Here is a 115,343-nt window from a genome sequence, read left to right as displayed (position 1 = left end):
AAGATTGGTATTAGCGATCGAATGTTTAAAACGGGAAATCGGTATTCCGGCCAGTATCAAAGAGGTAATTCCCGAAACTGAAGCCGAATTTATGGCCAAATTAGACCATTTAGCCGAACAAGCTTTCGATGATCAGTGTACCGGAGCCAATCCCCGTTATCCCCTGATCGAGGACTTAAAAACCCTGTTAATCCAAGCTTATCACGGCAATTTGCCCCTAGAGGTGGCGGTAAATGGTCACGGTGATGTCAGTCTTGCCGATTTGAAGTTAGATCCGCAACCCTTGAGCTTGTAGAGATAGATTTTGCCTTTGATCCCCCCTACCCCCTAGTAGGGTTGATTCATGAATCAACCCTACCCCTTGCCTATTGCCTATTGCCTGTCTTCATCAGTAGCCTATACTCAACGGATTTAGTATGACAGGTCTTTTGCGGCGGGTCTAATATTGATTTTTATCAACGATTAATCTAAGTTGCTCGACGGAAAGCTATATTAAGTAATAATACTTACAGCCTCATCCTGAGGAGGGAACATGGTAGTTAATCCCCTTCCCGATTTCTCGTTACCGTCAGAATTAACAGATATTCTGCAATCATGCCCGAATTTCACCCTGGCTGCAGATGTCGAACAACTAATTGAATTAGCCGTTAAAGATGCCAAAAACGGCTATCATGAAGTCGCCTATGACATCCCCAACCGAGGTAAAGTGGTGGAAGCCTTAGTGTGTCGGGTTCGCAATGGCATTAGTGCTAATTATACGGAACCGTATATGCGGCGGCGCGATCCCGATTGTATGGTCATTGGCGACGATTTGCCAACTAATAAACCGACTTTTAAGTCTCGTTTTGGTTTTGAGTTTGAAGAACTAAGACAACAGACCTTCGCGTGGTTAAAAACTCAAGAATTAGCACTTTTTACCTTTGTAGCCGGAGTCAAGGGAAAAGGCCCGGATGTTGTGGTTGTCGCCCCCGCTAACGCCGGTTTCTTCGCATTAGGGCTTTCTCTACTCCAAGGCATCGACGATCCTAGTGAAATCGGTTCTGACTTTTTACCCGGGGCGGTTCTCTATGTGGCGCCGCCGTTTCGCCATCAGGTGTTTCAAGGCAAGCAGGTGGTTGTCCATAACCGCCGTCCAGGGTTGCACGAGCTATTCAGCTACAATCTTTATCCCGGTCCTTCTGCCAAAAAAGGAATCTATGGCGTGCTGTTAGCCATGGGAGAGCAGGAAAACTGGGTGACAGCCCATGCTTCTACCGTTCAAGTGATCACCCCCTACGATAACAAAGTCACCTTTATGCATGAGGGGGCAAGTGGTGGGGGGAAAAGTGAAATGCTAGAACCGGCTCATCGCCGCCCCGATGGGAGTCTCTTATTGGGAAAAAATCTGGTCACGGGGGATGAACGCCACCTAATCTTACCCAAAACTTGCGATTTGCGTCCTGTTACCGATGACATGGCTCTCTGCCACCCCAGTCTGCGCCAGCCGAAAAATCAAGACAAACTGGCTTTAATGGATGCAGAAAACGCTTGGTTTGTGCGTCTCAATCACATTACCCATTACGGCACCGATCCCTATTTAGAAGAACTGACCATTCATCCACCCCATCCGCTTTTATTTCTCAATATCGAGGCACGGCCGGAAAGTACCGCTCTGATTTGGCAACATATCGAGGATGAGCCAGGAAAGCCCTGCCCCAATCCTCGCGTGGTCATTCCCAGAGATATCATCCCTAACGTAGTTAACGGGGCAGTTAGCGTCGATATTCGCAGTTTTGGGGTGCGCACTCCTCCTTGCACCAAGGAAAGACCGAGTTACGGCATCATCGGGCTGCTGCATCTTCTCCCCCCCGCCTTGGCTTGGTTGTGGCGGTTAGTTGCTCCTCGCGGTCATGCCAATCCCAGTATCGTCGAGAAGGAGGGGATGAGTTCCGAAGGGGTTGGCTCTTACTGGCCCTTTGCCACCGGACGGCGAGTGATTCAAGCTAATCTGATTTTGCAACAAATTCTCACCACCCCCAAAGTTCGTTACACCCTCTGTCCCAATCAGTATATTGGTGCTTGGGAAGTGGGATTCATGGCCCAGTGGATCGCACGGGAATATCTAGCCCGTCGGGGTGGCGAAAAGTTTTCTCGCCAACAGGTTGTTCCCTCCCGTTGTCCCTTGCTCGGTTACACCTTCCGCTCGATGATGGTTGAGGGACAAACTATCGGTAACTGGTTTTTCCGTGTCAACCTGCAACCAGAAGTGGGAAATGAGGCCTTTGACCGGGGGACTACGATTCTTAAAGAATTTTTTGCCGGCCAACTTCGGCAATTTCTCGAACCCGATCTCGATCCTCTGGGTAAAACAATTATTGACTGCTGCCTCTCCGATGCCAGTTTAGAAGATTACGAACGACTGATTCCCTACCCGATCATCAGCGATGAAGACTGAGAGAATTTCTCGAAATATCTCCAGGTTGATTGAGGAGCGGCTCGGAGTCTCAAAAGACAGCATCGACTAATTAGGGCTGGCTGAATAAAGCTAAAAACCTTGTTGGATAAGACTTTTGGACTTTTTTCCCCTCAAAAAGTGCCAGCCATTGCGGGGATCGGGGGAAAATTCAGGTACTTTTTCCCTGAAAATTAGGTAGTTGACCACCTCAAAACTGGTAAAACCCCACACCCCACACCCCACACCCCACACCCTGCCCCCAGGAAAAGCTTTTTCAGCAAACCCTACTTAGCCACTGCTAAAAATTATCTTTTTTCCCCCGCAGCCGTGCAAACACTTGTACTGGTTCGCTGCTATCCATGGTCATGGCCAAAGCGGGACTATCCCAGCGCAAAAAAGGATTAGTCAGCTTTTCCGTCCCCAAAATTGCCGGAATCGTGGGAAGATCTTCAGCGCGATGTTTTTCCACTTCCCGATAACGCTGTTGCAGAGCAGCATTATTAGGGTCAACTGTCAAGGCAAACTTTAAATTATTTAACGTATATTCGTGAGCGCACCAAACCCTGGTCTGGTCGGGAAGCGATCGCAATTTAGTTAAAGAAGCCACCATTTGGCCCGGTGTTCCCTCAAATAAACGACCACAACCCCCAGAAAACAGGGTATCACCACAGAATAACTCGCCGTAATCTCCGGGGTTAACCGGGGGAAAATAATAGGCAATATGAGCGCGAGTGTGGCCGGGGACAAAGAAAACCTCGGCCCAGCGACCGGCAAATTCCACCCGATCCCCCTCCTCTAAAAACAGCTGCTGGCCCGGAATGCGACCGCGATCCTCCTTTCCCCCATAAACACAAAGATGGGGATAACGATTAATTAAAGCCTGATTAGCCCCCACATGGTCGCCGTGGTGATGGGTATTGAAAATAGCGACTAAATCCACCTGTAAAGCCTCTAATCGCCTGAAAACGGGTTCAGGTTCCGCCGGATCCACCACGGCCGCGATTTTTTGCGCCGGATCGTAGAGGAGGAAAATATAATTATCGGAAAGGGCGTTAAGACGTTCGATCTCCATGGTAGAATCTTGGGCTAAGGTTTAACTCGATCATACCTATAGCAGCATCTTTCAGAAATCAGGCTAGAAGCCTCAACCACTGGGACAAAATCTTAAATATGGCCGATGTAGAATAATAACTATAATAAAAGTGTCATAAAAGTGTCATAAAAAAGCAGTGAATTTATAGTAGTTATGACGATCAAATTTCGGTTTCATCCAGAGAAAGCAGTTGAAGCCGCTGCTATACTCTTAAAGCTGCACGGCAAACCGATGAAGTATTTAGGGTTGCTGAAAATGCTCTATATAGCTGACCGTCTTGCTTTAAAAACCATGGATCAACCAATTACTGGGGATAGATATAGTCATTTCAATTAAGATTGAGAATATCAATGCCAGAGTTCATAAGGGTTTAACTGGTCTAGAGTGTATCAGACTTATCTGAAATGACTATATGTATCAATGGATTATGGACCGGTTCTCAGGGGTGTTTATAATTTGATTAAAGGACAACCCGTGGACTCTGCCTTACCCCTGTGGCCGAAATATATTTCTCTCCGGGATTCTAATTATGTTGACCTGCTGCAATATCCGGCAATGAAGAACTCTGTGAAGAAGAAGAAATGATTCTTAAACAGGTTTACAACACTTTTGGCCATCTCGATCCCTTTCATGTAGCCGAATGGACTCACGATTTACCAGAATGGAAGGATCCCCATGGTTCGGCTATTCCAATTTTAGTAGAGGATGTTTTGCGATCTATGGGTAAAACGGAGGAGGAAATCGAAGATATTAGCCAAGAAGCCCAGCGAGAAGCCTATTTAGATGGAGCTTTACCGAAAATTTTGGGTTAAAGCCCCGCCCTTTAGTGTAGGGTCGGGCGACTTTTAATTTATGGGTTGTCAACTTCAGAAGCAATTCTGTCTAAGCAAGTAATCTCTGTGAACCAAGAATCCCCGTCTTTTTAGAGCGGGAAGTGTCAAAAGGATTTTACCAAAATGTCTAACGAAACCGTTACCTATTCCCTAGAAGCTGTTCTCAAGGAAATCAAAGACAGTATTAAGGAAGTTAGCCACAAAATCGACAAAATTGACGAACGGCTAACTAAGTTAGAGGTGGGACAAGCTAAACTGACTGAGAAAGTCGATGGGATGGATAGAAGGCTCGAAAAGGTTGAGGGAACCCAGAAAAATCAGGTCTGGACGTTAATAATTCTTTTAGGAGGGGCGATCGCTACGGCATCGTGGCGCTCTTTCTTTTCTGGGAATCCTTGACCATCTATGAGTTTGCTAGTGTATGGCATTTATTTAAGTACGGGAAGCGCACCAGCAACTGTGGCGCGCTTCTGGGTTTTCTGTTGGGGGCAATCCGTTAATTTCGTTTAAAATAACTGAACTCCTGTATATAGTCATTTCAATTAAGATTGAGAATATCAATGCCAGAGTTCATAAGGGTTTAACTGGTCTAGAGTGTATCAGACTTATCTGAAATGACTATAATTCACAGTGACCTTCCTGAAGCTCTCGACTACCGGCACAAACAATTTCATCGATAATAAATTTGTAGATAGCATTTCCGACAATCACTGTCAGAACGATCGCAAGCAAGCCTTTTGTGTATTTATCTAATGCTGTCATGAGGTTTCCAAAATTTCCTTATGGGTAATTTTAAGTAATCAAAAAGGAGATGGGTATGATTAGAATCACCCAAACCGCCGCTTCAGCCGTTTTCTGGTTAGCAACTTTTTGTCCCCTAACTCCCCGCAGCACAGGAATCGGCGAAAATTACGCAGGGAATCCCCACATGATTAATGGGAACAATATAGGTTTCTGTGGGGGGAAATAAAGCGACAACGTGGGGAACGGGACGGGGAGTATAATGCACTTGCGATTGGCCCTGATAAGCGAGGGAAGTACTTGCTCCTGAATCCAACATCACCGCTTCCCGAAAGCCTGCCTGTACTAATAATTCTCCCAAAGCCATCGAATCGATCGGGTCTCTGGAAACGCCGATTACTGGCTGTCCTGCCTGATTAATCCCCCAAAAAGCCCGGTGACGCAGGGCATCAAAACCGTAAAGTGTACCAAAGGATTCCAGGGATTGTGGTTGTCCATCTTTGACTAACCAAGCGGCCGCGACAAAAGCATCCGTCACCTTGAGATCATCTCCGGCCTCCGCTGCAATTCCTTCTAGGGTATTATGACGGGCAGGATCAAAAGGAAGATAACGCACCCATCGATCGGTAATGATTACTAAAGGACGACCCTCTAACTTGTCAATTTCTCCCTCATATCCCGGAATAAAGCCGCCATTTTCGCTTAAAACCGGCCCGATCATCTGATTTGAGTCCAATTCCTTGAGAGAGAAAAAACCGCCATCTACAGCCGCGATCGCTTCTGTACCGGCGATAATTTCCTCCACTTGATAACGACTATCAGCGTGGATAGTTTTGGGAATACCGCCACTAATCAGAACAAGTGTATTACTTGAGAACTCCACTTCCCGTTTTTGGATGGTGGTGGCAAAGTTAAAACCGCCATCCCTACGGGGTAAGGGATCACCTCCCCAAGCTTGCGGGACAATTTCTCGCGTGCGCGATTGCCCAAAGCGTCCAATAGTGAGTAAATCGGGGGATTGTCCGGCAAAATGTTCATCGAGGTCATTCATCGATAAAGCCGCCCGATAACCCGCTTTTTTGACGAATTCCTTCACTCGATCGTCCGCCTTCCCTTCCGGATAGGTGAAATAATTAATCGGAATACCCAATTCTTTTTCTAAGATTTGTTTCGATTGCTTGACTTCTTGCTCCAAATCTGCATCGGATAATAACCTTAAATCCCGGGGATGACTAACACTATGGGAGACAATTTGTACTAGAGGATCGGCGGCCATTTCCTGGAGTTGTTGCCAAGTGACACTGGTTCTGCCGGTTTTTTGAGTCATTTTATGGATATAAATCGAGAAAACGGCGGGATAGTTATATTTTCTCAATAAAGGATAGACATACTGGTAATGTCCCCCATAACCATCATCAAAAGTCAATAAAACCGGTTTAGCGGGAAGGGGGATACCTGTCCGCAGATGGGAAATTAACCAATCGATACTGATAGGAGTTGCCCCGATTTCCTGCAAAAATTGAAAATGTGCCTCTAATTCGCCTGGAGTAACGTCAAAGAATACCTCTTTTTCCGGTAAAATGTCGTGATACATTAAAATCGGTACTTTTGTCTCTTGAGCGCGGGGATGAATTTCCGGCCAGGGGGCTAATTCGATCGCTGTTGTCGAGTTATTTTGCCAATTATCGAGACTAATATCGTTTTTTTGGAGAGATAGGGAAAGAATCACTCGATCGGAGAGGTTTTTATAGGTTTTACAGTCAAAAACTCTTGATATATCCTTAAAAGAACTATTTTCTCGGACATAATTTGCGCATTCCGGTTGAAACTCCCTAAAAGGTGCGGGGAGAGAATCACCCCCCACCAGAGCATTAGAACGAGGATAGAAAGAAATTGCCCAAATAATCAGACAAGTGACGATAAATGCCAAAAATCCGTATAGGGGAAACAAAGAAAACGAAGATTTTTGCCGAGCTTGCCAACGCATAAGATCAAGTAATAAAGTAAAAAGTAAAAAGTAAAAAGTAAAAAGCAGATAGTCCCTGAGTTACCGAAAAAACTGCCTTTTATCTAGATTTTTGGCTTTTGTTTTCTCGTCAGCAAAGCCCACTGATTACAAGCTGAGTTTCTCCATAATCCGTTCCCTTGTCAAGTTTTCTAGAACACCCTCATCAGTTATCAGTTATCAGTGATCAGTGATCAGATTTGAGTTTTCAGTGGACAGTGGTAATCAGTGAGCAGTTGTCAATAGACTGCCTTTATTGATTCTCCCCACACCCCCATTTCCCCATCACCCTACACCCCACACCCCACACCCTACACCCTACACCCTACACCCCACACCCCGCTATGTTCACGCAGACTAAGTTGGTAAAGCGTGACACAAAACTGCTAGAGTGAGCAAAGACGAGTATATAAACTTTACAGATATTGTATGAGAGTTTTGGTTATTGGCGGAGACGGCTATTGTGGTTGGGCAACGGCACTCCATCTATCAAATAGAGGTTACGAAGTAGGCATACTTGATAGTTTAGTTCGTCGCTATTGGGACTTACAATTAGGCTGCGATACCTTAACACCGATCGCACCCATATCTCATCGGATTCAACGCTGGCAAGATCTGACGGGAAAATCGCTCGATCTTTTTGTCGGGGATATCAATAACTACGACTTTTTGATTCAATCCCTGCGACAGTTTCAACCGGATGCGATTGTTCACTTCGGAGAACAGAGATCTGCACCCTTCTCCATGATTGATCGCGAACACGCAGTTTTAACCCAAGTTAACAACGTTGTTGGCAATTTAAACATCCTCTACGCAATGAAAGAGGAATTTCCCGAAGCGCACCTAGTGAAACTGGGAACCATGGGTGAGTATGGCACACCTAATATAGATATTGAAGAAGGCTACATCACGATCGAACATAACGGTCGTAAGGATACTTTACCCTATCCCAAACAGCCTGGTAGTATGTACCATCTCAGCAAAGTCCACGATAGCCATAATATCCATTTTGCCTGTCGGATGTGGGGTTTAAAAGCCACAGATCTCAATCAAGGGGTGGTTTATGGAGTCCTCACCGAAGAAACGGGAATGGATGAGATGTTAATTAACCGTCTCGATTACGATGGGGTTTTTGGTACTGCTTTAAACCGTTTTTGTATTCAAGCGGCGATCGGTCATCCCCTGACAGTGTACGGTAAAGGTGGTCAAACGCGGGGATTTTTAGATATCCGCGATACCGTGGGTTGTTTGGAATTAGCGATCGCTAATCCCGCTCAATCGGGGGAATTCCGCGTCTTTAACCAATTTACCGAACTGTTTAGCGTCGGTGACTTGGCACTGATGGTTAAAAAAGCTGGTTCTGCCTTAGGGTTAAATGTGGAGATTAACAATCTTGACAACCCACGCATCGAGTTAGAGGAACATTATTTCAAGGCTAAAAACACGAAATTACTCGATCTAGGCCTACAACCTCACTATCTCTCCGATTCTCTCCTCGATTCCCTCTTGAACTTCGCCACCAAATATAAAAATCGAGTAGATCTGAATCATATCCTACCAAAAGTCACTTGGAAACGATAATTTATCAGTAAATGATAAGTTGAGGATGGGGTAGTAACCCATCCTTGGCGTTTTTCTAATGTATCGGAATCAAACTCGATCTTAATCCGAACTGATGGGAATTATTGTCGCCCACAATTGCGGGAATTAGGGCAACGTTCCTGCATTAATTGGGAAAATTCCGTTCTTTGAGCGGGAGTTAACACTTGGCGAATTTCCAAAAAACTCTCAAATTGCAGGTTACTGATTTCTTGGCGATTCCGAGAGATTTGCTGATGTTTAGAACGGATATCTCGATCGGAGGCATTATTCGATAATAAACTATTTAATTCTTGTTGGTTGCTTCTCATGGTTTCTCGCAATTTTTGCATTTGTCCCCGGTATTTCTGACGAATAGCGGCAATTTTCGACTTTTGGTCATCGGTAAGGTTTAATTGTTCGATTAGTCTTTCTCGAGAATTATTCACTCGACGACTCTCAGGACGCTGGGGAGAGCTAGTTTGAGCGATAAATAGACGATCTTGGGGATAGGATAGCACAGTGGCAGTTGGGACTAGGTTAGCCGCCAGAGTTAAAGCCATGGTTGTGCCGAGAATCGAGAGAGTAGAAAGGGACATAATTGACCTCCACAAAGAAATTAAGGATTATAGGTAGAATAGGTGAGTTGAGGCTCGTTTAAGCTCATCCAAGGCGAACTATAAACGCTAGGAGCAGCAATCGGTGGAGCGATGCTATGGTTCCAACTCTCCACTAAAAAAGCTTCTAACTGCTCGTCGGAAATTTGGCCCAGTTGTGGATAAGGATGAAACCAACGATAGGAACCAACAATCAGCACCGATAAGGCAGTAATACCAGTTATCCACCCCAATAAAGGCAGGGATTTTGGGCGAGTTACCGGCCTTTCTCCCCTAATCATTTGCATTAACTGTTCTTCTTCATCTATCGGTCGAGGTGGCAGCGATGGACGATATCGACGCAGAAAATTAACCACTTTGTCATCTTCTGGGGACATTAGAGAACTCCTTGTTTTTGCAAAAATTGACCCATGGTTTTACGCGCATAATGAAGACGTGATTTCACCGTACCGAGGGGAATTTCTAAGATTTGGGCGATTTCCTTTTGGGGTAAGTCCTCTAGATCGTGAAGGACAAGGACAGCGCGATGTTCTAAACTGAGAATTTCTAACCCTTGTCGGACCACATCCTCATAATGCAATTGCATCAAATCGGGACTATCTTGGGGACGGGATTCGCTATCAAGGGAGTTTTCCTCATCAGTGCTTTTGGCCATCCTCATTTGTCTTTTGGCTAATTGTCGCCGACCATCGATCGCCACATTCCAAGTGATCCGATAAACCCAAGTGGAAAAGTATTCAGGTGAACGCAATTTCGGCAACCCGCGCCACAGTCTTAAAAATACCTCTTGGACAAAATCCTCTAGGAATTCCCTTCCACAGAGTTGATAGAGAGTAGAGCGGATTTTTGGTTGATAAAGACGGTAAAGGTGACGAAAAGCGCCCCGATCACCCCTTTGACATTTTAAGATTAACTCTCGATCGCTCACACTTGTTTGCTTCTCGGTTATCACCTCGATCATTCCCCTCACCCCTAGCTACTTGTCCCTTTAGACTAGGGGGTGCCAAGAATGGTTCATAACCAGTGATCAGTGATCAGTTATCAGTGATCAGTTGTCAGTTATCAGTTATCAGCTTTTTTCTCCCCACACCCCACACCCCACACCCCACACCCCACACCCCACTTCCCATCACCGAGGGAGTAATTGTTGATAGAAATCCAATTGTTTTTGAGCGAGGGCTTTATTAGTATAATTGGTCATTACTCTCTGATAACCCCTCTGGCCTAATTCTTGAGCGAAGCTGGGATTATCTAAGAGAGTTTGTATAGATTTAGCCAGTGCCTCCCCATCTTTTTCGGGAAAAATTAAACCCGTATCAGCAATAACAAAGGGGATTTCTCCCGAATCAGAACCAATAACAGGAACCTGACAGGCCATAGCTTCAATTAAGACATGACCGAATTGTTCTTTCCAACCGACGGCAGTTAAGGTTTTGACCTGATAGGTGATTTCTGAAGGCAAAACTAAAGTGTTCATCAGGTTAAGATAATTAACTACTTGATCGTGGGGAACACTTTCCACTATCATCAAGCGATCGCTTATTCCTACGGCTCTAGCTTCGCTGACTATTTTATCTTTCAGGATGCCCCGACCTAACAGTAATAATTTCCACTTACCTGTTAATTTAGATGCAGCTTTAATCAGCGTTAGAATGCCTTTTTCTTCCACAAAACGACCGATAAAACCAATCACGAATTCATCGTTTTCAATGCCTAAAGATCGGGCTAAATCGGGTTGCTTGCCAGGGGAAAAAAGGACTTCATCCACTCCTAATTGCGGTAAAACGGTGTATTTACCCCTGTAACCCCGTTCTTTTAAAACATCTACCCCGTCCTGATTACCGGCGATTAAACCATCGGTATTTTTCAGGTTATAAGCTTCTAACCAAGAGATGGGAAATTTAGGAGTATAGGGAAGATTCCACCAGGTAAAAAATACATTTTTAGCCTGTAGATTTAAGAGACGATTCAGAGTAATAAATTGAGCATAAGCGAGAGATTTAGAACCCTGTTCCACTTGAATAATATCAGGTCTAAATTTTTGCAATAAAGGAATTATATCAGTGCCAAAAGTTAATAAAGATTGATTATTTTGGCTAAAATTAGAGATAGGAATGACGCAGAAATTGTCGGCTATTTTCGGTTGACTTTCAATGATTTTATTTTGGACTCCTCCCGGTTGCCAACGTTGGGGAACAACAATAGTAACTTCAATATTGGGATTTAATCTTGTCAGGGCGCGCAGTTTCTCACAGTTGAGATCAACTATATATGTATGACTAGCGACTAAAATTTTCATAGATGATCTAGTTTTGTATAAATTTGGCCATCATTCCAGAGGGACTTTACTTGAGTTTTCAGAGCATCAAGAAAACCTAAACTATAAAAAATTCCCCTAGAGAGTATTTTAATCGGGGAACCACCTTTATTACAGGGAGGATTGCCAAGAACGTGACAATCAAATAATTTAGCGTAGAGTCGCAATTGTTGAGCGGGAGTGAGATTTTTCAGGGCCATCAGAAAGTGATTATGATAAAAAGTCGTCTGATAACTCAAAGAACGAGTGCTAATATCATGACAGCCGCCGGTTTCTTCCCCTAAATGAACCAGATAAGCGGTGGGATCGTACCAGACATGATAGGGAGTCTGGCGTAACCTTAAGCAAAAATCCGATTCCTCGCGCACGGCACTGCCACGAAAGCGTTCATCGAACCAAATGCCGTATTTCGTAAATATATCCTTCCGGAAAGACATATTACAGCCCCGGGCCGAGATTACCTGCTGGGGTTTAGTGGTGTGGACAAGATCGATGTAATACCAAGCAATGCCTGGATCCATGGCTTGGGGGGGTAAAAAGTCGATTTCGTAGGGTTTGCCGGTATCTGTCACCATTTTTTGGGAGTCACCCAATTTCATGCGATCGAATACCCGACCTGCCACTACACCTATCTCAGGGTTCTTGACAAAATTCTCACTATGTGCTTTGAGATAATTATCCGGTAGCCGCACATCATCATCGATAAAAAGAACGATATCGCCTTGGGTGCGACGGACTCCATAATTTCTCGCACCGGGTAAACTCGCCCAATCCAGCCGATACCAGCTAATTTTGTGCTGATTAGCCAGATTTTCCAGATAGGATTGTATGGCGGGGCTGTGGGTAGCGGTCTGGTCGATAACTAATACCTCAAAATCGGGATAATCTTGTTTGAGTAGGTCATCGAGGGTATCTTTAAGAGGCTCTTCGCGTCGATAGGTGGGTATGATCACAGAAATCGAGGGAAAATTCATAGCAGGGAATGGGGGAGTGGGGGAGTGGGGAAGTGGGGGAGTGGGGGAGTGGGGGAATGGGGGAATTTCCACTAAAACCCTAAAACCCCAACACCCTAAAACCCAACACCCATATTTCAAGCTAAAGAAACACCTTTGCGTTTAAAATTTAAGCCCTTTTTGGAGGATTTTGTGGCGGTTTCCCCCGCCAGAATTTTGGCTTCTTTTTCCTGTTTTTCGATCACGGGTAATCTAAAAATTACGCCCGCAAATATCCAGTAATAAACGCCCACAGGATCTGTATCGAGGGCATACCAATAGGGAAGATAGGCAACAAAGAGCAGCAAAACCCAATAACTACCGGCAAAACCTCGCAGAGTCGGATCTTTGAGGGAACGATAGGTGCGGAAGGCCAGATAAACTAGATGGGTCATGAATATCATGTACAAGGCAAAACCAATGTATCCCAACTCGAATAAAACTTTACTATGATAGGTTTCCACAAAGGAAATATCACCGAAAAACCTAGCAGCAGACGTGGCCACACCAAGTCCACGACCTAAAATACCGCCCTGATTACGGATAGCAAAATCCAACTGTTCTTGAAGAAAAGCGGTGGGGGGACTGCTTTGCCAACGGCTGATGGCACTATCGTAGCGTTGTTGGACAAAATCCGGGTTAAGGAAAGAAAAACCGATAGCTAGAAGTAAAGCCGAGGCAAAAATGATCGGCAAAAATCGTTTTAAGTTAGCGATTTGTCCCGTAATAATCGTCATCAGACCAATAATCATCGGTACAGCAAAGAAAGCTAATCTTTGCCCGGAGACCACTGCATTAATAAAAACTAGGGTTAAACCTACTAGGGCTGCTAGTCGCCATTTTTGGGAAATTTCACTAAAGGCACTGGCATAACAAACTACGGCACTAGAGACCAAAAACCAAGCCCAGTGCCAGGGAGAAACAAAGGTACCCGGTAGGCGGATCATATTTACTTCCGGACTATACACTAACGCCCCACCAATCAAACACCTTGCCTCTAAGTTGGCTTTGAATAGTGCCTCAGATACAAGGCCTCTAGTTCCTACACAACGACCGGTTTTCAGCATCCAGTATTGCATTAGTCCTAGAACACAACAAATAATCGCTAAAGTCACTAAAAGACGACCAAAAAATAATAGGGTCGGTTTGTCTTTGATTAAGTAATAAGTGCAGAAGATCAAGGGGACATAACCCAGCAAAACTTTAAATCCTAATATTCCTTGCAGAAAAGGCTCACTTTCCCGACAGGGAACCCGAAACAAAAAGCCGTTGCTGAAAACTCTCAGTCCTTCTACAGATGCACAAGTAGGCAGAAATTGTCTCTGTAAATTGACGGCTAATAGACAAACTACACAGAAAACAAAGATTAATAATAGGGTTGTACCTAATTGTTTGGGGACAATAATCGGTAATTGCTTTTTTCGACATTCTAAAACTAAGGCGATTAAAGCGGGTAGATAAAAGATATCTTTACTAAGCTGGAGGATTGGACTACCTCCCAACCAATAGATAATAGTGCCAGTGAAGGGGACATAGATAATAAATGCCCAAAGAGCCATGCGAGGATAGCTAAAGGAGAAAACTACTAAAATTAAGGCTAAACTTACTGCAGCTCCTATGTTGGCATCAAATAATAAGCTGAGGGGGAATCCGAGCAAAATTGCTACACAAATGGCAAAAACAATTAACCCCGTTAATTTTTGTTTCTTTTGCCTTTCTTCTTTTTTGAGGGCAAGTTTCTCTTTGATGTTAAGCGGGGGACTATCAGCTTTTGTTTGGCCCTGTTTATGCTTTTTTTTCTGGCGATCGATACTTAGTCCGGTCATTGAAAAAATGGGTCTGAAACCCGCCCTTTAGCGATAACGGAGGGCGGCTTTATATAAGTTAGCGAGAAACAATTAAACCGTTAGAACGACGAATTAACTGAATCTTGCTAACAGCTATCTGTCCCAATCGTTGACCATTGGTATCGCTTACAGATAGCTGTTTTTCGGTATCTCCACTAATATAACCAATTCCTTTGGGAGAAGAAACTAAATCTCCTTTACGGAACCCATGTCTTGTGGTAGAGCCACCATATTTACGTCGTTTACCACCTTTAGAAAAAACCATCAGGTGAAGTTGACGACGACTAATAGGAGGACGTTTGATGACAGCAAAGGGAGCGTTTGTTACTTTAACAGAACCCTTCCAATCATATCCATGTCCATTATAATTGTGGAATGGCCAATAATCTAAAAATTGAAAACAGGCAAGAGCAATGCCATCGTTAGCATGGCTTTCTGGTGATTGTTCTGCTTTATTTTTGGACTTTTCTAGTCCCAAATATTTTCTGAGATTAGAGGTTTGCCAACCAAAGCGAGTATGGACTGTTGCCAATTGAGACAGTTGCTCAATTGCCCATTTCTGTCCGACCATAACCGACGAGAAACCTTTTCCAGACTTAGCTCCTTTTCTACCGGAAGTTAAATCAACATCGGCTTTGACATACTCAAAGTAAATGTCAGTAATTGGATAGATTTTGGTTAGTTCGGAAACGACGCGAAGTTCAAGTTGACGATTAGCTCTGATTGAGGGAGCTAATTTTCCTTGTTTTCTATTTGAGAATCGTTGTTGTCGATGCGCTCTTAGATTAAAAGAAAGTTGGCGGTTAATCCGTCTTTTTCTACGTCCTCTTCGCATTAACCGTCTATTGTCCATGCGCTCTTTTACTCGTTTAAAAGGAAGTTCTAAGTGAGCCTTCCAAAGAGTAAAAAGAGAGGATTGAACGCCAATTCCAGAGAATAATTGACCCGGGTCAATACCAATGGCAATCGGTTGGGTTTTACTATCGGAAGGTTCATCGATTAGCTGGACATAGAAAATACCTAAGTCGTTGAATTTACCGATAGCTTTTCCTTCTTTAATCCACCGTCTGGCCCGACTGGGTTTAGTGGGCATCAACGACTTTCCGTCTTTTGAGATAACAGGAACTCTTGCCATGGAGATAATCCTTAAGAGTAAAGTTAAAGTCCCTTTCCGCAACACAATCAAGATGTCTTGTCTAACAACGCTTTACCAATAAAGCCGAGAGGGAATCCGAACTAGGGAAGTATTCGGAGGTCTGTGCCAGATTGTGTCTCGATGCGGTAGTCTCTACTTGCGTCGCCTAAATTGGTCTAGGCAAGCTCCGTCGCTTTTAGGGCGGGGTTAGTGACAATTATCCCTTGCTACGCTAGGCTAAGGGCATTATAATCCCTGTCCCCCTCGATCGACTACAAAAGATAGCTTCGCACCGCTGCCACTAGCCTTTCTGTCCAAAAATTGGCTAATTCTAGGGTTTCTGCTTCCACCATCACCCGAATTAAGGGTTCTGTCCCGGAAGCGCGCACCAAAATTCTGCCTTTTTCTGCCATAGCTGTCTCAGCTTTGCGGATTTCTCGCCGCAAAGGTTCACATTGCTGCCAATTACGTCGCACTTCTCTATCTTCCACCCGCACATTGCGTAAAATCTGCGGATAGGTGACAAAGCTATGATCGACTAAGTTAGCCAAGGAAACCGCCGATTTCTGCACTAAAGCCGCTAAATGTAGGGCGGTTTGCATTCCATCCCCAGAAACCCCGTAATGATGGCAGAGGATATGACCAGATTGTTCACCCCCTAGCATGGCTCCAGTTTCCCACATTTGCGCCTGAACGTGCTGATCGCCCACGGCAGTCCGCAAGAATTGACCCCCCAGTTTTTGCCAAGCGCGTTCAAAACCTAAATTAGCCATCACCGTTGCTACTAATAACCCATCGGGTAGCTGTCCGGCTTCTAAGAGGGAACGACCCCAAAAATAGAGGATATAATCGCCATCTACTACTCTACCTTGACTATCCACGGCCAGGACTCGATCGGCATCGCCATCGAAGGCAAACCCTAAATCCGCTTGCTGATTAATCACCGCCGCCTGTAAGCTTTCTAAATGGGTAGAACCACAATTAACGTTAATGCGATCGCCGTCGGCTCGATCGTGTAGGCAGATAACTTCCGCCCCCACGGTTTGGAATACTAAAGGTGCTAGGTTAACGGCTGCCCCCCAAGCTAGATCTAAAACTATTTTTAATCCCGATAGGTTAATATCCGTCCCGACGGAAGCAATCACAGCTTGATAGTATTTTTGGATTAATTCGGGACAAAAAGTCGCTTTTCCCCAATTTACTGAGTTATCCGCTAATTCTAAATTGCCTCTTAAACCCGCTTCTATCTGTCCGGCTAAAGTGCCGGATAATTTTAAACCGCTGCTGTCAAAAAATTTAATGCCGTTATCTTCGGGAGGATTATGACTGGCAGAAATCATGATCCCACCCATCGCTTCGCTTTCTCTGGTTAAATAGGCGACGCAGGGAGTGGGACATAATCCCAGTTGCCAGACTTCTATTCCCGCCCAAGTTAAACCCGCAGTGATAGCATTGGCTAACATATCACTGGAATTACGGGAATCTTGACCGATAATTATCGGTTTGGTGACACCAGCCTGATTTTTTAATACCTGTCCCGCCCAAAATCCGATTTGTAGCGCTAGGGGGGCAGTTAATAATTCTCCCACTTGGCCGCGAATTCCGTCCGTGCCAAACAGGGGAGATGGCGGTAATTCGATTAAACCCGCTAAGGATAACAGGGGATGCGATCGAGCTTTTTGCCCATTTTGATAAGATAGAGAAGCTACCATGGCCGATTCCATTCCTCACACGACACAATCAGAGGATAACATGATCACCGATTTTTTAAAATCAATGTTCCCAGTTGACCTTAATCCTCCTTCCGGGGTTCCTTACATAGGGTGTGGGGAGATGGGGAGATGGGGTGTGGGTTATGGGGTGTGGGGTGTGGGGTGTGGGGTGTGGGGTGTGGGGTGTGGGGTGTGGGGAGATGGGGAAATGGGGAAATGGGGAGATAGGGAAATGGGGAGATGGGGTGGTGGGGTGTGGGGTGTAGGGTGTAGGGTGTGGTGTGTGGGGTGTAGGGTGTAGGGTGTGGGGTGTAGGGTGTGGGGTGTAGGGTGTAGGGTGTGGTGCGATTCGTTGGCTAGAAACTAGACAGTAAGACGTTTAGAGGATTAGCCGCTTGGTAAATGTAGTACCTTGATAACTTTATAACCCTACAGGTGCGGGTTAGTAATAACCTTAGTCCTGTCCTCTAGATGCCTAGAGTGACGGCATTTCCTGCTGCTTTAGACTTGGTACATCTGAGGTAGTGAGCGAGGAAAAAAAAGCGGTATCTGATAGCCTAAATCAGAAACCCGTTGAGCCAGAACCTATGGATAGCCCTGGGGCGAAGATACGAATTAACCATCGTCAACACCCACGAGCCAAAAGGCTGACAGGCTCGAAACAAAAGTTAACAGAGTTGGGGCTGATAGCTCATACCACTATCAGTAAGGCATTCCCGTTACTCTGTTGTGGACAGTATCATCCTAAGGGTTCAACCAATGGTTATAGGGAACGAAGTAACCCTGATTGACTCTGCCCGTTCGGGGCAGTAGGAAACCATCCGCAAGTCAATAGAGGGAGAGGATGTCCTTAAAAGCCAAGGCTTTGAGTAATATCAAAGATATGCTGACAAAGGACGGGTAACTAGGAAGTCTAAGCAACAATCAACGGTCATATACGCCCTAAAACCAACAATCTTGTCTGGTGGGGATACAGCCAAGAGGGTTGAATAGACAAGGAAATAATAATTCCCATTATTATTCTACTAATGACAGTAGCCTAGTTACTCAGGAGCCGGATACGGCGAAAGTCGTAAGTCCGGTTTTGAAGCAGGGGGTGGGAAGGCGACTTCCTGCTCTACTGTAACGTGTGTGGGGAGATGGGGAGAATAAATAAAAATAGTCTCCTCAATCCTGTCTCCTCAATCCTGTCTCCTGAATCCTGAACGAAGATTGTTGGTTTTTGCAGGAGGTCTAATCAAGGAACCGAGGTTATTTGGTAAGCTAAAACGGTAATCTTGACCCCCGAATGCCCGTGCTGATCAGTGTTGTCATCCCTACCTACAATCGCCAAGCAATTTTAAAAAAATGTTTACTAGCCCTAGAAAATCAGCGTTTAACCGATAATAAGGTGGAAAACTACGAAATAGTCCTTGTCGATGATGGCTCTACCGATGCGACGATCGCTTGGCTAGAAAGTCAAAAGGCTAATTTACCCCATCTGCAACTGTGGCAACAGGATCACGGCGGACCGGCGCTCGCTAGGAATCTGGGGGTAGAAAAAGCTAGTGGTGATACGATTATTTTTATCGATAGCGATCTGGTAGTGACAGAAAATTTTTTGCAAGCCCACGCCGACGCTTTAACCGCCGGGGCAGCAAGTCTCAGCAGCGATCGCTTATTTACCTACGGCAGTGTCATTAATACCTGTAACTTCGAGCATCCCACCAGTGAACCCTATAAAATCACCGATTTCTCCGCCGCCTATTTTGCCACGGGCAACGTGGCGATCGCTAAAAAATGGTTATTAGCGGCGGGATTATTTGATACCCAGTTTCAACTCTACGGTTGGGAAGATTTGGAATTAGGGGTGAGATTGAAGCAATTAGGACTAAAATTAATCAAATGTCCTGAAGCCGTCGGTTATCATTGGCATCCCCCCTTTAATCTCGCTCAAATTCCCAATCTCATCGATAAGGAAATTCAACGAGGACGAATGGGAGTGCTTTTTTATCAAAAACATCCCACCTGGGAAGTGCGGATGATGATTCAAATGACTTGGATTCATCGACTGTTGTGGGGTTTACTTTCCCTAGGGGGAACCCTGAATGAACGCAGCCTCTCCCCTCTGTTACAATGGTTGATCGATCGAGGTAAACCGCAATTAGCCCTAGAAATTGCCCGCATTTTTCTCAATTGGTACAACGTGCGCGGCGTTTATCAAGCTTATCGGGAAATACAGCTTCAGTGAAATGTCTTGCCGAACACTACCGACGGCGTTTCTCACAAAGACGAGGTATGACTGGATTTGACATCGACAACCGACTCCCTAAAACCAGAGACTTTGTACCTCACCATCGAGATAACTGCCCTAAGGGTGAACATTTGCCGATAAAAAACTGAATATTTGCTTTCTTTTTCTGATAATTGCTGCCACAATCAAAAGCAATCGGCATAGAGAGCGGCGGAAAACACTGACCACATTTGCCCCTTGTGAATTATCCTCTGAGATTGGGCATATTATAAAGTAAATTTTCCTAGAGGAGGAATCCCATAATGAGTATCTTCGATATTTTAATCGGTTTTGTCGGTGGAGGTGCGATCGGGGGTGGGGCTTTATATGCCCTCCAAGAGGGAAAAATCAGGGAAGCACTACAGAAATATGAGAAAATTCAGGCGGCTTGGGGTGACACCCAAGCGGAGTTAGAAGATACCAAAGGAGAGTTAAAACTACTCGCTCTCTCCGAAGAGCGGATTCGCAATATCGAAGCCACCTATAGAGAAGAAGTGGCTAAATTGCAAAAAGAATTAGAAGATAGCCAAGGACGTTTGCAAGAGATAGCCAGCGCAACTCCCGCTCAAGCCGTGGAAGTCGCCGATAAAACCCAAATTCAGCCACTTCAAGAGGAATACGAAGCTAAAATCGAGGAATTGCGCCAAAGCTATCAAAGTCAAATACAAGAGATCATAGACGGGAAGCAAGGGGAAATGGAAGCCCTGCGTCAAAGTCAACAGGAGCAGATTCTAGAATTAGAAAAGGGCTATCAGTCGCAAATTCAACAACTAGAACAGGGTTATCAAAGCCAACTGTTAGAATTACAAAACGCCCGCCAAACGGTAGTGGATGATCGAACCACTGAAATCGTCGAACCCTGGGATGATTTCCCCGATAGCCCCAGTGCCGAAGAAATAAATCCTTTTGATAGTTTTATCACCGAAGAAAACCTGGGATTGCCACCAGAATTTGCCCCTGAAACGCCCCTAGAAACGCCGGTTTCCGAATCAGAATTCAGCAGTGAGATGAATCCTTTTGATGGTTTTATCACCGAAGAAACCCTAGTATTGGAACCAGAATTTGCCCCCGAAATGCCCCTAGAAACCTCCGTTTTCGAGGAGACATTTGACGGTTTAAACAGCCCAGAAGAAACCTTAGTTTCTCCAGAAATGACTGGGAGCGAAGATTTTCCCGTCATGGCAGAACCAGCAATCTCTGACTGGGAGATGTCCGCTGCTGAGATAGAATTTCTCAACAGTTTAACATTAGAGGAAGAAACGAGAACGATCAGTAGCCTAGAAGAATTATCGGCTAATTACGGTCAGATTCAAGAAACCGTTAGCAGTGACACCAGTTTCTCTGATTTATTAGCCACCGATGCCGAAAAATTCGCTGATAACCCAAATTTTCTCGATGACTTATTTGCTGATACCGCTGACAGCAATAACCCCGAATTATTCGATTATTTTGCGGAAGAAACCCCGACAGTTGCATCTAACCGCCAAAATGTTGCTTCTGTTGCGAGTGACCAAGAAGAACTAGATTTCTTCAGTATGTTGGATAGTGAAGAAATGGGCAATCTAGAATCCTTGCCTTCTGACGAAGAACTGTCCCTTGATGATCTATTTAGCGATGATTTATTCTCGGATGGTGACAATAGCAAAACCACGAGGCTAGAATCTCATCAGTAGGCAGATTGCCCGTCATCAAGGCAGAAGACAGAATTTCTTCCCCACCCGATTTCTGGCTTCTGACTTTCTTAACTGCGCCACCAGATGGGCGTTTTCCCCGTGTCCCCCGATTCCCTTACCATAACGTGGAAAAAAAATCTACAGCAAAAGTAGTGGACATTGGCCAAAAAAACAAATATGATATGGGGGGTGCGTTGTACCCTTTCAGCAATTCTCATTTTGAAAACAAAAGAAGATAAAGTTCTCTATGTGAACAAGAGAACTTCTGTCTAATTATCATTTTTTTTCAAGATAATCATCATAATTAGCTTCAAGAGACAGTTTTAAAATATCTGCCCATAAAAAACTTATCTCAACTCATAAATTTAGCTGAAATTCTGACCTAATTTGTGGTTTTTTCAATGAATAAAATAATCTTTCCTTCTCTCGAAAAATTGACATTTTTAACTAGAATTTATTTTTTTGAGCGGGACATATTCGGTAAGAATAAACAAGAAAAACTCTGACCAATTCTTAAACCAAAAATATTTTAATAAAGTACGAATATCATTAAAAAAACTGGTGCGAGTAACTAATAACTCACGAATCTTTTGATAAGTATGATTAACTAAATCTAAAACGGTATGAAATAAAAAAGCTAGTAAATTTAAAGACAACAAGAACTCGCATAAATGACTTTGACCATGACCAAAATTATGTTCTAAATTATAACCGTGATTTTTAAGAACGTTATTTCCTTCATTCTCAACTTTCCATCTGCTGCGTCCAGCTTTGACAATTTTTTCAACATTATTTTCAGTAATTTGATGATTGGTAATCCAATTATTTTGATAGATAATTTTCTGTGTTTTTTCATTAATGACCGTGACTTCACACCAATTAACTTCGAGACTTGACTCGACCTCTCTCAGAGGAACTCTAGAAACATAACGATAACGATAAATGAGATTCTTTCGTCCATCCCATTGTTTCTTTTCTACGGTTTTAACGGTTCTTCGTTACTTGGTATGGTTCGATAGGGGGGCATAAATCGACTAAATCCTTATCTGGTAAGAGACTTAATTGATTAGTTCGCTCTATATCAAAAACAATTGACAAAAATCGCTAAATGCCTTTCTATATAACGGTTCCATCCCTTATAACCCCCGTCCATTGCATAACACAAACCGAAGAGCCGTTTTAACTTCTCCACTTTTTTCTAAAAATTCTCGCCATTCATATAAGGTTTTATGAGAAGTTTCAAGACAAACAAAAATAAAATTATAACCTTGTTTTAGAGCTAACTCACAGATAGGTTGGCGAGAGTATAAGTCATCTCCTAACAGGGTTACAGGATAACCATACTTCTTTTGATGATTCTTATCTAACCATCTTTTAACAGCCGCATTTTCACAATCTTGTTTTTGCTGCCCATCTTGTTTTTTAATAAATTCTGGTTCTAAATTAATCACTTGTTTTTGCTCAGGAGAAACCACAATTGGCGTGACGCAACCATGAAAATAAGTTGTCGTTCCATTACGAGGATTGCGGCAATTACAATGGGGACAACTAATTTTCTTTGAAGAAAAATATTCCGTACCATCTAAAGCTATTAAAATTTCCTCATCTAAGTAGAAAAATTTTTTAATAACTCCCGGTTTTTTTAACCATTGATAGACTTGTTGAAAAGAGCCAAATATTGTGGCAGCTGGGATAGGATCTAACAGGTTTCTGATTTGATTATCACCAGGTATTTTTTTGATACCAAATAAACTTGAAGCATTATCTTTTCCCTTACTACTTTTCATCAAACGTTGATGCTCTAAAAAAGAAGGTGACTGAGTAAAAAAAACCGAAAAAGCCGCCTTAACTGCATCTTCTACCTGATATTTGGTATTGTTTCCTGGTTTTCTGTCATCGGGTAAGTCATGTAATTCTTGAACTAAAAATTGTATTAATTCAGGAATTTCTCAAGTCACAGCCTTTTTCGTCATCGCAGAACAGTTTGATTAATTAATATTTCCAACTTAATAATTTTACCTCAACAGACAACAATCATCAATTTTTATTTGGTTCTCTTTCTGATGTAGAGAACTTTTGTTCTAGATTTCTCCCATCTTTCAAATATTTTGAGTATAAATACTCTATATACTCACTTCTCTGCGATGCAGTCGCACTCGCGGGAGCGCATTTTGTAGCTTGCTTAAAGATTTGTTTCTGTCTGTATCACTTGTTACTTTTTAAAATGAGAATTGCTGGTACACTTTTGACGGTACCTAGCTTTTAATTAAGGAGATTTTCCAGTGAAACTCACTATTAAGACCCTTGTTTTATCCACTGCCACTTTCGGCTTAATGTTGGGTGTGGCACAAAACGCCCAAGCCGCTACTCTAATTCCTGGAGTCACTGCCTCAACGAACATATCAACTCAGTGGGCTCTAATCAATGCCGTCAACGGCCAGGGGCTGCCGGTTAACACTCCGAGTCTTACGGGAAATCATGTGCAGTCGCTGAATGGTAATTCTTGGCGGTCAGCTATTTTAAGTAACACGCAGGGCACCACAATTCCCTCAGGTACTATCACTTTTAATCTCAATGGTAGCTATAATCTATCTGGGTTTACTTTCTGGAACCTTGGCGGTAGTAGTGCCGAGCTTACCCGTCAGGGAATTAAAAATGTGACGATTCAATACTCCAACAACGGTGGAACAACTTGGAGTACCCTGAGTGGCGCTCCCATTGTGTTTGCTCAAGGAACTTTTGGTTCCCCAGCTACCAGTCAGACCCCACAGCAGTTCAGTTTTGCCTCAGTCGCTGCGACTAATGTTAGATTTACTAATCTGAGTAACTTTGGGGGGTTCACTAGCCCCAGCACAAACAATCGCATTGGCTTCTCAGAGATTCAGTTTGCAGGAACCGAAATCCCCGAACCTTCTTCCTTGCTTGCTCTGTTAGCCTTTGGTTTAGCGGGCGTTAGTTTGGGAAAAAGAATTTAAGGCTCTTCGGTAATTGTTATGCAATGGACGGGGGTTATAAGGGATGGAACCCTTATATAGAAAGGCATTTAGCGATTTTTGTCAATTATTTTTGCTCTAGAGCGAACTAATCAATTAAGTCTCTTACCAGATAAGGATTTAGTCGATTTATGACCCCCTATCGAACCATACCAAGTAACGAAGAACCGAATTTAACTTAGTGTCAGCAGAATTCCATCGCTTTTAGCGATGGGATGAATAGACCTCTTGCAAAAGTCTTAAGTCGATCCTTGTACAGCAACATTTTTGAAGATTATCAACTAAGCTAAACGGCTTTTACTTCGGATCACCGATATAGACTCCAAAAGAGTTATAGCTATTGGATCATGCAGGTTAAGCGCCGTTTAGCTTACTAATAAATAATTAACTGAAAGTCCCTCCCATTATTGTTTCTATCGTTTGTTTTCGGATTTATGCAAGAGGTCTAATGCCGAACCTGTGGACAATTCTCAAAAACCGATGCTCCGATAAACAGATCTTGACCACTATTCCTGAAGCGATAACCGAGCTTCGGCGGGTCGTGTTGCCAGGGAAAGTATGGGTCTTAGGAACTAGGACGGATGCCGGGGTCGGGTTATCGAAAATGGTTCTTCGTTACTTGGTATGGTTCGATAGGGGGGCATAAATCGACTAAATCCTTATCTGGTAAGAGACTTAATTGATTAGTTCGCTCTAGAGCAAAAACAATTGACAAAAATCGCTAAATGCCTTTCTATATAAGGTTTACATCCCTTATGGGATAAAGATTAGTAAGCCCCATAGTTGCCCCTTGCTAGGGGGATTTTTGGGCTGGAAAATAACGTTCGCCCCCAGTCCAGCCAAGACCCTCTAAATGGAACCCGTGGTCGAGAAAAATCGGAAAAACAGCCCTAGGGTTTCTGGCGAGTGCTATAAAGGTAAATAGTCATTTTGATCGCCTACTTGTCCTAACTATGCCACGCACTCAACGTAACGATAATTTTATTGATAAATCTTTTACCGTCATGGCGGATATCATTTTAAAGATGCTCCCCGCCAATAAAAAAGCCAAGGAAGCCTTTGTTTATTACCGTGATGGGATGTCTGCCCAAGCTGACGGCGAATACGCCGAAGCCCTCGATAATTACTATGAGGCTTTAACATTAGAAGAGGATCCTAACGATCGCAGTTATATCCTCTACAATATCGGCATTATCCACGCTAGTAACGGCGAGCATGAAAAGGCTCTGGAATACTACGAAGAAGCTATCCAACTTAATCCCAGAATGCCCTCCGCTTTGAATAATATCGCCGTTATTTACCATTTTCAAGGGGAAAAAGCCAGAGAAGACGGTCAACAGGCCGAAGCGGAAGCACTCTACGACAAAGCGGCAGAATACTGGAAACAAGCCATCCGATTAGCCCCCAATAACTACATTGAAGCCCAAAACTGGCTGAAAATCACCGGGCGATCGGAAATTGATGTTTTCTTTTAAATTGAGGAGTCGGTCGTCAGGAGACAGGAGTCGGTCGTCAGGAGATAGGAGACGGGAGACGGGAGATTATTTTTATTTATTCTCCCCACACCCCACACCCCACACCCCACACCCATCTCCCTGCTCCCCACACCCCACACCCCACACCCCACACCCCACACCCCATTTCTCCCATGATCGATCGAGCTACAGTTGAAAAAATCGCCCATTTAGCCCGTTTAGAGATTAATAGCGGCGAAGAAGAACAATTTGCGCTGCAATTAAGCGGAATCCTCGATTATTTCGAGCAGTTAAGCGAATTAGACACGGAAAATGTGCTACCCACCACGCGAGCGATCGAAATTCAAAATATCACTCGCGCCGATAGTAATAGACTTTATCCCGATCACGAGGTCTTAGTGCAAGAATCGCCGGCCCCAGAAGGGGATTATTTCCTGGTTCCCCGTATTCTCAACACCGACGAAGACTAAATCAGTGATCAGTGATCAGATGTGAGTTTTCAGTTCACTGATTACTGATCACTGTTTACTGTTTACTGATCACTGATTTAGATGCCATCTAGGGTTTTTGCTGCTATCTTGGACTAAGATCAGACCTAGCAATGGAGACATAATATAATGATCGCATCTCAAGATGTGGCACCATTTCAGCTTATTTCGAGCGTAGAATCGGCAGCAACAGAATTTAGGCCCTGGGGTTCTTTCACCACCCTAGAAGAAGGTCTTGGTTATAAAATCAAGCGAATTGAAGTGAATCCGGGTCATCGTCTCAGTTTACAGATGCACTACCATCGCAGTGAACACTGGATTGTCGTTTCGGGGACGGCAAAAGTCACCTGTGGAGATAACGAAGAAATTCTCGGAGCCAATCAGTCCACTTATGTGCCGCAGTGTACCGCTCACCGTCTGGAAAACCCCGGGGTGATCAAATTGGTGTTAATTGAAGTGCAAAATGGGGAATATTTAGGAGAGGATGATATAGTCCGTTTTCAGGATGATTATGCTCGCCATCAGAGCTAAGACTGTGTTGAGGGAGACAGAAGGCCAAGAAACTATATTTTCGCCCCAAAAACCTTTTTAGATTAGTCTGCCTGACTGTCTTCCCTACCCTCAAGGCTCGTCAAGTTCTAGAAAAATTTTCTTTTCCGGCCGGGTAGCGGTTTTCTCCATGGGAGGTAAAGGCGCGGGGACGGGGATTTATTTTGACCATGTTGTGAGCAAAGAACGGGTAAAATCAGCAGAAAAATAAACTTCCCCTAGACCCTGTGTGGGAAGCTTGAGGAAAGCTGGGTTAGGGGAAATGATTTATTCCTTTGCTGGATTAATTCCAAGATATAACTCTCATTTGTCAGGACTATAACGGCCGGATGTCAATTCTGTGACAAAGAAAAGCCGTCAGCTTTTTCTCGCCACTTTTCCACTTCCCCCCGCAACGCGCACGAAGTGGTCTCCCCTCTCCCCTCTCCCATCTCCCAACTCCCGTCCACCTATTTTCTGAGAATTCTAGAGGTACTTGTAAATATTTGTTACAACGAGACGAGGCAAAATCTGACGGCAGGGACACAAGAAAGGATTAGCGACGGGGATCAGGGATTTCAGCAGGAAATTGCATTGGGGATCAAGAGAAACTGATTGTAAAGTTTTCGATACCTCTCGCCGATTCTTGTAATAGTTCGATACATATAACATAGATGATCAGCGATGATTGTAAATTTATATTGCGAATAGCTCATCTTCTTCGGTGTTTTCCCTATACTGGTTTTCATCAACTTTGAGCCGACGTGCAGAAAAGTTAGACCACCAAGTTTGTAAGAGGTCAGGAAGATGCAATTAACCGCAAGAAATAACTGGGGCCACGTTTCTTTAGCAATGCTAAAAAGCTTTCTTCTCTGGAGTTTCGTCCTCACTGTCTGTTTATTAGTAGTGGGATTTCCTTTAGTAGTATTAATGATGACAGTGGGAGCATTGTCGGCGATTATCTTACAGTCAGTTTTACCGATTAGTTCCGTGCTTTTAGTTGCGGGAATGATTATTGGTATTAATATTTTGGCTATCCTAATTAGTGCCGCTTTATTAGCAGCAAAAGGTGTTCATCCCCATGAAGTTAGCTGGCTGCACTGGTTACACGGTGAGGTAAAAACCTCTCATCAAGCTGTTTATGCTTCTTGTCCCCTAACTTGCGGGGTAGTTCATTAAATCTGATTTTCTTACAGTGGAATTACTTACCTTTTTTCTATTTAGATTTATTTAAGTTTTCAACTGCTTTATCGGTTGACTATACACACTCCAAGCTAGTGGAACCCGGTTTTCCCGGGTTTTTTCATCGTTATTGAGCTAAAGCAGTTATCTGAATGGTGAGGTACGAAGTTTTCGTTTTGGGGAGTCGGTCTTCGCTCAAATTAGGTTAAACTTCATCTGTTATGAGAAAGGCTGTAACTGAATATTAGAAGATAGGGAAATAAAAGCTTTTTTGCTGTGATCGGTAAACAGTAATCAGTTAACTGAAAACTCACATCTGATCAGTGATAACTGATAACTGATAACTGATAACTGATAACTGATAACTGACCGGTATAATGGGGGAGAAAACCGGAAAAAATCGATGTCTAGCCTTCCAGAAACCGACAATCCCAGTTACAAGGCCATCTTAGCGGCATTAAACCATTTAATCACCGTTGTTGCCCGTTTACGAGACCCAGAAAGCGGCTGTCCTTGGGATTTAGCTCAAACCCCGGAAACCCTGATTCCCTACGTTATCGAAGAAGCTTATGAGGTGGTAGCGGCGATTAAAAGCGGTGATAAAACTGCCATTGCCGAGGAATTAGGCGATTTACTGCTACAGGTGGTTTTACAAGCTCAAATTGCCAGTGATGAGGGTAATTTTAGCCTAGAAGAAGTGGCTAGGGGCATCACTGATAAATTAATTCGTCGTCATCCCCACGTTTTCGGGGAGCTATCCCTAGAAAATCCCGAACAGGTGCGTCAAAATTGGGAGAAAATCAAAGCTGAGGAAAAAAATGACCCGACTATTAGCGGCAAATTAACCCGTTATGCCCAAACTTTACCACCCTTGATGGGGGCAATGAAAATTTCTCGGCAAGCGGCGCGAGTCGGTTTTGAGTGGGAAAATATCGCAGGAGTCTGGGAAAAATTCGGCGAAGAGTTAGCAGAATGGCAAGAGTCCCTAGAATCGGGCGATAAAGAGCATCAACAGGCCGAATTAGGCGATTTACTCTTTACTATTGTCAATCTTGCTCGCTGGTATAATTTAGACCCCAGTATCGCTTTACAAGAGACTAATCTGCGTTTTATTCAACGTTTTTCCCTAGTGGAATCTGTCGCAGAAAAGCCTCTCCATGACTATACACTAGAGGAATTAACGGTTTTCTGGCAGCAAGCGAAAGCTAAGTTACATCAACCATCATCTGGGCAATAATGCAAGAGCAAGAAATTAATAAGGACAAATCCAAGAGTTTTTGGGCTTCTATTCGAGAAAATCTGCAAATTATCACTATAGCTTTAATTTTAGCCCTACTGATTCGCACTTTTGTGGCTGAACCTCGTTTTATCCCCTCTGATTCTATGTTACCCACTTTAGAACAGGGCGATCGCTTAGTAGTGGAAAAACTTTCCTACGATTTCCATCCTCCTCGACGGGGGGATATCGTCGTCTTTGAACCGCCGGCACAATTACAATTACAGGGATACCAAAAGGACCAAGCTTTTATTAAAAGAGTGATTGCCACAGCAGGGGATGTGATTGCTGTCAAGGAGGGCAAAATTTATCTGAATAATCAACCCTTGTCAGAGGATTATATTCTCGAATCCCCTCAATATAATTTAATGCCTTTGCTTGTGCCGGAAAATAATTTATTTGTCATGGGAGACAATCGCAATAATAGCAATGACTCCCATATCTGGGGGTTTTTACCGGAAAATAACGTGATTGGTAGGGCGGTTTTTCGCTTTTTTCCTTTTAATCGTTTGGGGATTTTAGGGGGGAATAGCTAATCAGCAATTTTTAGTCTTGATGATGTTGAACAATTAAGACGGAACAGGGGGCATGATGGAGAACATAATTACTCACACTACCTAAGAATAACTCTCCTAGACCCGATCGCCCACGCCGACCGATGACAATTAAATCAACATTTTCCTCTCGCGCCACTTTACAGACAGTTTTGGCGGCATGACCGTAAATTTGCCGGTATTCTCCCTTTACACCCATTTCTCCCGCCTGATTAGCCCTTTTTTGCAACATGGCCACCCCTTTCTGCTCGAATTCTTCCCATTGTTGCCGCCAAAAATCGAGAGTCAGATCATTGCCCTGGGCGGGGTAAATATCGGCTAAATTGGGCGGAATCGGTAAAGGGCTATAATCTTCTTCAGGGGAAAGGACGTGCAGTAGTAGGAGGTTAGCTTCGTACTTACTGGCTAAGGATACAGCCTCCTTAAAGACACTCTCCCCCATCTCTGATAAATCTATTGCTATCAAGATTTTTTGATACATTTTTCCACCTCTGCAACCATGCCTTATTTAACGGAATCCGACGCTATGATGAATGCGATCGATCACTTTTCTCATTTTCCCATTCTTTGGTTAGATACGGAAGTAGCCGATTACGATAGCAAGACTCCCCGTTTGTCTCTGATTCAAATTCTGGCTGATTCCACGGACTTAACGGGGGAGCGGGTGACAATTTTGGATGTTCTCGATCGACCCGATCTTACTGACTATTTTATCACTAAAATCATGCTGGTTGACCGGATAGAAAAGGTTTTTCACAATGCTAGTTATGATTGTAAATTTTTGGGCGGTAAAAGCCAAGTTAAAAAAATTACCTGTACCCTAGAGTTAGCTAAAAAGGTTCCCTACTATATTGCTCCTTTAGCCAATTATCAACTGAAAACTGTGGTTGAATTAGGTTATACTTGATGTTGACGAGAAAGGCTGTAATAGCTAGAAAAAATTGCTTGCGGGGATAATCTAAATGACTGTAAAGATCGCTTATCTGGGGCCGGTGGGAACCTATTCAGAAACAGCCGCTTTAGCATTTGCTAATAGTTTACCACCCCAGCCTCGTCAATTAATACCCTATCCTAGCATTGCCTTGGCCCTGCGATCGGTTGTCCAAAATCAGGCCGATTTAGCAGTGGTCCCGGTGGAAAATTCCACCGAAGGAAGTGTGGTAATGACTCTTGATGCTTTATGGCAATTACCCGGGTTACAGATTCAACAAGAATTAGTTTTACCGATTTCCCATGCACTTCTATCTCCCAGACAATCGCTAACAGAAATTAAAACCGTTTATTCTCATCCCCAAGCTTTAGCCCAATGTCAAAAGTGGCTAGAAAATAATTTACCTAACGTGCCAATTATTCCCACCAATTCTACCACAGAAGCGATTCAAATTCTCGATCGAGAGACTAATTCGGCCGCGATTGCTTCTCCCCGGGCAGCAAAACTGTATCATGTACCAATATTAATACAACCAATTAATGATTATCCCGATAATTGTACCCGTTTTTGGGTCATGGATTTAACTTCCCATCCTCAAGGGGAGCGAATGTCCCTCGCTTTTCAAGTTTTAGATCAACCTGGAGCTTTAGTCAAACCTTTAGAAGTTTTTGCCAAACGTCAGCTTAATTTATCTCGGATCGAATCGCGACCAACTAAAATATCTTTAGGGGAATACATATTTTTTATTGATCTAGAAATTAATCCAGAGCAACAGCATTTAATCGCAGCAACTTTAGAAGAATTAAGCAATTATACAGATGCGATCAAGGTTTTTGGTGCTTATCAGGTGGTTAATTTGCCTGTAGAAAGTTTAGAGGAATTATAAACTAAATTCCTCATAAATTACAGAAATTAAATAGAGATATTTTAGCTTTTAAGAGAGGGAAGAATCGGCAAAGATGAGTTTTCCTCTGGGGTAGAATCAAGCTTTCTTTCCCCCACTAGAGGAAGAATAATTTCTACAGTTGTTCCTAAACCTTGACCTTGACTAGAGATAGTAATATCTCCCCCCATCATTTTCATAAAATTCTTAGAAATAGCTAATCCTAAACCCGTACCGCTAAATTTTCTAGTTGTGGAACCATCAATCATCACAAAAGGACGGAATAATTTTGATTGTTGCTGGGGGTCTATACCGATTCCTGTATCGATTATAGTAATAATAGCCTGTGTATTTTCTAGGCGAGTTATTAAAGAAATTGTGCCTATATCAGTAAATTTAATTGAGTTAGAAATAACATTCAAAATTACCTGTTTTAATTTAGTGGTATCAGCATAGACTATAGGAATTTCTGGACAGAAAAGTAAATTTAATTTTAAGCACTTAAGTTGCAGCGATGCTGTTTGTAAATTAATAACTTCATTGATAATTTGGTGTAAATCTACTGGTTCAGGATTAACGGAAAGTTTGCCCGCTTCTATTTTAGCAATACTGAGAATATCATCAATAATTTCCAAAAGATGTACGGATGCCTTATCCGCTTGTTGCAGATATTCTTTTTCCTCCTGCTCACTATTACAAAATCCATCCATAACGCAACGAATTGAGCCAATAATACCATTGAGAGGGGTGCGTAATTCGTGGGAAGTATTCGCCAAAAATTGGTTTTTTAATTGATTAGCATTTTCCGCTTCTTGCCAACTCTTAACTATTTCCTCTCCCCAAAGGCGTAAACGTTCGAGCATTTCCTCTAAGGCCGAGGCTAACTGATTAATTTCTCGAATATTAAAGTTCTGTGGTGTAATATTTTGTGAAGGAATTTTCTGAATATTTAAGGCATAATCTCGCAGTTTTTCTAAAGGTCTAGCTAAATCCCTAGTGATCAGTATAATAGCTACTAAATAAGCTAATAATAAACCAGAAATCAGATAAAAAATTGCCTCCCAAATTTGTTGCAGAGGAGCCAGAGCTTGGGAGAGAGGACTAATGGCTAAAACTATCCATTTTTGGGATGATTCTCCCGTAACTGGACTGGGGAGGGAACTATAACCAGCGACTAATTCTTTGCCATCTTTCTCGAAAGAAAATAAATGCAAGAAATTTTGTTTTCCTCGGATAGCATTACTGATAATAATATTTAAGCGTTCAGCATCAGCTTCTTGACTGATATGGCTACCAATGCGATGAAAATAGGGATGAGCGAGAATAATGCCATTTTCAGAAATAACCACGGGATAACCCGATAAAGAACCGGGTAAAACCTTCTCACGGTAAAGTAGAGAAGTTTGCAGAATCAGACTAGATTGTAATTGTCCTTGATTATCGTAGATGGGAACGGCAAAAACTAATTCTAATTGACGATTATTATGGGGAGATTTTGTTAAAAGTTGTCGAGGTAAACTTCTAACTAAAACATTCTCGATATTCCCAGCAGAGCTAGTCCGGTTTTCTGTCCATCTTTCCAGGGGCAAAACTTTGATAATTTCTGGTTCACAGGCTCGATTTAATAAAGGTTTCTTGGTCTTAATATCAATTAATTCCGCACAGTTAATCTGATTAGGAAGCTGCGCCGTGAATTGTTGTAAAAAAGTTTCTTTTTCGGCTAAGGTTCCCTGTTTTAAAACCAGACTTTCGCCCGCAGTGATAAGATTGGCCCGCAAAAATTGAATTGATTGCTCAATATTGTCTGCTTTTCTGATGGCACTTTCGGTGAGATTTTGACGGGCCGTTTCCAAAAAAGCCGATCGCGCCTTACGATAGGTAACATAAACACCCATTAGTAGTACAGGAACACTAACCAAGAGTAAGCGAGAGAGAAGAATGCGACGAAAGGAGGATTGACCGATAGGCATAGGCGGAAATTGGTTTGATTCTGGCTATCAAACTCCAGACTATACTAGCCTATTCACCAATCGGACTGGGTGATATCCCTCATCATTTGCCATGAATCGTCCTCACACCACCGTTATTTTAGCCATGAGTGCCGATGGTAAAATTGCCGACGCCTACCAGTCGGCGGCCAGATTTGCCTCTGCTACCGATAAAATGCGTCTAGAACAACATTTATCGCGCATGGATGCCGCTTTATTCGGTGCTAACACCCTGCGCGCTTATCACACCAGTCTTCCTATCCGTCATGCCGATTTTCTCGCATACCGTCAACAACGGGGATTATCTCCCCAGCCGATACAGATCGTTTGTTCTCATTCAGGCCAGCTTGATCCCCGGATGAAATTTTTTCAGCAGCCTTTCCCGCGCTGGTTAATCACGGCAGCGGAAAAAGTGGCGGCATGGGAAAATCGGGGTTTATTTGAGCTTGTCTTAGTCTGCGGTGATTGGAAGGCTATTTTTAGTCAATTTACCACCCTAGGTATTAAAAAGCTGGCGATTCTGGGAGGAGGTGAATTAATTGCCTCTCTTTTAGCTGAAGATTTAATCGATGAAATCCATCTAACTATTTGTCCGTTGCTGTTAGGAGGCAATAAAGCGGCAACTCCCCTGGGAGGAACCGGATTTATGGCTGATTCTGCCAGAAAATTACGACTTTTGAGCGTGGAAACCGTGGAAGCAGAAATTTTCCTACATTATTCCCTTGAACGAGATTCCCATAAATCTCAAAACTAGATTACCTTAAATAGGGTCTGCTGAAAAAGTTTGTTGGTGGGGGCAGGGTGTGGGGTGTAGGGTGTAGGGTGTAGGGTTTTACTGATTTTGAGGTACTCAGTTACCTAATTTTCAGGGAAAAAGTCCCGGAATTTTACCCCTAATCACTCCCAGTCCGGTACTTTTTGATTGACAAAAAGTCTAAAAGTCTTACCCAACAAGGGTTTTAGATTTATTCAGCAAACCTTAAATAAAAAGGTTGACTTATCTTGTCCCATGGTAGAACAGCTTAAACCCCAATATTCTGTCGTTTGGATTGATAAAATGAGTGAGATTCCCCAACAAAAATGGGATGCTCTCGCTCAACCCCTAACTACTCCCTTTCTAGAGTGGGAATGGTTACATAATATCGAAACTTCCGGCAGCGCCACGGGACGGACGGGGTGGCAACCTGCTCATCTCACAGTTTGGTGCGGTGCTGAGTTAATTGCCGCCGCTCCTTTGTATATTAAAAGTCATAGTTACGGTGAATTTGTCTTTGACCACCAATGGGCAGATCTTTCCCATCGTTTGGGGATTAGATACTATCCAAAACTGTTAGGAATGACCCCTTTTACTCCGGCGGTGGGTTATCGTTTTTTAATTGCTCCGGGGGAAAATGAACTGGAAATTACTGCTTTAATGATAGCGGCTATTGATCATTTTTGTGATCAAAATAATCTGTCGGGTTGTCATTTTCTTTTTGTGGATCCCCAGTGGCGAATTTTAATGGAAAATTTTGGCTTTACTCCCTGGTTACACCATAGTTATATCTGGAATAACAAAGGTTTTCAAAGTTTTGAAGATTATCTGACGGTTTTTAATGCTAATCAACGGCGCAACATTAAACGGGAACGGAAAGCGGTGACTAATGCGGGGTTAATTATTAAAACTCTAGCTGCCGAAGAAATTCCCCATCATTTATTCCCGTTAATTTATCGGTTTTATAGCAGTACCTGTGATAAATTTTACTGGGGAAGTAAATACCTGACACACAAATTTTTTGAACAATTATATCCGAATTATCGTCAGCGAGTGGTTTTGATTACTGCCTACCAAAATGAAAAGGATACTAAACCGGTGGGTTTATCTTTTTGTATTCGCAAAGATACTAATCTTTATGGTCGTTACTGGGGCAGTTTTCAAGAGTACGACTGTTTACATTTTGAAGCTTGTTACTATCAACCGATCGATTGGGCAATTAGTCAAGGTATTACCATGTTTGACCCCGGTGCGGGAGGACAACATAAAAAAAGACGGGGTTTTCCTGCCACTGCTAATCACAGTTTACACCGTTTTTATCATGGCAAAATGACTCAAATTCTCCGCAATTATATCCAAGAAATTAATCAAATGGAACAGGAAGAAATCGAGGCAATCAATCAAGATTTACCCTTTTCTAAGAGAGAAATTGAGTTGAACGAGTAATTTAGATAGGGTTTGTCCCTGGGTGCATCTCATTTTTGTAAATCTACTGAGTTGGGATTTTTAAAGGGAAACTATCTTCTAAAATTGGTTATTACTTCCGATTTGATCACTCAATCCTAGGGTTGATTCATGGTAGGGTTGATTCATGAATCAACCCTACCCGTTGGGGACGCAAGCGCCGTCCCCAAACCCCGAAGCGCATTAGTTTTTCGGTGGGATGCTTACAGGCAGCTGCCGATATATTTGTAATAATTTAAGAGTCACTGATAATTGCTAATTGTCCGTATTTCTGCAAATGTGAGCTGCAGCCATTGTCTCTATTAGTGCAATCAACTATGAATACGAGGTTCCGGGTGCAGAGTAGTGAGAATTTCACTTTCGAGCGCCCCTAGGGTTTCTAAGCGTTGCTCGATCACTGTCCGTTCAAAATAATCCGCTGCTAATAGCCAATAAATACCATAATGACGCGCTTCGGAAGCCATTAAACTGCGATAAAATTTGCCTAAATCGGGATCAGGACAATATTCTCCCAATAAACCCAATCTTTCGTGGGAACGCGCCTCGATTAAAGCTGATATTAACAGCGAATCCAAAAGGCGATCGGGTTCTTGGTGACGAATCTGGGCCTTTAATTTAGCACCATAGGGGGGAGAATTCAAGGGAGCGAGGGGAATTCCCCATTTATCTAACCATTGATTGACCTGTTCAAAATGTTCTAATTCCTCTTGGGCGATCGCTGTTAATTTCCGCACGAGGGAAGCGTAGGAAGGATAACGAAACATGAGATTTAAGGCCACTCCTGCCGCTTTTCGCTCACAATGGGAATGATCGAGCAGAATAATCTCTAAATTATTAATTGCCTGTTCTATCCAATCCTCAGAGGTGGCACTGACTAATAAATTAATCTTTCCCATCGTCGCTGATTCCAATTTGCTGCCTCTTTTACCCTAACCCAAAAAGTCGAACAACACCAGTCAAAAACTAAGGACACGGCTTCTGTGATAGCCTAGATGATTGGTGAAGCATAAACACGGCCAATCAATCAGATGGATTTTTTACTGGAAGTCGGTACAGAAGAACTACCCGCAGATTTTGTCGATAGCGCGATCGCACAATGGCGGGAAAGAGTTAGCAAGAGTTTAGAGACGGAATCTCTGGACGCGACTGCTATTCAAGTTTACGCAACCCCGCGCCGTTTGGCCGTGTTAATCACAGGATTACCGACGGAGCAAGAAGCTCGCAGCGAGGAGATAAAAGGACCGCCAGTTAGTGCCGCCTACAAAAATGGCCAAATTACCCCCGCTGGTGAGGGTTTTGCTCGAAAACAGGGAGTTAGCACCGCTGCTTTCTCCATTCGTGCCACAGACAAAGGAGAATTTGTCTATATTGAAAAAACGATTCCAGGTCGTCCAACAGCCGAGATTTTAACTGAATTAATTCCCCAATGGATTACCCGTTTGGAAGGAAGACGTTTTATGCGTTGGGGAGATGGAGATTTAAGATTTCCCCGGCCAATTCGTTGGTTATTAACTTTAGTGGATGGGGAAGTTTTGCCCCTAGAATTAATTAATGGCTCTACCACTTTAACCAGCGATCGATTAACGTTTGGTCATCGCATTCTACACCCGCAATCCCTAGCTATTAGTCATCCCCAGGCATATTTAACCAGTTTGCGATCGATTTTTGTGGAAGCGGATCCGCAAGTGCGTCAACAGATAATTACCGCTCAGATTACCACCCTGGCCAAAAAACTCAAGGGAGTGGCAGAAATTCCCGCAGATTTATTAGCAGAAGTGACTAACTTAGTCGAATATCCCACGGCAATTGTCGGCAAATTTGACGATGAATTTCTGGAATTACCCCCAGAAGTAATTATTACCGTGATGGTGACACATCAGCGTTATTTCCCGGTGAAAACTCCCCAGGGTTTGTCACCCTATTTCATCACTATTTCCAATGGCGATCCCCAGAAATCTGAGATTATCTCCGCAGGAAATGAAAGGGTTATCCGCGCACGGTTAGCTGATGCCAGATTTTTCTATACTGCCGATTGTGATGAACCCTTAGATAGTTTCCTTCCCCAACTGGAAACCGTCACTTTCCAAGAAGAATTGGGAACCATGCGCGATAAAGTTGATCGGATTATGGAAATTGCCCAGATGATCGTCGAACAGTTAAATCTCGATGAACAAAGTCGCAGTGATATAGAGTCCACTGCCATGCTTTGTAAAGCGGATTTAGTTACCCAAATGGTTTACGAATTCCCCGAATTACAGGGAGTAATGGCCGAAAAATATGCTTTAATTAGTGGTGAATCGGCTGTAGTTGCCCGGGGCATTTTTGAACATTATCTGCCTCGCAATGCCGGGGATATACTCCCGGAAACAATAACTGGTCAAGTGGTGGGAATTGCCGATCGCTTAGATACTTTAGTCGGTATTTTTGGACTGGGAATGCTGCCCACTGGTTCCTCAGATCCCTTCGCTCTCCGTCGGGCTGCCAATGCAATAATTAGTATTATCTGGTCAGCCAATTTTAATATCAATCTTTTGGCATTAATTGAGCAGATAGCTAAGGATTTTGTTACCTGTCATCCCGATAAACCCAACCCGGCCAATCTGATTAAAGATTTCTTTTTACAACGTCTGCAAACTCTCTTAATTGATGATTTGAGGATAGATTATGATCTCGTTAATGCAGTTTTAGGGGAAAACGATCCGGAGTATAAGTCTCGCGCTTTAGAAAATTTATTAGATACCCGTGAACGCGCCCGCTTTTTATGCCAAATTCGTCAGGATGGTCAGTTAGCCAACATCTATGAAACCGTCAATCGCTCGACCCGTTTAGCACAAAAAGGAGATTTAGATACAACTACCCTAGAAGCCAAGGGAATCATCAATACGGAGTTATTTGAACAATCCTCCGAACCAGCATTTTATGACGCTTTAATTGCCCTAATTCCCGAAACTATCAGCGCAAGAGAGCAAAGAGATTATCAGCGTCTCGTCACTGCTTTAACGGCAATTTCTCCCCTGGTGGCTGACTTTTTTGATGGCGAAAATAGTGTGTTAGTCATGGCCGAAAAAGAATCTGTCCGTCGCAATCGTTTAAATCTGTTGGGTTTACTGCGAAATCACGCCCGAGTCCTAGCAGATTTTGGGGCAATTGTCAAGGGATAATTCAGTTATCAGTTATCAGTTATCAGTTATCAGTTATCAGTTATCAGTTATCAGTTATCAGTTATCAGATTTGAGTTTTCAGTTCACTGATTACTGTTCACTGAAAACACTTCCTAATTCATAATTCATAATTCCCCACTGGGCTCTCTTATTCTTTGTGTGATAAGTTTAACTTATATAGTAGTGATCGATCTCTGTGTCCTTTGTGTCTCTGTGATTCCTTCCATTCACTCGCCCGCAAGACTGTATCTTAGAATACATTTTACCCACCAAACCTGGGAGAGCCCCCACACCTCCACTGATTAATGCACAATGTTCACTGAAATGGCCGATTCTGAACTACAGCAACAAGTCCAAAGATTACATCGACTGACGGTATGGGGTCGTTGGTTATTCGTGTTGGGTTGTTGGTTAGGGATTGGTTCGGCGAGTTTATGGGTTTTATGGGATGATATAGCTTTAATGCGGCAATATTTTACTTGGACAGCCCTTAGATACGCTTTAGCTTTCAATTACTGGCCTTCTATCGGTCTAGCCTTTTGTCTTGCCATTACAGGAGCAGTGTTAGTCTGGCAAAGTCGCAACATTATTTTAGGACTTTCCCCCAGAGAAAAACTGCGCTTAGAGCAACGGGTGCAGAAAATTCGGGCCGAAGGGTCGCGTCATCCCCTCTGGCGCTGGATCTTAAAAAGCAGGGAAAAAGACTTACAATAATAAAGATTTGCTGAAAGCTGACGGCTAGAATCCCCACTAGATATAATTCTTTACGCAAAAACTCTTGACTTTTGAATCCACTTATGACCGTGACTCCCCAAGCTCCTCCGAAAACTCGCCGCGTGGTTTTTCCCTTCACCGCTATTGTCGGCCAGGAAGAAATGAAATTATCCCTAATGCTCAACGTCATCGACCCCAAAATTGGCGGGGTGATGATTATGGGGGATCGAGGTACGGGAAAATCGACCACCATTAGGGCTTTAGCCGACCTTTTACCAGAAATTGACGTAGTTGCTAACGATCCCTTTAATTCTGACCCCAATGATCCCGATTTAATGAGCGATGAGGTGCGGCAAAGGGTGGATGAAGCCATTCCCTTGACCATTGCCAAGAAAAAAGTCACTATGGTAGATCTACCCCTCGGTGCGACAGAGGATCGGGTCTGTGGCACAATTGACATCGAAAAGGCCCTGTCAGAAGGGGTAAAAGCTTTTGAACCTGGTTTGCTGGCCAAAGCTAATCGCGGCATTCTCTATGTGGATGAAGTTAATTTACTTGACGATCACCTCGTCGATGTGCTATTGGATTCGGCCGCTAGTGGTTGGAATACGGTGGAACGGGAAGGAATTTCCATCCGTCACCCGGCCCGGTTTGTTTTGGTGGGATCGGGCAACCCAGAAGAGGGAGAATTGCGCCCACAACTGCTCGATCGCTTCGGAATGCACGCCGAGATTCACACCGTCAAAGAACCACCTCTACGGGTCAAAATCGTGGAACAGCGTGCGGAATTTGATGGCAATCCCCTCTCGTTTTTAGAGAAATACAACTTAGAACAGGAAGAACTGCAAAGAAAGCTAGTGGAGGCCCAAAATCTTTTGCCTTCCGTGGAGCTTGATTATGATCTGCGGGTGAAAATTTCCGAGGTTTGTTCCGAGTTGGACGTGGATGGATTGCGCGGCGATATCGTTACCAATCGCGCCGCTAAAGCTCTGGCCGCTTTGGAAGGACGGACAACTGTGACGGTAGATGATATCCGTCGGGTAATTGTTCTCTGTTTACGTCACCGTTTGCGGAAAGATCCGCTAGAATCGATCGATTCTGGTTATAAAGTCTTGAAAGCTTTTAATCGCGTCTTTGGATTAGAGGAAAATTCCTAAACCTAATTTACCCTCTCCCCGAAGAGAGGGTTTTTGACTGGATTTAGAGATGAAGGCCAAAAAGGGCTAGATGTGGCCGAATAAGCTAGAATTTTATCGATCGCTGTTATTCTCTGGGGGAATGTCCATGTGGGTTGAAAGTATAACACTCGAAAACATTAAATGCTTCCAGAATCAAGAGATTAAATTTATTCGTAATCCCAATAATCAACGTCATTGGCGTGCTAAACCTTATCATTGGATCACTTTATTGGGAGAAAATGGAGTAGGAAAAAGCACGATTTTACAGGCTTTAGCTTTGCTGCTCGCAGGACCGGAAGCAGCCAAAGAATTATTACCACGTCCGACCGGTTGGATATGTAATCCCAAGACACCGGGTAAATTAACCGCAGTGCTTCATCAAGAAGATGGGGATGCGGGAAAATTTGGTACGGATAAAACTCGAAAAACTTTTGCTTATTCCTATTTTGTTACAGGCAAGGAAAGGTTAGAGTTAGGAGGCAGTAAGGACAAACAAACCTATACAGAACCAGCATTAATCGAAGAAAATAGCAAAATTTTGGGTTGGTTGCGAGCCAATGCTTTTGCCTCCGATAGTCATGGTTGGTTTGCCGTCGGTTATGGAGCTTTCCGTCGTTTGACACGAGTGAGTCAAGTGATTATTCCTAGTCTTGAACCCCCGCAACGCTCTAGCAACTTTTTCAGCCAATTTAATGAGGATACATCTTTAAGTTCTTTTGAGAGATGGATGGTGTATTTAGATTATCGAATAGCCAAAAATCCCCAAGATATTCAAGCCAAACAAATGAAAAAAATCGGCGAAGAAGCAATTACTAAACTGTTACCCGGTAATGTAGAAATTGCTGAAGTAACTGCCGATGGCTTGATTCAGTTTCTAGTTAACGGTCAAAAAGTTCCAACCATTAGTTTATCCGATGGTTTTCGGAGTATGATTGCTTTAGCCGGAGATTTAATTTGGCGATTATTACAATCCTTCCCCAATCTAGATAACCCCACAGAGGCTTCTGGAGTCGTCTTAATCGATGAGTTAGATATTCATTTACATCCTTCTTGGCAAAGGGAAATTGCTGGATGGTTACAGGAAGTTTTTCCCAATCTTCAATTCTTTGTCGCTACTCATAGTCCTTTAATCGCTGCTGGTGCGGGGCCAAATTCTTTAACCCTACGAATCGATCTGGTAGCGGGTGAATTAGAGATTGTAGAAATTCCTTATTTAGAATTAGCGGCTAATGTTGATCGTACTTTAACAAGTTCTGCTTTTGGTCTGAAATCAACCTATCCCACTGATACAGAAAATAAAATTAAGCGTTACCACCAACTAAATCGTAAAAATAAAAATCTGGCAGCAGAAGAAAAGCAAGAATATGAACAACTGTCATTATTTGTTCGAGAAGTTAAACCCTTTGGCGAAATTAGTCAACCTAATAGTTTAGAATCCCGAATTGATGCCTTACTAGAGGAGCGTTTATCTTGATTCCTGTCACCAGAATATCAGAGCCACCCGTATTAGCTAAAAATGCCGCTCGTTGGCTAGAGGCTTTAGAATCAATAAAATCAAACAACAAGGCAACTAAAGCTCAAATTAACCAAGCACAAAATAAATACCGTCATCCGCAGGTTAAAGACGCATTAGTTAAAATGTTTAATGGGAAATGCGCTTACTGTGAAAGTAAGATTATAGTGGTAACTTACGGAGCGATCGAACATTTTTATCCAAAAAGCCAGTATCCTGATCTGACTTTTACTTGGGAGAATTTACTGCTTTCTTGTGATAAATGTAATGATGCCAATCACAAAGGCACAAATTTTCCTCTCGATGATATCACAGGAAATCCTCTGTTAATAGACCCCACGGATGGAGTAACCGATCCGAATACACATATTGAATTTGTTTGGGATGAAATGGCAAAATTGGCCAGTGTTTATGGTCGGGATCGACGTGGTCAAATTGTTGAAGATTTGTTCGATCTCAATGGTATGCGTGGACGAAAAGAATTAATTAACTATCGTAGTCAATATATTAAAAGATTGTTAGCATTATTACGTTTAGCAAAACAAGGAGACTCGGAGGCTTTATCTTTACTGCAAGAAGCTTGTCAATCAGGAGCGGAATATTATGCTTTTGCTAGTATTTATATCCTGCCTCATTTGCCTCCCTAAAACTAAGGGTAATTATTATCTACAGTCTGAAAAACAAAATTTCTCGCTTATTATTCTCACCTTACTTGCTATTTATGTCTCGTCCTGTTGTTTATTTTGCCGTTACTAATCATGGTTTTGGCCATGCCGTCCGCAGTGCTTCGGTAGTAGCTAATATTATTGAACTTAATCCCGAAATTTTGCCGATATTAGTCACCACGGCCCCGCGCTGGTTATTAGATTCCTATATATCCGGAGAATATATTCAAAGACATCGGGGGTTTGATGTGGGGGTAATCCAATCGGATAGTTTAACGATGGATAAATTAGCTACTAAAGAAAAATTAGAACAAATAATTGCTCAATCAAGGGCAATTATTGCCAGTGAAGTTAATTTTATTAAAACTAATCGTGTGGGTTTAGTTGTGGCCGATTTACCTCCTTTAGCGGCACTAATTGCCAAAAGTGCGGGGCTTCCTTGTTGGATGATTGGTAACTTCGGCTGGGATTTTATCTATCGTGATTGGGGTGAAGAATTTGCCAGTATTAGTGATTGGATTAGTCGTTGTTATAATCAATGCGATCGCTTGTTTAAACTGCCTTTAGCAGAAGCAATGACAGCATTTCCTCACGTTACAGAAGCAAATTTAACCGGGGGTACACCCCGCTACAGTGAAGAACAATTGCGACAGGAATTTAAGCTAAATGCCCCCAAAGAAAAAACTATTTTATTGAGTTTTGGGGGGTTAGGATTAGAAGCAATTCCCTATGATAACCTCGCCAGTTTTCCCGATTGGCAATTTATCACTTTTGAAAAAAACGCGCCCGAACTGCCCAATTTAGTCCGCTTACAGGATAAACCAGATCGGAGCTATCGTCCCGTGGATTTTATGCCCCTGTGCGATCGAATTATTTCCAAACCGGGATATAGTACCTTTGCCGAGGCTTTAAAATTAGAGGTGCCGATTGTTTCCCTCACTCGAGAAGGTTTCGCCGAATCAGCGATTTTATTGGCCGGAATTCAAGATTATAGTGATCATCAAATTATTAGCAGTGAAGAATTTTTTCAAGGTAATTGGGACTTTTTACGCCAAGCCCCCCAACCGCCCAGATTAAAGGTTAAACTGGCTAAAGATGGTGCAGAATCGATAGCGAGAGCTATCGTAGAATACTTTGAGAGGCAATAACCCTCCAGGGTAAAGTTGAAGACGAACCTGAGCATAGAACTAGGGAGACAGAAACAAGATCGGGCAGAAAGCCGATACTTGTTACAATAGTTTACAAATCACCCTGCCCCGTCACCGAACTATGTCCGAACAGATGATCTCCCCGGAGACGCAAACCCCAGAAGCGATTACCGTTGAAGTGCAGCCGGTCCATATTCCCGAAGAGCATCGGGAAGATATCGGCCCCATGGATGACAACGTAGCCGAAAGTTGGCGCTACAATCCCCAAGTTATTAACGACTATTACCGTCGGCGACCTCTAGACTTTTTGGGGAGATTAATCGAAATTGCCCTGCCGGTTTTATCTTTTGTCATCGGTATCTGGTGGGATAAACTACGGGGAAAATCGCCAAAAAATGAAATTAGACGGGCCGTACAATTGCGGGAAATGTTGACCAAATTGGGACCGACCTATATTAAAATCGGTCAAGCTCTCTCTACCCGGCCTGATTTAGTACCGCCTTTATATTTAGAAGAATTAACCACTCTCCAGGATCAAATCCCCTCTTTTCCTAACGAAATTGCCTATCGTTTTATCGAAGAAGAATTAGGTTATTCTCCCGAGGAAATTTACGCAGAATTATCCCCCAATCCCATAGCGGCCGCTTCCCTAGGACAAGTTTACAAAGGTAAATTAAAAACCGGAGAGAGAGTCGCCGTTAAAGTACAGCGTCCCGATTTGATTCGCTGTATAACTTTAGATGTGTATATCATGCGTAGTTTGGCGACTTGGGTGAAAGGTAATATTAAAAGACTTCGCTCCGATTTAGTGGCAATTACCGACGAATTAGCCAGTCGCATTTTTGAAGAAATTAATTATCTTCACGAAGGACAAAACGCCGAAAAATTCGCTCAACTTTACGGTCACATTGCCGAAATTTACATCCCCAAAATCTACTGGAAATATACCGGGCGACGGGTTTTAACCATGGAGTGGGTGGACGGCACAAAATTAACTAATATCAAAGAAATTCAGGCCCAGGGTATTGATGCCACCCACTTAGTTAATGTGGGGGTGCAGTGTTCTTTGCGTCAATTACTTGAACACGGATTTTTCCATGCGGATCCCCATCCGGGTAATTTATTAGCGACTCCCGACGGTAAATTAGCTTATCTTGATTTCGGCATGATGAGCAATATTGAACCCTATCAACGCTACGGTTTAATCGAAGCGGTGGTGCATTTAGTCAACCGGGATTTTGAGTCTTTGGCCAAGGATTACGTTAAGTTAGACTTCCTGTCACCAACTACCAATTTAGAGCCAATTGTTCCCGCTTTTTCGGAAGTTTTCGGTAATGCTTTAGGGGCGAGTGTGGCAGAATTAAACTTTAAAAGTATCACCGATAAAATGTCGGCAATGATGTATGAGTTTCCCTTTCGAGTTCCTGCCTATTATGCCCTGATTATTCGCTCGATGGTGACTTTAGAGGGAATAGCAATTGGCATCGATCCTAATTTTAAGGTACTGAGTAAAGCCTATCCTTATATTGCTAAACGTCTGCTCACCGATCCTTCCACGGAGTTGCGAGATTCCTTGCGAGATTTATTGTTTAAAGACGGTACTTTTCGCTGGAATCGTTTAGAAAATCTCTTGCGTAATGCTAAAGATTCTAATGATTTTAACTTCGAGAAAGTGACCGATCAAGCGTTAGATTTTCTCCTTTCAGACAGGGGTATATTTATCCGCGAAAAATTAGTTAATGAGTTAGTCAATGCGCTCGATAACTTCGGCCGTCGCACTTGGTTTAATCTCACAGTTAATTTCCGGCAACAGGTGGGTTTAGCGGTACAAGAAACTCCCCCAGAATTGTTAGGTGATGCCAAGAGTTTTGAGCATCTTCGCAACATCTTTACTATTTTACAAGAAACGAAAGGATTCGATGCCATGGCTATGGTGCCAGTGATGACTAAACTAATCGCTAAACCGGAAACCCAACAGATGGGACAAAAAATTGCTGAAGGTTTACTACAAAAATCCCTAGCGCGTTTAATTCGTTACTTAGTTCTCGAATTCGATAGACCAAATCATCGGCAAAATGGAGAATTACCGAAAGCTTTACCCGCTGCCGATTAACCTCTGTTCGGGTGAGTTCCACCGACGGCTCAAAATCTGAGCATTTCCGATAATAAAGGCCGTGAAATAAATTTCACGGCTCCGAGAAAAATGCTCAACTTTTTTAAAAGTTTTTTTATCCTAGCCGGTTAACGGGGTTTAAAGGTAACTTGTAAACCGTCCCGGGGGTGAGGAGTGGGGATAGAGGTGAGGGTGAGATCTTGATTGGGGAGTAATTGCCAATCGTACTTTTGTACTAAACGGACGGCTAAAATTTTCATCTCTAAACGAGCGAATTCTTTGCCTATACATTCGCGTAATCCCGCACCAAAAGGGATATATCCGTAGGGTTTTTCCTCGGCTAAAAAGCGATCGGGATCGAAGGTTTCAGGATGGGAATAAATATTATTATCTTTATGGGTATTGCTGATTTGATACTGCACTACCCATCCTTTCGGCAAATGATAACCGTTAAATTGACAGTCTTCTATTACCCGACGGAATCCTCCTCCCACGGGGGGAGTAAAACGTAAAACTTCCTTTAAAACGCGATCTAAATAGGTCATCTGTTTGAGGGTATCAACGCTTAAAGGAGTGGATAGATCAAAATTAGTTATTTCCTCAAGGACAAGCTGAAAAATATCGGGATGCAGTGCCATTTGTAGGCAGAAAGTGGCGATAGCAGAGGTTAAAGTTTCATGACCAGCAAAGAGTAATAATAGCACTTGATCCTTTAATTCCGCTAGGGATAAACTTTGACCGTTTTCGTCTTTAGCTTGTAAAAGGATAGCCAGAGCATCCTGGCCTAAGTCATCATTTTTTTTTCTTTCTAAAATGATAGTTTCTATGGCTTCCAGTAATTCTTCTCGACAGCGTAATGCTTTGCCGAAAGCTGTCCAGGGAAGGGGAATGGGAAGGGTAAATAGTCCCGCACACCAAGTATCAAAAGCTTCTCCTAATTTGGTAGCAGAACCATCGTCAAGACCGACAAATAATTTACAGGCGATATCGAGAGTATAGTTTCTTAATTCAGGATACCATGACAGGGTTGTTGCGGTTTGCCAACGCTCTAAATAGTGAGCGGTAATTGTTTCTACCGTAGGGATATAACTTGCTAGGGACCGGGGTTGAAAAGCTTGATAGATTAAACGACGACGGGAAGCGTGAACATCTCCTGTATGCACCGCTAAAGATGCGCTACCGAGGAGAGTTTTGGTACTTTTGGGCCAAGTTGCCGCAAAGTATTTATTCTCATTGCTGAGGAGAAACCGGTTAGCTTCGGCACCGGATAAAATAATCGTGGGACTGCCAAAAATATGAGTACGGAAAAGTTGACCATATTTATTATGACGTTTACTGGCAAAATCCCCATCGGTCAAAAAAGCGATTGTTTCTCCTAATAGGGGTAATCCGAAACTGCCGGGGGGTAAGGGTAGATCTTTGCTTATAGTCATCGCTGCCTCTAGGGTAAAACTGATCAGTTGCCGTCGATTAACCCTGTTTATTTTAACCTAAAGCACCGGAGAATTCATCCCCTCATCTAGCCCAGCAATCAGCGATCGCACTTGACCAAGGCAAGTATCTAGGCAAAATTAATTACAGATCTCACCAGTCAGTTAACAATAAGAATTGCCGCCAATTGACATTTTTTAAGATCACCGCCATAATTAGCCGTTGCTAATAATAATTCGCGGCAAACGATGCTTAAAACCGCAGAGAATTTCCCAGGATATCGTACCTAAATCCCGCGCCCAATCGTCGGCGGTAATGCACTGTGGGCCATCTTTACCGATAAGTGTGACGATTTCCCCTGTTTTTACCTCTGGAATCTCGCTCACGTCAATCATTAACTGATCCATGGTTATTGCGCCGATTTGGGGTACTAAACGTCCTCTCAGGGATACTTTTAAACGATTGGAGAGATTGCGGGGAATTCCATCAGCGTAACCGATACCGACCACAGCAATACGGGTGTCTTTTGCCGCTATGTACTGATGACCATAACTCACTCCGGAGCCGGCGGCAATGGTTTTGACTTGGGCAATGCGCGCTTTTACTTGCAGGACGGGTTGCAAAGGGACTTTATCGGTGAGATGATCGGCGGGATAAAGACCGTAGAGAGCTAATCCCACTCTAACTCGATCGTAGTGCAGAGATCGATCGCTTAGGGTAGCGGCAGAGTTGGCTAAATGCAGACAGGGGGGATGATAACCTTTTGATCTTAACTCGGCGATCGCTTGTTGGAATCTTTGCCGTTGTAACTGCATGATTTCGGGGTTGGGATCGTCAGCCGTGGCAAAATGCGAGTATATACTGGCAATTTTCAGGTTAGGAGCCTCTAAAACCTGTTCGACGAATTTTGTGCCGTTTTGCCATTGTGTACCTAAGCGAGACATCCCCGTATCTAGTTTGATATGAACCGGCAGCCGCTGCTCTAAGCGTCTCATCACGCTGGCAAAAATTTGCACCTGTTCGATTTGCACCAGGGTGGGTTGCAATTGCCAATGGGCTAAGGCTGCCACTTCTTCCGGGGTGTTCACTGCCCCTAAAATCATAATTGGGGCAACGATTCCCGCTTCCCGTAGTTCGATACCTTCCCCGATAGTCGCGATGGCTAAAGATTGCGCTCCAGCTTCTAAAACGCTGTTAGCCACCTTAACTGCCCCGTGTCCGTAAGCATCGGCTTTAATTACCGCTATTAATTCCGTTTTTGGGGCTAATAAGGCCTTGACTTTTCGCACGTTTTGTTGTAAGGCCGAGCGATCAATCTCTACCCAAGCACGATAGCGAATTGCTTCCGACAATTGATAATCATGACGGTTTTTGGGCGGATTGATAATTTTTGGTTCGATGCTAAACACCACTCGCTCACTCCTTTGCACACATAACCCAATTTATCACAGATGTCGGGGTGAAGACCCTCGTACTGACAGGATGAAACCCCGACCAATATAAAACAGCGAAGCACGATTAAATCCTTGACAATTTAGCCTTGCATAGCTTACCATAGTAAATTTAGTTTGGTAAACAAGATATTAAAAGCGTTTAAGTACAGAATCTATCGTGCGACTCGTTCCTACCAAAAGTCTAACAGACGTGGGTAGGACAAGGTTGAGAACCTTGATAACTCAATAACCGTGAAGGTGAAAGTCCTTCCCTCCAGATGATGGAGTGACAGCATAACCCCTTCCTGTGGAGAACGGTCATCAAAAGGGGAAAAGCGGGGTTAAATGGCAGTAAAGATGAATCTGACATCAAAACCTGTCTAGCATCTAACTATGTGTATGAATAAGAACTTCCGTCAGAAGTATCGTCACTGAAACCTAGCCTACACAGATTATTGGCTGGCAACAAAATGTTAACAAGCTAACGTACTGGGAAAAGATAGAGTTCAACCAGAATCATCTACACAGCTTCGGTATAGAGGAAGACACTAAAGTTAGGAATACGGTGGTTGGGAACGAAGTAATCCTTATGAATCTCTTAGATAGGTCGAAATCTAAGTAGTAACCAGCGTAAGACTCATATAGGAAAGGATTGTGTAAGAAGCCAACGCCTATCTGTAATAGATAAGGATATGCTGACGTACACACTGTTCAATGGAATGAATGGTCTTAAGTAGTAATGAAAAAGTTATGAACACGGCAACAAAACCGATGTATGAATGGAAGGACATCAACTGGCGAAAAGCTGAAAGATGTGTTTTTAAGTTACCAAAAAGAATATTCAAAGCCAGTCAACGGGGTGATGTCAAATTAGTCCACAAATTACAAAGGCTACTCCTAAAAAGCTGGTACGCCAAACTGATAGCCGTCAGACGGGTTAGCCAAGATAATCAAGGCAAGAAAACCGCCGGGGTAGATGGGATAAAATCCTTAACACCCAAACAAAGAATGGCACTTGTCAATAATCTAAAACTTGGCAATAAATCAAAAGCAACTCGTAGAGTATGGATACCAAAACCCAATACGGATGAAAAGCGACCTCTAGGGATTCCCACCATGTACGAACGGGCATTACAAGCCTTAGTAAAACTGGCATTAGAACCCGAATGGGAAGCAAAATTTGAACCTAACAGTTATGGATTTAGACCAGCACGTTCAGCCCATGACGCAATCGGAGCAATCTACATAAGCATCAACAAAAAGCCCAAATATGTGCTAGATGCGGACATAAGTAAATGCTTTGATCAAATAAACCACCAGAAACTACTGACAAAACTTCAAACTTACCCCAAGCTAAGACAACAAATCAAAGCATGGCTAAAGAGTGGAGTCATGGATGGAAAAAACCTATTCCCTACCAATGAAGGCACACCACAGGGAGGTGTAATCTCCCCTTTACTAGCTAACATAGCCTTACACGGCATGGAAGAAAGAGTTAAGCAATATGCAAGAACTCTGAAAGGCAATAAATCCAAAAATGAACAAGCCTTAACCCTAATCAGATATGCAGATGATTTTGTTATCCTGCACGAAGATTTAAAGGTAATAAAGGAATGTCAGGAAATCATTAAACAATGGTTAGCAGAAATGGGGCTAGAACTGAAGCCTAGTAAAACAAGAATATCCCATACTCTTGAAACTTATGATGATTACGTTGGATTTGATTTTCTCGGATTCAACATCAGGCAATACCAAGTCGGAAAACATCACGGGGCAAAAAGTAGTAAAGGAGTCAAACTAGGTTTTAAAAACCTAATCAAGCCTAGTGCTGAAAAAGTCAAGTCCCATCTAAAGAAATTGGGAGAAGTAGTAAATAGTCAGAAGTCATCCCCACAGGATGCCTTAATCAAACGACTCAATCCAATCATTAGAGGATGGAGCAATTACTATTCATCAGTAGTAAGCTCAAAAACATTCACAGATTGTGATTACTACTTCTTTGAAAAACTCAAAAGATGGGCAGACAGACGACACCCAATGAAAAACAAAACTTGGATAATGCGTAAATATTGGCATACTGAGGGAAAAGATAATTGGGTATTCAGCACAAGAGAAGGTAAAAACCCCTTCAAACTGGCAAGACACCTAGATACAAAAATCGTAAGATACGTCAAGGTGAAAGGGGATAAAAGTCCCTATGATGGGGATTTAATATATTGGAGTAGTCGAATGGGTAAACACCCAGAAATGCCACCAGAAAAAGCTGTTCTACTCAAAAGACAGCAAGGACGTTGTGCATATTGTGGACTATATTTCCAAGATGGAGACATACTCGAAACCGACCACATTATCCCTAAATCAAAAGGGGGTAAAAACAATCGAGATAATAAACAGTTACTCCATCGACATTGCCACGATTCTAAAACTGCATTAGATAAAACTGGTACTCATGACAAAGAGCCATTGGAGAGAGGAGCGGTGTGAGGTGAAAGTCTCACGCACCGTTTTGAAGCCGAGCCAGAATGGTGACATATCTGGCTTAGGGCAACCGACCAGTGAGCAATCAGTTTTGCTTGCCAAGTCGTTTGGCTGTGCTAGATGGTTTTACAATTACGCTCTAAACTTAACATCCGAAACTTACAAGCAAACTGGAAAAGGATTAAGCAGAGACGAAATAATTAAGCTGCTGCCTTCCTTAAAAAAAGAGCATGAGTGGTTAAGCGAAGCACCGTCGCAGGTATTACAACAAGCTGCTTTAAATCTTTCTAGTGCTTTCCTTAACTTTTTTGAAGGTAGAGCTAAATATCCTAACTTCAAGAAAAAGCAAAATAGGCAGTCGATTAGATTTCCTCAACACTGTAAGTTAAAAGATGATGTTTTGGTATTACCTAAAATTGGTGAAGTCTATTGCCAAGTTTCACGGCAACCAGAGGGAGACTTAAAGTCTGTTACGGTTTCAGTTAATCCATCAGGAGAATATTTCGCATCTTGTCTCTATGATGATGGCAAGGATTTACCCCAAAAATCATCAGAAGGAAAAGCTGTCGGGATAGATGTTGGACTAACCCATTTTGCTATTACATCAGATGGGACTAAACACGGGAATCCTCAATACTATCGTAAGTACGAACAAAGATTAGCGAGGAGACAAAAGAAACTAAGCCGCCAGCAAAAAGGCTCTAAGAATCGAAATAAAGCTAGAGTTAAAGTTGCTAAAGTTAACTCTAAAATCGTTCGTTGTCGTGAAGATTTTCTGCACAAACTAAGTCGTAAATTAGTTGACGAAAACCAAGTCATAGTGGTGGAAAATCTGGCAGTCAGAAACATGGTCAAAAACCCTAAACTAGCAAAATCAATTAGTGATGCTGGTTGGGGTCAATTCTGTACTATGTTAAAATACAAGGCTGAATGGGAAGGAAAAATCTATATAGGGTCTGCTGAAAAAGTTTTTCGTAGGGACAGGGTGTGGGGTGTGGGGTGTGGGGTGTGGGGTGTAGGTTTTTACCGATTCTCATCTGGTCAATTACCTAATTTTCAGAGAAAAAGTACCTGAATTTTACCCCGATCGCTTCCAGAACTGGTACTTTTTGATTGACAAAAAGTCTGAAAGTATTACCCAAAAAGGTTTTTAGATTTATTCAGCAAGCCCTATATAGAAGTAGATAGATTCTTTCCTAGCTCTAAGACTTGTAGTAACTGTTTAAATCCTGTTGATAGTTTGAGTTTAGATATTCGTAGTTGGCAATGTCCTAAGTGTGGAGAAAACCACGATAGAGACATCAATGCCGCTAAGAATATTCGGGATGAAGGTTTACGAATTTTGGCGGTAGGGCATACCGCTACTGCTTCTGGAGGGAGAGTAAGACCAAGTAAAGGCACTGCTTTTGCAAGGCATCTCCCTGTGAACGAAGAATCCCTCGCATGAGTGCGATGGGAGTGTCAAACCAAAAGAAAACCGAGAGGGCTAGGAAAAAAGCCGGAAACTCCTCTGGATTTCCTCCTTTTTCCAGGCGGAATCTAGGCTTTAAGATGAATGGGATGTTAGGAAGTTCCCGAAAAAATTTGGGGTTAGGGTTATCGGTGTTAGGGGTTAGGGTTTTTTCGCAGAGAATGAACAGTAACCGCTAATCAGTGACAAGAAAGTAGCGAAGTTTTCACCTAACACTATCTCAGTGGTTGGACAGAAGTGAAGTTAACTGTGGGGTAAGGAATGCCAAAAAGCCTAGACTTAAGATAAAATTATATCCAACCAGATGCAGTATAGGAGTTTAGCCAATGTCTAACGAAACTGTTACTTATTCCCTAGAAGCTGTCCTAACCAGGATTGAGGGAAAGATCGATAAGATTGATGAGCGCTTGACAAAAGTAGAAATAGGATTAACCGATCTCAAAGGGGATATTAAAGTGTTAGACGAGAAAATCGAAGGCATCGACAATCGGCTAATATCGGTAGAGGGAACCCAAAAAAATCAGGTCTGGACATTAATTATCCTTTTGGGGAGTGCCATTTTTACGGCCGGATGGAAAGTATTTTTTTCCAGTAATATCTGATCTTTCTAATTCTCAACAAGACTACAGTTAACCGCTCCTGAAAGAAAATTTTCTTAAAGCCTAGACTTAAGATAAAATTATATCCAACCGGATGCAGTATAGGAGTTTAGCCAATGTCTAACGAAACTGTTACTTATTCCCTAGAAGCTGTCCTCACAAGGATTGAGGGAAAGATCGATAAGATTGATGAGCGCTTGACAAAAGTAGAAATAGGATTAACCGATCTCAAAGGGGATATTAAAGTGTTAGACGAGAAAATCGAAGGCATCGACAATCGGCTAATATCGGTAGAGGGAACCCAAAAAAATCAGGTCTGGACATTAATTATCCTTTTGGGGAGTGCCATTTTTACGGCCGGATGGAAAGTATTTTTTTCCAGTAATATCTGATCTTTCTAATTCTCAACAAGACTACAGTTAACCGCTCCTGAAAGAAAATTTTCTTAAAGCCTAGACTTAAGATAAAATTATATCCAACCGGATGCAGTATAGGAGTTTACCAAATGTCTAACGAAACTGTTACTTATTCCCTAGAAGCTGTCCTCACAAGGATTGAGGGAAAGATCGACTCGCTTGAGAAGCGGGTTAACGAAAGATTTGACAAGGTAGAAGATCGGTTAACCAAACTAGAAATAGGAGTAACTGATCTCAAAGGTGATATTAAAGTGTTAGACGAGAAAATCGAAGGCATCGACAATCGGCTAAAATCAGTGGAAGGAACCCAAAAAAATCAGGTCTGGACATTAATTATCCTTTTGGGAAGTGCCATTATTACGGCTGGGTGGAAAGTATTTTTTTCCAGTAATATCTGAGTTCTCTAATTCTCAACAAGACTACAGTTAATCGCTCCTGAAAGAAAATTTTCTTAAAGCCTAGACTAAGATAAAATTATATCCAACCAGATGCAGTATAGGAGTTTAGCCAATGTCTAACGAAACTGTCACTTATTCCCTGGATGTCGTCCTTAAAGAAATTAAAGACAGTATCAAGGAAGTTAGTCAAAAATTCGATAAGATTGATGAGCGCTTGACAAAAGTAGAAATAGGAATAGCCGATCTCAAAGGGGATATTAAAGTGTTAGACGGGAAAATTGAAGGCATCGACAATCGGCTCAGATCAGTAGAGGGAACCCAAAAAAATCAGGTCTGGACATTAATCATCCTTTTGGGAAGTGCCATTATTACGGCTGCTTGGAAAGTATTTTTTTCCAGTAATATCTGAGTTCTCTAATTCTCAACAAGACTACAGTTAACCGAACACAAAAGGATAAAACCTTGTTTCTGTTTGACTGGATTTCCTCATTGCTTATTTACCAATACAAAAACGGCTAAAAATGCGATCAAGTACCGATTCAGTCACTTCTTCGCCGGTAATTTCTCCTAAGGATTGAATGGCAGTACGCAGATCGATCGACCAAAAATCAAAAGGTAAATTTTGGTCAATTGTTTTTTTGACCTGTTGCAAAGCAATTTTCGCCCTAGTTAAAGCGGCCGCTTGTCGTTGATTAATGGCTAAATCTAAATTAGCCGCCTGTAATTCTTGATTTTGGACAGCATTAATAAGACTTTTTTCTAAGTCTTCAATACCCTGATTTTGGGCGGCGGATAGCTTGACAACGCGCTTAATTTCTGCTGGGTAAATTACTGTTTCTGGATTAGCCAAATCAATTTTATTAATCACTAAAATTAATCGGCGATCGCTGACAGAGCGATAAATTTCCTCGTCTTCCTGGGTCCATCCTGACTCTGCGGAGACGGTTAAGAGAACTAAATCAGCAGACCGGGCCGTTTGACGGGAACGTTCCACCCCAATTTGTTCGACTCGATCGCTGGCCGAGCGAATTCCTGCCGTATCGAGGACTTGTACGGGGATTCCCGCCACAACTAGCTGAGATTCGACAATATCGCGGGTAGTGCCGGGTAAATCGGTGACAATCGCTCGATCGCTCCGACTCCAAGCATTTAACAAACTGGATTTACCCACATTCGGCCGCCCCACGATCGCCACTTTCAGACCACTACGCAGCAATTCCCCGCGCTCGGCGGTGGCCAAAATTAAATTTACTTGACAAAAAACCTGTTCTATGCTATGGAGAACCGCCGCGTGATCCAAGGGCGGTAAATCTTCTTCAAAGTCAATACGGGCCTCAATTTCAGCCAAAATATCGAGACAGGTGGCGCGCAAATGGCGGATCGGTTGAGCGAGTTTCCCCTGTAAACCAGCGAGGGCAAATTGTGCCGCTTGGGGAGAACGCGCCCCAACGAGATCGACGACGCTTTCGGCTTGAGTTAGGTCAATTCTGCCGTTGAGAAAGGCACGCAGGCTAAATTCCCCCGCTTGTGCCAAACGCGCCCCATTTTCTAGACATAACTGTAACACCTGTTGTACGGGCATAATGCCGCCATGACAGTGAAATTCCACCACATCCTCGCGGGTGAAAGAGCGGGGCGCTAACATGAGCAACAGCAAAGCTTCATCGATAATTGCTTGACTTTGGGGATGCCGGATATAACCGTAGAGAAGACGATGACTTTGCCATTTTTGACGATTGGGGCTATGGAAAAGCCGACGAGCGATCGCCACTGCTTCACTACCGGATAAACGGACAATACCGATGCTACCCTGTTCCGGAACGATCGCCGTAGCGATGGCGGCGATCGTATCCCCTGTGTTTAACATCTCTTAATCACTCCTTGCTAAAATTGAAGTCGGTATCAATTTTGTCAGCATTTATGCCCGAAAATATGCGCTCACGGTCATTAAAAGCGAGAAATAAAGAAAATAGCCTAATTAATCGTCTGACGCGCTCCTGTCGCTACTGGTGGGTTCGCTTAATGCGATTACAAGGACATCCTAGGGAAATTGCCAGGGTTGACATCTCCCCGCTTTAAAAAGACGGGGATTCTAATCGGTGAATAGAAGCGGGTTGAAACCGCGCTTCTATTCGATTACGATCTATTTTAGAAAGGCTATCCAATTTATATCGTTGTGGCACTGTCAAAGATGCCCTACCCACCTTATCTAGAGAAACCCCTAGCTGTGTGGCTACTTTTTTAATGATATTGGCCGCACCGTTGCAATCAGCATTAATTAATTGACCACTAAAAGCTTTAAACAAACCTCTTTTAATTCTTTTACCTGATGACTGCCACCCTTCGGGTTTCTGGTTCTTCGGTTTGTCTTATGCAACGGACAGGGTTACAAGGAATGAAACTCTTATATAGAAAGACATTCGGGGATTTATGTCAATTGTTTTCGATCTAGAGCGAACTAATCAATTAAGTCTCTTGCCAGATAAGGATTTAGTCGATTTATGCCCCCCTATTGAACCATACCAAGTAACGAAGAACCGGGTTTCTCACCGAATTTAGGTAGCGAATCACCATCTAAAAAAGAAGCCTTTGAGGTGTAGCTTTCCTCAGTCTCAACGAATTTAATCCCGTACTTTTCACACAATTGACAAATGCGATTTTTAAGCTTCGCTGTGGGAATACTAACAAATTCCTGATTAACTTTCTTTCCTAACTCAATCGAGTCTTTTTGTCGCTGATTCCCTCCAAAAACGACAGTATAAATGTCATTGCCGAGACACCAATTGATAATAAAACGAGCAGCTTTATTGGTAGCGTCTCTCATCTGTCGGTTACGCCTTTCGGTTATTTTAGCTAATTCATCATCCCAGTAACCCGGCGGCTTACCAGTCTTAATTTGAGCAACTCGCTTGTTATGCCATTGATTTTGAGACTTAGCCTTTTTTCCGTCAAAGATAAAAGACTTTCCCGTGTTAGAAACGCAGGTTAACCAGTTACCCAATCCGTGATCTATTCCTAGTACAGTGTTATTAGGCTTAACTTTCTCTTGATCGGGTTGCTTATAAACACACTCAAGATAAAAACTAAGATTTCTAGGAACGATCCGAAACTCTTTAATGTCTTCAAACCTCAAATTAGACGGCATTGGCAGATAAAAACTATCAATCCCGAACCAAGCTTTTACCTGATCCCCCAACGAAAACCTTAACCCTTTTTCGGTTAACTTCACATATCTTGCCGTATAGGTTACTACTGCCATCCCCCCTTTCTTTCGATATTTAGGTGGTCTAGGCTTATTAGGTAATTGCCCTTTATTCCAAAGACCTAAAAGCCCTTTATAGGAAGAAAAAGATTCAGCAACATCATGTAGCAATTGTTGAGCGCAACATGACCGCATGGCTCGAAAATGAGGGTTATTTTTCAACTGAGAATCAAGGTCATATTTACCGATATATCGCCCTGCCTTAAAAAGCATTTGCCGACAATAATAAATACCACAATTAGCCAGCTTGTTAGCTTCTTCACAGACAAACTCTAAGACAGCCCTTATCTCGCTGTCTGTATGGATGAGAACTTCTTGAACTCCGTACATCTTGACTTACCTCCTGTATATAGGATATGTTGGAAATACACTATTTGTCAAGGGTAGATGGAAGATTATAGAAGAAATCCTCATTCGGTAACACTACTTAACTATCACTTTGTCTGGTGTCCAAAACGGAGAAAAGCGGTATTAAAAGGGGACATTAAGTTAAGAGCGCAGTCGATTATTTTTGACCTGTGCAAAGAAAATAACTGGAGGTTGGTCGCAACGCGCTCGCTACGCGAGAACGCGCTCGCTACGCGAGAACGCATTAGAAATAATGCCAGATCATATTCATTTATTTTTGGAATCAGACCCTAGTTATTCCCCGACCACAATAATTAAAAGAATCAAAGGGAGACTATACTTTAGACGTTCATAATCTGAGATTTATTAAACTTCTGAAATCGGAGAGTCAGCAAGGAATACAGTTCTTTTTTATGTTTCAGATTGGCATCATTCAGACATTCATAAATGGCTGAAGAAAAGTCAGAAAAGTTTTCATAATATTTACCATATAAACATTTCTTTTTGACAAATTTCCACAGCCTTTCAATTAAATTTAGATTAGGCGAATAAGACGGTAGATAGAGTAGCTCTATTGACAAAGAAAGAGCCAATTTTTTAACAATTTTACATTTCTGATAGCGGGCATTATCTAATACGAGAGTGATGGGAATCATTAGTCCTAAAGCAGCTATTTTTGACCGGAGTTCACAGACTTGAGTTGCTGTAATATAAGTGTCATTCGTAACCAGAATAACTTCATGAGTTATTGCATTTAATGCTCCTAAAACATTGAAGCGTTTACGCCCGCTCGGTGACTTATACCATTTTTCTTTATTCGCGTCACAACGAATACAGGCTTGGCAAGCATTCGAGCGTGGATGTCTGTCATGGATTTAGAAATTTGGTATTAACAAAAAGTCTCTCAAAACACCAAACAAAACCGAGAAATGCTCCCATGACGAAGTGAGCGGCATCAACAAAAAAAAGGCTCTTCGGTTTGTGTTATGCAATGGACGAGGGTTATAAGGGATGGAACCCTTATAGAGAAAGGCATTTAGCGATTTTTGTCAATTGTTTTTGATCTAGAGCGAACTAATCAATTAAATCTTTTGCCAGATAAGGATTTAGTCGATTTATGCCACCCTATCGAACCATACCAAGTAACGAAGAACCAAAAAAAACAGCCCTTTTTCCTTCTTTAGCCTCATTTAGTCTGGGTTCTAGCTTTTTTTCTTTGTATTCCTCTTGTTCATCCCGGTCAGCTTTAGAAGGAAGAGAACCTACTTTTAAACATTTCATTCCCATTGATTTTAAAAATTTTCTCACTTGGGTAGGACTTCGTTTTATTCCCGTCAATTCTTCTATCCTATATACAGCTTCATTTATTGTGGCTGGTGGATTTTTATCGAAGTATTTTTTGAGCGTTTCTTTTTGAGACTCTAATTCACTTTTAGGGCGATAGAAGTTGATTTCTTTTAATTTTTCTATTCCGCCTTCTTCATAATCTCGAAGATAGGTTAATAAGGTATTTGGCGAGATTCCTGCTAACTGACAAATTTTTTTGTGCGGTATCTTTTGGCTCTTTAACCAGAGAACTTCCATCTTCAGTTGAACCCGGGGATGGGGATGATGAAATCTTTCCTAAGACAGTGAGTTCTTTTCTTCTTCCGTGAATTCTAGGTTAATCATGTTTTTAATGAGTGCTTTGCTTCTAATTATGACTCTTAAACTATATTATTGTCCTTGAGTAAAAAATGCAAGTTGTAGCCGTGCAAAGTATATTTACCTTCGGGTATTACCCACGACAGTTAATGCAGTTCATGGGGAATTAGCGCGAATCATCAAAAATTACTCCGAAGTGGAACTAGCAGGAGCATTTATAGTCGTAGAACCGGATGGTCATAGGTTTAGAAAGCCGTTGCTTTATTAAGTCAGGTGCAACGTTGTGTTATACCCGATCGCTTTGGCAATCACTTAATCTTGGCGATCGATATGATGTAGCCTGTGTTAGCGTTAGCGTAACCCACGGATTTTGAACATTAGATAAGGTGCGTTCACTTCGTTAACGCACCCTACAAGATCGGCGTGCTGCTACGCAGTGCCTTCGGCATCGCACTCTGTTATGAGTTGATTGATGTTGGGTTTCCTTGCGTCAATCCAACCTACGGGCGAGGCGATCTGCTACGCAGTGCCTTTGGCATCGCACTCATAATAGTTGACGAAATTCTGCGACTGTCAAACCAGCATCTTGAACAATTCCACCCATTGTAAATGCCTTAATTGGATTGTGCCTTGGAAGAGCAACTTGACGCACCCCATCACTCATGATGATATGTTTGCCTTGGCGAATGATCCGAAAGCCTACCTTCTCCAAGGCTCGTACTGCATCTAGGTGATTTACGCCAGGAATTCTAGGCATAGTTACACCTGCATTTCAATTTCACGAATTTCCCCATCTTGCAAGCGTTCTTCTAAGGCTGCAAGATACTCACGAATTGCATCTTGGATATTGGTTAATGCCTCTTCCTCAGTATCTCCCTCGGACCAACAACCGGGGAGCGCAGGAACGCCAACAGTAATTCCTTCTTCAGAACGATAAAGGACAATTTTGTATTTCATCATAAGTTCCTTCTAGATAGCACTCCATTTTAGCTTGATAGAATTATGGATGTGGGATCAAATTGTAGCAACAGCGGAACCTCACAGCAAACTTGATATGGTTGGGTTTCCTTGCGTCAACCGTTCGGCAAAGGCTCACGGCCGAAGTTCAACCTACAGGCTACTCTAGGCTATTTATTCCCCTAGAAACGAATCGCACCGTTACATTTCATTAACGCACCCTACAAGATCGGCGTGCTGCTACGCAGTGCCTTCGGCATCGCACTCAACCAACCAAGTGACGGCGTTCTGGTGCAGCGACTTGTTATACGGCTGTTTTTGTGCAATGTGATCTAAAATAAGGGCATCTTACGACTAGGTGACAACAATGTATAAAATTTCTGTTAACCCTCAAATTCATTTTGGGAAGCCCTGCATAGAAGGGACGCGCATCACTGTGCAGAGTGTTCTTGAGTTGCTAAATGAGGGACTCTCTTTCAGTATAATTATTCAGGATTATTACCCTGATTTACAAATTGAAGACATTCGTGCTTGTCTGCAATATGCTATCGCTTTAGTAGCGGCTGAAGACATTAAACTTGTGTCGGCTTAATAATGAAATTTCTTCTCGATCAAGACGTTTACGCAATCACTGCGAGATTTCTAATTGATGCTGGACATGATGTGGTTCTTGTTACTCAGCACCGACCAACCTGATACGGTCGGTGTGCAACGGGATTGTTAGACCGTACCTCACAGATCGCTTATGATCAATTTATTCTCGCATATCTAGAAGTTTAAGCCATGTCACTCACTGAGTTAATTCTTCTGGTCAACAATCTGAGCCAGACAGACAAATTATCACTCTTCAAACTCCTAGCTGCACAAATCCCGGATGCTGAACTACAGGTTATCTTTTCCGCATCAGAGTATCCGATTTGGTCGCCCTACGATGCCACGGAAGCCGCCAATATTCTGATGCATATGATTCAGGATGACGGAGAGGCATCTACCCATGCCTAGTACAGTCGAATTTCCCCTTTCCGACGATGAAGCATTACCCACGATTCCCATCACTCTGAGTCATGCAGGCCTTTCTGTTTCTGCGAATGCCCTGCTGGATACCGGATCTACGGTCAATCTATTACCTTACGACATCGGGCCGCAATTGGGTGCAATTTGGGAGGAACAAACTGTCCGCTTGCCATTGGCCGGAAATCTTGCAAGGGTTGAAGCACGAGGGTTATTTGTGTATGTTCAAATTGGGAATTTGGAACCTGTTCGTCTAGCCTTTGCTTGGGCAAAAACTTCTCAGATACCCTTAATTCTTGGGCAAACGAACTTTTTTCGAGAATTTGATGTCTGTTTTCAACGATCGCGATGCACGATCGAAATTATCCGCTTCTAATAAGGGTCGATGTGTTTTGGGTGGGATCGTGCTTTTGGTTAGTGTTGATAGAGAAAAGCAATGCTGGGTTTCCTGCCGTCAACCCAGCCTACGGCGATCAGCGATCGCACTAAAAACGAGGTTGCTGACACTGAATGCTAGGATCTAAAATTCGAGTACTGAGGCACATCCGATATATATACGATTCATTACGCATTCTTTGCATATCCAGTTTAGATTTTTCGATTTTACCATCCGTATAACCCCAATCATAGCAGTTACGACTGCGTTCATTTTCTGATGTATTGTTGTGTGTACCTCCATTAAAACCTGCCGACCAACCACTGGAGTAGGCGGGAGCAAGTCAGTTTTGTCAGAACATAAATACTATTCAATAGCTAAAGACTGTTATTTAGGTAAGCACAGCGGTGTTTAAGCACTTGAGGGATATTTTCTTCATTCCACTGGGCTCCAGAAATTTTCAGTCGTCGGTCAATCTGTTTAACCGTGGATTCAACGGCTCCCGAAGCAATAGAGCAAATCTCTTCTTGTTGATAGTAATTATAATTAACAATTCGATGACGATGAATCTCTAAATAACGACAGAAATTTTCAGCTCGTTCGTTTTTTAAAGGAGAGATTAATGCTATTGTTTCCTCAATTTTGCCCTGCCATAATAAACTTGCTGCTTTTTTCAATCTCTTCACTGAACCGCCGACTTTATGAAGATTTTCTACCAAATGAAACCAGTCAAGTATTTCTCTTTTTTCTCCTGGACAATCCCAGTTTTTCACAATTTTCCCAATACCGGGATGTCCGTCTCCCAAACAGGTAAGGGGGTCAGATAAAGGTTGTTGATTAACCCAATATATTAACGATTCATTCTCTCCAAACCAAGCTTTTCTTAGGAAAGTATCAACACAGATTGCTTGATAATCTTTCCAGATACAAGCCTCTCCCTTAGTTTCGGTTCTTAAGCGCACTTTTCCTCCATCTAGACTAATTTCTTGAACGGGGTTTCCTGATTCTTCTTCGGCAAATTGGTGGCGATGGACTAATCGTTGTTGAGTCCTAGCCGAGACCTTCATCCCTATATAAAATTGAATATCTCTGGCGGCATTTTCATAAGAAACATTGGCACTAGCTCTTAAACAACAGCGTTCTAAGTAAGGACTAATTTGGTTATTACGAGGAATATTTAAACGGATTGCTTGTTTTTCTGTCAGGCATAATTCTCCGATGATGCTTTTTATTTTTCTCGGTCTCCCGGCTTGAGTTCCTGTCGTTTTTGTGACCAAAAAAAATCCTAGTTTCGGAGTTATATATTTTCAGGTCTGTTCTCTTATTGTCGTCTCTATTCCCTCTAAAGTTTGAATTTTTTCAGCCTCAGCTTCCTGATGAAGAATCTTGGCTATCGCTTGAATATGTTGGTTAAGTTCTTGTTGTTGCTCTGGAGTCATTTTTGTCTTTTCCCTACTCTTTTCTCTATCCCATACCCAATTGATGCTTTTGTCAAGTAGTTTATTTGTTCTTCAGCTTTGACTTGCTCCCGGAGTAGGCTGTTTTCATAGAGGAATTATTTTGGCAACTTCCACGTCTATTGGAAGATTGTGCTTGTATTACCAAGTTGCTATTTCCGGCTAATACAGAAGTCATGATAGTTGTAGTTAGGGTCTGCTGAAAAAGTTTTTCGTGGGGGCAGGGTGTGGGGTGTGGGGTGTAGGGTGTAGGGTTTTACCGATTTTGAGGTAGTCAGTTACCTAATTTTCAGGGAAAAAGTCCAGGAATTTTACCCCCGATCACTCCAATGGTAGGCACTTTTTGAGGGAAAAAAAGTCTAAAAGCCTTATCCAACAAAGTTTTTAGATTTATTCAGCAAGCCCTAGTTATCAATAATTTATGAAATCTGTTCATGATTATTTCCTTTGATGTAATCCCGCCTAACGGCTAAGAAGTCATGATAGTTGTAGTTATCAATAATTTATGAAATCTGTTCATGATTATTTCCTTTGATGTAATCCCGCCTAACGGCTAAGTTGAGCGGCGGCTAATTTCTGTTGCATCGTCACCAACCTCTTTTCTCTGTCCGCTCCAACGTGTTGTTAGACCGTGTTTTCGAGACAAGTTTACAACTTCTCTGCCGCCTTCCTCTTGTTGCTTTTGTAAGTCAGCAAAGATGGCTTTCAAGTCATGATTGAATGACCGAGAATACTCTTCACGAATTCTGTGAATCTCTTCGACAATTTCATCTTGAAACATAATCAACCTCCTAGAAGTTCATAAGGTGTACAAAGAATCGGTAACTGATATCCAAGATCAAGGCTAATCTCCGCCAATTTTCCCTGTATTTGAGCATTGGCAATGTGCTTGCAATTCCATGTCAGCAGATAATCCATGCCGTGAACAGTCGCGACCGCGATATGAACAGCATCAACATCAGCTTTTGTTGGAAGGTTGCTACGTTCCAAAAATCGCTCTGCTAAATCGAGTACATTTTGATTCAAGTCGAGTAAAGATAGATTACCGAGAATTTCTAGTCGTTGAGACGCGATCGCGACATCGCCTTGTGAGGTTTCTTTTACAACCGCTTGTGAGGAGTAGAGTTGGAAGTCACCGCGGCGTGTATTCCACCACTCTCTCGTTATTTCAATATTAGCCGCCACAATAATATCTCTGCTCGGTCGAGCGGTAAGGTAGCCTAAGATACTGGTTTCAATATAGACGGTTTCGCTCACAGAAATCTAGAAAATCTCTCCAATCCCTATCCTACCAGATTTACTCTTGTTTCCGAGGGTGTTGGGTTTCCTGAGCGTCAACCCAGCCTACAAGATCGGCGATCTTTAAACTCTATGATGGAGCAACAGCAAAACCTTAATTAGAGAAAACCATTCATGTACAGTATGTGGTCTAAAATTCGTCGACGAAGAGAAAGTCCGACTGCATCACAGCGACGGAAATCATAACAATTGGAAAACTAATAATCTTTTCATTAGCTCTACATTGTCTCAACCAAAATGTGCAATTTTATGGGTAAAGCAACAGATGAATTAGGTAAAAAGTAGCTTTAAAAGCGAGCAAATAATCGCTCTAATAAGCTAAACTTACTCAATTTCTTTTTGATTTGCTCTAATAAACTAAACCAGGTTAGTTTCTGATCGATTTGGCTGCGCTGATATCCCCAGGCTGCTAGCATTCCAAAGACAACTGTAGCCCAGATTAGCCATTGCCAATCTAGCCAAATATGAACTTTTTCACTGGGTATTCCTCCTGCCCAAAGAGCGATTTGAGCATAGTGGTAGGTAGGTATGGGCAGGTAAGGAAGTAAATTTTGTACAGTTTTAGGTAAGATTTTTATTGGTAAAATCAGTCCCGATACAATCCACACTATCATAATCGGCAGAGTGAAATAACCGAAAATATCTTTATCAATCCAGTATCCCAAAGCAAGCATCATTGCATTCAAAGGAATCATGCCGACTATCAAAATACAGAAAACAAATAGCCAGGTCAAAAAGGGTTGGTCAAAGTCTAAAGTTACGGCAAAAAAGGAGAAGAGTAAGGCAAGGCAAAGCCCTGAAATAAATATAGCAACTATAATTTTAGCCACTATATATATTGGTGGAGGAAGAGGCGTGACTTGCAATAATTTCATCCAACCCTTGGTTTTTTCTTCAGCCACTTTTGTTCCAAAAGTTTGTATAGAAATGATTAATAGACCTAAAATCGCATAGGCAATTAACTGCTGGTAAATTAGCTGTTTGTCGACCATATTACTATATATATATACGATAAATAGAGGCAGCAGCAGACTAAAAACCAGCACCATTGGCTTGCGCCACAACTGAAGAAACTCAACTCGAACTTGCTCTTTAAGGATCTCAAATGATTTATTTGGGGGAGATACATTCACTTCTCTTAAACTATCTACTTGATTAGTAATTGATGAAATGACAGTATCACTCACTATTTCGCCATTATTGAATTCTACAATTCTAGGTTCTTCGTTACTTGGTATGGTTCGATCAGGGGGCATAAATCGGCTAAATCCTTATCTGGCAAGAGACTTAATTGATTAGCTCGTTCTAGATTGAAAACAATTGGCAAAAATCGAAGCAATGTCTTTCTATATAATGGTTTCATCCCTTATAACTCCCGTCCATTGCATAACACAAACCGAAGAACCCAATTCTAGTCGCCAGTTCTCTGGCACGTGACAGATCTTCAATTGTTGACGTTGTTTGTTCAGTTTGAGCAGAATTCTCCTCTGGCATACAAATTAGGATAGTTTTACCCTGACTTGATAAATCTCTCATGAGTTGCCAAAATAGTCTTCTTCCTGGTGGGTCTAAATTAGCGGTTGGCTCATCAAAAAGTAATAGATCGGGGTTGCCAGATAAAGCTAGAGCAATCAGAAGCCTCTTGTTCCTGCCTTGACTAAGTTCTTGCTGATTTTTTAGAAGAGTTTTGCGCCAATTTTTAAGCTCGAATAGCTTAATTGCTTCATCTATCCCGAAGGGATTGGAGTAATAGCTCTGAAAAAGACTGATAATTTCTTCTACAGTAAGTTGTTCAGGTAATTCCACCTTTGAGAAAACTATTCCCATGCGTTCTTTAATTTCCCTTGGGATTAGATTATCTGATAGCTGATTGCCAAAAAGCTCTACCTGACCTTCAGAGGGAGTATAGACTCCTGTTATTATGTTGAGGGCAGTAGTTTTCCCCGAACTATTCAGTCCTAGTAAAAGAACGAACTCTCCCTCGTTTATCGTCAAACTTATGTCATTCAAAGCTTGGCGAATCCCATCGGGGCATTCCTCACTTTTTTCGACACGGAAGAATTTAGAAACATTCTATAAGTTGATTACACTCATATCTTTGACAACAAAAGGTTAAATAGTTGAGAATGCCAGTAAACATCTACAAGAGTACGATCCACCACAAGGCTATTGCTATTGCTCCCACGCCTATTGCTATTTCCGTCCAATGATCTTCAGAAGGTTTTTGCTGTGTGGATGGTTGTTCGATATTAACTGTGCCGTTTTTCCCTGCTTTCGCTGATGTATTACCTCCTATATCATTATCGGTATTTGCCTGACAGTTAAAGCTCGCAATACAAAAACTTCGACTTACTGAAGCTTTACCTACAACAAATGTTGTTCCTGATAAAAGCACTATGAGTATCATTGCTAAAGCTATACCAAACGGCTGCTTCAGAAATTGCTTTAACTCTCCGTTTGGAGACTGTTTTACTCGGATGTCGCTAGAATTATCAACATCAGGTTTCTGATTTCTAAGGTCTTGAGACATCATTCTTTCTCCTCTAGGGTATTAAACAGCCAGTAGCTAAACATAACGCGATCGCACCTGCTCCGATTGCTACGGGAATCAACCAGTCCAAAGAGTTCTCATCTTTGTCCGAAGATTCTTCTATATCTAGATTATCTAAATATAGATTTTCTCTAATTCGTTCTGATACAGGATCTACAGGTACTGGTAATAATCCAGGGTTGATTCCACGATAGTTTGTGGAAATTTCAGGAGAATTAGCAAGGGGCAATTTTTGAGCATCCAGATATTGCATTATCCCTGTTTGGAGAAAAAGTATAGGAGTCCAAACTAAAAGAAGCACTATTAGGGATTTTTGGGTCAAAACTTGTTTAATCTGATGAAAATATTTCGCCAATAACTCCGAAATAAGCTGATAAGACATCGGAAATTCTCTCCTTGAATGTCAATGGATAGTTTTAATTTAACCGGGAGCATCTCACTTATGCAATGAGTATTAATGCTTATAGCAGTCAAAAACTAGAAAATCCTGAACTTGATCACAAAGAGAAATGAGATTATAATAGTTATAACTTACAATTCAGAATAGCTCTCGATGGGAGTAATAATTCCATGTTATCAGAAAATGAAAAAAGAATTAAAGAGTTATGTCAAGAGTTAGGGCAATGTCTCTATGAGCAATCCCAAATTAAGAAATTTAATAACTTGGGAGAGATAGAGGAGACAGTCAGAGATTTAATGATTCATTATGTTAACCCAGAAATCGGTATTTTTTTGTCAAAACAAGCACAGAAGAAACTGCCGGTCGGACGAGAAAAGTGAAAAGTATTTTGGGGGAATTACCAATTACAGAAAAACAAGCGAAAAAATTAGAAATAAAGTCTCGGACTCAGATGAGTCCAATGTTAGAGAAGAACTGTTTGCTATTAAGTGGCGATGAATCCTACGAGAAATCGGCGCAGAAAATCAAATCATTGACAGGGATTGCTGTTTCTCACAGTACCCAACAACGCCTCGTACATCGCTATGCTTTTGAAGAATTACCGTCTAACCCAGAAGTGGAAGTGGAAGTGGAAGAAATGAGCCTAGATGGCGGTAAGGTACGACTAAGAACTGCCAAGGGAAAAGCCTTAATTTGGCGTGATTATAAAGCAGTGAGTTTTCATCAACTGGGGGTAGCGGCTTTTTTTCAAGATAACTCAGCTTTATTAGATTTGGTTAATTCTCAAGTTTTGGCTAAACCTTTAATTTGTTTAGGAGATGGACATGATGGTATCTGGAATTTATTTGGTCAGATAGGAGAGAAACAGGAAAGAATTGAAATATTGGATTGGTATCATTTAATCGAAAACCTCTATAAAGTTGGCGGGTCATTCCAGCGGATTGATGAGGTAAAATGTTTTCTATGGAAGGGGGAAGTGGATGCTGCTATCTCCTGTTTTGAGGGATGGTCAGAGCCGCAAGTGGAGAATTTTATTATTTATTTGAACAAGCATAAACATCGAATTGTCAATTATGGTTATTTTCAAGAAGAGGGGATTTCCATTGGTTCTGGCTCTGTGGAATCTCAGGTGAAACAAATTAGTTTTCGTGTTAAAATTGCCGGTGCAAGTTGGAATTCTGGCAATGTACCGCAAGTCCTTCGTCATCGCTGTGCCTATCTGAATGGTTCTCTTTTTTAACTTTTTTATTTACCTCATTAAGCATAAATGCTTAATGCAAAGGTGAGATGCTCCCATGCGTTATGCGTTACGAATTTTATTGGAAAAATGGTCAGCCGAAAAACGTTTACCTAATCGCGGTTTAGTTTATGAAAATCTCAGTATTGAGCAAGAAGAAATTTTGCTATCTGAAATTGCTTATCAGAATTTTGTAGCAGATAAACTTTTTTTAGAAAAACGAGAAGTTGTTAAGCAAATTAAAGATCACCTTAAACAAAACTTAAATGCTCCACAACATTTAGACGGAGAAAAAGTATTAAAAACCATTGAAATTGAACAGGGAATTGGGAGCATCCCAATTTTGCCATAAGTATAAATGCTTAGAGACTAAAAACGTTAGCTAAGGCAAAATAAAGAGAAACAATTAAACGGTAGAATCATGAATACAGACCAAAAAGAACAACTAGATCAACATTTAAAAGCCATTGCTCAAATTCTAGTCGATAATACCCCAGAAGAACAACTACGTAGCTTTGAGGGCATTGAAACCGCCCTGCGAGACCATTGGCTGACTACATTGGGTCCTGCCATAGGCAATTTTTTTTTGAATCAGCAACAGGAACCCAAGCAGGGCGAACCAAAAGCGTAAGCAGTATCATAGGGAAAGTCAAGATAAGCGAGAAACAAGCCGATAAACTAGGATTAAGCAAGAATAATCGATTAAGTCCCATGCTGGAGAAATGTTGCTTAGGAGCAGTGGCTAAAGTCTCTTTTGAAGATGCGGAAAAAGCTATCAAAATGGCGACAGGAATGGCAGTTTCAGGCAGTAGTCAACAGAGGCTTGTACAAAGATATAAATTTGAGGAAGCAGAAGCAAAGAGTCCGGTAGAAGCATTGAGTGTAGAGGTCGGAAAAGTCAGAATCAGAACGCCCAAAGGACAACCGAGTCAAGGTCGAGATTACAAAGCAGTAAGTCTGCATGGTCAAGAATGTGCGGGATTTTTTCAGCAAAATGAAGAATTACTGGAATGGGTGAACCGTCAGCCCTTAACAGAGGTAGTCACCTGTTTAGGAGATGGTCATGATGGGGTGTGGAATCTGATGGAGAAAATCGGTGTTAAAAGGAGAGAAATATTGGATTGGTATCATTTAGTAGAGAATATGAAGAAAATAGGCGGGTCAAACAAGCGTCTGAATAGAATCAAAGAGAATTTATGGAAAGGAGAGGTGAAAAGAGTTTTAGAGGAATTAGAGGGATGCAAAAAGAAACAGGCTATAAATTTCACCAAATATGTCGATAAACATCGAGAAAGAATACCCAATTACGAACTCTATCAATCACAAGGGATTTGCATCGGTTCTGGAAGTGTAGAGTCAAAGATTAAGCAAATAGGTGCAAGAATGAAAATTGTGGGAGCACAATGGAAAGCAGAGAATGTTCCTCAGTATTTGAAGCTACGTTGTGCTTATCTCAACGGCGATATTGCCTGAGTATTTTTACTCATTGCAAAACTGGGATGCTCCCCTAGCATCTGCCTAACTATATATTAGGCGGGTGGGCAGGGAGACAAACCGGGGATTATGGATTTTGCTCTTTTTATCCATTCGGTGCAATACGCGGAGTACCGTTATTGCGCCTTACAGCGTTCACGGTCAGGAGCCGTGCTCATTATAATGATGTCCGCACTTACACCACCACGTATTACCGGGTTGTTCTTGAAAGTGTCCGCAACCACACCACCCATTGTTTCCATAGCATTTTCCTAAGCCACAGTATAGCCGACTAGGATTGTAAGTATCGAAAAGGTCTTCTCTAAAATGATTCTTGACTGAGACAACTTCCAAATCACTATAGCGAGCAGTACCCATATCAGATTCCCCCGATATCAAAGTATTCATAACGTTTACTCCTTCTAATGACGTTTATCATCAAAGCTGGAAACGACCTAACGACCAAGATAAGCGGCGGCAGATAACTTCGATAACTCTATTAACATAACTTGCCCGTCCGCTTCATCGATTTGTTAGACATCTTAGCGATTTGCCCAGCTATTTAACATTGATTCAAGCCTCGAAGCTGATTGGGCTAAGAGCGATTCGTCTATTGAAAATTGATACCATACACCTTGAGAATCATAGTCAATTCGCTTAAGGTAAATGACTCCTTTACTGTTTAAGTCATTTAAGTCACCGAAGAAGCGACTAAGGTTTCTTTGGTCTGTAGTCGATGCATTTATTACCCAAGGTGCCACTGCTGCTGCGAAATCAGAGGGTCTGATAAACTTTCCGTCAACTAAAAAAGTCAAGCTACCAAACATAATTTCATATGTGTTCTGAACTAAACCTAGAACTCCACTTGCCCAGTCAGCTTCTACATTGCGAACATTAACATTCCCATCTAGCTGCTTATTCTTTACCTCAAGGTTGACTCCCACATCGACATTGGCAGCATTATCATATACTGTGAAACGCCCACCAATTAGAGGTCGATCTTCTAATTTCTGATACCTATATCTAAAACCAATTAGAATTTGTCTTCTAGAAACATCAATTCCCTTATATTTAAACCACTTAACTGTATGGCGATTGTAGTCAGTATACTTAAGCCTCTGTTCAGGAATTTTTTCAATCTCATTACGGAGAACAGCCGGGCCTATGCGTACTCCAATTTCTAAAGAATTCGGATTATAACGAAACGTAACATAATCTTCTGTAGGTAGGGGCTGATATTTTGAAGGAATTCTTTTTAGTGCTGAAATGAGTTGCTGATCTGGACAGGTCAGGGTTTGAGTCCAATTAACAACTTGAGAACCTATATCAAATTTCTTCATATTATAAGTTCTTCCCCCGATTGTTTGGCTTGTGTCGTTGCTTGACCACACCTTGCCAGAACCATCAGTTGCCTCTGCATAGTAAAAGAGATATCTGTTTCTGGTATCTACTCCATTGAGGCGTGATTGTTCGCCAGGTGAAAAAGAATACCAAGCTTTTGTCTCCCACTGTCCTGAAAGGTTTTTAAAGTGAATAGCTAGTCGGAAAGGAGATGAACAGGCATTTCTAAAGCTAATGGTGTTGCTTGACTGAGCTAGAAGGATAGACTTGTGCGGCAATGAGAAAGCTTCAGTAGAAAATGAAGAGGTCGCAAATAGAATTGAGTTTGCAGCGATAGTTGTTGTTATTCCTAAATTTAATATGGATTTCATGTCTCATCTACACCTCACGATATTAGAACTCTTGCAAATTAATTATATGTTATAATGATGGGTTAACTAATTTTCCCCAAAAAATTAGTTAATCAGTACATTTGTCCTGAATGAAAACTTGAAGTTTAACTTTTAACTCAAAACTCTTTAGAGCTGCTTTAATTTGGTTATCAAAACCTCTTTATTTAAGCGGCACAAACTATCTCAATTATAAAAATTGAGAATAAATTCTCCTTGACTTGATTAATCTTTAGGCAACTTTTAAGAAGCTGCTATACCTATCCCTAACTCACAGTTATAAATAGCCGCCAACAAGTTAACTCTTAAACTATATCTTCGACGACGATTCCGATATTTACAGGATAAGATTTTAAAGATTTTGAGTTTCCTATTTATAGGTTCAATGATAATCCTTTCTTTGGCTAAAGCCTTGTTATACTCTTTTTCTAACTCTGTTAATTTTCTATTTTTCGATTTCTTTTTCGGTGTATAACTATTACTATGGTATGCAGCTATTCCCTGATAACCACTGTCTTCTATGCTGGTAGTTAAAGGATGAAAACGAACTCGACTTTTTTTAAATAAACTAAAATCATGACCTCTACCTTTCCCACAAAAGACACAGATAATTTCCTTTGTATTTTGATCAGCTACTAATTGGGATTTTAAAGTATGATAACCTCTTTTACCCCCCAAAAAATCTTTCTGTTTCTTTTGGGGGCGTTCAATGGGAGTTTCCGTTACATCCATTACCGTTATGACCGGTATCTCTGCTTGATTGAGTAAAGCTTTTTTTCCTTTTAAACGGAAGTTTCCCGATTGTAAAAGCATTTTTTCCGTCTTATTTACAATCCGACATATAGTTGATTCTGATAGTTCCCAGCTTGTACCAATGTGAAAATATGTTCTATATTCTCGCCAATATTCTAACGTTACTAAAACTTGTTCTTCTATAGATAGTTTAGGTTTCGGTCCCCTTTTAGATGGTGAATTAGAGTCGGCTTCAACACTTTTTACTGATTCTACCATCTTTCTATAGGTTTGTTTATACACACCGAAACGGCGTTTGAATTGTTCATCTGATAAGTTTTGATAATCCATAATTTTGCTAATAAACATAGCAAAATTATAGATGATTTCCTGACCTAAGATCACATTTTATTCTTTTTTCCACTTCAATCTAAGAATTGAGAAAAAAGCAAAACCTTATATTATACCATAAAAAAATTATGCAAGAGGTCTATTGCAGTCTAACTATATATTATGCGGAAATTTTCCGTATATTACGCTAAATACGCACTTTTTAAAGAATCTTTCCGTATATTACGCTCAAATGGAGTGATCGTGAGAAGTTTTCCGTATAATATTACGATAAGCGTGTTATGCCGATTAGTATACTCTGCTATGAACCCTCCCCCACCCCGAAAACTCCTAGACGTAGTGCGTGAAACATTCGCCTCAAACACTACTCCTACCGCACCGAACAAACATATCTGGACTGGATTAAGCGTTATCTGCTCTTCCATCAGAAAAAACATCCCCGTGAAATGGGGGGTGAAGAAATTAGAGCCTTTTTGACCCATCTTGCCGTTGATAAAAACGTTGCCGCCGCCACCCAAAACCAAGCCCTCAACGCCATCCTTTTCCTTTATCGAGAAGTTCTTAAAATTGAACTGGAAAATATCGGTGCATATTTACGGGCAAAAGGTCACAAACGCCTGCCCACCGTCCTCACCAAAGAAGAAGTGCAAAATGTCATGAAGCACCTCAGTGGCGTAGAGCATCTTATCGTTCAACTGCTTTATGGTAGCGGGTTGAGATTGGCTGAAGCCCTCAATTTGCGAGTCAAGGATGTAGATTTTGCCCAAAATCAACTGATTATCCGCGATACCAAAGGCAAGGAAGACCGCGTAACCCCCCTACCCCAACGCCTTCAAACCTCTCTCAAAGAACATCTCCAAACTGTACAACGCCTACATCGACAAGACTTGGAAAGAGGTTACGGTTCTGTTTATTTGCCCTACGCCCTGGCGCAAAAATATCCAACAGCTGACCGTGAATGGATTTGGCAATATATTTTTCCGTCCTACACCCTATCCCAAGACCCGCGTTCCAGTGAAACTCGCCGCCATCATCTCCACGAAAGCACCATCCAAAAAGCTCTCAAACAAGCCGTTCAGCAATCCGGCGTGCCTAAGCGAGTCAGTTGCCATACCTTTCGCCATAGTTTCGCTACCCATTTACTGCAAAATGGCTATGATATTCGCACCGTTCAAGAATTGTTAGGCCATAAAGACGTGAGGACGACGATGATTTATACCCACGTTTTAGCCCTATCCATTAGTCACATCTTTCTTAACATAAAATTTGACAAAAAGAGAAAAGTGTGCCAGATGGCTCAAGGGGGTTCTATAGGGGGACTAATTTGATGAGATAGTTTCCAAGTCTGGCTGATATCATGTAACCTTCGCAGTCCCAACCAAATAGTTTTAACACCAGGTTCACCGTCACCTTTTCTACCTAAAAACCCCCCAAGAGAAGCAATCATTCTGACCGCTTCTCGAAAGGAGGGCGGCTTTTCAGGTGGCGGACTCTTTTTATGAATAGTGGCACACAAAGATTGCCATTCATGTTCTTCCAAAAAACTTTCACAACTCTCCTCTCCGTGTAAGCGTGCTTGATAGGTTAACCAAAGTAATCTCCAAGCTACAATTGAATAGGTAGCTAAGGCCATCTCAATTCTCCTACCCGTTTCTAATTGCAGTTTTTCTAATCCACAACCACTTTTTAAAACAAAATGATAGCGTTCTATTAACCAGCGATAACTATACCAGCGCACACAGGTTATCGCTGATTCAAAGCTACTAATGTCTAGGCTAGTTAAGAGCAGCCAACTGATAGGATTAACTCCGCTATGCGGATTTTCTTCTTCAGCTAAAATTACCTGTAATTTGACCGGTTGACGAGGGGTCGCCTTGGAGTGATGGCTAGGTACTTGTATTTCAAAACTGGCAAATCTAACTGTTAGTTTAGCTAGTCTAGCCTCGTGATTAGGATTGCGTTTTACTTGCACATCTAAGGTCCCACAGGCTTTTATTTCTCTGATGGATTGATGTAAATATTTAGGCTCTGAATGCCCTGACCTTTGCTTGTCTTCGAGATAGTTAACTTTTCGGTTATGAGTTCCTCGAATTAATAAATGAGAGTTAGGACTTCTTGATTGGGCAAATAAATCAAATATGTCTGCCTCACAATCTCCGATTGTTACTACTTGAATATCTTCGGGTATCTGTTGTTGTGTTTCTGACAAAGAATCTAACCATCTTTGACTTTCTTTTTCTTGGGTTTCTCTTTTTTTGCGTTGCTTGGCAATCCCTAAATTCTTTTCTTCTCTTGCCCAGACATATTGATTAATCAGTCCTAAAGGTATTCCGACTGGGGACACTCCTAAGGTGGTATGAACTTTGAGACCAAAGGATTTTTTATAATCTAGATAACCCATGCCTTTTTTGGCTTTTTGCGTCGTAAAGTCTAAACTTGTTGTGTCTTGCACTGCCAAAACTATTGGATGTTCTTTGATTCTTTCTACTGTACTTTTGGCCTGGGCGGCAATTATATCTGAGGGGTGAAAATAGGGGGAATTCCAAAAGTCGTAGGTGGCACTCGCTGCGGCTAGATTTCCTGAAGCTTGTGGCACACTTGTACTAGGTTGACTGGCCAAGTTTTCCACGATACTGATTAACCTTTTCTTTCTTCTGGTGTCCCCTAGGTCTGCATACTGTAATTCTTGGGCTGCCCATTTCTCCATTTTTTTGCTTACCTCCACCTTAATTCCTTCTTTCAAAACTATACCTATCAATCGTTTCCCCTTTTTTTAAGTTTCTTCTCTTTTTGTTAAGAAAGATCCGACTAATGGATAGGTTTTAGCCAGAGGTGGCAGAGGTGTGAGAAGTCCCCTTGATGATTGACTGATTGGTGATGACAGATAGTCTATAATTTACATAATAAACCAGGGAATTATTAAATTATGACTGCTACCGTTATCGATATTAGAACCTTAATTATTAGTAGCTAAAAATGGCTGATGATTTTGATGTTTTACCCGATGATATTATTAACAGTTTTGAAAGAGAGTAATTTTAAAATATTTACTAGATACTCATATTTTGCTTTGGTGGTTAGATAATAATAAAACTCTGAGTAAGTCAGCAAGACAAATAATTTCTAATTCAGAAAATGCTATTTTTGTTAGATAGTAGGTGCAGTGGTCACTGTCATTCAACCGACACGGGGTCGAGCGAGCCTCGGTTAAGATTGCCGGTCTCGAACAAATTTTCACAGTTTTAGCAACCAAATGAATTACCAGCGGTCGCAACGCGCTCGCTACGCGAGACCGCACAACAAGCTGCGATCGCTGCCCAGGTAATTCTCAACCCACCAAAGTTAGGATTGCTCATCGAAGAAATTGAATCTCTTGAGAAGCAGTTACTGAGCTTGCGGGTTGAGAGTCGAAGTTATCCCTTAAATGAGCTAATCGCCTTTAGCTCGGCTTTTATGACGATGAAAGCCATTGCCAGCAACTTAAACCAAATGAGTCAAGACTTACCTGCCTACACCCAATAGGGGCTAAATCCCTTCTTTTCTAGCTAAAAGGACAGGACAATTAACATTAACCCGCACATAGTCCGAGAGGGAAGTACCGAGAAGGCGATCGAGATCTGGTAAACTCTTAGCCACGGAAGGACGGCGATCGGGCGAACCCAACAGTAAGAGATCGACATTATAATCATCGACGAGTTTGCAGAGTTGTTCTCCCGGTTTACCCCCCGTCACCAGGCAGCGATAGGGTATATTCATCCGTTTCACTTTTGCTACTGCTGGCCTTAAAATCGGGTTTTCTTCCATTTCTTTGGGGGAAGTGGGGGCAAATTCCGGTTTTAAGTCGGGGTTGACGCGGGCCAGAATTAACTCTGCTGAAGGATAATCCCGCAGGAGATAAATAGCCAGATCGAGAGCTAAATCAGCCGAGCTAGACTTATCGAGGGCTACCATCACCTTTTTGATTTTTTTGACGTAAATATCGTCTTTTACCAACAACATCGGGTGATTAGTCAGTTGAAAGACGTATTGACTGACGGAATTTTCTAGAATTGCCTCCAGTCGCTTTAGTCCTCGGGAACCCATCAGGATCAAATCGGCACCGATTTCGTCGGCAACTTGACAGACGGTATCTTTGGGATCTCCTTGACGCAGAATAGTGGAAACTTTGCTGGGTTCAATTTTGACTTCTTGCAGGATTTTAGTCAGCATTTGGGTTCCCTCTTCCCATTTACTGGCCAGAGCTTCGGTGGTAATCTGAGGGGGAACAACCCGGAGAATGGTAATCGACGCTTTCCGGATAGCGGGGAGATCCATCAATGCTTGTAGCATTTCTTGGGTTTGACCTGCGCCGGAATCAGCGTATAGTATTTTCTCTAGCATAAGATTAAACTCGGTCTATGATCTTAATGGTTTTCGCCAATTTTCAGCATACTGCTAATGTTGTTCTCGAAATTTAACAACTTATTAAGCGCTTTTTCTTCGGTAAATGCGATGCCGAAGGCACTGCGTAGCAGCTCGCATTTGAGGCTATTTTAAGTATTTATGCTTAATTGACTAGAAATACTTGGCTCAAAATCATCGTGGCAAGCGTTCATTTGTATTATATTTTGTCTGCAATACTGGCGCTCTCTTTTAATCACAGCTAAATTGACCATTTAATTGATGATTATTCATGGTTAATTCTCCAGCAACCAAGAGAATTTTTTATTTTTACAAGAGGTGTAGTTATGTCTTTATCAATTCGAGTAATTCTCCTAGTAGCTACGACAGTTTATCAGACGTTATCTGTTTGGTTAGAAGAACAAAAAGCACCGCCGGGTAATTTGATTAATCTAGGTAAATATCGCCTACATTTTTGTCTAGCGGGATCGGCTAGTCCCACTATTATTATTGACCATAGTTTAGGGGGAATTGAGGGATATTTTTTGATAGAAGAATTGTCACAATTGGCTAGGGTTTGTATTTATGATCGAGCCGGTTATGGTTGGAGTGATCCTAGTCCCCATCCACGAAATAGCTACCAAATTGTTCAGGAATTAGATCAATTACTAACCCAAGCAAAAATAGAACCACCTTATATTTTAGTTGGTGATTCTTTTGGCAGTTATAATGTTCGACTGTATGCTCATCTGTTCCCAGAAAAAGTAGTAGGTTTGGTACTCACCGACGGTTTACACGACAAAGGAATGCTGAAAATGTCGCCAGCATTAAAGGCATTAAAATTATTTTTCATCTCCGGATTTTGGATGTCGATTATTGGCTCAATTTTAGGCATTATCCGAGTTTTGAGAGTTCTGGGAGTTTTTGAATTATTAAAACCAGAATTACGTCGCTTTTCCCCAGATTCTTGTCATCGAGTTAAGCGTTCTTTCTGTCGCGCTAAACACTGGATGACGATGAGTAGAGAAATGTTTAATCTCGACCAAAGCGCTCGTCAGGTGAGTGAGGCTAACAATTTCGGTAATTTACCGATAGTTAGTATTAAAGCTAATTCTTTTTTTAAACCTTCCCTTTGGACTCGCTTTATTCCCCTCAAAAGTGCCAACCGACTCCGGGAGGAGATGCACCTAGAATTAGGCAAGTTATCCAGAGATTTTAGGGAAATACAAGCGGATAAAAGTAGTCATTTTGTCTGGATGGATCAACCAGATGTGATCATCGATGCGGTCAGAATTTTGCTTGACAAAATTAACTCTATGTGCTAGGTAAGTAGTTGGACAAAAGTAAAGTTAACTCTGGGGTAAGGAGTCAGTAGCCGGTCGTCAGGAGCCGGTCGTCAGTAAGAATTGCGGCAATTTACATTTCTTAAGATAGACAACAGAATTTATGTCCGACTACTTAATAGGGTAAAATTAACTTTTTGGTTAGGATAGGCAAGAGGCAAGAGATTCGATCGAGATTAGCTGAAATTCTAGAGAATTATTGCATAATTAGGGTTTGCTGAATAAATCTAAAAACCTTGTTGGATAAAAATTTTAGACTTTTTTGATATCAAAAAGTGTCAGCCATTGGAGTGAACGGGGGGGAATAAAACCCTACACCCCACACCCTACACCCCACACCCTACACCCCACCAACAGACTGTTTCAGCATACCCTAATTATTGAGGGTAATAATCTGGGCGCTAAAACCCTGTTTAGTTAACTCTTGTACCCGTTGTTTAGCTTGGTATTGTTGCTGAAATAACCCCGCTTGAATCACATTTTCTCCCGCGCGGATAAATGCGAGGGGTTCAATTTCTTGAATTTTTGCCAACGCTTCCGCACTATTACTACTAACTTCCACGCGAAAGAGTTGATTAGCGGCAATAACCCGCTGCTGTGGTGCGGGGGGTTTATTGGCGCGATTTTGAGGTCTGGGTGCTGGTGGATTGACAGTCGGACGAGGATGATTATTAATCACCGTAGCATCGGCGGGACGCACGGTAGCGGGAGCTTGAAAAACGTATTCTCTCAGGGGTTGATTACCAGAAACTGGGGCAGCCACCGGGGGGCGAACTGATGGAGAATTAACTGGGGGTAAATTTAAGGGTGAACATTGGGAACAATTAACAGCACTGGGACTGTCTGAACGTTTAGTTGGTTGTCTCACCGCCGGCGGTGGGGGCAAACGACGACCGGGATAAAGATTCTGGGCAAAAGATAAGTTTGCTTTTAGCAGTAGCGTTCCTTGAGCGATTATCCCGACTTTTAACCAAAATAAAGCCGAGAAAAACAGTAGGTTTGTTCTCATTGTGCTGGTTTGTCCTCACACGAAATTTGGGTACACCATGTCCAAATTTTAAAGGAGGAGATGCTAGTCTAGAAAGTATATTGGTTAAAAATCATGACAAGGTTTATGGGAAAAGTTGTTGTCGGTCTATCGGGGGGAGTAGATAGCTCTGTTGCCGCTGCCGCCTTACACGCTCAAGGTTATGATGTTATTGGCTTGACCCTGTGGTTAATGAAGGGTAAAGGTCAATGCTGCTCCGAGGGGATGGTAGATGCGGCCTTTATTTGTGAGCAGTTGGGGGTTCCCCATCATATCGTCGATAGTCGCGAGCTTTTCCAAAAAGAAATTATTGATTATCTAGTTTCCGGTTACGAAGCGGGAATCACACCGCTGCCCTGTTCTCAGTGCAATAAAGCGGTAAAATTTAGCCCGATGCTGCATTATGCTAGGGAAACCTTGCAAACGGATACTATTGCCACCGGTCACTACGCTAGAATTCGTTTTTCTCCTGAAAATAACCGTTATCAACTGCTGCGCGCCGTCGATCAAAATAAAGATCAATCCTATTTTCTCTATGATCTAACTCAAGATGTACTGCGTGGGACTTTATTTCCCTTGGGCGAACAAACCAAGGCAGAAACCCGCAGGATTGCCCAGGAATTCGGCTTAAAAACAGCAGATAAACCCGATAGTCAGGATTTATGCTTGATTGAAGCTCACGGAACTATGCGATCGTTCTTGGATAAGTATATCGCCGTTAGTGAGGGCGATATCGTCGATCTTGATGGCAAAGTTTTGGGTAAACATAGCGGTATCCATCATTATACGATCGGACAACGCAAAGGCATCGGCATCGCCGCCGCCGAACCCCTGTATGTGGTAAAACTGGATCCCGTCATGAATCGGGTTATCGTCGGTAATCGCGAAAGTGCCGTTAGTGCCGCTTGTCTTGTCGGACGGATGAACTGGGTTTCTATTGCCGAACCCACCACCCCTATCCGCGCGCAAGTACAGGTACGTTATCGTTCTCCGGCCGTTCCCGTCAATGTTATCCCCCTAGAAAATAATCAAGTGAAGCTGGTTTTTGATCAACCACAATTTAGCATCACCCCGGGCCAAGCAGCCGTGATTTATGAAGGGGAGATTGTCCTCGGTGGGGGGATTATTTCAGGAGCCACCCCATAGGGAGAGCCACCAATTCACAGAATAACCTGATTATGGTTCGGGGGTCATTCTGCCAATTAGGGACTCTCCCCGGCAGGTTTAGCTAAAAATTAACGACGGGGTACAGAAGCCTCGATGTTAATATTCATAGCGGAGACTCTTGGTACAGGATTGCCTTTGGCGCTACCGAGACCCCGGGCCATAGCCAAGAAGCTGGAAGGATCGCCGGCTTTGGGTTTTTGCTCTTGGGGAACATAGCGACGGACAGCATTCTGCCAAACGATTTGGGGGAAGCCCAAAATACCGCGATAGTAGCCATCGTAGCGAGGCGAGGTGATGTTGAATGGACGTTCACCGATTTCGCGGCTGGCCAGGGTGCGACGACGTTGGTAGGGAACGGTATCATAACCAAAGCTTTGCAGATACTCGTCACTGTTGAGAAGTTGATCAACAAAACCTTGAATGCCTTTGGTGGCAACGACAATCGACCAAGCAATTTTTTCTCTTTCGCTATAGACATCGCGACCGAGGACTCTTTGTACTACCTGTTCGACAAAGCGATAGTTGCTGTTTTTCTCGTAGAAGCTGTTATAGAAGGTTTTCGATAACAGCAAACCACGAATGAAATCCCGCACCGATAATTGTCCATTGCGTAATTGGGATTCGAGGAAGGGTTCCCGATCCCATTTGAAGGCATGGAAGAAAATCTGACGGTAAGCGGCTTCGATTAAATCGTCCAGGTCGGTAGGGGAGAGGACATTTTCCGTCGTGTAAACTTTCGGTTTTTCGTCTCCACCGACATCATAACCAGCTACCCGCACGTTTTGGGACTTGGGGGCGTAATTTAAAAGAGGAATGGCCAAGGGTAAACCTCCGTATCCTTAGAAATGCTTAAAAAACTTTCCTCCTAATGATAAGGGAGTAAGTGCCAACTAGAAAAGAAATATTAAAAATTCTTACAATTGTTAAGAAAACTTGCTTACCATCCAGGGTGTTGCGGAGCGCCGGAGCAGGGAGAGGGGAGAAAAAAGCTGATGACTGATAACTGATAACTGATAACTGATAACTGAATTTACCAGCCACTAATCGAATAGGATGATGGTTCGGGGGAATCACTAGAGACTGACTCCGATGACTGATTGCGGGATTCAGCACAAAAAGTGGCCGTATTAAAACCGCCAAAACGTTGAACTGTGCTAGTGCGGAGACGTAAATCGGTATCGGCAAACCAAAAACGCTCGATCGAGGTCATAGTTTCGTATTCTGTAATTAAGACTAAACCTTCCTGTTCATCAATGTGATAACGGCCCGCCACGGGAATGATTTCCGCATAACCTCGCTCCCGCAGGAGAACACCAGCTTGGGGATTATCTTCATCGGGAATTAGCGCAAAAACGGTGGTTCCTTGATGATTTTCGTTTTCTTTGTCCCACTGCATTGAACCATCCCAACTGACAAAGGCACCCCCCACAGTCTTAGCGGGATCGACTTCGTGCATTTCACAGATAGCGATAATTTTCGGGTTATCGGCGCTTAAAGCTTCCACATAAATCTCGGAATCGCCAGTTTCTGCTCGTCGAAAGGGTAAATGATGGGTGGTGCGCTGAGATTTCCACTGTCCCGCACTTTTCTGAAAAAAGGTCATCCCGTCCATAGTTTTTATCCTCTATTTTTTCCATCTATTTTAACGCCATCGTCGTTTTCTGTAACCCTTGTCCCCCCCTCTCTCTCATTCATCCCCAAAATAATCATGATCGATTCTCTTGATTTCATAGATTTCTTTGGTCGATACACCTAAGTTATAATCGATCATCAATTGACCTAATTCTTCCCCATCAATCAGCACTATTTTTATCTCATTTCTGGGGGCATATTCTAAAGCCTCTTGGGTAAAATAGGAAGTAGTGATAAAAATACCTTTTTTGGCTCCTTGTCCCGCTAATGCCCCGACAAATTTCTGGATTTCTGGACGACCAACGGCATTATTATCAGCCCATCTTTTGGCTTGAATATAGATTATATCTAAACCGAGTCTATCTTCTTTTATTATTCCATCAATCCCTTGATCACCGCTCTTACCCACTGCTTTACCTGCATCTCTAATCGAGCCACCATAACCCATTTTTACCAGTAATTCTACTACTAATTTTTCAAAAGCATCTGGGGATAATTTTCGCAGAATAGAAAGTAAGTCTGTCGCTAATGCTTGACGAATTTCTTGATAGGAGTTTTCTAGTAATTCCTCTGGGTTTTGTTCTTGATCAGAAGCTAATAAATTGCTTTCAAGAGTAATAGTTTCATTTTGCTTATTGACTCTAGTAAATTCTTGAAACTCAGGAAATTGCCTGAGAAATTTTGTATCGATATGGTCTAGATTTTGAGATAAGATTTCTTTTCCTTTCTCAGAAATTACAAAAGTTGCCCTTTGGGGTGAGTCAATTAATCCCGCTTTCTTTAAATAGGTTTTTGCCCAACCGACTCGATTAGCAAAAATTTCTTGTTGTCCACTGGGAAGCATTTCTTTTCTTTCCGCTTCCGTGACTTGAAACTCTCTGACCAAGGCTTCAAAAATTTCTCGATATTTATAAACTTTGCCATCTGCAAGTATTTTTAATAGCGGCAACATAATCGATTGAAAATCTGGAATAGGCATAGTTCAAAAGCGGGGTCAGTCATTCCGATTATACAGCAACAAGCTCCAAGAATTTAGATAGATAATAATACACATAAAATTATGAATAATCGAGAGGCATTCCTAAAGAATTTGAGAGAGAAATTATCGCCATTGATAATCGTCTTGATACTCCAAAATAAGCTGTTGACTATCTAAATTACTTGTTAAGACTGTCTATGAGCGCCAGAGCTGCGGAGCAGGGAGAGCTTTTTTGGTGATAGCTAAAAAAACCCCATCCCTGCTATTCATAGAAAATCTCATCAAAACAAGCTTCTCCCACACTCGCTAAAGTCCTAGCGGCAGCTTGATCGGTTTTCGACTTTTGCACGAGGGTGCGGAATTGCTGTAGATTGTAACGAGCTTGGAATTTTTTAATCGTGCAGTCGCATAGGTCTTTGGCCACATCAGCAGCTAATCCCTCTGCGCGCGCTCTTTGTAAACATTCTTGACGATAACTGTCAAAAGTCGTGGCAGGATTAGAACTTTGGCTAAGGTAAACGGCATTATTAGCCTGTACTGGCAAGGATAAAGCCAATAAACCGATAAAAGTTAGTAAATATCTTTGATTTCTCATCATAATAGCTTTTTTAAGCCTGAAATCCCCCACTATATTAGAGAACTGCTGCATAAATTATAGATCGATCGCTCAACTCTTGGGTTCCACTCTTGGCAAACTGTCATCTGTTATGCTAAGATAAATACTGCCTGATCGGCGCCATCGCCAAGTGGTAAGGCAGAGGTCTGCAAAACCTTTACCCCCAGTTCGAATCTGGGTGGCGCCTTGGTAAATGTCGGCAGTCTTTCTTTTATTACCTTGTCTAAATGAAAATTTAACAAGGTTTTACCTGATAGGCTGCCACTAAATAGCGAAAAATATACTCAACTATCTCTAAATAATTCTCGGTAGTTTCTAGAGACTCACCCCACACCGTCACACCATGGTAAGAAATCAGTAAAGCGGGAATTTCCGGGGGGAAAGTTGAGAATCTACTTTCTATTTCTGCGGCAATTTTCGGCACATCGAGATAGTTAGCAAAAACCGGCATAAATACTTGAGGATTTTCTACCCAAATACCTAAACCTTTCAACATTTCTAAGGGAGGTAACGATAACTTGTCCCCGCGAGCAAAACGGGAAACTAAATTCGCTTCCACTGAGTGGACATGATAACAAGCTTGCGCTTGGGGAAAGAGACAATAAATCACCTGATGAATGCTAGTTTCGGCCGAAGGACGATTATCTCGATGAGCTAATTCTCTGACTTTTCCCGTCAGCTCCACGCGCACAAAATCCTGTTCTGTGAGTTTACCTTTACTTTTGCCACTGGCAGTAATCCAAAAACTATGATCATCAACTTTAGCGGATAAATTACCCGCCGTGCCAAGCATCCAACCCAGTTGATAAAATTTTCGGGCAGCTGCCACTAGAGATAGACGAGGATCGCTCATGGTTTTTAGAGATATGGTGGATAGGGACTGACTATTATAACAAGTTGAAGCGATCGGAGGATCCACTCCCCAGCAGATTTGGTGAGGATGTCAGTCCGGATAATCTCGATCAAAACTAAACCCAAGATAGAATAGAGCGAGGAACCAGTGAGTCAAAAAGAAGATTTAACCGTGGCAATGTGTTGGGAATGTGTTAGGTTAAAGATAATTGCAGCTTTGATGAATCGAGGGTTGAGCCGTGAATAACAACTTTTTCCGCAGCTATTCTGTCAATGATTCTGGTTTGGGTTGTTTCTTATCTTTGATTTTAGTCGGATTGTTGTTAGGCTCGATCGGACTGGGTTGGTTAGTCAATAGTTTTTTAATTCTCGTGGCATTCCTGATATTTTCCCCTGTCATTGCTTGGGGGATTTTTCGCTGGTGGTTGCGACGCAATTTAGTTGAAGATAGCTGTCCCGTCTGTAGCTACGAATTTACGGGTTTTAATCGCACAGAATGCCAATGTCCTAACTGTGGTGAACCGTTAAAAGTGGCAGGGGGTAAGTTTATTATTCTCACCCCTCCCGGTACGATCGATGTACAAGCGATCGAAGTACCTACCAGACAGTTGGAAGATTAGGGTCAAACCATTACCATCTAGGCACGCGCACGCAACTGAAAGCGGGGGATCTGAATTTTAACAATAACAGCAGTCCCAACAGGTGAATTGACCAATGAACGAGAATTAAGCCCCAAATAATTGCAAAAATTAAACTACTAACGGCAAGAGCTTTAAAAATATCATTATCGGTCTTTTGATACCAGAGAAGACTAAGGAAGGAAAGCAGTAGGAGTAGAAGCGGAAAAAGTGGGGAGAACATGGGGATCACCATTGGGTGAGGGGACTGTCTTCACATCCATAGCCTATCATTTGCCCTTTACGGCTACGGGTAGCAGATGTTACATTCCCCCCTATTTGTCATAAATCTTTAGAATCAAATTAAAAAGTTTACAAGCCAATCTTTTAGTATAAAGGTGGCGCGACAATCATCCTCATTGTAACGCAAAATAGCCGCCAATAAAGTCCGATCTCCTGTTTTTAACCACTGGTCATACCACCAAACGCATTGATCCCCGCTTACTCCTCGATCGCGCCATTGAAAGCCAATCCAGTTAGCGAGGGATTTTAAAGAATAACTTTCCACGGGAAAAGTTACCGAATTAACTACATGATAGTGCAGATCAAAACAGCGAGAAACTAACTGATTAATCAAAGAAGAAGGAGTTTTATAAAGATAACCCAATCGCTTAATTGTTTCCACTTCGTACTCAGAAAAGTGAAAAATTGGTGCTTGATAATCCTGCATGACTAAGGTTAAAAATTCCTGCCAAATCCTGCCTTCATCTTCCGGCTTTTCTGCCAAAAAGGGATAAAACTGCTGGGTATTAACTCGATAATCAACCCGTAAAATCCCCAAAAGATAATCTAAATTCTGTTCTGGTTCCGCTTCGATGTCAAAATAAAATTCAATCTCGGCCTTCGGTAGGGGGGACAAATAAGCAGTTTTCCCATTGCTTTTGCGAAAGGCCCGATTTTCAATAATTGCTTGGGCCTGTAACTGTAACTGATTAGCCACCTCTACCCCCATCCCCTCCCCCATACGGGTAGGACAGGTAAGCGCCAGGGATTCCATGGTGGAAACCCCCAAAGACTGTAAAAATTGGTAACGACTAGGAGTCACCCCCGGGACTAAAGAAAGATGTTGACTCGCTTGAGCAATACCATAACAGTGACTGTACCAATGACATAAACTGCAACGCTGACGCGAGATAAAAACTTCTGGTTCTTGGCGATTAATCACCATTGCGCCGAACTTTTTGATTATTTCCTCTAGTTTAGTTAACCAGAGATTCAATTCCACCCGATAGCGATTATGACGACGTAGGACAATTTCCGCGTAACCTGGAAAAACTCCCTGCATACTGGCCAATAAATAGGCGTAAAAAGTAGCCAGCATTTTATATTCAGGCTTAGGACGGCGACCGAGTTGAATATTGAGGGGATAATAAACCCAATCGCCAAATTTCGACTCTCCTGCCTGTTTAATTAATAAATGCGGGGAACCGGTTAAAGAGACGGGATAGCCAGATTGTAAAAGGACTCCGTGATAAATACAGGATACCCCCCGACCCATCAAAGCTTCCGTTTCCCTAGCGGCGGCCAAAATATCAGTGCTGGGGGTAGTCAGGGAACAATAATCGGGATAGGAGTCTTGCAGGACTTTTTTAACGTGACTTTGACTCTCTTGGCGCAATTTAAGCAAAAAATCTCGCTCAGGGTCTTTTTCTTGGCTATTGCCGTAGAGATTTAAAAATGCACGGCGTTGACAACGTTGGTAGTCTAGAAGTAGATCATCGGTCAGTAGCATTCTATACAAGGAGAAAAGTTAAGCTTTCCTGGACCAGTGAAGTAAAGTAAAAAATAATAAACTTAAAAAAAGAAAACATTCCCAAGTATGTTTCCTCTACTCTAATACTATTGTGACAATTGCGACTTAATCCGTCGATAGAATTCAGCCGTCGGTCGTCGGTCGTCAGGAAGTGGGGAAGTGGGGAAGTGGGGAAATGGGGAATTCAACTAAAACCCTAAAACCCTCAACCCCAACACCTTCTAACTGATAACTGATAACTGATAACTGATAACTGATAACTGATAACTGACCCCCCATCTCCTCGCTTATGCAGAATTTAGACGAAAATAGCCTCGATTACGCCGTTAGTAAACCGGATTTAGCCGAACAAAGACAGGAATTTCGGGGACTTAGCAATAAAGTTTACTTTAATTTCGGTGGTCAGGGAACCTTGCCCAAGGCGGGATTAGAGGCGATTATCGATGCCCATAATTTTCTCCAACAAAAGGGGCCTTTTTCAGGACGGGTAAACGATTGGATTACCGGAAAAACGGAACTTCTCAGGCAAGAAATGGCTCAGGAGTTGGGAATTAGCCCCAGCACCCTCTCTATCACCGAGGATGTCACTGTAGGCTGTAATATCGCCCTCTGGGGAGTTGATTGGCAAGCGGGGGAACATATTTTACTAACCGATTGTGAACACCCCGGAATTATCGCCACGGTTCAAGAAATTGCCCGTCGTTATCATCTGGAAATCTCCACTTGTCCTATTCGGGAAACTTTAAACGGTGGCAACCCGATAGAAGTCATTTCCGCTCATCTACGTCCAAAAACTAGGGTTTTGGTGGTTAGTCACGTTTTGTGGAATACCGGACAGGTTTTACCCCTCAAGGAAATCTCACAACTTTGTCATGATAATTCTGTCACCGAAAAACCCGTTTTAGTGGTGGTGGATGCTGCCCAATCCGTGGGTTGTTTGCCCTTGGATTTAAGCGCTACTGCCGCCGATTGTTATGCTTTTACGGGTCATAAATGGTGGTGTGGACCGGCTGGTGTGGGAGGATTGTATATTCGTCCCGAAATTTTCCCTAGTTTGCAGCCCACTTTTATCGGTTGGCGCGGCATTGAAACAGATAACCGAGGACAGCCTATCGGTTGGAAACCGGATGCCAGACGCTTTGAAGTGGCCACTTCTGCCTATCCCCAATTTGAGGGTTTAAGGGCAACTATTGCGGTACATAACGCCTGGGGTGATGGGGGACAAAGATACGAAAAGATTTGTCAATTAGCGGCTTATCTCTGGGAAGAATTAAAGACGATTAAGGGGGTGAAATGTTTAAAAAATTCTCCACCGGAATCTGGTTTAGTTTCCTTTCAAATTGACTCGGCCATCACCCCACAAAATTTAGTGCAACAGCTAGAAAAACAAGGGTTTTTACTGCGAACTCTCCTCGACCCCCTCTGCGTGCGTGCCTGTGTTCATTATTTCACTTTGCCCTCAGAAATCGAGCAGTTAGTAGCAGCTGTCAAAAAGTTAGTTTAAAATCGGATTATAGGCGATCGACTATCGATAATGACGACCCCGCAACTTTTCGAGTGGGATGAAAATAAGCGTCAGGCCAATATAGAAAAACACGGCATAGATTTCGCCGACCTGGAAGCGATTTTTAGCGGGCCGATAATCGAGCGCGTGGATAACCGTCAGAATTACGGCGAAATTCGAGTGATTCTAGTGGGTACAATCGATAATATCGTTTTGGTGGTGGTTTATACATGGCGTGGCTCGGTTCGTCGAATAATTAGGGTTAGCTGAATAAATCTAAAAACCTTGTTGGGTAAGACTTTTAGACTTTTTGTCAATCAAAAAGTACCAGATATGGGAGTGGTCGGGGGGAAAATCCCTGGACTTTTTCCCTGAAAATTAGGTAATTTACCCGATGAAAATGGGTAAAACCCCACACCCCACACCCCACACCCTACACCCTGCCCCTAGGAAAAACTTTTTCAGCAGACCCTAATTAGTGCTAGGAGGGCTAACAACCGTGAACGAAGAACATATTACCAGAGTCACCCGCGAACAGTGGGCGAAGTTGAAAGGCAAAACAGACTGGAAGAAAGTTAAAGGGATGAGCGAGGCGGAAATTGCCAAAAACGCCCTAGAAGACCCCGATAATCCACCGCTGCCGGCTGATTTTTTCGATGAAGTCGTGGAATGCACCCCAGTTTCCTTGAATCCCTAACCCTCCGATTAGTAACTGGATTTGGGGATTTTATCGGGGGCTGTATTAGCCTAGACTAACACAGCCTCAAGTTACTGTTTAAATGTCCAAATCCGTAAGATTTAAACGTGATCCGTGGGTTTCGATAAATTCTCGCCGGGGGGCAACTCGATCGCCCATAAGAATGGTAAATAATTCCTCTGCTTTGGCTGCGTCTTCGATTTCCACCCGTTTTAAAGTGCGAGTTTCGGGATTCATGGTAGTATCCCAAAGTTGTTGGGGCATCATTTCTCCTAACCCTTTAAAACGTTGGATGGTGTAGTTAGCATTGGAGGGAAATTCCGCTATCTTTTGCTGTAATTCTCGATCGCTATAGCAGTAGGAATGATTTTTACCGCGTTCCAATTTATAGAGAGGAGGACAGGCGATATATACATAACCTTGGTCAATTAAATTCTTCTGATAACGATAGAAGAAAGTTAACAACAAAGTTCGGATGTGTGCGCCATCCACATCAGCATCAGTCATTAAAACAATGCGATGATAGCGCAATTGTGAGGGGTCGAAATCTTCTCCTTTAATTCCTAAACCGAGGGCTGTAATCAAGGATTGAATTTCCGTATTTTTGTAGATTTTGGCATCATCGGTTTTTTCGATATTGAGGATTTTTCCCCGCAGAGGTAGAATCGCTTGAAAACGACGATCGCGCCCCTGTTTGGCACTTCCGCCGGCGCTGTCACCTTCGACGATGTAAATTTCTGACCTTTCTGGGTCTCTTTCGCTACAATCAGCCAATTTACCTGGTAAAGGTGAGGATTCCAAGACCGATTTCCGTCGTACTAAGTCCCGGGCCCGACGGGCCGCTTCCGCCGCCTTGTACGCTTGTACTGCTTTTTCGATAATCGTGTCGGCTACTTGGGGATTTTGTTCTAAGTATTCGTTGAGAGTTTCCCCCACCAGGGAATCAACAATACCCCGGACTTCGGTGTTACCCAATTTGGTCTTGGTTTGTCCCTCAAATTCCGGTTCGGGGACTTTTACGGAAATAACGGCGGTTAAACCCTCGCGGACGTTTTCCCCCGCTAGATTAGGCTCGTTTTCTTTAATTTTATTGCGTTTACGAGCGACATTATTTAAAGTACGGGTCAGAACTGCTTTTAATCCTTCTAGGTGAGTTCCCCCGTCAATGGTGCGGATATTATTAGCAAAACCGAGAATATTGTCGCTATAGGCATCTATACACCACTGAAACGCCACTTCGATATTAATTCCGTTCTTTTCCCCCGATACATAGATAATATCTTTGTGCAGGGTTTCTTTTTCCCGACACATATAGGCGACGTATTCTTTAATACCCCCCTCATAACAATAGGTTTCGATGTGGGGTTCTTCGGGACGGTAATCGCTAAAGGTGATTTTAACACCCGCATTTAAGTAGGCTAGTTCTCGTAAACGTCCGGAGAGGGTACTGTAATCAAATTCGATGCCTTGGCTAAAAATTTCGGTGTCCGGCAGGAAATTAACCCTAGTTCCCGTTTTTTCCTCTTGACTGGGACTGCTGACCAATTCTGTGACGGGGATACCTCTTTCGTAGCGTTGGGTATGTACTTTATGATCGCGCCAGACGGTGACATCGACCCATGCAGAAAGGGCATTAACGACGGAAATCCCGACTCCGTGTAACCCTCCCGACACTTTATAACCACCACTGCCAAATTTACCGCCGGCATGAAGTATAGTGAGAACGGTTTCGAGGGCAGATTTACCCGTGGTCGGGTGAACATCGGTGGGAATACCCCGGCCATCGTCGGTGACGCTGACGGAACCATCGGCCTTGATATCCACTTCGATATGAGTACAGTAACCCGCTAGGGCCTCATCGATCGAGTTGTCCACCACTTCATAGACTAAATGATGTAGTCCCCGCGGCCCGGTCGTACCGATATACATCCCCGGCCGCTTCCTGACTGGTTCTAACCCTTCGAGAACTTGTATCTGTTCCGCGCCGTAGTTACTTGTCATAAAATTTCCCTGAAAAGGCTGTGATCCCTGATTGAACCTAAATGAATGGCAAAATCTTCAAAAATTGTAGCACATAAGGGTTAAAGACTGCTTAAATGCCTTTAGGGAGAATTTTTTATTGGGGTTGGGGTGTGGGGTGTGGGGTGTGGGGTGTGGGGTGTGGGGTGTGGGGGGAGAATAAATAAAAGCCATCTCCTAAGTAGGTAGGCATTAAAAATTATCAGACACCACCCTTATCAAGGGAGGACTAAGGGTAGGGTTGATTCATGAATCAACCCTACTATGAATTCACCCTAGGACTAAGGGGGGATCGAACCTAAAATCTATTTTTAATTTAATTATAACCAGCTACTGATCTCCTGAATACTGCCTCCTGAATACTGACTCCCGACTCCTGACTACTAACCCCACCAACAAACTTTTTCAGCAGACCCTAAATAATGTCATCCTCAAATTTATAACCGACACCGACTACAGTTTTGATAAAGATCGGATTAGCAGGATCGGGTTCTACTTTTTTGCGTAAGCGTCGGATATGGGTATCTACTACCCTTTCATCGCCAAAAAAATCATTTCCCCAGAGATTATCGATTAATTGGGTGCGACTCCAGACGCGATTGGGATAACTGACAAAGGTAGCTAATAAATTAAATTCTAAGGTGGTTAAATCGAGGGTTTCCTCCGGCATTCCCTCCAATTTACGAAGAGCAGAATGTTGATCTAAGTCGATCAGAAAATGACGGCTGCGATGGAGTTGCTGGGGTTGACTATCGTGTCTTAAACTACGTCTTAATAATGCCCTTACGCGAGCGGTTAATTCCCGGGGACTAAAGGGTTTGACCATATAATCGTCGGCTCCCGTAGATAGACCGATAATGCGATCGATTTCTTCTCCCCTAGCGGTTAACATTAAGATATAGGGGTCTTTTGTCCCGGGTTTTTGGCGAATTCTAGCACACAATTCCAGTCCGTCTAATTCGGGTAACATTAAATCTAAAATCACTAATTCTGGTTGCTTTTGATAAAATAGTTCTAGTCCTACCCTACCATTATAAGCCAGATGACAAGTAAAGGACTCCCGCTCTAAAGTTTGCTGAATCAAATGGGCGATTTCAATTTCATCTTCGATAATAACGATATCCATACAAAGGAAAAAGTTTACAAATATCTAGGCATATTTTAACATATTAGCCATTCATTTCTTGCTCAGGGTTGAACATTGAAATAATTGTAATTTTTGAGATTTTTTGGGGGGAGAGTTGGCAGCTCTCCCGACTTTTGTGGACTGGGGACTTTTCAAGGCAAAGGGACAAACTGCTCACCGGAGGGAGTCGATCGCACTTGAATTAACACCGGCTGACCAATGCGATCGCCAGTATTGGGATCAAAGCTAATTTTTCCGGTGGCCCCTGTTTGATGAAAATTGCCAGAGCGCAGCAGGGATTGTAGGCCTTGACGATGGGTATTTTCCCTTAAACCGGCAATAATCACCCGTGTAGCGTCAAAACTGGTGGCTGTGCGCCAACTAACTGGACCGCGCCACTGTTCCTGCATAAGATTGGCAAAAGTCTGGTTAACCGAGGGGTGCCAGGGTGCGGCAAGGGTTAAACCTTGGGCGTTTTTGCCGCCATCTTCGAGGGTGCGAATATTGTAGAGGGTGGGACTACTAAACAGAGGCAAACGCTGACGATTGGAGCGAATAACCTCAAAAACGGGATCGAGACGATCAACATGAGCGACGACAAATAGACCGTTAGCACCCCCAGAAATCGCCTGATTAAGAGCTTGATCGGCCTTAAAATTGGGGACACTCAGATCACAGACTATCGGCACAATTTGACCGCCTTTTTTCGCCACATTAGCCATCAACTCATCTTTAAAGGAAATATTATCAGGAGCTTGAGAATCGTAGCAAAAAGCAATTTTCTGGACTTTAGCAGTATTTACTATGTAATTTGCTAAGGTTTCCGTAATTTTGCCGTTAGAAGCCACGAGACGAAAGATATAATTTCCCGCACCGGAGAGATTATTAGCCAGGGAGGTGGGAGAAATCATCACCAAACCGCCTTTTTCGTAGATGGGAGCGGCGGCTAAACTGGCATCGGAGGCATTATGACCGATAACAGCGATAATATCAGGATTTTTGACTAATTCACCAGCTACCTCTTTCGATATCTGCGGCTGATTATCGTCATTAACCACGATAACCATCAGTTTTCTGCCGTTGATCCCTCCCTGTTGATTGATCTGGGTTTGTGCGCTGGCGACTCCTCGCAATATTTCCTGAGCGACGTTGGGATTAGTTGTTGCTGGCACAACAACGGCGATTTTAAAGGGATTTGAGCCAGTTTGCAGGTTGCTGAGATAAATTACGCTTTCGGGATCGTTGGGACGTTGAGCGAGGGATTTTTGCAGGAGTTGCTCTGCTTCTTGGTGATCACCTTGAGCAATGGCAGCGATCGCTGATTCTTTGGTGGTGTTAGAATTAGTTTTGATCAGGAGATGATTGCCGTAACTGATGCGGGGATTATTATCGGCTTTTGGGGCAAATATTGCCGAGATTTGGGGAAAAAGAAACCAACCGATCAACCCCAGTAAAACATAGGAAATTGGCGGTAAACCCGCTTTTTTGCCAGTCTTTGTCATTGCTTTACTCCTTAACTTTGCTGATTGAATTCGGCTAAACGGCGGTTAATTTCGTCATCAAGGCTTAAGAAATCGATTTCTTGAGCTAATTTCTCGCTATAGTTCTCGCTTAATTCACTATAGGCGTTTTCTTTTCGATAACGGTCGTTAATCGCTTCATTGGCATCCTCAAAGCGATCGCGGGAGGTATTGAGGTTGAGACTACTATCAAATTCGTTTATTTTACCTAAAGCCTCATTCATGGAACTAATCGCTTTTAAGTTGCTCATTTCTAACTTATAATGCTCGATTTTTTCCTGCTCTTTACGAAGTTTTTCCTTAGCAGCAATGACCACTTTTTCGGCATTATCAACCCGATCTTTCATGGCGGGTAGAATTTTTTCTAGGGAGATAACCTTAACCATAGCAAGTCTTGCCGCTTCTTGAAGACCTTTTTTTTGAGCGGTGACAGCCTGCTGCAAGTAGTTTGTGTGTTCCTGTTTTTTTGCCTCGTATTGTGCTTGAGCCGATTGCTGGGCCGCTACTACTTTCGCCACCGATTCTGTCAATTCCGCTAGGGATTTTTGCATCAATTCTAGGGATTCTTTGGCCGATTCTACGGCAATTTTTCCGCCGGATTCGATGGGAATACCCCACAACCAATTCCAGATCGCAACGAGAGAATTTCCTGCCTTATCACCGATCAGCCAAAAAATCAAGGCCTTTGGGGTTAATTTTTTTAACAATTTCATGCCGTTTGTCTCCTAGAGGTGTTACCTGTTAATTAGGAGTGATGGCTAACTTTGATGCAGTGGGTAAGGTTAAGTTTTGTAAAAAGTCTTGACAAGGATAGGAAGGTTTAGACTGGACCGGCAGATTTAATGGGAGCGAGGGGGACAAATTGACCCTTTTTGACCTGTAGAATCAAGTAGCGGCGATCATCAGGATTATTGTTCATGTTGCGGACACCATTCTCATCGAATCTAACAGTGCCAGTCATTCCTTCGATAGAAAAATCGTTTCTTAAAACTTGATTTAATAATTCTCGATCGAATTTTTGTCCTTGTTGGTATAACTGTCGCAAAGCGGTGAGGATAACTTTGGTCGCATCGTAGGCCATGGGAGTGCGCCAAACATTGATCTTATTTTGCCAAAAACTGTGGATATAATTATCTTGTTTGAGATCATACCAAGGCACGGTGATAACTAAATTTTCTACTCCTTGTTTACCTTCTGCAAGGGTGAGATAACTTTGAAAGGTGGGGGAACCTAAAATCACTAAGTTTAACTGTTGTGCGGGACGTTGCTTAAAGATACTGACGGCTCTTTTCAGATCGTTAATATAGGGAGCAATCATGAGAATATTTACTTGGTATTGAGCGATTTTTTGATAAATTTTCTCTTGATCTAAATTATTTTTTGGTTCGATATTGCAGTCAAAATCTGCATCTTTAATGACTTTTTGAAACTGCTGACCGAGAAGAATGTTTCTATATTTTTGAGCGAAGTTATAATTATCCCCAGAGCGATTATCGTAACAAATTAAATTAGTGGGGTTTTGGATAATTAGCTTGTCAGTTTGTTTGCGGATGTATTCACTTAAGGTTGTGGCAAAAGTTTCCAGATCGGGAACCATCTTATACACATAGCCATTACCGGAGATTTTCGGGGAAAAGCTGGTGGGAGATAGGGCAACAATTTTCCCTTGTACATAGATATCTTTGGCCGCTTCACTAGCAGCAGAAGCATTATGACCAACCACTGCTAAGATTGACGGATCTTTAACAAATTTTTCGGCTCGATCTTTGGCATCTACGGGGCTATTATTATCATTAGCGACCACTACCTGTAGAAAGTGAAAATCGGGGTTTTTGGCCTGTTCATCGTTTAACTCCTCTTGGAATAAAGCAATACCTCGTAAAATTTCCTGAGCAGTTTCTGGATTATTACCAAGCGGAACACTGGTGGCAATTTTTAAGGGATTTCTGTCTTGATAGGCCGCACGAGCGTTATTATAATAGATGCGAATCTCTGGATTATTGGGCAAGCGATCGAGGGATTTTTTAAAAAGCTGAATTGCTTGTTTATATTCTTTGTTTTTAAAAGCTTGTCTTCCCCGTTCAATAATGTTATCTTGTCGGTTTGTCTTTAATAATATTTCTTCACCTAAGCTAATTTCTGGGTATTTACTAGCATCATCGGAAAATACTCCTCCCCAATATAAAATTGATAAAGTTACCAGAAGACTTAAAATAAATAACAGAGCTTGTTTCCAGCGACTAGATAGACGTAAAGGCCAACTTTGCTCATGATTATTTTGGTGATTTTCCTCCGTATTTTCAGGGGGTAAAGGTAAAATTAACGGTGGTTCTTCAGGATTTTCTATCAAACGAGGCAGCAAAGAAGAACTAGCAGCATCCACCGCAAATGCGTGTAATTTTAAGTCTTGTCGAGCGATTGTTAAGGATTCTTGTAGGGATTTATGTCCAAGAAAATTGGGAAGAAAAACTTCTAGAAATCTCAAAGCAACCCGCACGGCGATCGGTTCTTTCATAACAATAATATGGGGTACTCCGATATTAGCCAACTGACGGCCAATACCTAAACCATCGCAGGAATTACAGATAACAAGTTTTAAGCCTTTTTTAACAGCTTTTTCTAGGGAATTTCTTAAGTTATGTTCTGGAGATAAAGCCGTATCATTATCAATGATAAAAACTCCATCGTGACCGTCACTACTGGTTTGACTATGACCTAAATAAACTACAATATCCCATGGATTTTTGATCAACTCATTGTGAATATTTATCGTTGAAAGAGGAGGGTCTGAACCAGGACTTAATATTTGCATAGAAACCTTATCTTGGTTTCCTAGTACCGTTTGCAAACTGGATAAACACAGGGAAGTATGCTTGTTTTCGATGTCAATATTGCCCAAAATTACTAAAACATTAATCGGATAAGTAAAAGTACGTTCTCTCGGGGGATCTATCTGGATAGTAAGAGCAATTTCCACATCGGGAAACCATTTGTGTAAAAAATTCCAAGACTCCCAGGGAATTTGTTGTAGATCAAAGTGGGTAGTTTGGATAAAAAATCTTACTTCTGACTCAGTACCTATATGGAACAAGATATGATTTTGTATCGAACTCAGAGAACTGGAATTTAGCCATTCATTTAAGCTATCTTTTAAAGTTTTAGTGGCTTTTTTGAGGTTGTCTCTAGGATCACCTACCGCTGCATGGGTGATCATGCTATGAGGAACGGTAATTCCTAAACTGGGTTGACTTTTTACCCAATGATAATAAGCTCGACGATAATTTTGCAAAGCGTCAGCAATGTCAAGGTTAGGGACTAATCTACCCTCCGCAAAAGGTGCTATCAAGAGATGATTGTCACGAATTTCTAGAGTGACGGAAAATCCCGTCTCAAAACTGCCATCACCAATTTTCAGAATCACAACTCTGCTCATGTCTCTACCCTTGACATTTTCTGCTATCTCTATTAAATCCTAAACTGTTCGGTAATGCTACTGTCCCCTAAACTTAGGTTAACATTAAAGCGATCGTCGGCATCAGCTAGAAAATAAAGCTGTAGATAGCTATCTAAGGGTTTCTCCCTTGCTCTTGCTTCTAAACCGGGGATTAATTGGCCTATTTCATCGCTAATTTGCAAAGATAAACCAGGGGGTAGCTTGGCAAAATTGTCCATGGCATAGGCACGAATTAAAACAGCAATTCTCTGGTCACTGGTCGATAAAACTCCCACCATTAAAGCGATTTTATAACCCATTAATTGACTACCCACATCGAGCATTTTACGAATAGCAGCATTGGGATAATGAGGATCAATATTCCAGAGATATTCGGCCGCTTGCCAGCGAATAGTTTCATCTTGGGTTTGATGTTGCAGTTTTGCTAAAGCTTCCTCTGGGGTTAAATGTTCCGAAAATTCCACCTCTTTTTGACTAGCATACAGTTGTCTAATTTCTCGCTGAATATCTGTCGGAGATTCTCGGCTGCTGATTTTTTCAGCAGCCAACAAAAACCCTGGATTAATTGGACGATAATTGTCGATAGTGCTGAGGATTTCCTGCCATTTCTCTGTAATAATTCCCTGTAACCATTGACTAAGTTTAGTGGGGATTATTTCTAGACGCTGCTGATAAAGTTTTTCTCGCCATTGCTGATCATTCAACAAAGCTAACCACTGCTGACAACTAATATCTAATCTCGGAGAATAGGGTGAAACTTGACCTAACTTTTTAATTAATTTTTCTGCTGTTGCTGGCGATAAATTTGCTAAAGATTCCAGTTTTTCTTGTTCACTCTCTCCCTCTAAACAACTCTGCCAAAGAATATCTAAATCATCAATCATTTGCTCACTATCTAAATAATATTGATGGTAAATTGAATCGTATTCTGCGAGATTTTTAACATCTTTTCTGGATATAAAACCCCAGATATTGAGAAATTTTTCTGCTAAATCTACCTGCACCCCTAGATAAAAATCTGCCGCTAAATCGGGAATATCAACCCATTCTTGCTCTATTGTCAATCCCTCAATGTCAATCGCTTGACTGGGAATAGTAGTAACTTTTTTGTCTTTAATCTGCCAAGTAAACCCGTTAATAAACTCCCAAAGATACTGATGGTTTTCAGGTATTATTTGAAGGGAACAATCAAGATTATCTTTCAGCCAATTGCTTAAGCATATTTGCACCAAGTAATTAATCAAAGCCTGATTTTTGGCGGTTTGATTAGAGTATTGACCGAGAATCGATCGAGCTTGTTTAATCTCTGTTTCCGAAAAAGTTAGCCAAAGGGATTTCGGGTTAATTTGTTGCAAAATATCGAGGTTGACTTTCATGGTATCTCCTAACAGATTAGATTTGAGTTAAGTAGGACTGACAAAAATATTTTAGATAAGCATCGATCTCTTGTTTTTGCCGAGATTCTAATTGAATCTCATTTAACAAAATAGGGCAATCTTTGCCTTCCCTTGCACAGAGTAGCTGATAAATTTTTTTACATAATTGGGTTATTTCTCGACTAATAGTAGATGAATGAACTCCCAATCGATTAGCGATCTGTGCTTGCGTCATCTTTTGATGATAGTAATAATATACAATCTGTTTAACTTCATCCTCAAGAGTGATTAATAACTTATTAATATCTTCCTGGATTTCTTGCTGTTGTAGTAAATCTTTACTTGGCTTCTTGCTGGGGATATTTTCCCAAAAGTAATTGCTATTATCGTCATAATTATTAGGCTCAAATTTAGAGTAAGGAGGATCGATATGATTACGCATTATCTCCCCTATTTGATTGAGTTTTGCTTGCACTTCCTCAACGGTGAGAATAACTTGCGGTTGTAACTGCTGTAGGCGATCGATTACCTGTTGCCAATCCTCCTCTTGCCACTTATCCAATGATCTAAGAGAAGCTTTTTTAACCTCTCGAAAACAGTTAAATATTAGCAGATGATTCTCGTTAAAGATACCCGATGTTCGTAAAACTTTTTGAATTTTATTCGCACTAAAAAGACTGACTATACCGAGATTAGTCCTGCCAATCGTTTTATACTCTCCTCGCAGAAAATTATAGAGAGTATTTCTTAATTTTTTATCTGTCCATTTTTCTAAGATTAAGCGAAAAAATCCCGGTTTGGTCTTGTTATCCTGAAAGTTACCGTAAAAATTGCGAGGATTGTTGGTGATTGCCGTGGCAAGCAAATTCAGCAAATAGTAGAAGAGGGTTTCATAATCAGCATCGATCCGATGGCCAACATTTTTATAGACCCTTTGAGTTACCATACAGGAGCGATATTGTAAGAAAACCATCCAATGGGACTTGACTAATTGGTTATTAGGATCATTCTGTAACCATTGCCACAGATAAAAATACACCGCTTCATCATCGGCCACGCTTCCAGCGATCGCATCGATCGATTTTCTTAATTGTGGCACTTCGCACCAGAAAACTCGATCGCCTTCAATGGTCTTAATAGTAGTACAAAAGCACCTAATGCTCATCTCTATCACCGGCTACAGGTATCTGCTATCTGATTAGGTAAAAACCGAGGATTTTCTGCAAGAGTAGCAAATAAATTGAGCGATTCCCTTGCCAAGCGCACCTCTTTCTCTGACAATAGATGAGAGACTGATGAGAAACTATCAGTTATAGTGAGACAGCCTTAGCAAACCAGTACAAGACTCATAAATTCACTCTGAGCTGCCACAAATAGCCGTCATATCAACTTCTAGGACAAAAATTAGGAATGCGAGTAACTTTTACCGAAAATCAGGGTTTTAGAAAGGAATTGAATAAACGGGTTGATGCTTATTTTACCGAAAACGGCATCCCCACCAGAGATAATTTTGCCATGTACCTGAAGACGATCACGATTTTAACTTGGGTAATTGCCGCTTGGCTATTTGTACTTTTTGGTCCGGATATCTGGTGGCTGAAAATTATCGGTTGCATGGTTTTAGGAGGAGGATTAGCAGGAATCGGTTTTAGCATTGGTCATGATGCTAACCATGGCGGCTATTCTAGTAAAAAATGGGTTAATTCTCTCCTTGGCATGAGCTACGATTATATCATCGGTACTTCCAGTTATCTCTGGCGTTTTCGTCATAATTATCTCCATCATACCTACACCAATGTTTTAGGGTACGATGTGGAAATTCACGGCGATGGTATCGTGCGAATGACTCCCCATGCCGAGCATAAATGGTATCATCGTTATCAACATTTATTTATCCCGATTCTCTACGCTATAATTCCTATCTATTGGTCATTCTCCGATGTGCGCTCTATTCTCTTTGGTCATCGTTTTGGCGAGATTAAAATTCCTAATCCTAAACCGATCGATCTATTCGTTTTATTGAGCGGAAAAGTTGTTTATCTCTTCTGGTTTATTGGCATTCCTCTTCTAGTTGGTTATAGTCCCCTAGAAATAGCGATCGGTTTTCTCATTGCTTTTATGACCTATGGAGTGCTTGCCTGTCATGTATTTATGTTAGCTCACGTTTTGGAACCCGCCGAATTTATTCAACCCTCGGCAGCTAACCAAATCGAAGACGAATGGGCAATCTTTCAAGTGCGAACTACCGTAGATTTTGCTCCTAAAAATGCCTTTTTAAATTGGTATTTAGGGGGATTAAATTATCAAGTTGTTCACCATCTTTTCCCGCAAATTTGCCATATTCACTACCCCCAAATTGCCCCAATCTTAGCGGAAGTTTGCCAAGAATTTGGCGTTAATTATGCCGTTTATCCCACCCTGCGAGGTGCTTTAACTTATAATTATCGTTGGCTCAGACAATTAGGCAATAAACAAAGTAATTTCGATCTCAAATTAGCCAGCTAGAATCAGTTATCAGTTATCAGTTATCAGTTATCAGTTTTAAGTTTTAAGTTTTAAGTTTTAAGTTTTAAGTGAATAGTATTAAGCGACAAGCTCGGAGCTGCCTTTTTACTGATTACTGTTGACTGTTTAATGTTTACTGATTACTGATTACGGCTCTCTTATTCTTTGTGTGATAAGTTTAACTTACATTATGATCGATCAGTCTTTGTGTCCTCTGTGTCTTTGTGGTTCCTTCCACTCACTCGCTAGGAGGAATGTATCTTAGAATACATTTTACCCACCAAACCTAAGAGAGCCTGATTACTGATTACTGATTACTGATCACTGAAAAATGAACCTACCCAACTCGATTACCCTATCGCGACTCTTGGGACTGCCATTAATTTTATACTGGTTGCACCAAGGCACAGAAATCGATCGCTGGTTAAGTTTAATTATCTTTCTGATTGCTGCCAGCACCGATTGGCTCGATGGTTATTTAGCGCGAAAATTGAATCAAATCACCGAATTAGGCAAATTTCTCGATCCTTTGGTCGATAAATTACTGGTTCTCGCTCCCCTCTTAGCTCTGATTGAAATGGATTTAATTGCTGCTTGGGGAGTATTTTTGATTCTCGCTCGCGAATTAGCGATCGCTGGTTGGCGTATTAATCCGAATTTAACGGGAAATAGCGACATAAAAGGGGCTAATTGGTGGGGAAAAAGCAAAACAGTCAGCCAAATTATCGCTATCGCTCTCTTAATTGCTCCCTTGCCTTCTGAATATAACTTAATTTCTCAGATTGCCTTTTGGCTATCGGTGACATTAACTTTAATTTCTGGCGTGATTTATACCACACCCAGCCGAAAATTAACCCAAAATTGATAAAAACTTGACCATTAGCAACAATTCAGAAAACAAGCCTCGCAAACATGATTACATTTTTTTTCTTGGTATATAATAATCGGGAGGAAGATTATCAGACTCTTCAAATTCAAACAAATCATTCAAAGAAAAAATCATGCCCACTGTAACCATATCATTCGCTAGCCTCCCCGGTCCCACTGGTGCTAGTTTCAATCCTACTGTGACTACGTCAGTTGCCGCTTTCCTGAACGCCCATCCTACTGTCCCCATTTCTATATCGACAACAGGCCTTACCGCCGATAATCTCACTTCCCTGGGACTTTTAAGTACGGGCGGCGATACAGTTTGGAGAATAGCCAACGCAGGCGTTGCTGATAGCGCAACCCTTTCCAGGGCCGGTGGAGGCTTTTCTAAGACCCTTTCCCTGCCAGCAAATAGCCTTACCTTTGTTAGAGGCGGGTCTGCCGGCACTTATCAACTAACCGGCGGTATTGTTAACACGAAAGCGTCGGGTCCGCAAGTAGTAAGTTCGATCGCACCACTCTTACTCACCGATTCCTATTTCATCACAGGTAGTGCGTTCAACGATACTCTAACGGGCGGTAACAGTACCGATACCCTAATTGGTGGCGATGGTAACGATGTCCTAAGTGGTGGCGAGGGTGCCGATACCCTAATTGGTGGTAATGGTAACGATACCCTAAATGGTGGTAATGGTTTCGATTCCCTAATCGGTGGCGATGGTAACGATATAATATCCGGTATCGGGGGAGCGGATACCCTAATCGGTGGCTTAGGAAGCGACACCCTCACTGGTGGTAATGGTAATGACCGTTTTGTTTACAACAATCCCAACGAAGGCGGTGACTTGATCGCGGATTTTAACATCGCTAGCGGCAATACGGATGCTATCGTAGTTTCTAACGGTGGTTTCGGTGGTGGACTGACTACCGTTGGTGGTACTTTGGCTCCTAGCCTATTCGGGGCAACTGCGGGTGGTGCTGTCAGATTTGTCTACAGTGGTGGTGTTTTACAGTTTGACACAGACGCTGGTCTTGGTGTTAGTCTGGTTACAATCGCAAACATTGGTGGCTCTGGCGCAGCGACCCTCGGTGCAAGCAATATTCAGGTGATTGCCTAATCTATCCCTGTCCATCCACTGCGGTGGGTTGGGCAGTTGTGGATTTTTGGTGTAAAATCAGGCTACCAGAAACAATCTCTGCGGGTGTGTTAGCTAGGGCTAAGACACCCTTATTAGTTTAAAGCAGTTATCTTAATAGTGAGGTAGGAAGTCTCTGGTTTGAGGGAACTCTGGAACAGGCAACGGGAAAAGTAGCTAGTCCTATTGGGATTAGTTTTGTGTAGTGATTAACTGACGGTGATAATCGCCCCATAACCGGGCTGCCTGTTGACTACTGCCCGCAGTGGGAGAATTATTATCATTACCTAACCAAATGCCTGTCACCCAGTCGCGCCGGGGAAGATAGCCGATAAACCAGAGATCCACATAATTATCCGTAGTTCCCGTTTTACCCGCTTCTCCCATGCCAATACTGGCAGCGCCTCCTGTACCATTAGTTATCACCCCCCGCAATAGGCTATTCATCGTTTCGGCGGTTTTAGGGGAGATTACCTGCTTATTTCTCTCGCTATCGTCGCCATAGTCATAAATAACCCGACAGGTACTCAAATCCTCCACATTTTCACAGTCGGAAGCGTCGAGAATGCGTTTAATGGCGTGGGGACGATTCCAGCGCCCACGATGGTCAAAAACCCCATAAGCACCGGTCATTTCTAAGACATTTACCTCGCTTTGCCCTAAAATTAGCCCCGGTACAGCATTTAAAGGTGATTTTACCCCCAAACGTTCCGCCACATTGACCACATTACTTAATTCTGCCTCGCGAGCAATGCGAAGGGCGACGCTATTTTCCGATTGCGCTAAACCTTGAAACATATTGATGGCCCCGCTACTGCGTTCACAGGGAGAATAGGCCTGTCCTTGCCAAGAGAGTCCAGCGCAGGTATAGGTTTTATAGGGCGATATTCCCTGTTCTAGGGCGGCAGCATAAGCAAATACCTTAAAAGTGGAACCGGGTTGACGTTTAGCTTGGATAGCGCGGTTAAATTGGCTTTTTTGATAATCAACTCCCCCGACTAAAGCGAGAATTTCCCCGGTTTGACTGTTTAGGGTAACTAAAGCCCCTTGGGAGTAACGATAGCGGGGGCCTTGGTTTAAGACATTATTTTTTAAGCTTTTTTCTGCGATCGCTTGCATTCGGCGGTCTAAACTGGTTTCAACGATAAAATTGCCCTCTTTAGCCACTTCTTCCCCTAAAAGGTCCTGTAATTCCTCGAAAACGTAACTATAAAAATATGGTGCAATCGTACTAGATAGGGATTTTTTGGCTTGGGGACTGATTTCAATGCGAGATCTGCGGGCGCTGGCCGCCGCTTCCGGGGAAATCATGCCTAATTGGGCCATGCGATCGATGACACGATTGCGTAGTTGTACGGAAGTGTCGTAATCTTGAATGGGATTAAATAAATTCGGGGCGGGTAACATGGCCACAAGAGTAGCAGCCTCGGAGATATCTAAATCTCTAGCGGATTTATCGAAATAAAAGCGGGCCGCATCTTCAAAACCGTAACCGGCCAGACCGAGATAAACTCGATTGAGATAGGTTTTGAGAATTTCATCCTTACTATACACCGCTTCTAATTGTAAAGCGACCACAGCCTCCCGGAGTTTGCGATCGGCAGTATTTTGGCGACCGACTTCGGGGAATAAACTACGCGCTAACTGTTGAGTCAGGGTGCTGGCCCCTTGACGAATGCCCCGACCTTGCCAATTAATCATAATTGCCCGGACAATCCCCAAAGGATCAACCCCAAAATGCCAGTAAAAACGACTATCTTCGGAAGCGACAACCGCCTGGGGCAAATAGGGAGAAAAATCGCCCAGATTATCTAATTCTCGGTGAGTTTCCTGTCGAATGGGATTGAGGGGAGTTTGAGCATCCCTAGGGTAAACCACCACCGGACCGCTCACCCCGGAAGGGAGTGGATAAACATTAACTTTGCGACTTTCCCAGATAACCGCTAAAACTAATAAACCGAAAATACCCCCCGCACCATAGAAACCATAGCGCAAAAGTCGCGCCCACAGGGGAGGGGGACAGTAGTAGGAGATGGTGACACAATTGGCTAAGTCTGGGGGGGCCAGGGTAAAGGTATCACCATGACGCAGGGAAACGCTTTTGAGACGACGTTTACCCATATAAACCCCGTTGGTGGAGTTTTCATCTGTGAGCAGGAAATTATGGGGATTTTTCGGGTCACGCTGCAGGGAACAATGAATCTGACTGACCACGGTATTACGGATAGTAATATCACAGGAACTGGAACTACGACCCAACAAATAGCGATCGCCGATAAGGGGATATTTGCTTTCCCCGCTGCCATTCTCGTTTTTAAGGCGTAATTCGGGAACTCTCGCCCCTTTTTTGAGATTTACCGCCTGAAAATTCACCTTTCCTTGCAATTTCTGCACGGCAACGGTGACAAGTTGACTAATTTGGGTTTTCGGCGACTGCTTAGACATAGTTTTTATCAGTTATCAGCTTCTGAAGGCAATAGGCAATAGGGGAAGTGGGGAGTGGGGAATTTCAACTAAAACCCCAACACCCTAACACCCCCCGCAACGCGCACGCAGTGACCACCCTAACACCCCAACACCCTAAAACCCCAACACCCCATCTCCCCAATTCCCAATTCATACCCAATATCCCTAAATTGACATTTTAGCCTCTAAAGCTTTCAGGTATTCCGTATTGACTCCCGACTCGCGAATCAGAGCAATTTTACCGGTACGGGCCACCTCGCGAACGCCAAATTTATTCAGCATTTGCATAATCGCCACCATTTTACCCGGATCCCCCACCACTTCGATGGTCAGGGTTTCCTCGGAAATATCCACAATCCGCGCCCGGAATACCTGCGCTAATTCGATCACTTCGGCCCGGCGCTCGGCGGTAGCATTAACTTTAATCAGCATTAATTCCCTTTCCACACAAGGGGTTTGGGTGATATCCTGCACCTTGAGGACGTTAATTAATTTGTAAAGTTGTTTGGTTAACTGTTCGATGCTGTCCTCGTCTCCTGGTACTACCATCGTAATCCGAGAAACTCCCATCTGTTCAGCAGGACCCACGGCCAGACTTTCAATATTAAAGCCGCGACGGGCGAATAATCCAGCAATACGGGTTAAGACTCCCGCTTCATCTTCAACTAATACGGATAATGTGTGTTTCATGGCGATCTATCTACACAACCTAGATTTAACCATTGTAAGACAGGAGACAAGGCCGGAACAGTTTGTCTTCTCTGAGGGATTCAGGTAGAAACCTCTACTCTGTCAAATTAAATCCACTCTTCTTCATCCGCTTTGTTTACCCCCCGCTCTTGGTTTTCATCCTGAGCAGGGGGCGTAATAATCCGATAATTGACATCGTAAACTTGATCGGCCTTTTCCCCGCGAGTCTGTTTGGCCGTGCGGTAACTATAGGAATAAACTGAGCCAGTTTGATAACTGTCCTCTGGAGGCTTGACAAAATTCGCTTTTTCCCCATCAGCAACCCTAGGCGGGAATTCTTCCCGATCCTGAATGGTAGTCGGTTTTTCGGGGGGTGCATCAAAATTCCAATCATCACCGCTATCTCTTTCCCAATCGTTACCCGGTGGAGACGCGGCGCGATCTTGAATATAGGTAGGTCGGGGAGATGGGGGTGGGACTTGAGGATTATTGGCTATAGGAGGGGAGGCTTTTGGGGCAGCCAAAGGACGACCAAAACTATAGAGAAATTGCAGGGTTAAACCACTGATAATTCCCGCCAGGGTGAAAAGTAACACCCAGACAGCTAGGGGCAGTTTTACCGTCATAATACCGCCAAAAAAGACCAAAGTGATCGCCCCCAGATTCTGCCAGATCAGTAATCCGCCTACAGCGATCGCAAATAAGACCATAATCCAGCCCATTTTTACCTCCCTTGATTCAGTGATCAGTAAACAGTGATCAGTAAACAGTAATCAGTAAACAGTAATCAGTAAACAGTGATCAGTAAACAGTAAACAGGTATAAAGATAAAGATAACTAACTAACTAATTAACTTAAAACTTACGGTTCTTCGGTTTGTGTTATGCAATGGACGGGAGTTATAAGGGGTGAAACCCTTATATAGAAAGACATGGCTGCGATTTTTGCCAATTGTTTTCAATCTAGAACGAGCTAATCAATTAAGTCCCTTGCCAGATAAGGATTTAGCCGATTTCTGCCCCCTGATCGAACCATACCAAGTAACGAAGAACCAAACTTACATCTGATAACTTACATTTGATAAATTACATCTGATAACTGATAACTGATAACTGATAACTGATAACTGTTAATGTCCTTGCCAGCGATTAATGGCCACACAATCGATATCTAACTGATCGAGGGTACGAGCGATGACAAAATCTACCAAATCCTCGATCGATTGGGGATGGTGATACCATGCCGGTATTGCTGGCACGATTCTAACGCCCGCCTCGGCTAAAGTGGTTAAATTACGCAGATGAATTAAACTAAAGGGGGTTTCTCGCGGCACTAAAACCAATTTTCTGCCCTCCTTAATCTGCACATCGGCCGCCCTTTCTAGCAAATCGGAACTTAATCCCCCCGCTAATTTGGCCACTGTACTCATGCTACAGGGAATAATTACCATACCAAGGGTGCGATAGGAACCACTGGCGATCGTTGCCCCCACATCACCCCAACGATGACAGCGTAATTTTCCCCCTTCCATCACCCCGCATTGGCCGCGCCAAAATTGTTCTTGCAGCTCTGGTTCTGGAGGCATCCGCACATTATCTTCTGCTTGCCAGACAGTGTAAGCTGATTTGGAGGCCACTAGATCGATCGTGTAGTCGGCTAAAAGTAGATATTTGAGAGTACGGACGGCATAAATCAGCCCTGATGCCCCCGTAACGCCCAAAATTAGCGGTTTAGATAATTCCTTCAAGCTCTAATTCCTCGATCAATTGTAATCCTCTCGGGTCGCCCACTTTTAATAAAGCACCCCTGGCATCTTCCTTGACACCTAAATCCTCATCTTCCACCAAGGCCTCGATCAAAGCATCGATCGCCGTGGCATAAATCACATTTAAGGGCAATTCTCGGCATAATTGACCGATCGACCAAGCGCAATTACTCCGCACCGCCGCGATTAAATCTCGGCGCAATCCTTCAATTAAAGGCGGCAAGACGGTGATGATATCTTCATAATTGACCTTGGCAATCTGGGCCAAACTACTGGCAGCCCATAATCGCACCGCCGAAATATCGGTTTTGAGAGCATGAACCAAAGGCTCGATCGCTCTGCGATCACCACAGTTACCTAGGGCCCAAACTACCCCTTTTCTGACGTAACCATTCCAATCTCTGGCCAGTAGCTCGATTAAAGGCTCCACGGCGCTAAGACTGGGATTTCTGCCCAAAGCGTAGGCGACACTGACACGCACTAGGGGACAGACATCGCTTAACATCTCCAGTAAAGGAGCGATCGCTCTTTCGTCACGCAATTCACAAAAGGCGCGGGCCGCGATCATTCTCTCGCTCAGATGATCAGAAGTAAGCAATGAGAGCATTTCCTCTGGATCGGGGGGGATTTCCGCTGCTAGGTCCGGATCGCTCCCATCGAGAGGATTATTTAAGGAGTTGTTAGAGTCTAGGATTTCATTATCGTACATACTTGTTAGATTATCTTAATCCGTGACCGCTTACGTCAAGCCAAAAATCAAAAAGTAGTTGCGGGTTGGGGGGACTTTTCAGTGATCAGTCATCAGTAATCAGTGAACTGAAGGCAAGAGGCAACAGGCAACAGGCAAAAGAAAGAATCTGGCAATTCTCCTACCTAAAAAGAAGGTTATAAACTAAGTACATCAAAGCTTTCAGCTTACCAAATTAGGTTACACTTCATCTTGACGAGAAGGGCTACATTTACAAAACCTAGCAGAATAGGAGGTAAATACAGGGCTAATTTTATTGTTTTTCCGATGCCAAGACGCGGATTTGAACCGCGGACACGAGGATTTTCAGTCCTCTGCTCTACCAACTGAGCTATCTCGGCGTTTTTTTTGTCCTTTCTCAATATAGCACGCCCTCGAAATAATTGCAAGGTTTTTTTCTAAAAAGTTTTCTGCTCGACTAGATTGGCAAGGTGAGGGTAAAAGTGGTGACAGCGTTGGCACTGGTGACATCGATGGTGGCATTCAGGGGTTTAATCAGTTTGCAGACCAAAGCTAAACCTAAACCAGTACCACTGTAGCGCCAGGGATCTTGGCTAGGAATGCGATAAAAAGGGGCAAATATTCTTGATAATTCCTCTGGGGCGATTTCTACTCCTGAATTGCTCACACTAATTAATATTTGCTCATCCGCACGCCTCACATTTACCCTAATTATTCCTCGTTCTGGGGTATATTTAGAAGCATTGGTAAGTAATTCCGCTATTATGCGCTCGATATGACACAGACTGGTGTTAATCTCCGGTATATCCCCATCTATATCTAAAATTAACTGCTGTTGTCGCTCACGGGTGAGATGACGAAAAGGTTCCACTAATAAGGGTAGCCACGAAAGTAAGTCAATTGCTTCGATCGCCGGGGGTTCTGTTTCCGCATCCAGATAGGTTAAAGTCAACAGATCATTAACTAACTTACTCTGACGTTGAGATTCAATGTTAAGAATTTGCAACAGTTGACCGATCGAATCCTGTGGATCGATCTCGATCCCTTGATCTTCTAGGAGACTTTCTAGGGTTTCCACCGCTAGACGAATGCTGGTAATCGGGGTTCGCAGTTCATGGGAAAGGGTTTTCAGGAATTCGCTTTTTAATCTTTCCAGTTTTTCTAGTTCCCTAACTTGTGCTTGGGAAGATTCGTAAAGTCGCGCCTGTCGAATAGCGATCGCACATTCGGTGGCAATATGTTGAATCAAATTAGTTTCTAAGGAGTTAAAAATCTGATTAGCTGGTCGAATTAGCCAAAGATTGCCCAAAAAACCCTGATCGTCAAAGATAGCACAAGCGCAACGGTTAACACGACCAATTTGCGGATTACCAAGGGGAAGACGATCAACAAATTGTAAAATTTGTTTGTGCAGCAGCGGTTGATAGATTTCGGGAAAATCGCTAATTTGACGGGTAATTCCCTGACAGATAAGCTTTTGAGTGGTATATTCGTGGACAATAGTGGCTTGACTGCGACTGGGATCGTAAAGCTCAATTTGGGCGCGTTCTACGGGTAAAACCTGGACTAATTCCCTAGTGGTGGTTTGCAGAATATGGTTTTCATCGAGACTATCGCGAATTTTTTCGGTAATCCGTCCGATTAATGCTTCATACTTCAAACTCATCTGCAATTCGGCGGTTCTTTGCTGAACCTCCGATTCTAGGGCAGTATTCAAGCATTTTACCCGTTGGTGCAGTTCTGCTTGTTGAATGGCAATTCCCACTTGAATGGCTAATTGTTTGAGCAGATCGATTTCTTGGGATTGCCAAGAACGAGTTTTTTGGCAATTTTGGGCAATTAGTAACCCCCAGAGTTGGTTATCACAGATAATCGGCACCACCAAGTTAGCTTGTACTTGCAAAGAGGTTAGTAGGCTGCGATAACAGGGATCAAGTCCCGAATTATGGACATTTTCAATAACTTGAATTCTCCCGCGACGATAATTTTCCAGACGTTCTGGGGATAAATTAAAACAGGGATCCTGTATCCTGTTTCCTAAGACAGAATTAATCCTCGCAGTATGGGATTCCACCACAATCATGCCACTATGATCGGGGAATAAACGATAAATTAACACTCGATCGCAGTTGAGAAATTGTCGCACTTCTTTAACAGTTCTTTGCAAAATGCGATCAAGATCCAACGATTGCCGGATTCTTTCCTGCATTACCCCCAGTAGTTGTTCTCGTTCTGCTTGTAATCTTAAAGCTTCTTCGGCCTGTTTGCGTTCGGTGATATTGGTACTGGTTCCCACTAAACGATAGATGCGCGCATTGTTATCCCGTAGGGGTGTTAAAGTTGTTAGCCACCAGTAGGGTATATTTTGAAAAGGTAAATACTGTTCGTAGGAAATAGTCGTTCCGTAACGTACACAATCACTATAGTGTTGCCGCACACTACGCGCATCATCGGGGGGAAGGATCTGTTCGGGAGTTTTGCCTTTAATATCTGATGAGCGCAGTCCTGTCCAGCGTTCATGAACGGGGTTGGCCCCCACATAGCGAAAATCTCTATTTTCCAGCACGTCCACCACAAAAATCGACGCTTGCACGGAATTAAATATACTACGCAGAAACTGCTCGGAATCCTCCTCTTGTAGCTGTCCATCTAACTCGGTATCGATTGCTGATGGCTGCTTTTCCATAAGAGCCTCCCATTGTGCTAATTGGTGGATTTGGATCGATAATCACAAAATCGTTGGCTACTCCTAGAGCGATTTAATTATTTTTTAAGATTCTCGCACGAATTTTCCTATCCGCTGCCGATTTCGATATATTTCTTTGCAAAAACGAGAAAGCAACCCCAATATACTGAGATCGCTTATCAGTTATCAGTTATCAGTGACCAGTTATCAGTGATCAGGTTTAAGTTTTAAGTTAAGTAGCTGGTTATAATTAAATTAAAAATGGATTTTAGGTTCGATCCCCCCTGCCCCCCTTGATAAGCTATCCATTAGTCGGATCTTTCTTAACAAAAAGAGAAGAAACTTAAAAAAAGGGGAAACGATTGATAGGTATAGTTTTGAAAGAAGGAATTAAGGTGGAGGTAAGCAAAAAAATGGAGAAATGGGCAGCCCAAGAATTACAGTATGCAGACCTAGGGGACACCAGAAGAAAGAAAAGGTTAATCAGTATCGTGGAAAACTTGGCCAGTCAACCTAGTACAAGTGTGCCACAAGCTTCAGGAAATCTAGCCGCAGCGAGTGCCACCTACGACTTTTGGAATTCCCCCTATTTTCACCCCTCAGATATAATTGCCGCCCAGGCCAAAAGTACAGTAGAAAGAATCAAAGAACATCCAATAGTTTTGGCAGTGCAAGACACAACAAGTTTAGACTTTACGACGCAAAAAGCCAAAAAAGGCATGGGTTATCTAGATTATAAAAAATCCTTTGGTCTCAAAGTTCATACCACCTTAGGAGTGTCCCCAGTCGGAATACCTTTAGGACTGATTAATCAATATGTCTGGGCAAGAGAAGAAAAGAATTTAGGGATTGCCAAGCAACGCAAAAAAAGAGAAACCCAAGAAAAAGAAAGTCAAAGATGGTTAGATTCTTTGTCAGAAACACAACAACAGATACCCGAAGATATTCAAGTAGTAACAATCGGAGATTGTGAGGCAGACATATTTGATTTATTTGCCCAATCAAGAAGTCCTAACTCTCATTTATTAATTCGAGGAACTCATAACCGAAAAGTTAACTATCTCGAAGACAAGCAAAGGTCAGGGCATTCAGAGCCTAAATATTTACATCAATCCATCAGAGAAATAAAAGCCTGTGGGACCTTAGATGTGCAAGTAAAACGCAATCCTAATCACGAGGCTAGACTAGCTAAACTAACAGTTAGATTTGCCAGTTTTGAAATACAAGTACCTAGCCATCACTCCAAGGCGACCCCTCGTCAACCGGTCAAATTACAGGTAATTTTAGCTGAAGAAGAAAATCCGCATAGCGGAGTTAATCCTATCAGTTGGCTGCTCTTAACTAGCCTAGACATTAGTAGCTTTGAATCAGCGATAACCTGTGTGCGCTGGTATAGTTATCGCTGGTTAATAGAACGCTATCATTTTGTTTTAAAAAGTGGTTGTGGATTAGAAAAACTGCAATTAGAAACGGGTAGGAGAATTGAGATGGCCTTAGCTACCTATTCAATTGTAGCTTGGAGATTACTTTGGTTAACCTATCAAGCACGCTTACACGGAGAGGAGAGTTGTGAAAGTTTTTTGGAAGAACATGAATGGCAATCTTTGTGTGCCACTATTCATAAAAAGAGTCCGCCACCTGAAAAGCCGCCCTCCTTTCGAGAAGCGGTCAGAATGATTGCTTCTCTTGGGGGGTTTTTAGGTAGAAAAGGTGACGGTGAACCTGGTGTTAAAACTATTTGGTTGGGACTGCGAAGGTTACATGATATCAGCCAGACTTGGAAACTATCTCATCAAATTAGTCCCCCTATAGAACCCCCTTGAGCCATCTGGCACACTTTTCTCTTTTTGTCAAATTTTATGTTAAGAAAGATGTGACTAATGGATAGCTTGATAAGGGGGGCGCCGATAGGCGGGGGGTTCCCCCCTTAATCCCCCCTTGATAAGGGGGCATCTGACAACTTTTAACGCCTACCTACTTAAGTAGGTAGATACAATTAATTAAACATATCTAACTACCTCTTCCATAAGTGCTTGACATCCTCACCAAGAAGTTAATTTTGTGCTATTACTTATCAAATACAGCGTTTCTTATCAAGAGGAAGCATAACCTAATTTGGCATCGACGACCGGCTCTCCAAAAGGAGAACCTCCTACCCCACCATTAGGATAACTGTTTTAATTAGCCAATTATTTTCAGTGATCACTGTTCACTGATTACTGATCACTGATCACTAAATTTAGGCTTCTTGGTTGACAAAAGGCAATAAAGCCATTAAACGGGCCCGTTTCACCGCTTCAGTTAAATCTCGCTGTTGTTTAGAAGTTAAACCGGTGATACGTCTAGGCAGAATTTTGCCGCGTTCGGTGATGAATTTGCGGAGGAGTTCGGTGTCTTTGTAGTCAATCGGTTGACTGGGGGAAATGGGAGAGAGACGTTTACGATAGTAGCTCATAGATTTGTAAAGATTGCTTGACTTTTTAACTAAAGTGTGTTTACTTAATTTCCTTGTGGACGGTGTGCTTATTGCAGTGGGGACAGTATTTCTTGATTTCCAGTCTGCCGGTGGTATTGCGACGGTTTTTGCTGGTGGTGTAGCGAGAAACGCCGGGGGTACGCTTATCGGGATTACTGCGGCATTCCGTGCATTCTACAGTGATGATCAGGCGAACGCCTTTTTTACTAGCCATAACAACAGGGGATCGGGTAAATTTACACGCAATCGATCATTATGACATATCTGGGGCTTTTTAGGCAAGAGCGGCCGGGGCAACGCAGGGAATTGGGGAGCATCTCACTTACGCGATAAGTAATTATACTTAGCCTAAAAGCCACTCTTAATCGTGTCTTGGAACGAAATAGAGGCTTTTAAAGACTGCGTACATGGAGAATTAAAACAAGAATTACCCTCGAAAAGCCTATTTTTCCACTAAGTATTTATGCTCATTGCAAAGGTGAGATGCTCCCGGAAACCATCTCTAACTATGGGGGGATAGAACAAAGATGGTTGCTAGTTGAAAGTCAAGCTAGACAAGAATCAGACTTGAAAAAATTAGAGAAAAAAATCGAGCAGGAAAAGAATT

At 42.5% G+C, this 115,343-nt stretch carries 107 protein-coding genes, 2 tRNA genes and 12 pseudogenes (2 of these 121 only partly in view); 60 read left to right on the top strand and 61 right to left on the bottom strand.

Going from position 1 to position 115,343, the window contains the following annotated elements:
- On the top strand, positions 1 to 295 hold the 3' end of the coding sequence (gene adhE, locus MAE_RS21400; RefSeq protein WP_012267401.1) for a bifunctional acetaldehyde-CoA/alcohol dehydrogenase. It extends 2,372 nt beyond the left edge of the window; 295 of the gene's 2,667 nt are visible here — the last part of the coding sequence; the start codon falls outside the window, past its left edge; it ends in the stop codon at positions 293 to 295.
- Positions 296 to 532: 237 nt separating this feature from the next.
- Positions 533 to 2,434, top strand: a complete 1,902-nt coding sequence (locus MAE_RS21395) for a DUF4914 family protein (RefSeq protein ID WP_012267400.1) — start codon at positions 533 to 535, stop codon at positions 2,432 to 2,434.
- Positions 2,435 to 2,732: 298 nt separating this feature from the next.
- Here MAE_RS21395 and gloB read toward each other — a convergent pair whose 3' ends face one another.
- Positions 2,733 to 3,506: a hydroxyacylglutathione hydrolase gene (gene gloB / locus MAE_RS21390; RefSeq protein ID WP_012267399.1), complete on the bottom strand. Its 774-nt coding sequence runs from the start codon at positions 3,504 to 3,506 to the stop codon at positions 2,733 to 2,735.
- A gap of 174 nt (positions 3,507 to 3,680) precedes the next feature.
- Between gloB and MAE_RS35340 the strand changes: the two genes are divergently transcribed.
- The 3 genes from MAE_RS35340 (at position 3,681) to MAE_RS21380 (ending at position 4,759) form a co-directional block, all read left to right on the top strand.
- Entirely contained in the window at positions 3,681 to 3,863 is a 183-nt protein-coding gene (locus MAE_RS35340) for a type II toxin-antitoxin system antitoxin SocA domain-containing protein (protein WP_012267398.1), read from the top strand.
- A 245-nt stretch (positions 3,864 to 4,108) separates the two neighbouring features.
- Positions 4,109 to 4,339, top strand: coding sequence for a hypothetical protein (locus tag MAE_RS35335; protein WP_012267396.1), 231 nt, complete (start codon positions 4,109 to 4,111; stop codon positions 4,337 to 4,339).
- A 144-nt stretch (positions 4,340 to 4,483) separates the two neighbouring features.
- Positions 4,484 to 4,759 carry a hypothetical protein gene (locus tag MAE_RS21380; protein ID WP_002739175.1) on the top strand — a complete coding sequence of 92 codons (276 nt, stop codon included), beginning with the start codon at positions 4,484 to 4,486 and terminating at the stop codon, positions 4,757 to 4,759.
- A 219-nt stretch (positions 4,760 to 4,978) separates the two neighbouring features.
- On the opposite strand, the gene MAE_RS34205 is transcribed toward MAE_RS21380, so the two are convergent.
- Both MAE_RS34205 and MAE_RS21375 read right to left on the bottom strand, forming a co-directional pair.
- Positions 4,979 to 5,122 (bottom strand): hypothetical protein, encoded by a 144-nt coding sequence (locus MAE_RS34205; RefSeq protein WP_173351087.1) that lies wholly within the window; start codon positions 5,120 to 5,122, stop codon positions 4,979 to 4,981.
- 115 nt (positions 5,123 to 5,237) lie between these two features.
- Positions 5,238 to 7,088 (bottom strand): polysaccharide deacetylase family protein, encoded by a 1,851-nt coding sequence (locus MAE_RS21375; RefSeq protein ID WP_012267395.1) that lies wholly within the window; start codon positions 7,086 to 7,088, stop codon positions 5,238 to 5,240.
- 447 nt (positions 7,089 to 7,535) lie between these two features.
- Between MAE_RS21375 and MAE_RS21370 the strand changes: the two genes are divergently transcribed.
- On the top strand, positions 7,536 to 8,687 hold the full coding sequence (locus MAE_RS21370; RefSeq protein WP_002797201.1) for an NAD-dependent epimerase/dehydratase family protein: 1,152 nt from the start codon (positions 7,536 to 7,538) through the stop codon (positions 8,685 to 8,687).
- A gap of 101 nt (positions 8,688 to 8,788) precedes the next feature.
- Here MAE_RS21370 and MAE_RS21365 read toward each other — a convergent pair whose 3' ends face one another.
- From MAE_RS21365 to glmM, 8 genes are all read right to left on the bottom strand, one after another.
- Entirely contained in the window at positions 8,789 to 9,283 is a 495-nt protein-coding gene (locus MAE_RS21365; RefSeq protein WP_002797202.1) for a Spy/CpxP family protein refolding chaperone, read from the bottom strand.
- Positions 9,284 to 9,303: 20 nt separating this feature from the next.
- Positions 9,304 to 9,678 (bottom strand): hypothetical protein, encoded by a 375-nt coding sequence (locus MAE_RS21360; protein ID WP_012267393.1) that lies wholly within the window; start codon positions 9,676 to 9,678, stop codon positions 9,304 to 9,306.
- Entirely contained in the window at positions 9,678 to 10,262 is a 585-nt protein-coding gene (locus tag MAE_RS21355; protein WP_012267392.1) for a sigma-70 family RNA polymerase sigma factor, read from the bottom strand. Before MAE_RS21355 ends, MAE_RS21360 begins: the two co-directional genes overlap by 1 nt.
- A gap of 168 nt (positions 10,263 to 10,430) precedes the next feature.
- Positions 10,431 to 11,600: a hormogonium polysaccharide biosynthesis glycosyltransferase HpsO gene (gene hpsO / locus MAE_RS21350; protein WP_012267391.1), complete on the bottom strand. Its 1,170-nt coding sequence runs from the start codon at positions 11,598 to 11,600 to the stop codon at positions 10,431 to 10,433.
- Complete coding sequence (gene hpsN / locus MAE_RS21345; protein WP_002797209.1) at positions 11,597 to 12,592, bottom strand: hormogonium polysaccharide biosynthesis glycosyltransferase HpsN; 996 nt, start codon at positions 12,590 to 12,592, stop codon at positions 11,597 to 11,599. The genes hpsO and hpsN overlap by 4 nt, the downstream gene beginning before the upstream one ends.
- Positions 12,593 to 12,708: 116 nt before the next feature.
- A complete protein-coding gene (hpsL, locus tag MAE_RS21340) occupies positions 12,709 to 14,436 on the bottom strand; it encodes a hormogonium polysaccharide biosynthesis protein HpsL (RefSeq protein ID WP_012267390.1) in 1,728 nt (575 codons plus the stop codon).
- Between the two features lie 58 nt (positions 14,437 to 14,494).
- A complete protein-coding gene (locus MAE_RS21335; RefSeq protein ID WP_012267389.1) occupies positions 14,495 to 15,592 on the bottom strand; it encodes an RRXRR domain-containing protein in 1,098 nt (365 codons plus the stop codon).
- 272 nt (positions 15,593 to 15,864) lie between these two features.
- Positions 15,865 to 17,304 carry a phosphoglucosamine mutase gene (gene glmM / locus MAE_RS21330; RefSeq protein ID WP_012267388.1) on the bottom strand — a complete coding sequence of 480 codons (1,440 nt, stop codon included), beginning with the start codon at positions 17,302 to 17,304 and terminating at the stop codon, positions 15,865 to 15,867.
- Between glmM and MAE_RS34555 the strand changes: the two genes are divergently transcribed.
- From MAE_RS34555 to MAE_RS21315, 3 genes are all read left to right on the top strand, one after another.
- Positions 17,303 to 17,605 (top strand): hypothetical protein, encoded by a 303-nt coding sequence (locus MAE_RS34555; protein ID WP_012267387.1) that lies wholly within the window; start codon positions 17,303 to 17,305, stop codon positions 17,603 to 17,605. The genes glmM and MAE_RS34555 overlap by 2 nt on opposite strands.
- 987 nt (positions 17,606 to 18,592) lie before the next feature.
- The gene (locus MAE_RS21320) at positions 18,593 to 19,534 is read left to right on the top strand and encodes a glycosyltransferase family 2 protein (protein ID WP_004163326.1); all 942 of its coding nucleotides are present in this window, start codon (positions 18,593 to 18,595) and stop codon (positions 19,532 to 19,534) included.
- 305 nt (positions 19,535 to 19,839) lie between these two features.
- Positions 19,840 to 21,249: a hypothetical protein gene (locus tag MAE_RS21315; RefSeq protein ID WP_012267384.1), complete on the top strand. Its 1,410-nt coding sequence runs from the start codon at positions 19,840 to 19,842 to the stop codon at positions 21,247 to 21,249.
- Between the two features lie 529 nt (positions 21,250 to 21,778).
- Here MAE_RS21315 and MAE_RS28005 read toward each other — a convergent pair.
- Both MAE_RS28005 and MAE_RS28000 read right to left on the bottom strand, forming a co-directional pair.
- Positions 21,779 to 22,238, bottom strand: a pseudogene (locus tag MAE_RS28005) (ISNCY family transposase); the annotation flags it as partial.
- A 198-nt stretch (positions 22,239 to 22,436) separates the two neighbouring features.
- A pseudogene (locus MAE_RS28000) lies at positions 22,437 to 23,195 on the bottom strand (ISNCY family transposase); the annotation flags it as partial.
- Positions 23,196 to 23,531: 336 nt separating this feature from the next.
- On the opposite strand from MAE_RS28000, the gene MAE_RS21305 reads away from it, so the two are divergent.
- Both MAE_RS21305 and MAE_RS21300 read left to right on the top strand, forming a co-directional pair.
- Complete coding sequence (locus tag MAE_RS21305) at positions 23,532 to 24,224, top strand: PEP-CTERM domain protein (RefSeq protein WP_041804259.1); 693 nt, start codon at positions 23,532 to 23,534, stop codon at positions 24,222 to 24,224.
- Positions 24,225 to 25,195: 971 nt separating this feature from the next.
- A complete protein-coding gene (locus MAE_RS21300) occupies positions 25,196 to 25,717 on the top strand; it encodes a photosystem I assembly protein Ycf3 (RefSeq protein WP_002760118.1) in 522 nt (173 codons plus the stop codon).
- Here MAE_RS21300 and MAE_RS33550 read toward each other — a convergent pair.
- Positions 25,714 to 25,878: a hypothetical protein gene (locus tag MAE_RS33550; protein WP_158303551.1), complete on the bottom strand. Its 165-nt coding sequence runs from the start codon at positions 25,876 to 25,878 to the stop codon at positions 25,714 to 25,716. The two genes, MAE_RS21300 and MAE_RS33550, sit on opposite strands and share 4 nt — an antisense overlap.
- Before the next feature lie 12 nt (positions 25,879 to 25,890).
- On the opposite strand from MAE_RS33550, the gene gatC reads away from it, so the two are divergent.
- From gatC to lepB, 5 genes are all read left to right on the top strand, one after another.
- A complete protein-coding gene (gene gatC / locus MAE_RS21295) occupies positions 25,891 to 26,187 on the top strand; it encodes an Asp-tRNA(Asn)/Glu-tRNA(Gln) amidotransferase subunit GatC (protein WP_012267377.1) in 297 nt (98 codons plus the stop codon).
- Between the two features lie 147 nt (positions 26,188 to 26,334).
- Entirely contained in the window at positions 26,335 to 26,736 is a 402-nt protein-coding gene (locus MAE_RS21290; protein WP_002760121.1) for a phosphomannose isomerase type II C-terminal cupin domain, read from the top strand.
- An 804-nt stretch (positions 26,737 to 27,540) separates the two neighbouring features.
- Complete coding sequence (locus MAE_RS21285) at positions 27,541 to 27,912, top strand: hypothetical protein (protein ID WP_012267375.1); 372 nt, start codon at positions 27,541 to 27,543, stop codon at positions 27,910 to 27,912.
- A gap of 406 nt (positions 27,913 to 28,318) precedes the next feature.
- The gene (gene mazG / locus MAE_RS21280) at positions 28,319 to 29,152 is read left to right on the top strand and encodes a nucleoside triphosphate pyrophosphohydrolase (protein ID WP_012267374.1); all 834 of its coding nucleotides are present in this window, start codon (positions 28,319 to 28,321) and stop codon (positions 29,150 to 29,152) included.
- The gene (lepB, locus tag MAE_RS21275) at positions 29,152 to 29,727 is read left to right on the top strand and encodes a signal peptidase I (RefSeq protein WP_002797216.1); all 576 of its coding nucleotides are present in this window, start codon (positions 29,152 to 29,154) and stop codon (positions 29,725 to 29,727) included. Before mazG ends, lepB begins: the two co-directional genes overlap by 1 nt.
- 10 nt (positions 29,728 to 29,737) lie before the next feature.
- Here lepB and MAE_RS21270 read toward each other — a convergent pair whose 3' ends face one another.
- Positions 29,738 to 30,226, bottom strand: coding sequence for a universal stress protein (locus MAE_RS21270; protein WP_012267373.1), 489 nt, complete (start codon positions 30,224 to 30,226; stop codon positions 29,738 to 29,740).
- An 18-nt stretch (positions 30,227 to 30,244) separates the two neighbouring features.
- On the opposite strand from MAE_RS21270, the gene MAE_RS21265 reads away from it, so the two are divergent.
- Both MAE_RS21265 and pheA read left to right on the top strand, forming a co-directional pair.
- Positions 30,245 to 30,652, top strand: a complete 408-nt coding sequence (locus MAE_RS21265; RefSeq protein WP_002797218.1) for a 3'-5' exonuclease — start codon at positions 30,245 to 30,247, stop codon at positions 30,650 to 30,652.
- A gap of 55 nt (positions 30,653 to 30,707) precedes the next feature.
- A complete protein-coding gene (pheA, locus tag MAE_RS21260; RefSeq protein WP_002797219.1) occupies positions 30,708 to 31,562 on the top strand; it encodes a prephenate dehydratase in 855 nt (284 codons plus the stop codon).
- Between the two features lie 41 nt (positions 31,563 to 31,603).
- On the opposite strand, the gene MAE_RS21255 is transcribed toward pheA, so the two are convergent.
- Positions 31,604 to 33,529, bottom strand: coding sequence for a sensor histidine kinase (locus tag MAE_RS21255; RefSeq protein ID WP_012267372.1), 1,926 nt, complete (start codon positions 33,527 to 33,529; stop codon positions 31,604 to 31,606).
- A 91-nt stretch (positions 33,530 to 33,620) separates the two neighbouring features.
- On the opposite strand from MAE_RS21255, the gene MAE_RS21250 reads away from it, so the two are divergent.
- The 3 genes and pseudogenes from MAE_RS21250 to MAE_RS36540 all read left to right on the top strand — a co-directional run bounded on the left by MAE_RS21250 (position 33,621) and on the right by MAE_RS36540 (position 36,004).
- The gene (locus MAE_RS21250) at positions 33,621 to 34,301 is read left to right on the top strand and encodes a RibD family protein (protein ID WP_012267371.1); all 681 of its coding nucleotides are present in this window, start codon (positions 33,621 to 33,623) and stop codon (positions 34,299 to 34,301) included.
- Positions 34,302 to 34,556: 255 nt separating this feature from the next.
- Positions 34,557 to 35,747 carry a GNAT family N-acetyltransferase gene (locus tag MAE_RS21245; RefSeq protein WP_012267370.1) on the top strand — a complete coding sequence of 397 codons (1,191 nt, stop codon included), beginning with the start codon at positions 34,557 to 34,559 and terminating at the stop codon, positions 35,745 to 35,747.
- Between the two features lie 51 nt (positions 35,748 to 35,798).
- A pseudogene (locus tag MAE_RS36540) lies at positions 35,799 to 36,004 on the top strand (hypothetical protein).
- A 72-nt stretch (positions 36,005 to 36,076) separates the two neighbouring features.
- Here the strand turns inward: MAE_RS36540 and MAE_RS21240 are convergent.
- Positions 36,077 to 36,661, bottom strand: coding sequence for a tRNA-(ms[2]io[6]A)-hydroxylase (locus MAE_RS21240; protein WP_012267369.1), 585 nt, complete (start codon positions 36,659 to 36,661; stop codon positions 36,077 to 36,079).
- 132 nt (positions 36,662 to 36,793) lie between these two features.
- On the opposite strand from MAE_RS21240, the gene glyS reads away from it, so the two are divergent.
- The 7 genes from glyS (at position 36,794) to MAE_RS21205 (ending at position 46,257) form a co-directional block, all read left to right on the top strand.
- Positions 36,794 to 38,926 carry a glycine--tRNA ligase subunit beta gene (glyS, locus tag MAE_RS21235; protein ID WP_012267368.1) on the top strand — a complete coding sequence of 711 codons (2,133 nt, stop codon included), beginning with the start codon at positions 36,794 to 36,796 and terminating at the stop codon, positions 38,924 to 38,926.
- Positions 38,927 to 39,250: 324 nt separating this feature from the next.
- Entirely contained in the window at positions 39,251 to 39,640 is a 390-nt protein-coding gene (locus tag MAE_RS21230; RefSeq protein ID WP_012267367.1) for a hypothetical protein, read from the top strand.
- 83 nt (positions 39,641 to 39,723) lie between these two features.
- A complete protein-coding gene (gene bchI, locus MAE_RS21225) occupies positions 39,724 to 40,797 on the top strand; it encodes a magnesium chelatase ATPase subunit I (RefSeq protein WP_002803387.1) in 1,074 nt (357 codons plus the stop codon).
- Positions 40,798 to 40,924: 127 nt separating this feature from the next.
- A complete protein-coding gene (locus MAE_RS21220; protein ID WP_041804257.1) occupies positions 40,925 to 42,292 on the top strand; it encodes an AAA family ATPase in 1,368 nt (455 codons plus the stop codon).
- Positions 42,289 to 42,978 carry a retron system putative HNH endonuclease gene (locus MAE_RS21215; RefSeq protein WP_041804255.1) on the top strand — a complete coding sequence of 230 codons (690 nt, stop codon included), beginning with the start codon at positions 42,289 to 42,291 and terminating at the stop codon, positions 42,976 to 42,978. Before MAE_RS21220 ends, MAE_RS21215 begins: the two co-directional genes overlap by 4 nt.
- A gap of 74 nt (positions 42,979 to 43,052) precedes the next feature.
- Positions 43,053 to 44,144: a glycosyl transferase gene (locus MAE_RS21210; protein WP_041804254.1), complete on the top strand. Its 1,092-nt coding sequence runs from the start codon at positions 43,053 to 43,055 to the stop codon at positions 44,142 to 44,144.
- Between the two features lie 121 nt (positions 44,145 to 44,265).
- The gene (locus tag MAE_RS21205; RefSeq protein ID WP_012267363.1) at positions 44,266 to 46,257 is read left to right on the top strand and encodes an ABC1 kinase family protein; all 1,992 of its coding nucleotides are present in this window, start codon (positions 44,266 to 44,268) and stop codon (positions 46,255 to 46,257) included.
- 128 nt (positions 46,258 to 46,385) lie between these two features.
- On the opposite strand, the gene MAE_RS21200 is transcribed toward MAE_RS21205, so the two are convergent.
- Together MAE_RS21200 and alr are read right to left on the bottom strand one after the other, a co-directional pair.
- Positions 46,386 to 47,690, bottom strand: a complete 1,305-nt coding sequence (locus MAE_RS21200) for a cytochrome P450 (protein WP_002797232.1) — start codon at positions 47,688 to 47,690, stop codon at positions 46,386 to 46,388.
- Between the two features lie 213 nt (positions 47,691 to 47,903).
- Positions 47,904 to 49,100 (bottom strand): alanine racemase, encoded by a 1,197-nt coding sequence (alr, locus tag MAE_RS21195; RefSeq protein ID WP_041804252.1) that lies wholly within the window; start codon positions 49,098 to 49,100, stop codon positions 47,904 to 47,906.
- 744 nt (positions 49,101 to 49,844) lie between these two features.
- Between alr and ltrA the strand changes: the two genes are divergently transcribed.
- From ltrA to MAE_RS21165, 7 genes and pseudogenes are all read left to right on the top strand, one after another.
- On the top strand, positions 49,845 to 51,605 hold the full coding sequence (gene ltrA / locus MAE_RS21190; protein ID WP_050766313.1) for a group II intron reverse transcriptase/maturase: 1,761 nt from the start codon (positions 49,845 to 49,847) through the stop codon (positions 51,603 to 51,605).
- A gap of 46 nt (positions 51,606 to 51,651) precedes the next feature.
- The gene (locus tag MAE_RS21185) at positions 51,652 to 52,674 is read left to right on the top strand and encodes an RNA-guided endonuclease InsQ/TnpB family protein (protein ID WP_231859807.1); all 1,023 of its coding nucleotides are present in this window, start codon (positions 51,652 to 51,654) and stop codon (positions 52,672 to 52,674) included.
- A 96-nt stretch (positions 52,675 to 52,770) separates the two neighbouring features.
- A pseudogene (locus MAE_RS30620) lies at positions 52,771 to 53,046 on the top strand (zinc ribbon domain-containing protein); the annotation flags it as partial.
- A 350-nt stretch (positions 53,047 to 53,396) separates the two neighbouring features.
- Positions 53,397 to 53,672, top strand: a complete 276-nt coding sequence (locus MAE_RS21180) for a hypothetical protein (RefSeq protein WP_012267355.1) — start codon at positions 53,397 to 53,399, stop codon at positions 53,670 to 53,672.
- 113 nt (positions 53,673 to 53,785) lie between these two features.
- Positions 53,786 to 54,061, top strand: coding sequence for a hypothetical protein (locus MAE_RS21175; protein ID WP_012267355.1), 276 nt, complete (start codon positions 53,786 to 53,788; stop codon positions 54,059 to 54,061).
- A gap of 113 nt (positions 54,062 to 54,174) precedes the next feature.
- Positions 54,175 to 54,483 carry a DUF4164 family protein gene (locus tag MAE_RS21170; RefSeq protein WP_012267354.1) on the top strand — a complete coding sequence of 103 codons (309 nt, stop codon included), beginning with the start codon at positions 54,175 to 54,177 and terminating at the stop codon, positions 54,481 to 54,483.
- Between the two features lie 112 nt (positions 54,484 to 54,595).
- A complete protein-coding gene (locus MAE_RS21165; RefSeq protein WP_002738090.1) occupies positions 54,596 to 54,892 on the top strand; it encodes a hypothetical protein in 297 nt (98 codons plus the stop codon).
- Between the two features lie 84 nt (positions 54,893 to 54,976).
- On the opposite strand, the gene mnmE is transcribed toward MAE_RS21165, so the two are convergent.
- Entirely contained in the window at positions 54,977 to 56,350 is a 1,374-nt protein-coding gene (mnmE, locus tag MAE_RS21160; RefSeq protein ID WP_012267353.1) for a tRNA uridine-5-carboxymethylaminomethyl(34) synthesis GTPase MnmE, read from the bottom strand.
- Between the two features lie 53 nt (positions 56,351 to 56,403).
- Here mnmE and MAE_RS35330 point away from each other — a divergent pair.
- Positions 56,404 to 56,541 (top strand): annotated as a pseudogene (locus MAE_RS35330) (DUF2062 domain-containing protein); the annotation flags it as partial.
- A gap of 17 nt (positions 56,542 to 56,558) precedes the next feature.
- On the opposite strand, the gene MAE_RS21155 reads toward MAE_RS35330, so the two are convergent.
- A complete protein-coding gene (locus tag MAE_RS21155; RefSeq protein ID WP_012267352.1) occupies positions 56,559 to 56,789 on the bottom strand; it encodes a hypothetical protein in 231 nt (76 codons plus the stop codon).
- Between the two features lie 124 nt (positions 56,790 to 56,913).
- Between MAE_RS21155 and MAE_RS35890 the strand changes: the two genes are divergently transcribed.
- Positions 56,914 to 57,042 carry a hypothetical protein gene (locus MAE_RS35890; protein WP_269453941.1) on the top strand — a complete coding sequence of 43 codons (129 nt, stop codon included), beginning with the start codon at positions 56,914 to 56,916 and terminating at the stop codon, positions 57,040 to 57,042.
- On the opposite strand, the gene MAE_RS21150 is transcribed toward MAE_RS35890, so the two are convergent.
- Complete coding sequence (locus tag MAE_RS21150) at positions 56,993 to 58,075, bottom strand: RNA-guided endonuclease InsQ/TnpB family protein (protein WP_012267351.1); 1,083 nt, start codon at positions 58,073 to 58,075, stop codon at positions 56,993 to 56,995. The genes MAE_RS35890 and MAE_RS21150 overlap by 50 nt on opposite strands.
- Positions 58,076 to 58,132: 57 nt before the next feature.
- On the opposite strand from MAE_RS21150, the pseudogene tnpA reads away from it, so the two are divergent.
- A pseudogene (tnpA, locus tag MAE_RS30615) lies at positions 58,133 to 58,427 on the top strand (IS200/IS605 family transposase); the annotation flags it as partial.
- Positions 58,428 to 58,434: 7 nt separating this feature from the next.
- Here tnpA and MAE_RS30605 read toward each other — a convergent pair.
- Positions 58,435 to 59,059 (bottom strand): annotated as a pseudogene (locus MAE_RS30605) (IS630 family transposase); the annotation flags it as partial.
- Between the two features lie 20 nt (positions 59,060 to 59,079).
- Here MAE_RS30605 and MAE_RS35325 point away from each other — a divergent pair.
- Positions 59,080 to 59,277, top strand: a pseudogene (locus tag MAE_RS35325) (hypothetical protein).
- Here the strand turns inward: MAE_RS35325 and MAE_RS21140 are convergent.
- From MAE_RS21140 to MAE_RS21130, 3 genes and pseudogenes are all read right to left on the bottom strand, one after another.
- A pseudogene (locus MAE_RS21140) lies at positions 59,255 to 59,764 on the bottom strand (helix-turn-helix domain-containing protein); the annotation flags it as partial. The pseudogenes MAE_RS35325 and MAE_RS21140 sit on opposite strands and share 23 nt — an antisense overlap.
- A gap of 517 nt (positions 59,765 to 60,281) precedes the next feature.
- Complete coding sequence (locus tag MAE_RS21135) at positions 60,282 to 60,494, bottom strand: type II toxin-antitoxin system HicA family toxin (protein ID WP_002776326.1); 213 nt, start codon at positions 60,492 to 60,494, stop codon at positions 60,282 to 60,284.
- 2 nt (positions 60,495 to 60,496) lie between these two features.
- The gene (locus MAE_RS21130; RefSeq protein ID WP_002738180.1) at positions 60,497 to 60,694 is read right to left on the bottom strand and encodes a type II toxin-antitoxin system HicB family antitoxin; all 198 of its coding nucleotides are present in this window, start codon (positions 60,692 to 60,694) and stop codon (positions 60,497 to 60,499) included.
- A 367-nt stretch (positions 60,695 to 61,061) separates the two neighbouring features.
- Between MAE_RS21130 and MAE_RS21125 the strand changes: the two genes are divergently transcribed.
- From MAE_RS21125 to MAE_RS21115, 3 genes are all read left to right on the top strand, one after another.
- The gene (locus tag MAE_RS21125; protein ID WP_002753441.1) at positions 61,062 to 61,286 is read left to right on the top strand and encodes a DUF433 domain-containing protein; all 225 of its coding nucleotides are present in this window, start codon (positions 61,062 to 61,064) and stop codon (positions 61,284 to 61,286) included.
- Positions 61,287 to 61,477: 191 nt separating this feature from the next.
- Positions 61,478 to 61,696: a hypothetical protein gene (locus tag MAE_RS21120; protein ID WP_041804251.1), complete on the top strand. Its 219-nt coding sequence runs from the start codon at positions 61,478 to 61,480 to the stop codon at positions 61,694 to 61,696.
- A complete protein-coding gene (locus MAE_RS21115; RefSeq protein ID WP_002753443.1) occupies positions 61,689 to 62,081 on the top strand; it encodes a hypothetical protein in 393 nt (130 codons plus the stop codon). Before MAE_RS21120 ends, MAE_RS21115 begins: the two co-directional genes overlap by 8 nt.
- A gap of 377 nt (positions 62,082 to 62,458) precedes the next feature.
- Here the strand turns inward: MAE_RS21115 and MAE_RS30600 are convergent.
- From MAE_RS30600 to MAE_RS21080, 7 genes and pseudogenes are all read right to left on the bottom strand, one after another.
- Positions 62,459 to 63,520 (bottom strand): annotated as a pseudogene (locus tag MAE_RS30600) (ISKra4 family transposase).
- 571 nt (positions 63,521 to 64,091) lie between these two features.
- The gene (locus MAE_RS21105; RefSeq protein WP_012267345.1) at positions 64,092 to 64,319 is read right to left on the bottom strand and encodes a hypothetical protein; all 228 of its coding nucleotides are present in this window, start codon (positions 64,317 to 64,319) and stop codon (positions 64,092 to 64,094) included.
- A gap of 2 nt (positions 64,320 to 64,321) precedes the next feature.
- The gene (locus MAE_RS21100; protein ID WP_041804250.1) at positions 64,322 to 64,795 is read right to left on the bottom strand and encodes a type II toxin-antitoxin system VapC family toxin; all 474 of its coding nucleotides are present in this window, start codon (positions 64,793 to 64,795) and stop codon (positions 64,322 to 64,324) included.
- Positions 64,796 to 65,124: 329 nt separating this feature from the next.
- Positions 65,125 to 66,024: an ABC transporter permease gene (locus MAE_RS21095; protein ID WP_080507034.1), complete on the bottom strand. Its 900-nt coding sequence runs from the start codon at positions 66,022 to 66,024 to the stop codon at positions 65,125 to 65,127.
- Positions 66,025 to 66,196: 172 nt separating this feature from the next.
- Positions 66,197 to 66,847, bottom strand: a complete 651-nt coding sequence (locus tag MAE_RS21090) for an ABC transporter ATP-binding protein (RefSeq protein ID WP_012267342.1) — start codon at positions 66,845 to 66,847, stop codon at positions 66,197 to 66,199.
- Between the two features lie 130 nt (positions 66,848 to 66,977).
- Positions 66,978 to 67,367: a hypothetical protein gene (locus MAE_RS21085; RefSeq protein WP_012267341.1), complete on the bottom strand. Its 390-nt coding sequence runs from the start codon at positions 67,365 to 67,367 to the stop codon at positions 66,978 to 66,980.
- Between the two features lie 13 nt (positions 67,368 to 67,380).
- On the bottom strand, positions 67,381 to 67,770 hold the full coding sequence (locus MAE_RS21080; RefSeq protein ID WP_012267340.1) for a hypothetical protein: 390 nt from the start codon (positions 67,768 to 67,770) through the stop codon (positions 67,381 to 67,383).
- A 188-nt stretch (positions 67,771 to 67,958) separates the two neighbouring features.
- On the opposite strand from MAE_RS21080, the gene MAE_RS21070 reads away from it, so the two are divergent.
- The 3 genes and pseudogenes from MAE_RS21070 (at position 67,959) to MAE_RS21055 (ending at position 70,498) form a co-directional block, all read left to right on the top strand.
- A protein-coding gene (locus tag MAE_RS21070; RefSeq protein WP_148204768.1) for an ISKra4 family transposase occupies positions 67,959 to 69,028 on the top strand; the annotation gives its coding sequence in 2 pieces (ribosomal slippage) (positions 67,959 to 68,115 and positions 68,115 to 69,028; 1,071 coding nt in all).
- A gap of 64 nt (positions 69,029 to 69,092) precedes the next feature.
- Positions 69,093 to 69,353 (top strand): annotated as a pseudogene (locus MAE_RS21065) (NACHT domain-containing protein); the annotation flags it as partial.
- A 93-nt stretch (positions 69,354 to 69,446) separates the two neighbouring features.
- A protein-coding gene (locus tag MAE_RS21055; protein WP_125730587.1) for an ISKra4-like element ISMae18 family transposase occupies positions 69,447 to 70,498 on the top strand; the annotation gives its coding sequence in 2 pieces (ribosomal slippage) (positions 69,447 to 69,603 and positions 69,603 to 70,498; 1,053 coding nt in all).
- A gap of 542 nt (positions 70,499 to 71,040) precedes the next feature.
- On the opposite strand, the gene MAE_RS21050 is transcribed toward MAE_RS21055, so the two are convergent.
- Both MAE_RS21050 and MAE_RS21045 read right to left on the bottom strand, forming a co-directional pair.
- On the bottom strand, positions 71,041 to 72,210 hold the full coding sequence (locus MAE_RS21050) for a DUF1036 domain-containing protein (RefSeq protein WP_012267336.1): 1,170 nt from the start codon (positions 72,208 to 72,210) through the stop codon (positions 71,041 to 71,043).
- Between the two features lie 261 nt (positions 72,211 to 72,471).
- On the bottom strand, positions 72,472 to 73,329 hold the full coding sequence (locus tag MAE_RS21045) for an IS5-like element ISMae4 family transposase (RefSeq protein WP_012264419.1): 858 nt from the start codon (positions 73,327 to 73,329) through the stop codon (positions 72,472 to 72,474).
- Positions 73,330 to 73,661: 332 nt separating this feature from the next.
- Between MAE_RS21045 and MAE_RS21040 the strand changes: the two genes are divergently transcribed.
- Complete coding sequence (locus tag MAE_RS21040; protein WP_148204767.1) at positions 73,662 to 74,639, top strand: integron integrase; 978 nt, start codon at positions 73,662 to 73,664, stop codon at positions 74,637 to 74,639.
- Here the strand turns inward: MAE_RS21040 and MAE_RS21035 are convergent.
- Positions 74,609 to 76,018 carry an IS4 family transposase gene (locus MAE_RS21035; protein ID WP_012263965.1) on the bottom strand — a complete coding sequence of 470 codons (1,410 nt, stop codon included), beginning with the start codon at positions 76,016 to 76,018 and terminating at the stop codon, positions 74,609 to 74,611. The two genes, MAE_RS21040 and MAE_RS21035, sit on opposite strands and share 31 nt — an antisense overlap.
- 641 nt (positions 76,019 to 76,659) lie before the next feature.
- Between MAE_RS21035 and MAE_RS34200 the strand changes: the two genes are divergently transcribed.
- A complete protein-coding gene (locus tag MAE_RS34200) occupies positions 76,660 to 76,833 on the top strand; it encodes a hypothetical protein (RefSeq protein ID WP_002791477.1) in 174 nt (57 codons plus the stop codon).
- A 3-nt stretch (positions 76,834 to 76,836) separates the two neighbouring features.
- On the opposite strand, the gene MAE_RS21030 is transcribed toward MAE_RS34200, so the two are convergent.
- Positions 76,837 to 77,691 (bottom strand): universal stress protein, encoded by an 855-nt coding sequence (locus MAE_RS21030; protein ID WP_002795618.1) that lies wholly within the window; start codon positions 77,689 to 77,691, stop codon positions 76,837 to 76,839.
- 347 nt (positions 77,692 to 78,038) lie between these two features.
- On the opposite strand from MAE_RS21030, the gene MAE_RS21025 reads away from it, so the two are divergent.
- Positions 78,039 to 79,016 (top strand): alpha/beta fold hydrolase, encoded by a 978-nt coding sequence (locus tag MAE_RS21025; RefSeq protein WP_012267331.1) that lies wholly within the window; start codon positions 78,039 to 78,041, stop codon positions 79,014 to 79,016.
- A gap of 391 nt (positions 79,017 to 79,407) precedes the next feature.
- Here the strand turns inward: MAE_RS21025 and MAE_RS21020 are convergent, their stop codons facing one another.
- Positions 79,408 to 80,043, bottom strand: a complete 636-nt coding sequence (locus MAE_RS21020; protein WP_002795622.1) for a hypothetical protein — start codon at positions 80,041 to 80,043, stop codon at positions 79,408 to 79,410.
- A gap of 105 nt (positions 80,044 to 80,148) precedes the next feature.
- On the opposite strand from MAE_RS21020, the gene mnmA reads away from it, so the two are divergent.
- On the top strand, positions 80,149 to 81,207 hold the full coding sequence (gene mnmA, locus MAE_RS21015) for a tRNA 2-thiouridine(34) synthase MnmA (protein ID WP_012267330.1): 1,059 nt from the start codon (positions 80,149 to 80,151) through the stop codon (positions 81,205 to 81,207).
- Positions 81,208 to 81,296: 89 nt separating this feature from the next.
- On the opposite strand, the gene MAE_RS21010 is transcribed toward mnmA, so the two are convergent.
- From MAE_RS21010 to MAE_RS20995, 4 genes are all read right to left on the bottom strand, one after another.
- The gene (locus MAE_RS21010; protein WP_002744197.1) at positions 81,297 to 82,049 is read right to left on the bottom strand and encodes a phycobilisome rod-core linker polypeptide; all 753 of its coding nucleotides are present in this window, start codon (positions 82,047 to 82,049) and stop codon (positions 81,297 to 81,299) included.
- Between the two features lie 209 nt (positions 82,050 to 82,258).
- On the bottom strand, positions 82,259 to 82,840 hold the full coding sequence (locus tag MAE_RS21005; protein WP_002795626.1) for a phycobiliprotein lyase: 582 nt from the start codon (positions 82,838 to 82,840) through the stop codon (positions 82,259 to 82,261).
- A gap of 75 nt (positions 82,841 to 82,915) precedes the next feature.
- Positions 82,916 to 83,839 (bottom strand): restriction endonuclease, encoded by a 924-nt coding sequence (locus MAE_RS21000; protein WP_012267329.1) that lies wholly within the window; start codon positions 83,837 to 83,839, stop codon positions 82,916 to 82,918.
- A gap of 262 nt (positions 83,840 to 84,101) precedes the next feature.
- Positions 84,102 to 84,437: a hypothetical protein gene (locus MAE_RS20995; RefSeq protein ID WP_041804956.1), complete on the bottom strand. Its 336-nt coding sequence runs from the start codon at positions 84,435 to 84,437 to the stop codon at positions 84,102 to 84,104.
- A gap of 134 nt (positions 84,438 to 84,571) precedes the next feature.
- Between MAE_RS20995 and MAE_RS20990 the strand changes: the two genes are divergently transcribed.
- Positions 84,572 to 84,642, top strand: a tRNA-Cys gene (locus MAE_RS20990).
- A gap of 48 nt (positions 84,643 to 84,690) precedes the next feature.
- Here MAE_RS20990 and mtnB read toward each other — a convergent pair.
- The gene (gene mtnB / locus MAE_RS20985; protein WP_004162472.1) at positions 84,691 to 85,308 is read right to left on the bottom strand and encodes a methylthioribulose 1-phosphate dehydratase; all 618 of its coding nucleotides are present in this window, start codon (positions 85,306 to 85,308) and stop codon (positions 84,691 to 84,693) included.
- Positions 85,309 to 85,546: 238 nt separating this feature from the next.
- Here mtnB and MAE_RS20980 point away from each other — a divergent pair, with 238 nt between their 5' ends.
- A complete protein-coding gene (locus MAE_RS20980; RefSeq protein ID WP_004162473.1) occupies positions 85,547 to 85,927 on the top strand; it encodes a hypothetical protein in 381 nt (126 codons plus the stop codon).
- A gap of 10 nt (positions 85,928 to 85,937) precedes the next feature.
- On the opposite strand, the gene MAE_RS36185 is transcribed toward MAE_RS20980, so the two are convergent.
- Both MAE_RS36185 and MAE_RS20975 read right to left on the bottom strand, forming a co-directional pair.
- Positions 85,938 to 86,180 carry a hypothetical protein gene (locus tag MAE_RS36185; RefSeq protein ID WP_004162474.1) on the bottom strand — a complete coding sequence of 81 codons (243 nt, stop codon included), beginning with the start codon at positions 86,178 to 86,180 and terminating at the stop codon, positions 85,938 to 85,940.
- A 102-nt stretch (positions 86,181 to 86,282) separates the two neighbouring features.
- On the bottom strand, positions 86,283 to 87,716 hold the full coding sequence (locus MAE_RS20975; RefSeq protein ID WP_012267326.1) for a TM0106 family RecB-like putative nuclease: 1,434 nt from the start codon (positions 87,714 to 87,716) through the stop codon (positions 86,283 to 86,285).
- 310 nt (positions 87,717 to 88,026) lie between these two features.
- On the opposite strand from MAE_RS20975, the gene MAE_RS20970 reads away from it, so the two are divergent.
- The 3 genes from MAE_RS20970 to MAE_RS20960 all read left to right on the top strand — a co-directional run bounded on the left by MAE_RS20970 (position 88,027) and on the right by MAE_RS20960 (position 89,938).
- Positions 88,027 to 89,241, top strand: coding sequence for an aminotransferase class V-fold PLP-dependent enzyme (locus MAE_RS20970; protein ID WP_012267325.1), 1,215 nt, complete (start codon positions 88,027 to 88,029; stop codon positions 89,239 to 89,241).
- Between the two features lie 30 nt (positions 89,242 to 89,271).
- Entirely contained in the window at positions 89,272 to 89,511 is a 240-nt protein-coding gene (locus MAE_RS20965) for a BrnT family toxin (protein ID WP_012267324.1), read from the top strand.
- A gap of 229 nt (positions 89,512 to 89,740) precedes the next feature.
- On the top strand, positions 89,741 to 89,938 hold the full coding sequence (locus MAE_RS20960) for a hypothetical protein (RefSeq protein ID WP_041804248.1): 198 nt from the start codon (positions 89,741 to 89,743) through the stop codon (positions 89,936 to 89,938).
- A 78-nt stretch (positions 89,939 to 90,016) separates the two neighbouring features.
- Here MAE_RS20960 and gyrB read toward each other — a convergent pair whose 3' ends face one another.
- From gyrB to MAE_RS20925, 7 genes are all read right to left on the bottom strand, one after another.
- Complete coding sequence (gene gyrB / locus MAE_RS20955) at positions 90,017 to 91,939, bottom strand: DNA topoisomerase (ATP-hydrolyzing) subunit B (protein ID WP_002781027.1); 1,923 nt, start codon at positions 91,937 to 91,939, stop codon at positions 90,017 to 90,019.
- Between the two features lie 433 nt (positions 91,940 to 92,372).
- Positions 92,373 to 93,083 carry a response regulator transcription factor gene (locus MAE_RS20950; protein ID WP_012267322.1) on the bottom strand — a complete coding sequence of 237 codons (711 nt, stop codon included), beginning with the start codon at positions 93,081 to 93,083 and terminating at the stop codon, positions 92,373 to 92,375.
- Positions 93,084 to 93,235: 152 nt separating this feature from the next.
- A complete protein-coding gene (locus tag MAE_RS20945; protein WP_012267321.1) occupies positions 93,236 to 94,585 on the bottom strand; it encodes an ABC transporter substrate-binding protein in 1,350 nt (449 codons plus the stop codon).
- 11 nt (positions 94,586 to 94,596) lie between these two features.
- Complete coding sequence (locus tag MAE_RS20940) at positions 94,597 to 95,316, bottom strand: PspA/IM30 family protein (protein WP_012267320.1); 720 nt, start codon at positions 95,314 to 95,316, stop codon at positions 94,597 to 94,599.
- A 107-nt stretch (positions 95,317 to 95,423) separates the two neighbouring features.
- Positions 95,424 to 98,036 carry an ABC transporter substrate-binding protein gene (locus tag MAE_RS20935; RefSeq protein WP_012267319.1) on the bottom strand — a complete coding sequence of 871 codons (2,613 nt, stop codon included), beginning with the start codon at positions 98,034 to 98,036 and terminating at the stop codon, positions 95,424 to 95,426.
- Between the two features lie 32 nt (positions 98,037 to 98,068).
- Positions 98,069 to 99,433, bottom strand: coding sequence for a DUF1822 family protein (locus MAE_RS20930; RefSeq protein ID WP_012267318.1), 1,365 nt, complete (start codon positions 99,431 to 99,433; stop codon positions 98,069 to 98,071).
- A 16-nt stretch (positions 99,434 to 99,449) separates the two neighbouring features.
- Positions 99,450 to 100,598, bottom strand: a complete 1,149-nt coding sequence (locus MAE_RS20925) for a sigma factor-like helix-turn-helix DNA-binding protein (RefSeq protein ID WP_012267317.1) — start codon at positions 100,596 to 100,598, stop codon at positions 99,450 to 99,452.
- A 245-nt stretch (positions 100,599 to 100,843) separates the two neighbouring features.
- Here MAE_RS20925 and MAE_RS20920 point away from each other — a divergent pair, with 245 nt between their 5' ends.
- The 3 genes from MAE_RS20920 to MAE_RS35885 all read left to right on the top strand — a co-directional run bounded on the left by MAE_RS20920 (position 100,844) and on the right by MAE_RS35885 (position 103,926).
- The gene (locus MAE_RS20920; protein WP_012267316.1) at positions 100,844 to 101,938 is read left to right on the top strand and encodes a fatty acid desaturase family protein; all 1,095 of its coding nucleotides are present in this window, start codon (positions 100,844 to 100,846) and stop codon (positions 101,936 to 101,938) included.
- A gap of 331 nt (positions 101,939 to 102,269) precedes the next feature.
- Entirely contained in the window at positions 102,270 to 102,803 is a 534-nt protein-coding gene (pgsA, locus tag MAE_RS20915; protein ID WP_012267315.1) for a CDP-diacylglycerol--glycerol-3-phosphate 3-phosphatidyltransferase, read from the top strand.
- A 202-nt stretch (positions 102,804 to 103,005) separates the two neighbouring features.
- Positions 103,006 to 103,926 (top strand): calcium-binding protein, encoded by a 921-nt coding sequence (locus MAE_RS35885; protein ID WP_269453940.1) that lies wholly within the window; start codon positions 103,006 to 103,008, stop codon positions 103,924 to 103,926.
- 210 nt (positions 103,927 to 104,136) lie between these two features.
- Here MAE_RS35885 and MAE_RS20905 read toward each other — a convergent pair whose 3' ends face one another.
- From MAE_RS20905 to MAE_RS20895, 3 genes are all read right to left on the bottom strand, one after another.
- Positions 104,137 to 106,389: a PBP1A family penicillin-binding protein gene (locus MAE_RS20905; protein WP_012267313.1), complete on the bottom strand. Its 2,253-nt coding sequence runs from the start codon at positions 106,387 to 106,389 to the stop codon at positions 104,137 to 104,139.
- A gap of 186 nt (positions 106,390 to 106,575) precedes the next feature.
- Positions 106,576 to 107,100 (bottom strand): acetolactate synthase small subunit, encoded by a 525-nt coding sequence (gene ilvN / locus MAE_RS20900; protein WP_002732118.1) that lies wholly within the window; start codon positions 107,098 to 107,100, stop codon positions 106,576 to 106,578.
- 107 nt (positions 107,101 to 107,207) lie between these two features.
- A complete protein-coding gene (locus tag MAE_RS20895; protein ID WP_041804247.1) occupies positions 107,208 to 107,822 on the bottom strand; it encodes a hypothetical protein in 615 nt (204 codons plus the stop codon).
- A gap of 222 nt (positions 107,823 to 108,044) precedes the next feature.
- Between MAE_RS20895 and MAE_RS35880 the strand changes: the two genes are divergently transcribed.
- Complete coding sequence (locus MAE_RS35880) at positions 108,045 to 108,167, top strand: hypothetical protein (protein ID WP_269453939.1); 123 nt, start codon at positions 108,045 to 108,047, stop codon at positions 108,165 to 108,167.
- Between the two features lie 62 nt (positions 108,168 to 108,229).
- Here MAE_RS35880 and MAE_RS20890 read toward each other — a convergent pair whose 3' ends face one another.
- The 4 genes from MAE_RS20890 to MAE_RS20875 form a co-directional block, all read right to left on the bottom strand.
- The gene (locus MAE_RS20890; RefSeq protein WP_012267310.1) at positions 108,230 to 108,847 is read right to left on the bottom strand and encodes a flavin prenyltransferase UbiX; all 618 of its coding nucleotides are present in this window, start codon (positions 108,845 to 108,847) and stop codon (positions 108,230 to 108,232) included.
- The gene (locus tag MAE_RS20885; protein ID WP_012267309.1) at positions 108,831 to 109,574 is read right to left on the bottom strand and encodes a HEAT repeat domain-containing protein; all 744 of its coding nucleotides are present in this window, start codon (positions 109,572 to 109,574) and stop codon (positions 108,831 to 108,833) included. Before MAE_RS20885 ends, MAE_RS20890 begins: the two co-directional genes overlap by 17 nt.
- A 307-nt stretch (positions 109,575 to 109,881) precedes the next feature.
- A tRNA-Phe gene (locus tag MAE_RS20880) sits at positions 109,882 to 109,954 on the bottom strand.
- Between the two features lie 77 nt (positions 109,955 to 110,031).
- Positions 110,032 to 112,260, bottom strand: coding sequence for a sensor histidine kinase (locus tag MAE_RS20875; protein WP_012267308.1), 2,229 nt, complete (start codon positions 112,258 to 112,260; stop codon positions 110,032 to 110,034).
- Between the two features lie 413 nt (positions 112,261 to 112,673).
- Between MAE_RS20875 and MAE_RS20870 the strand changes: the two genes are divergently transcribed.
- The gene (locus MAE_RS20870) at positions 112,674 to 114,083 is read left to right on the top strand and encodes an IS4 family transposase (protein ID WP_012263965.1); all 1,410 of its coding nucleotides are present in this window, start codon (positions 112,674 to 112,676) and stop codon (positions 114,081 to 114,083) included.
- 416 nt (positions 114,084 to 114,499) lie between these two features.
- Here the strand turns inward: MAE_RS20870 and rpsR are convergent, their stop codons facing one another.
- Positions 114,500 to 114,715, bottom strand: a complete 216-nt coding sequence (gene rpsR / locus MAE_RS20865) for a 30S ribosomal protein S18 (protein WP_002770735.1) — start codon at positions 114,713 to 114,715, stop codon at positions 114,500 to 114,502.
- Positions 114,716 to 114,755: 40 nt separating this feature from the next.
- Positions 114,756 to 114,950, bottom strand: coding sequence for a 50S ribosomal protein L33 (rpmG, locus tag MAE_RS30580; protein WP_002734724.1), 195 nt, complete (start codon positions 114,948 to 114,950; stop codon positions 114,756 to 114,758).
- Positions 114,951 to 115,228: 278 nt separating this feature from the next.
- Between rpmG and MAE_RS20855 the strand changes: the two are divergent.
- Positions 115,229 to 115,343, top strand: a pseudogene (locus MAE_RS20855) (IS1634 family transposase) (its annotated part continues 692 nt past the right edge of the window); the annotation flags it as partial.

Origin of the sequence: Microcystis aeruginosa NIES-843, from assembly GCF_000010625.1 — a bacterium.
GTDB classification, from domain to species: Bacteria; Cyanobacteriota; Cyanobacteriia; order Cyanobacteriales; family Microcystaceae; genus Microcystis; species Microcystis aeruginosa.
The sequence above is the reverse complement of the archived record's forward strand: the minus strand, read 5'-3'. Positions and strand labels throughout refer to the sequence as shown.

What these genes read in the sequence shown, in the direction of transcription:
- MAE_RS20970 (WP_012267325.1), top strand. Translation starts at nt 88,027, where the DNA reads ATGCAGAATTTAGACGAAAATAGCCTCGATTACGCCGTTAGTAAACCG.
- ltrA (WP_050766313.1), top strand. Translation starts at nt 49,845, where the DNA reads ATGGTCTTAAGTAGTAATGAAAAAGTTATGAACACGGCAACAAAACCG.
- MAE_RS35340 (WP_012267398.1), top strand. Translation starts at nt 3,681, where the DNA reads ATGACGATCAAATTTCGGTTTCATCCAGAGAAAGCAGTTGAAGCCGCT.
- MAE_RS21045 (WP_012264419.1), bottom strand. Translation starts at nt 73,329, where the DNA reads ATGTTTATTAGCAAAATTATGGATTATCAAAACTTATCAGATGAACAA.
- MAE_RS21245 (WP_012267370.1), top strand. Translation starts at nt 34,557, where the DNA reads ATGGTAGAACAGCTTAAACCCCAATATTCTGTCGTTTGGATTGATAAA.
- mtnB (WP_004162472.1), bottom strand. Translation starts at nt 85,308, where the DNA reads ATGAGCGATCCTCGTCTATCTCTAGTGGCAGCTGCCCGAAAATTTTAT.
- mnmE (WP_012267353.1), bottom strand. Translation starts at nt 56,350, where the DNA reads ATGTTAAACACAGGGGATACGATCGCCGCCATCGCTACGGCGATCGTT.
- MAE_RS20905 (WP_012267313.1), bottom strand. Translation starts at nt 106,389, where the DNA reads ATGTCTAAGCAGTCGCCGAAAACCCAAATTAGTCAACTTGTCACCGTT.
- gloB (WP_012267399.1), bottom strand. Translation starts at nt 3,506, where the DNA reads ATGGAGATCGAACGTCTTAACGCCCTTTCCGATAATTATATTTTCCTC.
- mazG (WP_012267374.1), top strand. Translation starts at nt 28,319, where the DNA reads ATGTCTAGCCTTCCAGAAACCGACAATCCCAGTTACAAGGCCATCTTA.
- MAE_RS21000 (WP_012267329.1), bottom strand. Translation starts at nt 83,839, where the DNA reads ATGCCTATTCCAGATTTTCAATCGATTATGTTGCCGCTATTAAAAATA.
- MAE_RS21395 (WP_012267400.1), top strand. Translation starts at nt 533, where the DNA reads ATGGTAGTTAATCCCCTTCCCGATTTCTCGTTACCGTCAGAATTAACA.
- MAE_RS20950 (WP_012267322.1), bottom strand. Translation starts at nt 93,083, where the DNA reads ATGGATATCGTTATTATCGAAGATGAAATTGAAATCGCCCATTTGATT.
- MAE_RS21220 (WP_041804257.1), top strand. Translation starts at nt 40,925, where the DNA reads ATGTGGGTTGAAAGTATAACACTCGAAAACATTAAATGCTTCCAGAAT.
- bchI (WP_002803387.1), top strand. Translation starts at nt 39,724, where the DNA reads ATGACCGTGACTCCCCAAGCTCCTCCGAAAACTCGCCGCGTGGTTTTT.
- glyS (WP_012267368.1), top strand. Translation starts at nt 36,794, where the DNA reads ATGGATTTTTTACTGGAAGTCGGTACAGAAGAACTACCCGCAGATTTT.
- MAE_RS21270 (WP_012267373.1), bottom strand. Translation starts at nt 30,226, where the DNA reads ATGTATCAAAAAATCTTGATAGCAATAGATTTATCAGAGATGGGGGAG.
- MAE_RS21255 (WP_012267372.1), bottom strand. Translation starts at nt 33,529, where the DNA reads ATGCCTATCGGTCAATCCTCCTTTCGTCGCATTCTTCTCTCTCGCTTA.
- MAE_RS35335 (WP_012267396.1), top strand. Translation starts at nt 4,109, where the DNA reads ATGATTCTTAAACAGGTTTACAACACTTTTGGCCATCTCGATCCCTTT.
- MAE_RS20975 (WP_012267326.1), bottom strand. Translation starts at nt 87,716, where the DNA reads ATGCTACTGACCGATGATCTACTTCTAGACTACCAACGTTGTCAACGC.
- pheA (WP_002797219.1), top strand. Translation starts at nt 30,708, where the DNA reads ATGACTGTAAAGATCGCTTATCTGGGGCCGGTGGGAACCTATTCAGAA.
- MAE_RS21170 (WP_012267354.1), top strand. Translation starts at nt 54,175, where the DNA reads ATGTCTAACGAAACTGTTACTTATTCCCTAGAAGCTGTCCTCACAAGG.
- MAE_RS21105 (WP_012267345.1), bottom strand. Translation starts at nt 64,319, where the DNA reads ATGTTTCAAGATGAAATTGTCGAAGAGATTCACAGAATTCGTGAAGAG.
- glmM (WP_012267388.1), bottom strand. Translation starts at nt 17,304, where the DNA reads ATGGTAGCTTCTCTATCTTATCAAAATGGGCAAAAAGCTCGATCGCAT.
- MAE_RS21300 (WP_002760118.1), top strand. Translation starts at nt 25,196, where the DNA reads ATGCCACGCACTCAACGTAACGATAATTTTATTGATAAATCTTTTACC.
- MAE_RS21375 (WP_012267395.1), bottom strand. Translation starts at nt 7,088, where the DNA reads ATGCGTTGGCAAGCTCGGCAAAAATCTTCGTTTTCTTTGTTTCCCCTA.
- MAE_RS21360 (WP_012267393.1), bottom strand. Translation starts at nt 9,678, where the DNA reads ATGTCCCCAGAAGATGACAAAGTGGTTAATTTTCTGCGTCGATATCGT.
- gyrB (WP_002781027.1), bottom strand. Translation starts at nt 91,939, where the DNA reads ATGACAAGTAACTACGGCGCGGAACAGATACAAGTTCTCGAAGGGTTA.
- MAE_RS34205 (WP_173351087.1), bottom strand. Translation starts at nt 5,122, where the DNA reads ATGACAGCATTAGATAAATACACAAAAGGCTTGCTTGCGATCGTTCTG.
- MAE_RS21370 (WP_002797201.1), top strand. Translation starts at nt 7,536, where the DNA reads ATGAGAGTTTTGGTTATTGGCGGAGACGGCTATTGTGGTTGGGCAACG.
- pgsA (WP_012267315.1), top strand. Translation starts at nt 102,270, where the DNA reads ATGAACCTACCCAACTCGATTACCCTATCGCGACTCTTGGGACTGCCA.
- MAE_RS20945 (WP_012267321.1), bottom strand. Translation starts at nt 94,585, where the DNA reads ATGACAAAGACTGGCAAAAAAGCGGGTTTACCGCCAATTTCCTATGTT.
- MAE_RS21205 (WP_012267363.1), top strand. Translation starts at nt 44,266, where the DNA reads ATGTCCGAACAGATGATCTCCCCGGAGACGCAAACCCCAGAAGCGATT.
- MAE_RS21180 (WP_012267355.1), top strand. Translation starts at nt 53,397, where the DNA reads ATGTCTAACGAAACTGTTACTTATTCCCTAGAAGCTGTCCTAACCAGG.
- rpmG (WP_002734724.1), bottom strand. Translation starts at nt 114,950, where the DNA reads ATGGCTAGTAAAAAAGGCGTTCGCCTGATCATCACTGTAGAATGCACG.
- MAE_RS21200 (WP_002797232.1), bottom strand. Translation starts at nt 47,690, where the DNA reads ATGACTATAAGCAAAGATCTACCCTTACCCCCCGGCAGTTTCGGATTA.
- MAE_RS21290 (WP_002760121.1), top strand. Translation starts at nt 26,335, where the DNA reads ATGATCGCATCTCAAGATGTGGCACCATTTCAGCTTATTTCGAGCGTA.
- MAE_RS20940 (WP_012267320.1), bottom strand. Translation starts at nt 95,316, where the DNA reads ATGAAATTGTTAAAAAAATTAACCCCAAAGGCCTTGATTTTTTGGCTG.
- MAE_RS21130 (WP_002738180.1), bottom strand. Translation starts at nt 60,694, where the DNA reads ATGAAATACAAAATTGTCCTTTATCGTTCTGAAGAAGGAATTACTGTT.
- MAE_RS21125 (WP_002753441.1), top strand. Translation starts at nt 61,062, where the DNA reads ATGTATAAAATTTCTGTTAACCCTCAAATTCATTTTGGGAAGCCCTGC.
- MAE_RS21035 (WP_012263965.1), bottom strand. Translation starts at nt 76,018, where the DNA reads ATGGAGAAATGGGCAGCCCAAGAATTACAGTATGCAGACCTAGGGGAC.
- MAE_RS20935 (WP_012267319.1), bottom strand. Translation starts at nt 98,036, where the DNA reads ATGAGCAGAGTTGTGATTCTGAAAATTGGTGATGGCAGTTTTGAGACG.
- mnmA (WP_012267330.1), top strand. Translation starts at nt 80,149, where the DNA reads ATGGGAAAAGTTGTTGTCGGTCTATCGGGGGGAGTAGATAGCTCTGTT.
- MAE_RS21355 (WP_012267392.1), bottom strand. Translation starts at nt 10,262, where the DNA reads ATGATCGAGGTGATAACCGAGAAGCAAACAAGTGTGAGCGATCGAGAG.
- MAE_RS21365 (WP_002797202.1), bottom strand. Translation starts at nt 9,283, where the DNA reads ATGTCCCTTTCTACTCTCTCGATTCTCGGCACAACCATGGCTTTAACT.
- MAE_RS21230 (WP_012267367.1), top strand. Translation starts at nt 39,251, where the DNA reads ATGGCCGATTCTGAACTACAGCAACAAGTCCAAAGATTACATCGACTG.
- hpsN (WP_002797209.1), bottom strand. Translation starts at nt 12,592, where the DNA reads ATGAATTTTCCCTCGATTTCTGTGATCATACCCACCTATCGACGCGAA.
- MAE_RS21030 (WP_002795618.1), bottom strand. Translation starts at nt 77,691, where the DNA reads ATGCTAGAGAAAATACTATACGCTGATTCCGGCGCAGGTCAAACCCAA.
- lepB (WP_002797216.1), top strand. Translation starts at nt 29,152, where the DNA reads ATGCAAGAGCAAGAAATTAATAAGGACAAATCCAAGAGTTTTTGGGCT.
- MAE_RS34555 (WP_012267387.1), top strand. Translation starts at nt 17,303, where the DNA reads ATGGCCGATTCCATTCCTCACACGACACAATCAGAGGATAACATGATC.
- MAE_RS21175 (WP_012267355.1), top strand. Translation starts at nt 53,786, where the DNA reads ATGTCTAACGAAACTGTTACTTATTCCCTAGAAGCTGTCCTCACAAGG.
- MAE_RS21020 (WP_002795622.1), bottom strand. Translation starts at nt 80,043, where the DNA reads ATGAGAACAAACCTACTGTTTTTCTCGGCTTTATTTTGGTTAAAAGTC.
- MAE_RS20870 (WP_012263965.1), top strand. Translation starts at nt 112,674, where the DNA reads ATGGAGAAATGGGCAGCCCAAGAATTACAGTATGCAGACCTAGGGGAC.
- MAE_RS21320 (WP_004163326.1), top strand. Translation starts at nt 18,593, where the DNA reads ATGCCCGTGCTGATCAGTGTTGTCATCCCTACCTACAATCGCCAAGCA.
- MAE_RS21165 (WP_002738090.1), top strand. Translation starts at nt 54,596, where the DNA reads ATGTCTAACGAAACTGTCACTTATTCCCTGGATGTCGTCCTTAAAGAA.
- MAE_RS21210 (WP_041804254.1), top strand. Translation starts at nt 43,053, where the DNA reads ATGTCTCGTCCTGTTGTTTATTTTGCCGTTACTAATCATGGTTTTGGC.
- MAE_RS21025 (WP_012267331.1), top strand. Translation starts at nt 78,039, where the DNA reads ATGTCTTTATCAATTCGAGTAATTCTCCTAGTAGCTACGACAGTTTAT.
- MAE_RS21315 (WP_012267384.1), top strand. Translation starts at nt 19,840, where the DNA reads ATGAGTATCTTCGATATTTTAATCGGTTTTGTCGGTGGAGGTGCGATC.
- MAE_RS21080 (WP_012267340.1), bottom strand. Translation starts at nt 67,770, where the DNA reads ATGTCTTATCAGCTTATTTCGGAGTTATTGGCGAAATATTTTCATCAG.
- MAE_RS21150 (WP_012267351.1), bottom strand. Translation starts at nt 58,075, where the DNA reads ATGTACGGAGTTCAAGAAGTTCTCATCCATACAGACAGCGAGATAAGG.
- MAE_RS20925 (WP_012267317.1), bottom strand. Translation starts at nt 100,598, where the DNA reads ATGAGCATTAGGTGCTTTTGTACTACTATTAAGACCATTGAAGGCGAT.
- MAE_RS20965 (WP_012267324.1), top strand. Translation starts at nt 89,272, where the DNA reads ATGACGACCCCGCAACTTTTCGAGTGGGATGAAAATAAGCGTCAGGCC.
- MAE_RS21240 (WP_012267369.1), bottom strand. Translation starts at nt 36,661, where the DNA reads ATGGGAAAGATTAATTTATTAGTCAGTGCCACCTCTGAGGATTGGATA.
- MAE_RS20875 (WP_012267308.1), bottom strand. Translation starts at nt 112,260, where the DNA reads ATGGAAAAGCAGCCATCAGCAATCGATACCGAGTTAGATGGACAGCTA.
- hpsL (WP_012267390.1), bottom strand. Translation starts at nt 14,436, where the DNA reads ATGACCGGACTAAGTATCGATCGCCAGAAAAAAAAGCATAAACAGGGC.
- MAE_RS20885 (WP_012267309.1), bottom strand. Translation starts at nt 109,574, where the DNA reads ATGTACGATAATGAAATCCTAGACTCTAACAACTCCTTAAATAATCCT.
- MAE_RS36185 (WP_004162474.1), bottom strand. Translation starts at nt 86,180, where the DNA reads ATGGTGATCCCCATGTTCTCCCCACTTTTTCCGCTTCTACTCCTACTG.
- MAE_RS21085 (WP_012267341.1), bottom strand. Translation starts at nt 67,367, where the DNA reads ATGTCTCAAGACCTTAGAAATCAGAAACCTGATGTTGATAATTCTAGC.
- ilvN (WP_002732118.1), bottom strand. Translation starts at nt 107,100, where the DNA reads ATGAAACACACATTATCCGTATTAGTTGAAGATGAAGCGGGAGTCTTA.
- gatC (WP_012267377.1), top strand. Translation starts at nt 25,891, where the DNA reads ATGATCGATCGAGCTACAGTTGAAAAAATCGCCCATTTAGCCCGTTTA.
- MAE_RS21265 (WP_002797218.1), top strand. Translation starts at nt 30,245, where the DNA reads ATGCCTTATTTAACGGAATCCGACGCTATGATGAATGCGATCGATCAC.
- MAE_RS35890 (WP_269453941.1), top strand. Translation starts at nt 56,914, where the DNA reads ATGTCAATTGTTTTCGATCTAGAGCGAACTAATCAATTAAGTCTCTTG.
- rpsR (WP_002770735.1), bottom strand. Translation starts at nt 114,715, where the DNA reads ATGAGCTACTATCGTAAACGTCTCTCTCCCATTTCCCCCAGTCAACCG.
- MAE_RS21120 (WP_041804251.1), top strand. Translation starts at nt 61,478, where the DNA reads ATGTCACTCACTGAGTTAATTCTTCTGGTCAACAATCTGAGCCAGACA.
- MAE_RS20930 (WP_012267318.1), bottom strand. Translation starts at nt 99,433, where the DNA reads ATGAAAGTCAACCTCGATATTTTGCAACAAATTAACCCGAAATCCCTT.
- MAE_RS20995 (WP_041804956.1), bottom strand. Translation starts at nt 84,437, where the DNA reads ATGATGAGAAATCAAAGATATTTACTAACTTTTATCGGTTTATTGGCT.
- MAE_RS21135 (WP_002776326.1), bottom strand. Translation starts at nt 60,494, where the DNA reads ATGCCTAGAATTCCTGGCGTAAATCACCTAGATGCAGTACGAGCCTTG.
- MAE_RS21335 (WP_012267389.1), bottom strand. Translation starts at nt 15,592, where the DNA reads ATGGCAAGAGTTCCTGTTATCTCAAAAGACGGAAAGTCGTTGATGCCC.
- MAE_RS21285 (WP_012267375.1), top strand. Translation starts at nt 27,541, where the DNA reads ATGCAATTAACCGCAAGAAATAACTGGGGCCACGTTTCTTTAGCAATG.
- MAE_RS21115 (WP_002753443.1), top strand. Translation starts at nt 61,689, where the DNA reads ATGCCTAGTACAGTCGAATTTCCCCTTTCCGACGATGAAGCATTACCC.
- MAE_RS21005 (WP_002795626.1), bottom strand. Translation starts at nt 82,840, where the DNA reads ATGGACGGGATGACCTTTTTTCAGAAAAGTGCGGGACAGTGGAAATCT.
- MAE_RS21380 (WP_002739175.1), top strand. Translation starts at nt 4,484, where the DNA reads ATGTCTAACGAAACCGTTACCTATTCCCTAGAAGCTGTTCTCAAGGAA.
- MAE_RS20895 (WP_041804247.1), bottom strand. Translation starts at nt 107,822, where the DNA reads ATGGGCTGGATTATGGTCTTATTTGCGATCGCTGTAGGCGGATTACTG.
- MAE_RS21050 (WP_012267336.1), bottom strand. Translation starts at nt 72,210, where the DNA reads ATGAAATCCATATTAAATTTAGGAATAACAACAACTATCGCTGCAAAC.
- hpsO (WP_012267391.1), bottom strand. Translation starts at nt 11,600, where the DNA reads ATGAAAATTTTAGTCGCTAGTCATACATATATAGTTGATCTCAACTGT.
- MAE_RS20920 (WP_012267316.1), top strand. Translation starts at nt 100,844, where the DNA reads ATGCGAGTAACTTTTACCGAAAATCAGGGTTTTAGAAAGGAATTGAAT.
- MAE_RS21250 (WP_012267371.1), top strand. Translation starts at nt 33,621, where the DNA reads ATGAATCGTCCTCACACCACCGTTATTTTAGCCATGAGTGCCGATGGT.